The organism is Phyllobacterium bourgognense, from assembly GCF_003337575.1.
Taxonomy (GTDB): Bacteria; Pseudomonadota; Alphaproteobacteria; order Rhizobiales; family Rhizobiaceae; genus Phyllobacterium; species Phyllobacterium bourgognense.
Genome location: NZ_QPJM01000003.1, coordinates 224,693 through 340,035, shown reverse-complemented (window position 1 = coordinate 340,035; position 115,343 = coordinate 224,693). Strand labels below are relative to the sequence as shown.

General features: G+C 55.7%; 113 protein-coding genes, 2 tRNA genes and 1 pseudogene. 34 read left to right on the top strand and 82 right to left on the bottom strand.

Going from position 1 to position 115,343, the window contains the following annotated elements; translation table 11 throughout:
* Positions 1-138: 138 nt before the first annotated feature.
* Positions 139-813, top strand: coding sequence for an alpha/beta hydrolase (locus tag C7476_RS08055; protein ID WP_114429350.1), 675 nt, complete (start codon positions 139-141; stop codon positions 811-813).
* On the opposite strand, the gene C7476_RS08050 is transcribed toward C7476_RS08055, so the two are convergent.
* Entirely contained in the window at positions 810-1,940 is a 1,131-nt protein-coding gene (locus tag C7476_RS08050; RefSeq protein ID WP_114429349.1) for an anhydro-N-acetylmuramic acid kinase, read from the bottom strand. The two genes, C7476_RS08055 and C7476_RS08050, sit on opposite strands and share 4 nt — an antisense overlap.
* Positions 1,941-2,040: 100 nt before the next feature.
* Here C7476_RS08050 and tyrS point away from each other — a divergent pair, with 100 nt between their 5' ends.
* Positions 2,041-3,294 (top strand): tyrosine--tRNA ligase, encoded by a 1,254-nt coding sequence (gene tyrS / locus C7476_RS08045; protein WP_114429348.1) that lies wholly within the window; start codon positions 2,041-2,043, stop codon positions 3,292-3,294.
* Positions 3,295-3,487: 193 nt separating this feature from the next.
* Here the strand turns inward: tyrS and C7476_RS08040 are convergent, their stop codons facing one another.
* Positions 3,488-6,748: a YhdP family protein gene (locus tag C7476_RS08040; RefSeq protein ID WP_114429347.1), complete on the bottom strand. Its 3,261-nt coding sequence runs from the start codon at positions 6,746-6,748 to the stop codon at positions 3,488-3,490.
* Positions 6,749-7,027: 279 nt separating this feature from the next.
* On the opposite strand from C7476_RS08040, the gene C7476_RS08035 reads away from it, so the two are divergent.
* Positions 7,028-7,501 carry a peroxiredoxin gene (locus tag C7476_RS08035; RefSeq protein ID WP_114429346.1) on the top strand — a complete coding sequence of 158 codons (474 nt, stop codon included), beginning with the start codon at positions 7,028-7,030 and terminating at the stop codon, positions 7,499-7,501.
* A 117-nt stretch (positions 7,502-7,618) separates the two neighbouring features.
* The gene (locus C7476_RS08030) at positions 7,619-8,902 is read left to right on the top strand and encodes a M23 family metallopeptidase (protein WP_114429345.1); all 1,284 of its coding nucleotides are present in this window, start codon (positions 7,619-7,621) and stop codon (positions 8,900-8,902) included.
* Here the strand turns inward: C7476_RS08030 and C7476_RS08025 are convergent.
* From C7476_RS08025 to C7476_RS07960, 15 genes and pseudogenes are all read right to left on the bottom strand, one after another.
* Positions 8,899-9,204, bottom strand: a complete 306-nt coding sequence (locus tag C7476_RS08025) for a type II toxin-antitoxin system RelE/ParE family toxin (protein WP_114429344.1) — start codon at positions 9,202-9,204, stop codon at positions 8,899-8,901. The genes C7476_RS08030 and C7476_RS08025 overlap by 4 nt on opposite strands.
* Positions 9,194-9,481, bottom strand: coding sequence for a type II toxin-antitoxin system ParD family antitoxin (locus tag C7476_RS08020; RefSeq protein ID WP_114429343.1), 288 nt, complete (start codon positions 9,479-9,481; stop codon positions 9,194-9,196). The genes C7476_RS08025 and C7476_RS08020 overlap by 11 nt, the downstream gene beginning before the upstream one ends.
* 85 nt (positions 9,482-9,566) lie before the next feature.
* Positions 9,567-10,695, bottom strand: a protein-coding gene (gene prfB, locus C7476_RS08015; protein ID WP_114429342.1) for a peptide chain release factor 2 whose coding sequence is annotated in 2 segments (ribosomal slippage) — positions 9,567-10,625 and positions 10,627-10,695 — 1,128 coding nt in all. Because the reading frame shifts where the segments join, the coding sequence is not laid out codon by codon here.
* Between the two features lie 238 nt (positions 10,696-10,933).
* Positions 10,934-13,393, bottom strand: coding sequence for a penicillin-binding protein 1A (locus C7476_RS08010; protein WP_114429341.1), 2,460 nt, complete (start codon positions 13,391-13,393; stop codon positions 10,934-10,936).
* A 319-nt stretch (positions 13,394-13,712) separates the two neighbouring features.
* Positions 13,713-13,892 carry a hypothetical protein gene (locus C7476_RS08005; protein ID WP_112530935.1) on the bottom strand — a complete coding sequence of 60 codons (180 nt, stop codon included), beginning with the start codon at positions 13,890-13,892 and terminating at the stop codon, positions 13,713-13,715.
* 75 nt (positions 13,893-13,967) lie between these two features.
* Positions 13,968-14,096 carry a hypothetical protein gene (locus tag C7476_RS29360; protein WP_425373956.1) on the bottom strand — a complete coding sequence of 43 codons (129 nt, stop codon included), beginning with the start codon at positions 14,094-14,096 and terminating at the stop codon, positions 13,968-13,970.
* Between the two features lie 60 nt (positions 14,097-14,156).
* Positions 14,157-14,270: pseudogene (locus C7476_RS29600) on the bottom strand (GFA family protein); the annotation flags it as partial.
* A gap of 143 nt (positions 14,271-14,413) precedes the next feature.
* Entirely contained in the window at positions 14,414-15,592 is a 1,179-nt protein-coding gene (locus tag C7476_RS07995; protein ID WP_114429340.1) for a BaiN/RdsA family NAD(P)/FAD-dependent oxidoreductase, read from the bottom strand.
* On the bottom strand, positions 15,589-16,383 hold the full coding sequence (locus tag C7476_RS07990) for a YdcF family protein (protein WP_114429339.1): 795 nt from the start codon (positions 16,381-16,383) through the stop codon (positions 15,589-15,591). Before C7476_RS07990 ends, C7476_RS07995 begins: the two co-directional genes overlap by 4 nt.
* Position 16,384: 1 nt before the next feature.
* A complete protein-coding gene (locus C7476_RS07985; protein WP_181872380.1) occupies positions 16,385-16,870 on the bottom strand; it encodes a GNAT family N-acetyltransferase in 486 nt (161 codons plus the stop codon).
* Positions 16,871-16,880: 10 nt separating this feature from the next.
* Positions 16,881-18,362, bottom strand: a complete 1,482-nt coding sequence (gene gatA, locus C7476_RS07980; protein WP_114429337.1) for an Asp-tRNA(Asn)/Glu-tRNA(Gln) amidotransferase subunit GatA — start codon at positions 18,360-18,362, stop codon at positions 16,881-16,883.
* Positions 18,363-18,377: 15 nt separating this feature from the next.
* On the bottom strand, positions 18,378-18,860 hold the full coding sequence (locus tag C7476_RS07975; RefSeq protein WP_114429336.1) for a GNAT family N-acetyltransferase: 483 nt from the start codon (positions 18,858-18,860) through the stop codon (positions 18,378-18,380).
* Between the two features lie 8 nt (positions 18,861-18,868).
* The gene (gatC, locus tag C7476_RS07970) at positions 18,869-19,156 is read right to left on the bottom strand and encodes an Asp-tRNA(Asn)/Glu-tRNA(Gln) amidotransferase subunit GatC (protein WP_114429335.1); all 288 of its coding nucleotides are present in this window, start codon (positions 19,154-19,156) and stop codon (positions 18,869-18,871) included.
* A 90-nt stretch (positions 19,157-19,246) separates the two neighbouring features.
* Positions 19,247-20,839 (bottom strand): lysozyme inhibitor LprI family protein, encoded by a 1,593-nt coding sequence (locus C7476_RS07965; protein WP_114429334.1) that lies wholly within the window; start codon positions 20,837-20,839, stop codon positions 19,247-19,249.
* 48 nt (positions 20,840-20,887) lie between these two features.
* Complete coding sequence (locus tag C7476_RS07960) at positions 20,888-21,592, bottom strand: metal-dependent hydrolase (protein ID WP_114429333.1); 705 nt, start codon at positions 21,590-21,592, stop codon at positions 20,888-20,890.
* A gap of 454 nt (positions 21,593-22,046) precedes the next feature.
* On the opposite strand from C7476_RS07960, the gene ruvX reads away from it, so the two are divergent.
* On the top strand, positions 22,047-22,547 hold the full coding sequence (gene ruvX, locus C7476_RS07950) for a Holliday junction resolvase RuvX (protein WP_112530924.1): 501 nt from the start codon (positions 22,047-22,049) through the stop codon (positions 22,545-22,547).
* On the opposite strand, the gene C7476_RS07945 is transcribed toward ruvX, so the two are convergent.
* Both C7476_RS07945 and C7476_RS07940 read right to left on the bottom strand, forming a co-directional pair.
* Positions 22,511-22,846, bottom strand: a complete 336-nt coding sequence (locus C7476_RS07945; RefSeq protein ID WP_112530923.1) for a DUF6105 family protein — start codon at positions 22,844-22,846, stop codon at positions 22,511-22,513. The genes ruvX and C7476_RS07945 overlap by 37 nt on opposite strands.
* A 249-nt stretch (positions 22,847-23,095) precedes the next feature.
* Positions 23,096-24,004 (bottom strand): LysR family transcriptional regulator, encoded by a 909-nt coding sequence (locus tag C7476_RS07940; RefSeq protein ID WP_114429331.1) that lies wholly within the window; start codon positions 24,002-24,004, stop codon positions 23,096-23,098.
* Positions 24,005-24,165: 161 nt separating this feature from the next.
* On the opposite strand from C7476_RS07940, the gene C7476_RS07935 reads away from it, so the two are divergent.
* Positions 24,166-25,029: an NmrA family NAD(P)-binding protein gene (locus C7476_RS07935; RefSeq protein WP_114429330.1), complete on the top strand. Its 864-nt coding sequence runs from the start codon at positions 24,166-24,168 to the stop codon at positions 25,027-25,029.
* Position 25,030: 1 nt separating this feature from the next.
* Here C7476_RS07935 and C7476_RS07930 read toward each other — a convergent pair whose 3' ends face one another.
* Both C7476_RS07930 and C7476_RS29355 read right to left on the bottom strand, forming a co-directional pair.
* Positions 25,031-26,662, bottom strand: coding sequence for an acyl-CoA dehydrogenase family protein (locus C7476_RS07930; RefSeq protein ID WP_114429479.1), 1,632 nt, complete (start codon positions 26,660-26,662; stop codon positions 25,031-25,033).
* Positions 26,663-26,937: 275 nt separating this feature from the next.
* Complete coding sequence (locus C7476_RS29355) at positions 26,938-27,207, bottom strand: DUF982 domain-containing protein (protein WP_114429329.1); 270 nt, start codon at positions 27,205-27,207, stop codon at positions 26,938-26,940.
* An 83-nt stretch (positions 27,208-27,290) separates the two neighbouring features.
* Here C7476_RS29355 and C7476_RS07920 point away from each other — a divergent pair, with 83 nt between their 5' ends.
* The 5 genes from C7476_RS07920 (at position 27,291) to dprA (ending at position 31,727) form a co-directional block, all read left to right on the top strand.
* On the top strand, positions 27,291-27,506 hold the full coding sequence (locus tag C7476_RS07920) for a hypothetical protein (protein ID WP_114429328.1): 216 nt from the start codon (positions 27,291-27,293) through the stop codon (positions 27,504-27,506).
* Between the two features lie 207 nt (positions 27,507-27,713).
* A complete protein-coding gene (locus C7476_RS07915) occupies positions 27,714-28,679 on the top strand; it encodes an aspartate carbamoyltransferase catalytic subunit (RefSeq protein WP_114429327.1) in 966 nt (321 codons plus the stop codon).
* Positions 28,676-29,962 carry a dihydroorotase gene (locus C7476_RS07910; RefSeq protein WP_114429326.1) on the top strand — a complete coding sequence of 429 codons (1,287 nt, stop codon included), beginning with the start codon at positions 28,676-28,678 and terminating at the stop codon, positions 29,960-29,962. The genes C7476_RS07915 and C7476_RS07910 overlap by 4 nt, the downstream gene beginning before the upstream one ends.
* Positions 29,963-29,982: 20 nt before the next feature.
* Positions 29,983-30,597 carry a glycerol-3-phosphate 1-O-acyltransferase PlsY gene (plsY, locus tag C7476_RS07905; protein ID WP_114429325.1) on the top strand — a complete coding sequence of 205 codons (615 nt, stop codon included), beginning with the start codon at positions 29,983-29,985 and terminating at the stop codon, positions 30,595-30,597.
* On the top strand, positions 30,594-31,727 hold the full coding sequence (dprA, locus tag C7476_RS07900; RefSeq protein WP_114429324.1) for a DNA-processing protein DprA: 1,134 nt from the start codon (positions 30,594-30,596) through the stop codon (positions 31,725-31,727). Before plsY ends, dprA begins: the two co-directional genes overlap by 4 nt.
* Here dprA and C7476_RS07895 read toward each other — a convergent pair.
* On the bottom strand, positions 31,695-31,895 hold the full coding sequence (locus C7476_RS07895; RefSeq protein WP_114429323.1) for a hypothetical protein: 201 nt from the start codon (positions 31,893-31,895) through the stop codon (positions 31,695-31,697). The two genes, dprA and C7476_RS07895, sit on opposite strands and share 33 nt — an antisense overlap.
* 327 nt (positions 31,896-32,222) lie before the next feature.
* On the opposite strand from C7476_RS07895, the gene topA reads away from it, so the two are divergent.
* The 6 genes from topA to rpmG all read left to right on the top strand — a co-directional run bounded on the left by topA (position 32,223) and on the right by rpmG (position 40,383).
* Positions 32,223-34,850 carry a type I DNA topoisomerase gene (gene topA / locus C7476_RS07890; protein ID WP_114429322.1) on the top strand — a complete coding sequence of 876 codons (2,628 nt, stop codon included), beginning with the start codon at positions 32,223-32,225 and terminating at the stop codon, positions 34,848-34,850.
* 11 nt (positions 34,851-34,861) lie between these two features.
* Positions 34,862-37,183, top strand: a complete 2,322-nt coding sequence (gene rnr / locus C7476_RS07885; RefSeq protein WP_114429321.1) for a ribonuclease R — start codon at positions 34,862-34,864, stop codon at positions 37,181-37,183.
* Positions 37,183-37,602, top strand: coding sequence for a DUF983 domain-containing protein (locus tag C7476_RS07880; protein WP_114429320.1), 420 nt, complete (start codon positions 37,183-37,185; stop codon positions 37,600-37,602). Before rnr ends, C7476_RS07880 begins: the two co-directional genes overlap by 1 nt.
* Before the next feature lie 145 nt (positions 37,603-37,747).
* Complete coding sequence (locus tag C7476_RS07875) at positions 37,748-38,485, top strand: NUDIX hydrolase (protein WP_114429319.1); 738 nt, start codon at positions 37,748-37,750, stop codon at positions 38,483-38,485.
* Positions 38,486-38,488: 3 nt separating this feature from the next.
* A complete protein-coding gene (locus C7476_RS07870; protein ID WP_114429318.1) occupies positions 38,489-39,664 on the top strand; it encodes an MFS transporter in 1,176 nt (391 codons plus the stop codon).
* A 551-nt stretch (positions 39,665-40,215) separates the two neighbouring features.
* Positions 40,216-40,383: a 50S ribosomal protein L33 gene (gene rpmG / locus C7476_RS07865; RefSeq protein ID WP_008122896.1), complete on the top strand. Its 168-nt coding sequence runs from the start codon at positions 40,216-40,218 to the stop codon at positions 40,381-40,383.
* An 82-nt stretch (positions 40,384-40,465) separates the two neighbouring features.
* On the opposite strand, the gene C7476_RS07860 is transcribed toward rpmG, so the two are convergent.
* Together C7476_RS07860 and C7476_RS07855 are read right to left on the bottom strand one after the other, a co-directional pair.
* Complete coding sequence (locus C7476_RS07860; protein ID WP_114429317.1) at positions 40,466-41,845, bottom strand: PleD family two-component system response regulator; 1,380 nt, start codon at positions 41,843-41,845, stop codon at positions 40,466-40,468.
* A gap of 18 nt (positions 41,846-41,863) precedes the next feature.
* A complete protein-coding gene (locus tag C7476_RS07855; protein ID WP_114429316.1) occupies positions 41,864-42,235 on the bottom strand; it encodes a response regulator in 372 nt (123 codons plus the stop codon).
* A gap of 307 nt (positions 42,236-42,542) precedes the next feature.
* Here C7476_RS07855 and C7476_RS07850 point away from each other — a divergent pair, with 307 nt between their 5' ends.
* Positions 42,543-42,830 (top strand): DUF3572 domain-containing protein, encoded by a 288-nt coding sequence (locus C7476_RS07850; protein WP_114429315.1) that lies wholly within the window; start codon positions 42,543-42,545, stop codon positions 42,828-42,830.
* Between the two features lie 84 nt (positions 42,831-42,914).
* Positions 42,915-44,246: a DNA polymerase IV gene (locus C7476_RS07845; protein ID WP_425373955.1), complete on the top strand. Its 1,332-nt coding sequence runs from the start codon at positions 42,915-42,917 to the stop codon at positions 44,244-44,246.
* Positions 44,247-44,351: 105 nt separating this feature from the next.
* Here C7476_RS07845 and dnaE read toward each other — a convergent pair whose 3' ends face one another.
* The 27 genes from dnaE to C7476_RS07705 form a co-directional block, all read right to left on the bottom strand.
* Positions 44,352-47,849 (bottom strand): DNA polymerase III subunit alpha, encoded by a 3,498-nt coding sequence (gene dnaE / locus C7476_RS07840; RefSeq protein WP_114429313.1) that lies wholly within the window; start codon positions 47,847-47,849, stop codon positions 44,352-44,354.
* Positions 47,850-48,228: 379 nt separating this feature from the next.
* Positions 48,229-48,912: an ABC transporter ATP-binding protein gene (locus tag C7476_RS07835; RefSeq protein WP_114429312.1), complete on the bottom strand. Its 684-nt coding sequence runs from the start codon at positions 48,910-48,912 to the stop codon at positions 48,229-48,231.
* A gap of 1 nt (position 48,913) precedes the next feature.
* The gene (locus C7476_RS07830) at positions 48,914-50,200 is read right to left on the bottom strand and encodes a lipoprotein-releasing ABC transporter permease subunit (protein WP_112530907.1); all 1,287 of its coding nucleotides are present in this window, start codon (positions 50,198-50,200) and stop codon (positions 48,914-48,916) included.
* A complete protein-coding gene (gene proS / locus C7476_RS07825) occupies positions 50,197-51,537 on the bottom strand; it encodes a proline--tRNA ligase (protein WP_114429311.1) in 1,341 nt (446 codons plus the stop codon). The genes C7476_RS07830 and proS overlap by 4 nt, the downstream gene beginning before the upstream one ends.
* A 581-nt stretch (positions 51,538-52,118) precedes the next feature.
* Entirely contained in the window at positions 52,119-52,388 is a 270-nt protein-coding gene (locus C7476_RS07820) for a DUF1467 family protein (RefSeq protein ID WP_114429310.1), read from the bottom strand.
* Between the two features lie 2 nt (positions 52,389-52,390).
* Complete coding sequence (mce, locus tag C7476_RS07815; RefSeq protein WP_114429309.1) at positions 52,391-52,795, bottom strand: methylmalonyl-CoA epimerase; 405 nt, start codon at positions 52,793-52,795, stop codon at positions 52,391-52,393.
* 10 nt (positions 52,796-52,805) lie between these two features.
* A complete protein-coding gene (locus C7476_RS07810) occupies positions 52,806-54,479 on the bottom strand; it encodes a ribonuclease J (protein ID WP_114429308.1) in 1,674 nt (557 codons plus the stop codon).
* Between the two features lie 20 nt (positions 54,480-54,499).
* Positions 54,500-55,339, bottom strand: coding sequence for a biotin--[acetyl-CoA-carboxylase] ligase (locus C7476_RS07805; RefSeq protein ID WP_114429307.1), 840 nt, complete (start codon positions 55,337-55,339; stop codon positions 54,500-54,502).
* A gap of 7 nt (positions 55,340-55,346) precedes the next feature.
* Entirely contained in the window at positions 55,347-56,783 is a 1,437-nt protein-coding gene (gene nuoN, locus C7476_RS07800) for an NADH-quinone oxidoreductase subunit NuoN (RefSeq protein ID WP_114429306.1), read from the bottom strand.
* Positions 56,784-56,802: 19 nt separating this feature from the next.
* Positions 56,803-58,308, bottom strand: coding sequence for an NADH-quinone oxidoreductase subunit M (locus tag C7476_RS07795; RefSeq protein ID WP_114429305.1), 1,506 nt, complete (start codon positions 58,306-58,308; stop codon positions 56,803-56,805).
* The gene (gene nuoL / locus C7476_RS07790) at positions 58,308-60,299 is read right to left on the bottom strand and encodes an NADH-quinone oxidoreductase subunit L (protein WP_181872379.1); all 1,992 of its coding nucleotides are present in this window, start codon (positions 60,297-60,299) and stop codon (positions 58,308-58,310) included. Before nuoL ends, C7476_RS07795 begins: the two co-directional genes overlap by 1 nt.
* A gap of 7 nt (positions 60,300-60,306) precedes the next feature.
* The gene (gene nuoK, locus C7476_RS07785; protein WP_112530899.1) at positions 60,307-60,615 is read right to left on the bottom strand and encodes an NADH-quinone oxidoreductase subunit NuoK; all 309 of its coding nucleotides are present in this window, start codon (positions 60,613-60,615) and stop codon (positions 60,307-60,309) included.
* On the bottom strand, positions 60,615-61,247 hold the full coding sequence (locus C7476_RS07780) for an NADH-quinone oxidoreductase subunit J (protein ID WP_114429304.1): 633 nt from the start codon (positions 61,245-61,247) through the stop codon (positions 60,615-60,617). The genes nuoK and C7476_RS07780 overlap by 1 nt, the downstream gene beginning before the upstream one ends.
* A gap of 203 nt (positions 61,248-61,450) precedes the next feature.
* On the bottom strand, positions 61,451-61,954 hold the full coding sequence (gene nuoI, locus C7476_RS07775) for an NADH-quinone oxidoreductase subunit NuoI (protein WP_112530897.1): 504 nt from the start codon (positions 61,952-61,954) through the stop codon (positions 61,451-61,453).
* The gene (nuoH, locus tag C7476_RS07770) at positions 61,951-62,997 is read right to left on the bottom strand and encodes an NADH-quinone oxidoreductase subunit NuoH (RefSeq protein WP_114429303.1); all 1,047 of its coding nucleotides are present in this window, start codon (positions 62,995-62,997) and stop codon (positions 61,951-61,953) included. Before nuoH ends, nuoI begins: the two co-directional genes overlap by 4 nt.
* Positions 62,998-63,015: 18 nt before the next feature.
* Positions 63,016-65,097 (bottom strand): NADH-quinone oxidoreductase subunit NuoG, encoded by a 2,082-nt coding sequence (nuoG, locus tag C7476_RS07765; RefSeq protein ID WP_114429302.1) that lies wholly within the window; start codon positions 65,095-65,097, stop codon positions 63,016-63,018.
* The gene (locus tag C7476_RS07760) at positions 65,097-65,408 is read right to left on the bottom strand and encodes a pentapeptide repeat-containing protein (RefSeq protein ID WP_114429301.1); all 312 of its coding nucleotides are present in this window, start codon (positions 65,406-65,408) and stop codon (positions 65,097-65,099) included. The genes nuoG and C7476_RS07760 overlap by 1 nt, the downstream gene beginning before the upstream one ends.
* On the bottom strand, positions 65,408-65,863 hold the full coding sequence (locus C7476_RS07755) for a helix-hairpin-helix domain-containing protein (RefSeq protein ID WP_210207784.1): 456 nt from the start codon (positions 65,861-65,863) through the stop codon (positions 65,408-65,410). Before C7476_RS07755 ends, C7476_RS07760 begins: the two co-directional genes overlap by 1 nt.
* 189 nt (positions 65,864-66,052) lie before the next feature.
* Positions 66,053-67,354, bottom strand: a complete 1,302-nt coding sequence (nuoF, locus tag C7476_RS07750; RefSeq protein ID WP_114429299.1) for an NADH-quinone oxidoreductase subunit NuoF — start codon at positions 67,352-67,354, stop codon at positions 66,053-66,055.
* A 64-nt stretch (positions 67,355-67,418) separates the two neighbouring features.
* Positions 67,419-68,588 carry an NADH-quinone oxidoreductase subunit E gene (locus C7476_RS07745; RefSeq protein ID WP_114429298.1) on the bottom strand — a complete coding sequence of 390 codons (1,170 nt, stop codon included), beginning with the start codon at positions 68,586-68,588 and terminating at the stop codon, positions 67,419-67,421.
* A complete protein-coding gene (locus tag C7476_RS07740; protein ID WP_114429297.1) occupies positions 68,588-69,778 on the bottom strand; it encodes an NADH-quinone oxidoreductase subunit D in 1,191 nt (396 codons plus the stop codon). The genes C7476_RS07745 and C7476_RS07740 overlap by 1 nt, the downstream gene beginning before the upstream one ends.
* Before the next feature lie 37 nt (positions 69,779-69,815).
* Positions 69,816-70,424: an NADH-quinone oxidoreductase subunit C gene (locus C7476_RS07735; protein WP_114429296.1), complete on the bottom strand. Its 609-nt coding sequence runs from the start codon at positions 70,422-70,424 to the stop codon at positions 69,816-69,818.
* A 9-nt stretch (positions 70,425-70,433) separates the two neighbouring features.
* Positions 70,434-71,015, bottom strand: a complete 582-nt coding sequence (locus tag C7476_RS07730; protein WP_114429295.1) for a NuoB/complex I 20 kDa subunit family protein — start codon at positions 71,013-71,015, stop codon at positions 70,434-70,436.
* Positions 71,006-71,371 (bottom strand): NADH-quinone oxidoreductase subunit A, encoded by a 366-nt coding sequence (locus tag C7476_RS07725; RefSeq protein ID WP_112530887.1) that lies wholly within the window; start codon positions 71,369-71,371, stop codon positions 71,006-71,008. Before C7476_RS07725 ends, C7476_RS07730 begins: the two co-directional genes overlap by 10 nt.
* A gap of 406 nt (positions 71,372-71,777) precedes the next feature.
* Positions 71,778-72,989, bottom strand: coding sequence for an MFS transporter (locus C7476_RS07720; protein WP_114429475.1), 1,212 nt, complete (start codon positions 72,987-72,989; stop codon positions 71,778-71,780).
* 372 nt (positions 72,990-73,361) lie between these two features.
* Positions 73,362-73,748: a hypothetical protein gene (locus C7476_RS07710; RefSeq protein WP_114429293.1), complete on the bottom strand. Its 387-nt coding sequence runs from the start codon at positions 73,746-73,748 to the stop codon at positions 73,362-73,364.
* A 150-nt stretch (positions 73,749-73,898) separates the two neighbouring features.
* Positions 73,899-74,336 carry an SRPBCC family protein gene (locus C7476_RS07705; RefSeq protein WP_114429292.1) on the bottom strand — a complete coding sequence of 146 codons (438 nt, stop codon included), beginning with the start codon at positions 74,334-74,336 and terminating at the stop codon, positions 73,899-73,901.
* Between the two features lie 121 nt (positions 74,337-74,457).
* Between C7476_RS07705 and C7476_RS07700 the strand changes: the two genes are divergently transcribed.
* Positions 74,458-75,528 carry an adenylate/guanylate cyclase domain-containing protein gene (locus C7476_RS07700; protein ID WP_114429291.1) on the top strand — a complete coding sequence of 357 codons (1,071 nt, stop codon included), beginning with the start codon at positions 74,458-74,460 and terminating at the stop codon, positions 75,526-75,528.
* Positions 75,529-75,577: 49 nt separating this feature from the next.
* Here C7476_RS07700 and C7476_RS07695 read toward each other — a convergent pair.
* Positions 75,578-75,654, bottom strand: a tRNA-Asp gene (locus C7476_RS07695).
* Between the two features lie 189 nt (positions 75,655-75,843).
* Between C7476_RS07695 and C7476_RS07690 the strand changes: the two genes are divergently transcribed.
* Positions 75,844-75,919, top strand: a tRNA-Val gene (locus C7476_RS07690).
* A 99-nt stretch (positions 75,920-76,018) separates the two neighbouring features.
* Here C7476_RS07690 and C7476_RS07685 read toward each other — a convergent pair.
* From C7476_RS07685 to C7476_RS07660, 5 genes are all read right to left on the bottom strand, one after another.
* Positions 76,019-76,792: an AbiU2 domain-containing protein gene (locus C7476_RS07685; protein ID WP_147274632.1), complete on the bottom strand. Its 774-nt coding sequence runs from the start codon at positions 76,790-76,792 to the stop codon at positions 76,019-76,021.
* 249 nt (positions 76,793-77,041) lie between these two features.
* The gene (locus C7476_RS07680) at positions 77,042-77,764 is read right to left on the bottom strand and encodes a hypothetical protein (protein ID WP_114429289.1); all 723 of its coding nucleotides are present in this window, start codon (positions 77,762-77,764) and stop codon (positions 77,042-77,044) included.
* Positions 77,765-77,775: 11 nt separating this feature from the next.
* Positions 77,776-78,753 carry a DUF2971 domain-containing protein gene (locus C7476_RS07675; protein ID WP_114429288.1) on the bottom strand — a complete coding sequence of 326 codons (978 nt, stop codon included), beginning with the start codon at positions 78,751-78,753 and terminating at the stop codon, positions 77,776-77,778.
* A 261-nt stretch (positions 78,754-79,014) separates the two neighbouring features.
* Positions 79,015-79,233 carry a hypothetical protein gene (locus C7476_RS07665; RefSeq protein ID WP_114429286.1) on the bottom strand — a complete coding sequence of 73 codons (219 nt, stop codon included), beginning with the start codon at positions 79,231-79,233 and terminating at the stop codon, positions 79,015-79,017.
* A 33-nt stretch (positions 79,234-79,266) separates the two neighbouring features.
* Entirely contained in the window at positions 79,267-79,500 is a 234-nt protein-coding gene (locus C7476_RS07660; RefSeq protein ID WP_114429285.1) for a hypothetical protein, read from the bottom strand.
* A 290-nt stretch (positions 79,501-79,790) separates the two neighbouring features.
* Here C7476_RS07660 and C7476_RS07655 point away from each other — a divergent pair, with 290 nt between their 5' ends.
* Positions 79,791-80,246, top strand: a complete 456-nt coding sequence (locus C7476_RS07655; RefSeq protein WP_114429284.1) for a hypothetical protein — start codon at positions 79,791-79,793, stop codon at positions 80,244-80,246.
* 42 nt (positions 80,247-80,288) lie between these two features.
* On the opposite strand, the gene C7476_RS07650 is transcribed toward C7476_RS07655, so the two are convergent.
* From C7476_RS07650 to C7476_RS07615, 8 genes are all read right to left on the bottom strand, one after another.
* Positions 80,289-80,825, bottom strand: coding sequence for a hypothetical protein (locus C7476_RS07650; protein WP_114429283.1), 537 nt, complete (start codon positions 80,823-80,825; stop codon positions 80,289-80,291).
* Between the two features lie 496 nt (positions 80,826-81,321).
* Positions 81,322-83,958, bottom strand: coding sequence for a phage tail tape measure protein (locus C7476_RS07645; protein WP_114429282.1), 2,637 nt, complete (start codon positions 83,956-83,958; stop codon positions 81,322-81,324).
* Positions 83,959-83,967: 9 nt separating this feature from the next.
* Entirely contained in the window at positions 83,968-85,578 is a 1,611-nt protein-coding gene (locus C7476_RS07640) for a terminase large subunit (RefSeq protein WP_114429281.1), read from the bottom strand.
* On the bottom strand, positions 85,578-85,967 hold the full coding sequence (locus C7476_RS07635; protein ID WP_114429473.1) for a phage terminase small subunit P27 family: 390 nt from the start codon (positions 85,965-85,967) through the stop codon (positions 85,578-85,580). The genes C7476_RS07640 and C7476_RS07635 overlap by 1 nt, the downstream gene beginning before the upstream one ends.
* Entirely contained in the window at positions 85,964-86,272 is a 309-nt protein-coding gene (locus C7476_RS07630; RefSeq protein ID WP_245426216.1) for a phage head closure protein, read from the bottom strand. The genes C7476_RS07635 and C7476_RS07630 overlap by 4 nt, the downstream gene beginning before the upstream one ends.
* 2 nt (positions 86,273-86,274) lie before the next feature.
* Positions 86,275-86,694, bottom strand: coding sequence for a DUF3168 domain-containing protein (locus C7476_RS07625; protein WP_114429280.1), 420 nt, complete (start codon positions 86,692-86,694; stop codon positions 86,275-86,277).
* Positions 86,687-87,106, bottom strand: coding sequence for an HK97-gp10 family putative phage morphogenesis protein (locus C7476_RS07620; protein WP_114429279.1), 420 nt, complete (start codon positions 87,104-87,106; stop codon positions 86,687-86,689). Before C7476_RS07620 ends, C7476_RS07625 begins: the two co-directional genes overlap by 8 nt.
* Position 87,107: 1 nt before the next feature.
* Complete coding sequence (locus C7476_RS07615; RefSeq protein WP_245426214.1) at positions 87,108-87,398, bottom strand: head-tail connector protein; 291 nt, start codon at positions 87,396-87,398, stop codon at positions 87,108-87,110.
* Between the two features lie 162 nt (positions 87,399-87,560).
* Here C7476_RS07615 and C7476_RS07610 point away from each other — a divergent pair, with 162 nt between their 5' ends.
* Positions 87,561-88,073 (top strand): hypothetical protein, encoded by a 513-nt coding sequence (locus C7476_RS07610; RefSeq protein ID WP_147274631.1) that lies wholly within the window; start codon positions 87,561-87,563, stop codon positions 88,071-88,073.
* On the opposite strand, the gene C7476_RS29350 is transcribed toward C7476_RS07610, so the two are convergent.
* A complete protein-coding gene (locus tag C7476_RS29350; protein ID WP_425373960.1) occupies positions 88,039-88,152 on the bottom strand; it encodes a hypothetical protein in 114 nt (37 codons plus the stop codon). The two genes, C7476_RS07610 and C7476_RS29350, sit on opposite strands and share 35 nt — an antisense overlap.
* Here C7476_RS29350 and C7476_RS29215 point away from each other — a divergent pair.
* Positions 88,126-88,380, top strand: a complete 255-nt coding sequence (locus C7476_RS29215; RefSeq protein ID WP_342633330.1) for a hypothetical protein — start codon at positions 88,126-88,128, stop codon at positions 88,378-88,380. The two genes, C7476_RS29350 and C7476_RS29215, sit on opposite strands and share 27 nt — an antisense overlap.
* A 23-nt stretch (positions 88,381-88,403) precedes the next feature.
* On the opposite strand, the gene C7476_RS07600 is transcribed toward C7476_RS29215, so the two are convergent.
* The 12 genes from C7476_RS07600 to C7476_RS07545 form a co-directional block, all read right to left on the bottom strand.
* Positions 88,404-89,015, bottom strand: a complete 612-nt coding sequence (locus tag C7476_RS07600; RefSeq protein ID WP_114429276.1) for a phage tail assembly chaperone — start codon at positions 89,013-89,015, stop codon at positions 88,404-88,406.
* Between the two features lie 12 nt (positions 89,016-89,027).
* Positions 89,028-90,569 (bottom strand): phage major capsid protein, encoded by a 1,542-nt coding sequence (locus C7476_RS07595; RefSeq protein ID WP_210207783.1) that lies wholly within the window; start codon positions 90,567-90,569, stop codon positions 89,028-89,030.
* Positions 90,569-90,949: a gene transfer agent family protein gene (locus C7476_RS07590; protein WP_114429274.1), complete on the bottom strand. Its 381-nt coding sequence runs from the start codon at positions 90,947-90,949 to the stop codon at positions 90,569-90,571. The genes C7476_RS07595 and C7476_RS07590 overlap by 1 nt, the downstream gene beginning before the upstream one ends.
* Positions 90,939-92,162: a phage portal protein gene (locus tag C7476_RS07585; protein WP_245426212.1), complete on the bottom strand. Its 1,224-nt coding sequence runs from the start codon at positions 92,160-92,162 to the stop codon at positions 90,939-90,941. Before C7476_RS07585 ends, C7476_RS07590 begins: the two co-directional genes overlap by 11 nt.
* A gap of 98 nt (positions 92,163-92,260) precedes the next feature.
* Positions 92,261-93,865 carry a DUF6538 domain-containing protein gene (locus C7476_RS07580; RefSeq protein ID WP_114429273.1) on the bottom strand — a complete coding sequence of 535 codons (1,605 nt, stop codon included), beginning with the start codon at positions 93,863-93,865 and terminating at the stop codon, positions 92,261-92,263.
* Positions 93,866-94,153: 288 nt separating this feature from the next.
* Positions 94,154-96,574, bottom strand: a complete 2,421-nt coding sequence (gene lon / locus C7476_RS07575) for an endopeptidase La (protein ID WP_114429272.1) — start codon at positions 96,572-96,574, stop codon at positions 94,154-94,156.
* Positions 96,575-96,908: 334 nt separating this feature from the next.
* Positions 96,909-98,183 (bottom strand): ATP-dependent Clp protease ATP-binding subunit ClpX, encoded by a 1,275-nt coding sequence (gene clpX, locus C7476_RS07570; RefSeq protein WP_114429271.1) that lies wholly within the window; start codon positions 98,181-98,183, stop codon positions 96,909-96,911.
* A gap of 210 nt (positions 98,184-98,393) precedes the next feature.
* Complete coding sequence (locus C7476_RS07565) at positions 98,394-99,023, bottom strand: ATP-dependent Clp protease proteolytic subunit (protein WP_114429270.1); 630 nt, start codon at positions 99,021-99,023, stop codon at positions 98,394-98,396.
* A 597-nt stretch (positions 99,024-99,620) separates the two neighbouring features.
* Positions 99,621-99,965, bottom strand: coding sequence for a cupin domain-containing protein (locus C7476_RS07560; RefSeq protein ID WP_114429269.1), 345 nt, complete (start codon positions 99,963-99,965; stop codon positions 99,621-99,623).
* A 4-nt stretch (positions 99,966-99,969) separates the two neighbouring features.
* Positions 99,970-101,256, bottom strand: coding sequence for an O-acetylhomoserine aminocarboxypropyltransferase (locus C7476_RS07555; RefSeq protein WP_114429268.1), 1,287 nt, complete (start codon positions 101,254-101,256; stop codon positions 99,970-99,972).
* 264 nt (positions 101,257-101,520) lie between these two features.
* On the bottom strand, positions 101,521-101,955 hold the full coding sequence (locus tag C7476_RS07550; protein WP_114429267.1) for a CoA-binding protein: 435 nt from the start codon (positions 101,953-101,955) through the stop codon (positions 101,521-101,523).
* A gap of 24 nt (positions 101,956-101,979) precedes the next feature.
* Complete coding sequence (locus tag C7476_RS07545; protein ID WP_114429266.1) at positions 101,980-102,528, bottom strand: hypothetical protein; 549 nt, start codon at positions 102,526-102,528, stop codon at positions 101,980-101,982.
* Between the two features lie 88 nt (positions 102,529-102,616).
* Here C7476_RS07545 and C7476_RS07540 point away from each other — a divergent pair, with 88 nt between their 5' ends.
* Positions 102,617-103,054 (top strand): PaaI family thioesterase, encoded by a 438-nt coding sequence (locus C7476_RS07540; protein ID WP_114429265.1) that lies wholly within the window; start codon positions 102,617-102,619, stop codon positions 103,052-103,054.
* A 54-nt stretch (positions 103,055-103,108) separates the two neighbouring features.
* Here the strand turns inward: C7476_RS07540 and C7476_RS07535 are convergent, their stop codons facing one another.
* The 3 genes from C7476_RS07535 to C7476_RS07525 form a co-directional block, all read right to left on the bottom strand.
* Positions 103,109-103,528, bottom strand: coding sequence for a hypothetical protein (locus C7476_RS07535; protein WP_114429264.1), 420 nt, complete (start codon positions 103,526-103,528; stop codon positions 103,109-103,111).
* Positions 103,529-103,538: 10 nt separating this feature from the next.
* Positions 103,539-106,331 (bottom strand): S10 family serine carboxypeptidase-like protein, encoded by a 2,793-nt coding sequence (locus C7476_RS07530; protein ID WP_114429263.1) that lies wholly within the window; start codon positions 106,329-106,331, stop codon positions 103,539-103,541.
* 115 nt (positions 106,332-106,446) lie between these two features.
* Complete coding sequence (locus tag C7476_RS07525) at positions 106,447-106,878, bottom strand: winged helix-turn-helix transcriptional regulator (protein WP_114429262.1); 432 nt, start codon at positions 106,876-106,878, stop codon at positions 106,447-106,449.
* Between the two features lie 89 nt (positions 106,879-106,967).
* Here C7476_RS07525 and C7476_RS07520 point away from each other — a divergent pair, with 89 nt between their 5' ends.
* Both C7476_RS07520 and C7476_RS07515 read left to right on the top strand, forming a co-directional pair.
* Positions 106,968-107,783 (top strand): oxidoreductase, encoded by an 816-nt coding sequence (locus tag C7476_RS07520; protein ID WP_114429261.1) that lies wholly within the window; start codon positions 106,968-106,970, stop codon positions 107,781-107,783.
* 59 nt (positions 107,784-107,842) lie between these two features.
* Positions 107,843-108,844 carry an NADP-dependent oxidoreductase gene (locus tag C7476_RS07515; RefSeq protein WP_114429260.1) on the top strand — a complete coding sequence of 334 codons (1,002 nt, stop codon included), beginning with the start codon at positions 107,843-107,845 and terminating at the stop codon, positions 108,842-108,844.
* A 108-nt stretch (positions 108,845-108,952) separates the two neighbouring features.
* Here the strand turns inward: C7476_RS07515 and C7476_RS07510 are convergent, their stop codons facing one another.
* Positions 108,953-109,870 (bottom strand): MBL fold metallo-hydrolase, encoded by a 918-nt coding sequence (locus C7476_RS07510; protein ID WP_114429259.1) that lies wholly within the window; start codon positions 109,868-109,870, stop codon positions 108,953-108,955.
* Positions 109,871-110,388: 518 nt separating this feature from the next.
* On the opposite strand from C7476_RS07510, the gene rplM reads away from it, so the two are divergent.
* The 7 genes from rplM (at position 110,389) to C7476_RS07475 (ending at position 115,250) form a co-directional block, all read left to right on the top strand.
* Positions 110,389-110,853 (top strand): 50S ribosomal protein L13, encoded by a 465-nt coding sequence (rplM, locus tag C7476_RS07505; RefSeq protein ID WP_112551331.1) that lies wholly within the window; start codon positions 110,389-110,391, stop codon positions 110,851-110,853.
* 2 nt (positions 110,854-110,855) lie between these two features.
* Positions 110,856-111,335 (top strand): 30S ribosomal protein S9, encoded by a 480-nt coding sequence (gene rpsI, locus C7476_RS07500; RefSeq protein WP_112530868.1) that lies wholly within the window; start codon positions 110,856-110,858, stop codon positions 111,333-111,335.
* A 249-nt stretch (positions 111,336-111,584) separates the two neighbouring features.
* Complete coding sequence (gene speB, locus C7476_RS07495) at positions 111,585-112,541, top strand: agmatinase (protein WP_114429258.1); 957 nt, start codon at positions 111,585-111,587, stop codon at positions 112,539-112,541.
* 229 nt (positions 112,542-112,770) lie between these two features.
* Positions 112,771-113,706 (top strand): N-acetyl-gamma-glutamyl-phosphate reductase, encoded by a 936-nt coding sequence (argC, locus tag C7476_RS07490; RefSeq protein WP_114429257.1) that lies wholly within the window; start codon positions 112,771-112,773, stop codon positions 113,704-113,706.
* A complete protein-coding gene (locus C7476_RS07485) occupies positions 113,699-114,550 on the top strand; it encodes an aminoglycoside phosphotransferase family protein (RefSeq protein WP_114429256.1) in 852 nt (283 codons plus the stop codon). The genes argC and C7476_RS07485 overlap by 8 nt, the downstream gene beginning before the upstream one ends.
* A 71-nt stretch (positions 114,551-114,621) precedes the next feature.
* On the top strand, positions 114,622-114,861 hold the full coding sequence (locus C7476_RS07480; protein WP_210207782.1) for a type II toxin-antitoxin system Phd/YefM family antitoxin: 240 nt from the start codon (positions 114,622-114,624) through the stop codon (positions 114,859-114,861).
* Positions 114,861-115,250 (top strand): type II toxin-antitoxin system VapC family toxin, encoded by a 390-nt coding sequence (locus tag C7476_RS07475; protein WP_114429255.1) that lies wholly within the window; start codon positions 114,861-114,863, stop codon positions 115,248-115,250. The genes C7476_RS07480 and C7476_RS07475 overlap by 1 nt, the downstream gene beginning before the upstream one ends.
* Positions 115,251-115,343 lie beyond the last annotated feature (93 nt).

Here is a 115,343-nt window from a genome sequence, read left to right as displayed (position 1 = left end):
CGTACCAGCCTATTAAGCCGGTTCGAGATAAGTTCTACACCAGTTTTGAACGGTTCTAAACTGGTTTTATGGTCGCTGTTGATTGCCGTCAAGCCCGGCTGGTCAAGAAGCGCCCAATTGGCGAAGACTGGAGTATATATGCCTGAAGTAATTTTCAATGGACCAGCGGGACGTCTTGAGGGCCGATATCAGCCTTCGACGGAAAAAAATGCCCCGATCGCGATTGTCCTGCATCCGCATCCGCAGTTTGGCGGGACCATGAACAACAAGATCGTCTACGATCTGTTTTACATGTTCCAGCAGCGCGGGTTCACGACGTTGCGTTTCAACTTCCGTGGCATCGGCCGCAGTCAGGGTGAGTTTGACCATGGTTCGGGCGAATTGTCGGACGCCGCCGGCGCACTTGATTGGGTGCAGTCGCTGCATCCGGATTCCAAGACCTGCTGGGTCGCCGGTTATTCCTTCGGCGCCTGGATCGGCATGCAACTCTTGATGCGCCGCCCGGAAATCGAAGGATTTATCTCGGTCGCGCCGCAGCCAAACACCTATGATTTCTCGTTCCTGGCGCCTTGCCCTTCTTCCGGGCTGATCCTTCATGGCGATCAGGACAAGGTTGCACCGCCCAAGGATGTCCAGGGCCTGGTTGATAAGTTGAAGACACAGAAGGGTATCACCATCACGCAGAAGACGATGGTCGGTGCCAACCACTTCTTCTCGGGCATGACCGATGAGGTCATCGTAGAATGCTCCGATTATCTCGATCGCCGTCTGAATGGCGAATTGGTCGAGGCCAAGCCGAAGCGCCTGCGCTAGGCAGGTTTAACGAGCACGCCCCCGGACACGGGGGCGCTGCAACCGGTTGTCGTTGGCCAGGTCAACGGCAGCCCGTCCAGCGACCGCACGGCGAGATAGGCCCAGGCTTCGGCTTCCATCGAATCGCCGTTGAATCCCAGATCCTCAGCAACGATAACCTTTGCCCCGGCAATTGCTGCGCCTTGCGTGAGATCGGTCATGATCGTCGCATTCTTGCGGCCGCCACCACAAATCACCCAGAGCGATGGTGTTTCTGGCGAATAGGCGCTGGCCTTGAGGATTGCTTCGGCCGTCACTTTGGCCAAGGTCCGCGCCCCGTCTGAAAGTTCCATATCGCCCAAGTCGGCGAGCGTGAAATCATTGCGATCAAGTGATTTCGGAGGAGCGAGATCGAAAAACGGTTTCGCCAGATAGCGTGTGACCGCATGGCCTACCACCAGCCCTTCGCTGGCAATAGAACCGCCCGCATCGTAAGCGATGCCGGCCTTTTCGGAGACCCACTGGTCGATCAGCGTGTTACCCGGTCCTGTATCGAAGGCAACCGGGTCAGAATTGCCGGAAGTAATGGTCACGTTAGATATGCCGCCGATGTTGACGAAGACGACAGGCTTCCCTTGGCTCAGTTCGGGCGGCACCCGCGCTGCCAGCGCCTGATGATAGGCAGGCACCAATGGTGCGCCCTGCCCGCCATGCACCATGTCATTGGCCCGCATGTCATAAACGACCGGGATCCCTGTCCGGTCAGCCAGCATTTTCCCATCGCCGAGCTGTACTGTCAGCGCCTGAAGCGGTCTGTGGAGGACTGTCTGACCATGAAAACCGATCAGGTCGACATCGGCTTTACTCAGGCCATGGCTCGAAAGAAAAACCGAGACCGCATCGCCGTGACGTTTTGTCAGCTCCGCTTCCATCACGCCAAGTTCACCTGGTCTCTCGTTTCTCGACGCGATGGATTTCGCATCGTTGAGACTGGCTTCGATCCGGCGCTGAAACGCCCGCTCATAAGGCATGAAGTCTGATGGACCGCGCCGCACTTCGCTTCTACCATCCGTTTCGAGGAGCGCGATGTCGATTCCGTCCATGGACGTTCCGCTCATCAGGCCGATCGCGCGTCGTATCGCTGCCAAGACACTGCCTTTCTTGTGATTCGATAGAGAATGATGTTAAACGGCTGCGTCCTCCAAGGCACATCTTTTGTGCCAGTTGATTCAATCAGGAAAATCCGAAATGTCTGCCTTCAAATCCGAATTTCTGCACACGCTTTCAACGCGCGGCTTCATCCATCAGACCTCCGACGATGCCGGTCTGGATGCACTCTTCGCCAAGGAAACCGTGTCGGCATATATCGGCTTTGACCCCACAGCCTCCAGCCTACATGCTGGCAGCCTGCTGCAGATCATGATGCTGCACTGGATGCAGAAGACCGGTCATCGCGCGGTGGCACTGATGGGCGGTGGTACTGGTATGGTCGGCGACCCATCCTTCAAGGATGAGGCGCGCAAGCTGATGACGCCAGAGATCATCCAAAGCAATATCGATAGCCTCAAGAAGGTCTTCGCCAACTATTTATCCTTCGGCGAAGATCAGAAAGACGCGCTGATGGTCAATAATGCTGAATGGTTGTTGCCGCTCAACTACCTCGAGTTTCTGCGCGATGTCGGCCAGCATTTTTCCGTCAACCGCATGTTGTCCTTCGATTCGGTGAAGCAGCGGCTCGACCGCGAGCAGTCGCTTTCCTTTCTTGAATTCAACTACATGATCCTGCAGGCCTATGATTTCGTCGAACTGAACAAGCGCTATGGCTTGCGCCTGCAGATGGGCGGCTCCGATCAGTGGGGGAATATCGTCAACGGTATCGATCTCGGTCATCGTCTTGGCACGCCGCAGCTCTACGCCCTCACCTCGCCGCTTCTGACCACTTCGTCAGGCGCGAAGATGGGCAAGTCGATGAATGGTGCGATCTGGCTCAATGCCGATCTGCTGAGCCCCTACGATTTCTGGCAATATTGGCGCAACACCGAAGATGCCGATGTCGAGCGGTTCCTGAAACTCTACACGACGTTGCCGTTGGATGAGATCAGTCGTCTGGCCTCGCTGGGCGGCGCGGAGATCAACGAGACCAAGAAGATCCTTGCCACCGAAATCACTGCATTGCTTCATGGCCGTCAGGCCGCGGAGGAAGCTGCGGAAACGGCCCGCAAGACTTTCGAGGAAGGCGCTTTGGCAACCAATTTGCCGACCGTCGAAATTGCAGGCAGCGACCTCGAAGCTGGAATTGGCATCCTGACACTTCTCGTCAAAGCTGGTCTTGCCGGATCGAACGGTGAAGCCCGCCGCCACATCCAGGGCGGTGCTGTGCGGGTGAACGATGCCAGCGTTTCCGATGAGAAGTCCCAAGTTGGGACGTCTGAAGTAACGGCCGAGGGCGTGATCAAACTCTCCCTCGGCAAGAAGAAGCATATTCTGGTGCGGCCGGTCTAAAAATAGCTGGCATTACTGCCATGCGTGGTTCGACGGGGCTCACCATGAGGGAGATTAGTGGACTGCAAAATGGTTAGCAACGTTGGAGATAATGTCTCCCTGCAATCATCAACCTTCCTCATGGTGAGCCCCGTCGAACCACGCACAGCGGCATTGCTACCCGGCAAAGCCTCAAGCCTGTAGAAGATGGCCCCTACTGAAACTCGAAGATAGAACGGAAAATACCCGGCGCGATCACCGAAATCGGATTGACGATAATCTGCGGCTGTTTCAATGGCCCGATCAGCTTGTAGGTGATGCCGATCAACCCGCCATCGCGGCCATTGCCAAGGAAAAGGCCAAGGATCGGGACATCGCCGAAGATGCGGTTGATCCCGTAGGCGGGCATGAATGTGCCTGTCAGCGACATGTTGCCCTGCGGATCGCTGAGCACGCCCTGGAACGTCGTGCCGATCGTCGAACCGCGGATAACGCCATTGGCAAGGTTGATGTAATTCGCCCCCTTCTCGATTTGCGAGAAACCGCGGTCGAATGTCACTTTCGATACGTCGATATTCTTCTTCACCGCATCGTTGAGGCTCGTACCATTGGGTGCTGTCGATACCAGTTTGGCCAGACGCGGTTCGTTGACCAGTGTGAAATCGCGCGCGTCGATCTGCCCCCGCAAAGGACCGTCACCCTTGGAATCGAGCGCAACATTGATGCTGCCTCCGGACATCTTGTCGTAAAAACCGAAGAAGCGCAGTACCGCACCGGCATCCTTCGACTGCAGGCTGATCGAACGCGCACCACTTTCTGAACTATCGGCTGCCACCACCTTCTGTCCGGTTCTGGTTACGGCGTTGAAGGCGAGGCCCGAAACATTTGAACCCACCCCCTCATAGGACAGAGACACATTGCCAAAGTTCTCGGAGTAAAAACCGGTAACGTTATCGATGTCGGCGTTGACCAGCACGCGCTGCTTGCTGTTGCTGTCGTTGCCTCCGTTCTTTTTCTTGTCTGTTATCTGATTGAGCAAAGGGCGGGCATCGAATGAACTGCCCTTCACACCGACCCTGTATCCATATTTGGTGCGGTCGACCTTTACCGCGATATCGTCACCGCGATTTAACCTGACGGTACCAAAATCAGCCGAGGTCATATCCCCATCCACGACATTCACATCGCCTTGCAAGCGGAATGTGTCGCCGGAAACGTCAAGGTTGCGGATACTGGCGTTGTCCCCATCTTGCTGGAGCGAGAATTTTGCGGTCGCTTTTACGCCCGCTCCCTTGGTCCAACCCAGCTGTGTAAGTTTGATTTCGGCCTTCGTCAGATCGGCGGTAGCGACCCGCGACCCGTCGGCGGCCTTGTCGATTTCCACGGAAATCGGGCCAGAAAGCAAAGGATCGAGCGCCGGGAATAGAGCGTTCCGGGTCTTGTCATCGAGTTGCAAAGTTACACTCTGTTCGCGCTTCGCTGTGTTTTTCCCCAAGGGTTCAAACATCGTCACTTCAGCGGGAATGCCATTCACCTGCGCGGTGGCCTCGATGAGGGCTTCATCCTGATTGACGGAGAGCGTTCCGTCAGCATCGGTTATCGTCTGCCCGTCGATCTTCTTTGCGATCGAAACATTGGATAATTGCATATCAGCGGACCATGTCAGGCTTCCCGCTGGCGCACGGCGTGTTATCGGGAATGTCACGAGCACGTGCGCCTTCACATCGCCTTTTATGTCCTCCGGAACAAAAGGAAGATTTTTCAATCCATTGATCGGTTTGAAGCCGATGAACTCCGACACGGCGGAAGCATCCCCAACAACATTCAAATCAAGGTCGGAGAGGACAGGGCGTTGCGGGCCCCACGGAATGACAAGCTTTCCATCGACGATCTTCACCTCGCGATTGGCGGGCGTGATTGACGACCCCTTCTCCAGACTGATCATCGTATAGGCGCCTCGAACGCTGATTTTCCCATCGGCGTTCTGAACAGCTGGTAGTTCTCCGACAATATCGAACCGCGAGCCCGTGACATTGAAATCGACCTGAACTTCATTATCCTCGAGAGGTGGCGGCTTGCCTGGTCCGTTGAATCGTCCGGCCGGAAACGTCACTTTGATTGTGCTATCCTTCGCCTCACCGTCGTGCATCTTGTCGATGAGCCAGCGTCGAGCACCCGTAGCGACCCAGATAGGCCATAGCTGCTTGACATCCGCGACCGGCATTTCAGGTATCTGCAAGTCAAGGTTCATCGCAGGTGAACCACCGCCGAAAGTAACGCTGGCGTTGCCGGACAGCGAACTTTCCTTGTTTGCCAGCACTTCTATCTGCGACACATCGAGGTGCTTCAACGCCAAATCATACCGGCCCGCAAGACGGGCATCGAAGGGAAGCGCCGAGATCGGAGAATCGGCAGGAGCTGATTTGGCGTCTTTCGTGGTAAGTTCGAACTGGTAACCCGGATTGGCCGCTGACGCAGGACCCGGCGACAGCGTCTCCCGTCCGATTGATCCTTCGACCATACCCGTGAATCCACCGAAATGAATGTTCGACGGTTTGATCGCAATCTGGTCGACCCCGGATACGTGTTCGAAATTGATCTGGGATTCCACCGCCATATCTTCGACATTGCCGATCGTAACGGGGCCATTGCCGATATTGAGCGCACCCCAGACACGCGCTGGCTCGGAAGCGGTCGCCGCCAGGCCATCCAGCTTCACCTCAGCCAGATTGTCGTAGGTCAGATAGGCGCCATCGGGCTTGATGCCGTCAATGTCGGGTACAGGGGCCGTACCGAATTTGCCTGCGAGCGGAATCTTGCTGACGGCCAGCGAAAAGGCTTCGATCTTCGCTCCGATTGCGGAACGCTTTGCCTGAGCATTGATATCGACTTGCTTTCCGCGCCACTCCACCGTGCCATTGATGGCAACCGGCCCACCGGTTTCCGATAGATCGAGATTGACGATGCGCAAACGTTCCGGCGCTCCCGCAAGCGTGAAATCAAACGTTGTATCTGCAATCGAGATATCGCGCGTCTCACGCTGATCGAGCAGCGATACCGCGCTTTGGAGACCCGAGAAAATCGCCGCCGATGCACTGTCGAGATCGACAAGGCCGCGATCGTCCTTGGGCACCAAAGACATGAAATCGAACGGTACAACCGAGGTGACCTTGATCTGAGCGCCGTCGAGTTCCAGTCGCTCGACACTCACATTGCCGTGCAACAAGGGCATTGTTGCCAGACCAATACGGACAGAGCGTACATTATTGATTTCGATGCCACGCTTGGCATCGGTAATATTGACGTCTCGAGCCTCGAGGGCCACGTGATGACGCTGGTCGAGTGAAATTTGCGCTGACTGGATCGTAGCGTCGGTGTCGGGGCCTAGAACAGTCTTGAGAGCCGTTTGCGCGCGCTGCGTCAGAGCTTCACCACCAATGCCCACGCGCAGAACGACAAAAGCTATACCGGCCAAAACAGCGATCAGAATAAGGAATGAGCATGTGGCACCGGCGGCGAAATGCAGCCGCGATCGCCTTCGAGGCGTCGCTACGGGAACCTCGTCTTGCTCGCAAGCAGAAGGATATTGGTGCAGTTTCGTGAAGTCCCGCTTGGTAAAGCGGACTCTTTTCGGTTTCTCTGTCAAATTCCAAAGCCAATTGAGGAATCAATTGGGAAACCGTAGACGATTCCCGCACCTCTCTATAATTGCGTAAGTAGCGTTCGCGTTCAATCATCAAAGAAAGGCATTCCTATGACTATTTTGGATATCGGCAGCACCCCGCCGGACTTCACCTTGCCTCGTGATGGTGGCGGTACGATCACCCTGTCGGGCCTGCGCGGAAAGCCTGTCATTCTCTATTTCTATCCTAAAGACGACACGAGCGGCTGCACCCAGGAAGCGATCGAATTTTCCGGTCTCAGACCGCAGTTTGAAAAGCTTGGTGCGAAGGTCATCGGAATGTCGCCGGACCCCGTCAAAAAACACGACAAGTTCAAGACAAAACACGATTTGAAGGTTGATCTCGTTGCCGACGAAGACAAGGCAATCATCGAAGCCTACGGTCTTTGGGTTGAGAAGAGCATGTATGGCCGGAAATATATGGGCGTAGAACGGACGACATACCTGATCGATTCGGCTGGCAAGATCGCCAAAATCTGGAACAAGGTAAAAGTTCCGGGACATGCGGCCGAAGTGCTCGAAGCGACCAAGGCTCTTGAAGCATAATTTGCCCGTTTTAGCTGCAATTTGATTGAAATACAGTGCAGTTGTCAGGATTTGTTAACCCTAACAGAGTGTAATCGCTGTATAAATTGAAGCTGCAAATCAACGAGCGTAGCCGCAATGAAGAAGCCTATAAATTCCAGCATCTTCGGCAGCACAAAAGAGCCCCACACGATTATCATCGCGCGGGGCGAAACCATCCGGCATTTCACCATCAAGCCGTGGATGGCACTTCTGGGTGGCACCCTCGCCCTTGGCTTTGCCGGCAGCTATCTCCTCGCGACATCCTATCTGGTCTTCCGCGATGATCTGATAACCGGCAGCGTTGCCCGTCAGGCTCGCCTGCAGCAGGCCTATGAAGACCGGATAGCTGCCCTGCGCATTCAACTCGATCGTGTCACAAGCCGGCAATTGCTTGACCAGAAATTGATGGACGGCAAAGTCAGTGACCTCATTCAACGGCAAAGGGCACTGAGCGAGCGGCATGACAAGCTTGCGCCGGTGCTGCAGCGGGCTGAAAAAGCCGGGGCCGTATTGCCGGGAGACGCTGCCAATGCTCTTTCGATGGAGAGTGACGGTCAGGACGTGGTGAATTCCGATGAAGCACAAGGTTTTTACGGCATCGATCCAATCATTACGGGACCAACGACTTCAACACGCAAGCCGGAGCCTCGCCCCGACAAGGCCAAAACCAGCGTGGACAAGGCCGAGCTTCTGCTCAAATCCGTCGATCATTCCTTAACCGGGATAGAATCCCGGCAGACTCAGCAAATGCAGAAGCTCTCCAACACCGCCTATGAGAGCGCCGACAGGATTATGGACGCCTTGGCTGCGGCCGGCGTGAAACAGGTCCCTGACGATGAGAATGCCGGTACGGGTGGACCATTGCTGCTGGCAAGCACAAGTCCGACGTCCGGTTTCGACACAAAATTTGCCGATCTCGATGAGGCGGTACAGCGGCTCGAGAGCGCCAAGAGCCTCGCAAAATCCGTTCCTATCGCTAATCCGGTTCCCGGTATGCCGGTTTCGAGCCCCTTTGGTTCACGCGCCGACCCGCTTCTGGGAATGATCGCGTTTCATTCCGGCATGGATTTTCGCGCCATATCGGGAAGCTCGGTGCATGCCACCGCCAACGGAACGGTGACCGCCGCCGATTATACTGGCGGCTATGGCAATATGGTCGAGGTCGACCACGGCAACGGACTTACAACGCGTTATGGCCATTTGAGTCTGATTCTGGTAAGCGTCGGCCAGCGCGTGAAACTTGGCGATACGATCGGCAAGGTCGGCAGTACTGGCCGCTCGACGGGCCCGCATCTGCATTATGAAGTTCGCAGAAACGGCAGCCCGGTCAATCCTGTCGGGTATCTGGCGATTGGCCGAAAGCTGGCAGCCGAACTTTAGTCTTGTTCCACCTGGTTGGGCAGATCGCGACCGCCATACAAGATTCTGTCAAAAGTCACAGTGTCAGTGTCGAAATGAAATGCGATCGTCACGCGCCGTTCAAATCCGACAACACGCAGACCGGGCCACAGGTCGTCACGCTTCATTCCTCTTTCCGGAAAGTTTGCGAAGCCTCGGCAATAGATTTCAATCCGCTCCAGATAAGCGATGGCTCGGGCACGGCCAGCGTCCGCGGCGATGTAAAGATAAAGTTCGCGCAGATCAATGTTGGCTTGAGGCGAGAATAGCACCCTATGTGTCACTATCACCCTTCAGCTGTTGCGCGTGCAAACGACGGATTCCATTGAAAACGTCGTCGATGGAAATGGCACTCTCTGGGTTTGCCTGCATTTTTGCGGTCACGGGCACCACTTCCTCACGGAGCCATCGCTCCACAGCGGCATCACGCTCTTGCAATGCGCGCAAACCAGCTCGAATGACCTCGCTGCTCGTGGCATAAGTGCCCGATCTGACAAGCTTGTCTATATAACGGGCTTGCTCGCTAGGCAGACTGAACGTGCGTTTTTCGGCAGCAGCCATTTTCCAACCTCCAAGAAAAATATACGTGGTAGGATTAAATCATACCACTTCCCAGAAGTTGCAATCTATTTTTTTGAGGTGATAGTTATGTGATGTCTTCGACTTCGACATCCGATCCGTGCACGCGGTGGGCCAGAGCGGCCTCCATGAACTTATCGACATCGCCGTCGAGTACATCCTGCGGGCTTGTGCTTTCAACGCCGGTGCGCAAATCCTTCACCAGCTGGTAGGGTTGCAACACGTAGGAGCGGATCTGGTGTCCCCAGCCGATATCGGTCTTGGAGGCTGAAATCGCATCCGCGGCCTGTTCACGCTTTTCCAGTTCCGCCTCGTAAAGACGAGCGCGCAACATCGACCAGGCCGTCGCGCGGTTCTTGTGCTGTGAACGCTCTGCCTGGCACTGCACGACAATACCCGTGGCGATATGCGTGATACGAACCGCCGAGTCGGTGGTGTTGACGTGCTGGCCACCGGCACCGGATGCGCGATACGTATCGATACGGACGTCCGCTTCCGTAACGGCGATATCGATATTGTCATCGACGACCGGATAGACCCAGATGCTCGAAAACGACGTGTGTCTGCGCGCATTGGAATCGTAGGGCGAAATACGCACGAGCCGGTGTACGCCGGATTCGGTCTTCAAAAGTCCGTAAGCATTGTGCCCTTTGACCAGGATGGTGGCAGATTTGATGCCAGCTTCTTCGCCGTTGTGGACTTCGAGCAGCTCGACTTTCATGCCCTTACGCTCTGCCCAACGCGTGTACATGCGCAGGAGCATGTTCGCCCAGTCCTGGCTTTCCGTACCTCCGGCGCCCGAATGTACTTCGAGATACGTGTCGTTTGCGTCGGCTTCGCCAGAGAGCAACGTATCGATCTGGCGGCGGTCGACTTCCTGTTTGATCGCGCGGATATTCTCTTCTGCCTCCGTCACGATCGACTTGTCGTCCTCTTCCTCGCCCATGGCGATGAGTTCGACATTGTCCTCGAGAGACTGCGTCAGCGTGCGAATCGAGTTGATGCCGTCTTCCAGCTGCTGGCGTTCGCGCATCAGCTTCTGCGCTTCCTGCGCGTCGTTCCAGAGGGATGGATCTTCGGCGAGCTGGTTCAGATAGCCCAGGCGTTTAATTGATGTATCCCAGTCAAAGATGCCTCCTCAGCAGGCTTATGGCCTGCTTGATCTCATCGACGAGGGTCTCGATTTCGGCGCGCATCGGCAATCAGTTCCTTCTTAATGCTCAAATTTCGGCGGACCATATTGACTGGTCCGCTCGATGTAAAGTGCTGAGATTGGCGGGAAGCGATTGGTTCAGGGTGTGTTGAAATTCAGGTCAGGACGAGCCGAAAATGGTGGTTTTCGAGCACCAGAGCGAAGTGTACATTCTCGTACATGAGCACTGGAGCGCAGAAAAACGCCATTTGCAGGCCGTCCTGGCATGAATGGCAATGCACCTAGAAGAGGCCGCCGCCGCCGCCTTGTATCGCCCGATTGACGTTCGGAGACTGCACGCCCACAGGCGAGCCTTCAGAGAACGTGTCCATGCCGATGACGGAATAGCTGTCGGCAGGTCCTGTGCCCGGCTTGAAGGCTTCCATGATCACATTTGGACCACCAGGCGATGCCCGCATGCCTGTTTTGCGGTCGATCGGGAGGACGGCCATGCCCTCCGGTACGCGGAAATCGACGGAGCGCTGCCCCTGAAGCGCAGCTTCGGCAAAGTCCTTGAACACCGGTGCCGCGAGACCACTACCGGTAAAACCGTGCCCCATAGGCGAAGGGTTGTCATATCCAAGGTAGACACCGAAGACCAGATCCGGCGTGAACCCGATGAACCAGGCGTCTTTTTCATCGTTGGTGGTTCCGGTCTTGCCGGCAATCGGACGATTAAGGCTTTTCAGGATCGTCGCAGTCCCACGCTGAACCACGCCTTCCATCATGGACGTGATCTGGTAGGCGGTCATCGGATCGAGCACCTGATCACGATCGTCGATCAGCTCTGGCTCCGGCTGATTTTTCCACTCGTCCGCCGAACAATTATCGCACTTGCGTTCGTCGTGCTTGAAAATCGTCTTGCCATAGCGGTCCTGAATCCGGTCGATCATCGACGGGGTTATCTTGCGACCACCATTTGCAATGATCGAGTAACCCGTGACCATGCGCAGAACCGTCGTTTCGCCGGAGCCGAGTGCCATGGCGAGAACCGGCAGCATCTTGTCGTAAATACCGAACCGCTCGGCATACTCGGCCACAAGTTTCATGCCCATGTCCTGTGCCAGTCGCACAGTCATCAGATTGCGCGATTGCTCGATACCGTAGCGCAATGTCGACGGCCCAGCGAATTTGCCGCCGTAGTTCTTCGGCGCCCAGATTCCAAGACTACCGCCCTGATCGACGGAGATAGGCCCATCGAGCACAACCGACGCCGGTGTGTAGCCGTTGTCGAGCGCGGCGGAGTAGACGAAAGGTTTGAACGACGAGCCCGGCTGACGCATCGCCTGCGTTGCGCGGTTGAATTCGGACTCGGCAAAGGAGAAACCGCCGACCATGGCAAGCACACGCCCCGTATGCGGGTCCATCGCCACCGCGCCACCTTCGATTTTCGGCACCTGATGCAGATCGAATTCGGTGTCGCTGCCCTCTTTCTTCTGCACGAAGATCACGTCACCAACGTTGAAAACACTCTCCAGCGACTTGGCAGTCGTGCGCTTTTCATCAGTGAGAAGGCGGAAAGCCCATTTGATATCCGCCGCTGCAATAGTGCCTTTCTTGCGTTCAGTGACAAGTTTGTCCGATGCGTCCCGCTCCGGCTGTAGCCCGATGGTGGCCTGCTCCGGCGTCACCTCAAGCACGACGGCCAACTGCCAGTCGGGAACATCGGAAAACGCTTTTATCTCGGAAAGGGGAATGCCCCAGTCGCCATTCGTCGAAATGGTCTTGTAGGCGCCGCGATAGCCTCGCGCTTCATCGTATTTGAAAAGGCCGTGCTGCAACGCTGCGCGCGCCTGCACCTGCATTTTCGGATCGAGCGTTGTACGAACCGACAGGCCGCCCTCGTAAAGCGCATTTTCGCCATAGCGGGCGATGATCTGACGCCGGACTTCTTCCGTGAAATATTCGGAAGCAAAGAGATAATTGCCCGTGTGACGCGGCGTGACGCCAAGCGGTTCCGCCTTGGCTACTTTTGCTTCCTCGGCGGTCACATAGCCATTTTCAGCCATGCGGTCGATCACCCAATTACGGCGTTCGACGGCCCGATCCGGCTGCCGGAACGGGTGGTAATTCGATGGCCCCTTGGGCAGCGCTGCGAGGTAAGCGGCTTCGGCTACGGTCAGTTCATTGACCGATTTGTTGTAGTAAGTCAGCGCAGCCCCGGCGATACCGTAGGAGTTCAAGCCGAAGAAAATCTCATTCAGATAGAGTTCGAGAATACGATCCTTGGAATAGGCCTGTTCGATACGAAAGGAAAGAATCGCCTCCTTGACCTTGCGTCCGATCGTCTGGTCGTTGCTCAGGAGGAAGTTCTTTGCAACCTGCTGTGTAATCGTCGATGCGCCAACCGGGCGGCGTGAGCCCCAATTCTGGACATTGGTGATGACTGCACGGGTAAGACCAGCGATATCCACACCGGGATGCTGGTAGAAATTCTTGTCTTCAGCCGAGATAAATGCTGCCTTGACGCGATCGGGAACTGCCTGGATCGGCAAATAGAGCCGGCGTTGGCGTGCGAATTCAGCCATCAACGAACCGTCGGAAGAATGAACACGTGTCATGACCGGCGGCTCATACTTAGCCAGCACTTCGTAGTCGGGCAGGTCTTTTGACATGTTGACCACGTAGAGCGCGACGGCACCCGCTCCCAGAAGCGCCATGACAGTGCCGATTCCGAAAAAATATCCGATCAAGCGTATCATTTGTATCCGGAACCCATTTCACCTGTTGGCATGTGCGTTACCAATGCATGAGCAGATCATGCAGATTGCATCGTGGAAGACACCAATCCCGAAGGTCTTCCCGGTCCGGCAATTGAATAGTGCAATGCCGGTAACTCGTTGACGCAATTGAGCGACAAATGTGACAAAGGCAAGGACAACCCGCGCGTGTTCACAATATAAATACCAATTGTGGGGTTTGGGCAACGCACGGAAGAGTGATTTTCTTTACGATCTTAAGGCAATGAGCGGTCGCAAGGACCTCCACTGCCCCTCTCTTCGCCGAAACAGTACGTATTGCCTAACTGGTCGTAATTCCGACTTTGCGCTGAATTTCTTCGGTGGTTTCCTTCACGAAGAACGTTAACCCCGCCGTGGTTGTCACAATGTGGGTCCCTGTTCCATACGGGTTGAAAGAGACGACGTGAGCGAAGTTAAGTGTAATGTGATCGCCATTGACGTCAGTCAGATTGATCCACATGGCCGTACCTCCCTGCTTGCAACGAACGTTAGGTCGCAAACCAAGGAAGCAGGATTCCCTCGCCGAGGCAATGACTTACCAGAGATTTCTCCCGTCCAGCGTTTCCACCGGTAACGAACCTGTATCGAAATTGTCGAAGAGACGAACGTTGACGCTGATCCGTGGCTTGTTGAAATCCGGCTTGTAGTCAATCCATGTCGGCACTTGTGAAAATGTCCCGCAACCGCAGACGTTGCAATGATGATGCTTGTTCATGCCATTGCGCGAATATGCTGTATCGGCCTCCGGCGTTACCGAAAGCTTCACCTCTTCCGGCTGAAAATACGCCCAGAGCGCGCCGCGTTTTGTGCAGAAGGTACAGGTGCACGCCGTTACAATGGTCGGCGCCTCACTGATTTCGAATTTGATCGCGCCACAATGGCAAACTTCCCAGAATTGTCATGAGTTCCTCCTCCCGAGATCATCCTTTCATCCGGTAATGATAACCATGGAGTTCACGATTGAAACCGACAATCGCCCTCCTAGACCGATTGCCCTGCCACCCAACCCGATGACCATGCCCATTGGAAATTATAGCCGCCGAGCCAACCCGTGACATCGACGACCTCACCGATAAAATAAAGACCTTTGGTGGATCTGGTTTCCATCGTTTTCTGGTCAAGCATATCCGTATCGACACCGCCGAGCGTCACCTCTGCCGTTCGGTAGCCTTCGGAACCTGCTGGCCTGACTTGCCATTCGTTGACCGATTTTTCTACCGCAAGAAGCTGTTTGTCAGAAAGGTCAGCCAGATGCGTTTCTATCCCGCTGTTTTCGGCGATCAGCTGTGCCAGACGTTTTGGCAATAGTTCACCAAGCGCTGTCTGCAGCGCCTGCCGGCCGTTGCGGGAACGCGCAGCGCTCAGGGCGTCGAACACTTTGACTCCTGGAAGCATGGCAACCGAAATCACATCGCCTTCCCGCCAATAGGATGAAATCTGCAGGATGGAAGGGCCGCTCAGACCGCGATGGGTGAAGAGCATGGCCTCATTGAACTTGGTTTTGCCGTGACTCACAACCGCATCGACGGAAATGCCAGACAAGGGCTTCAGCGGAACAAGCGTGTTTTCGTCAAAGGTCAGCGGCACCAGCGCCGGCCGTGTCTCGGTGAGTGCAACTCCGAATTGTTTGGCGATCTCGTACCCAAAACCGGTTGCACCCATTTTCGGTATGGATTTTCCGCCGCAAGCAACCACGAGGGACGAACACCGTACGCGTTCACCCGACAGATCGAGTTCAAACGTATCGCCTGATTTCGCGACAGCATCGACCGTTGTACGCAAGCGGAGCTCAACCCTGGCCCGCTTCATTTCCGCGACCAGCATATCGATGATCTGTTTTGCCGAACCATCGCAAAAGAGTTGACCAAGCGTCTTTTCATGCCAGGCAATGCCATGGCGATCAACTAGACCGATAAAGTCGCGCTGTGTGTAGCGTCGCAGGGCCGAAATGCAAAAATGCGGATTCTTGCTGATAAAGTTCTGTGGTGCCGCATTGAGATTGGTGAAATTGCAGCGGCCGCCGCCCGATATGCGGATCTTTTCGCCGGGCGCGGCGGCGTGGTCGACAATAAGCACCGAGCGGCCGCGCTTGCCTGCCTCAATGGCGCACATCATGCCTGCGGCGCCAGCTCCTATGATGAGGACGTCCACCTGTTTCATGGCGATGGCAAAAGTTCGCCCGTCCGCCCCGTCAGGCGGTAGGCGACCAGTCCCACCCATTCTCTTAGCGCTATCGACAGATTTTGCAGCGAATCCTGCGGATTGTCATGCGTAACGCCTGTGCCTTCATCACCTGAAGTCCGGTAGTCGGAGGGCCAAGGCACGACATCGAATCCGGCCGTGCGAAAAATTCCCATGGAGCGCGGCATATGGAATGCCGACGTAATCAGCACCCAAATTTCGCCAGGCTTCGGCTTCACCATTTCCTTCGTGAAAACCGCATTTTCGTAGGTGTTGCGCGACTGGCTTTCCATGATCAGCCGATCCGGAGCGATGCCGAGCGCCGTCAGCAAACGGGGTGCCGTCACACCATCGCCCTCGCCCTTGAGCAACAAATTACCCGATCCACCGGTCACGACGACCTTGGCTTGCGGATGGCGCGCTGCGAGAACAGCCGCCTCGACAAACCGGTCGCCGCTGGAGTTCATCTCATAGCCGCCGCGAACAAGATTCACACCGCCCTCGAGGCCGCCGCCAAGTACGATGATCCCGTCGATCTTTTCCGGCAACGATGTCGGGCGCTGAAAGCGGTCCTCAAGCGGATGCATCATCAGCGCACCCACCGACGTCCATGCGCCAAGCCCGAGGATCAGAAACGCACCAGCCGCCGTCACCAGAGCGAAACGCCGCCAAGCCAGCAGCATCAGAAAAAACGTCAGACCGATTAGCAATATGGAGAAATTCAGCGGCTCGGCGAAGAACCAGAGGATTTTGGACAGAGTGAAGAACATGCTATCTCAGCTCCGCCAGCATTTTTACCTTGTCCATCTCTCGCTCAAGGCTTGTTGACCACTCCGCCCCCCGTTCGATGACAGTGAAGCCTTCGCGCTCATAGAGCCGGATGGCCTTTACATTGCGCGCATGGGTGCTGATACGCGCACGCAAATACCCCGCATCGCGAATATTGGACATCAAGGTTCGGAGAATTGCCGAACCGATCCCTTGGCCCTGGACGACGGGATCAACCCACAGATCGGAGATGTAGTCGTTGTCCTCTTCCCGTGCGCCCCAGCCAAGCACGACGTTGTCCAGTTCACCCACCAGAACATTTCTATAGGACGAATCCGCGAACGCGCGGAATGCCTTTTCGACATGCATTCGCATGCCGGGCAATTCGGGTTCGAACGAAAAAACGTTGGACGCCCAAGCGCGTGCGCCGACCGCGGCAATGGCTGCAATGTCGGCCTCTGCTGCAGGTCTGATGCGAAATGAGGACATCCCGCTTAAGTTACCACCATTTCGGAGCGTTGAACTTGCCTGCCGCTTGTTCGATGACATAGGCGGTCTGGAACAGCGTTCCCTCGTCGAATGGGCGCCCGATAAGCTGCAGGCCAAGCGGCAGTCCGCGCGCATCGAGGCCAGCGGGAACTGCGATCCCCGGAAGACCCGCCATGTTCACGGTGACAGTGAAGATGTCGTTGAGATACATTTTGACCGGGTCCGCCGCCATGTCCTGGTCGGCAATGCCAAATGCCGCGGAAGGCGTGGCTGGCGTCAGGATCGCATCGACACCCGCGTGGAAGACGTTCTCGAAGTCCTTCTTGATCAGGTTCCGCACCTTCTGCGCCTGGAGGTAGTAGGCGTCGTAATACCCGGCCGAAAGCACATATGTGCCGATCATGATGCGGCGCTTGACCTCTTCGCCGAAGCCGGTGGCGCGGGTCCTTTCGTACATGTCGACGATGTCCTTGCCGGGAACGCGCAAACCGTAGCGCACGCCATCATAGCGGGCAAGATTCGATGAAGCCTCGGCGGGCGCCACGATATAATAGGCAGGCAGCGCATATTTCGTGTGCGGCAGCGAGATATCGACGATCGAAGCGCCGGCGTCTTTCAGCCATGCAATGCCCTGCTGCCACAGCTTTTCTATCTCTTCCGGCATGCCGTCGACACGGTATTCCTTGGGAATGCCTATCTTGAGGCCGGCAAGCGGCTTGCCGATGGCCGACTCGTAATCCGGTACCGCGATATCGACCGACGTTGTGTCCTTCGCGTCAACCGACGCCATGGATTTGAGCAGGATCGCCGCATCACGCACATCGCGTGCAATCGGTCCGGCCTGATCGAGCGACGAGGCGAAGGCGACGATGCCCCAGCGCGAGCAGCGGCCATAGGTCGGCTTGATGCCGACAGTGCCGGTGAAGGCGGCTGGCTGGCGGATCGAACCGCCGGTATCGGTTGCGGTGGCACCGGCGCACAAACGTGCCGCAACGGCAGCCGCCGAACCGCCAGAGGAACCGCCGGGTACCAGGTCGGCGTTGGAACCCTTGGCGCGCCAGGGGTTTTTCACAGGGCCATAATAAGAGGTCTCGTTCGACGATCCCATGGCAAATTCATCCATGTTGAGCTTGCCGAGCATGACCGCGCCATCCGCCCAGAGATTGGCCGTGACAGTCGACTCATAATGTGGCTTGAATCCGTCGAGGATATGCGATGCGGCCTGGGTATGAATGCCTTCGGTACCGAACAGGTCCTTGATGCCAAGCGGAATGCCTTCAAGCGCTCCGGCATTGCCCGAAGCAAGGCGTGCATCCGAAGCTTTCGCCATCTCCAGCGCCTTTTCCGGTGTGGTGACGATATAGGCGTTCAGCGCGTCGTTTGCGTTCTCGATCGCCTGGATATAAGCGCCAGTCAGCTCCGTGGCGGTGATCGCCTTGGCTTTCAGCTGCTCGCGTGCCTCGGCAATGGTGAGAGCGGTCAGATCGGTCATAGTCTTTTCTGGTCCTTATTGGGCTGGCGCGAGGGTCAGCCACTTTTCGTAAAATGCACTGTGTTCGGAGTCCGGATAGTCGAGCAGGACGCCGCAACGCGTGAACCCGGATCGCTCGTAAAGCCGGTAAGCATCCGCAAATCCCTCGCCAGCGCCCGTCTCGAGAACAAGCCGTGTGACACCCTTTGCTTTGGCGAGTGTGGTTATGGCCTCGAGCAAGGCCGACCCGACGCGCTGACCTCGGACCGTCGGCCGGGTGAACATGCGCTTCACCTCGCCAACGTGGTTTCCATGGTCTTTCAAAGCACCGCAACCGACTGCCACACCATTCTCGTCGCGCGCCACGAAAACCGTCGTATCTGCACCCGCCATCTGCTCCACAGTCATCTTGAACTGGAACTCGATGGGCGACAGCGGCAAAAGATGATCATTAAGATCGCTAACCAGCGCCCTGACGTCATCCTGCAGCGGCGTTTCAATGGCAACGGAAATAGCCATCGCTCCGCTTACTCCACCACTTTCGGCACGACGAAGAAATTCTCTTCATGGATCGGTGCATTGGCAACGATATCAGCCGCCTTTTTGCCATCGTCGACAACGTCCGGGCGCTTCTTCATCGCCATGGGGGTGACGGACGTCATCGGCTCTACACCATCAACATTCACTTCGTTCAACTGTTCGACAAAGCCGAGGATGGTGTTGAGCTGCCCTGTCATACGGGCCGCATCGTCTTCGCTCACGGCAATACGGGCAAGATGCGCAACGCGTTTGACGGTGGAAATATCGACAGACATTCGGGATTCCTGAAAATTCGGATCTTGGATTACGCAGCTATAGTGTCCGTTGCGGCCAAGCGCAACGGACAAGACGATTTGAAAATGGTGCTATTGCGGAGCTGGCGGGGCAGGATCCGAATTGTCCTCCTCGTCGTCAGGCACGATCACATTGTCATCCTGCGTCGGGTCGTCGGGCATCGTCGTCGTGTCGTCGTTAGTTGCCGGATCGACGACGGGATCCGGGCCCTTTACCGGATTCCCGTTGACGCTCACCGACCCGTCGGATTTCTGATCGACGATCCATTGTATGTGCCCGTTTGGCAGCTGCGTGCCGAAGTCCTTGGCGAGTTTGGCGAACACGATGTAGTTCTTGATTTCGGGCTCCTGTTCGGAGGCCGTGGTCAACCGGGCTACAACCGCATCGAAATTGCTCATCTCCCAAGTGGTGTGGCTCTCCGGTTTCAGAGCGGTGAACGAGACCTCGCCTTCAACCGAAAGCTCCGTGTCAACTGTACGGACAAAGCTCCTGTTAATCACCATCTTCGGCGGGTTGGCCATGAATGCGGCAACTGTGTTTGCTTCAAATTCTTCGGAAAACGGCTTTGCACGGCTCAAATCCATGTCGGCGACTGCTGCCCGGACAACCGTGTCGAGATCAAGACCTTCCGTACCAAACACGAATTCCACATCAGTCGGCAAAAACGGCACGCTCCACGCAGGTATCGGCAACGCAGGATATCTGAGACCGTTGGTCCGCAACGCATAGTGATAGCCGCCGCTCTTGCTGATGCCATCGAAGTCGATTTGCTGAGACATGGTCTTGGCGGCAAATGGTCCAATCGGAGTCTCGACGTTGAGATCGGAAAACTGGTACGCGCCCGAAAGCTTGTCCCAAAATGGCAGAGCGGCGAGGAACTTTGCCTTCAGATCGGCCTGCTCCTGATCCTTCAGCGTTGTCTCGTCTACATGCGCGATGAAAAATTTCCAGAGCTCCAGAAACTCCAGATTGCGAAGGCCCTTGCCTTCCGCATTGGCGCCGATCTGGCCGCCGCTCAGAACGATCTTCATCGGCTGCACGGCAGTCGCGACATCTCCTGAAGGCGGCGATTTGACAATCACAGTTTCCAGAAAGTTTGTCGCGGAATGGTTGCTGCTGAAATCAATACCGCCAGATGGCGCAGCCATGCCAAGCATTTCACCTTTGGCCGAATTGACACTCGCTTCGACGTCCTGGGTAGGGCTTGTCGTGTTCATTTTCACGGCGCCATAGGAAAACGACGCCTTCGAGAAAGCGCCGATTTTGGGATCGAACGTTCCGTTGATATTCGCATTGTCAACGGACCACTGAACCGCCTCTCGCCCCTCCGGGGTTGTTACCTCGACTGAGCCACCGGGAATCGCAGTCGATGAGACATTCCAGGACCCGTCGGCAACAGGCTTTATCAGCAGGCTGTATTCACCGAAATCGCCCTTGAAATAATCCTGCTTGGGAAGTGTTTCGATCAACCTCGCTGTGTTGAAGGTAATGCGGTAACTGTCTCCATCGGGGACAACCGAGACGATATTCTTCTCGATCGCTTTCTTTCCAAGATAGTTGGACAGAAGTTCGGTAAGCGCTTTTGCACCGGAGACATCGACGGCCTGTGCGTGCGCCGGCGTCGTGGCAACCAGCAAACACGAGATCAGAAACAGTTTACGCACTTGCGCTCCAAGGATTGTGAATTGACGAACGTGCTGTAGCACTATGCATCAAACCGTAAAATGCTCATTCGTACTGGCGACGATAACTTCGCTCGTCCCGCCTTCCATACCGGCGACGAATTTATCCGCAGTCTGATCGATGATCGGAAATGACCCGTAATGGCAAGGGATGACTTTGCTGAATTTGAAATAGCGCCGGCTCGCGAGCGCAGCAACTGCGCCGCCCATGGTGAAGCGGTCACCGATTGGAACGATACCGATTTCCGGCTGATGCAATTCATTGATCAGCGCCATATCGGAGAAGATGTCCGTATCGCCCATGTGATAAAGTGTCGGCTCATCGTCGAAATGCAGCACAACGCCGTTGGCTGAACCCAACGAATGGGAAACACCGTCTTCGGTCATTTGTGCGGAAGAATGCAACGCGTTGACGTAGGTTACGGTGAAACCGTCATAGGAAACCGTGCCGCCCGTATTGGTCGGATCGACGCGATTGACACCGCGGGAGCCGAGCCACGTTACCAGATCGGCATTACCGGTCACCAGCGCGCCTGTCTCCTTCGACAGATCAATCGTGTCGCCCACATGATCGCCATGGCCGTGGGTCAGGATGATGTGTTTGACGCCCTTCGCGGCTTCTTTCACGTCCACGCCCTTGGCGCTGGGATTTCCGGTCAGGAACGGGTCGATAAGAATGGTATTTTTTGCTGTTTCAATCCGAAAGGCCGAATGGCCAAGCCAGGTAATCTTCATATCCATATTCCTTCAACTGCAAGTGAACCCTCGCCATAGGCTTCTAGAGCCTTCCATGCTTAAATAGAACCAGTTCTGTTTCCCGGATGGCGAGACAATCCACGCGGAAGGTGGCGAGGCCGATGCCTTTCCATCGTCCGACGCCGCCTGACAAGGTGGGTGTCCGCCAGCCGGAAACCCAGCCGTTGGTTTGCATTTGCAAACCAACAAGCTGTTAAACTCGCTGATCGAATTATCCGCGTTTCGCAGAAACGCGGTTCGATCAGTGGGCCGGGTGAATTCGGGCCAAATCCAGCGGGCTTCGGCATCGTCCGATGGAAAGGCATCGGCCTCGCCAACCCCCTTGACCTTGTCCACGAATTTCCTCCGGCAGAACGGTTTTATTTAGGCATGAAAGGCTCTATTGCCGGTATGTGACAATAAAGCGATCCATGAAAGTGCGGAACCTATCAAATTGACGGTACTGACAATTGAACAGCTCGAAGAACACGTCGCGGATGGCAAGACGGTAGCCGGCCTTGACCTTGGTACGAAGACAATCGGTATCGCCATTTCCGATCGCGGTTTTTCTTTCGCCAACCCCCGTCCCGTGCTGAGGCGCAGCAAATTCACCCACGACGCACAGGATCTGTTGAAGGCTTTGAGTGCTGACAATGTCGGCGCAATCGTCATTGGGCTGCCGGTGAATATGGATGGCAGCGAAGGTCCGAGGGTGCAAGCCACCCGCGCTTTTGTCCGCAATATGGAAAAACTGACCGAGCTGCCATTCGTTTATTGGGACGAGCGCCTGTCGACCGTTGCGGCGGAGCGCGCCTTGATCGGAATGGATGTTTCGAGACAGAAGCGCGCCGAGCGGATCGATTCAGCAGCTGCCGCCTTCATCCTGCAAGGCGCATTGGACCGTCTGCAAACCCTGCGTCAGGAAGCCGACGTGGACGGCAATTCCTCGACATAGGTCGCAGCGGTTGCTGCTCGTGCAGCACGCCAGGCCTGCACCCAGGCAATGATCTGGCGACGACGGCGGAACGCTATCAGGCACAGAACGAGCCCGGTATCGACGATGCAGGCTCGTGCAACCAGTGGTGGAATCGTTTCTGGCGGGATGCCCAGGATATTTCCGTAAATTGTGAAAACCTGATCGTGCATCTCGCGGCTGAAGAAAAACATGCCCATGCTCAGGTCATAAAGCGAGAGAAAATACCAACCCCACAGGAAGCCCAGAGGCCCAGCCCAAAAAATCAGGAAGCTGCGCATTCAGTTTCTCCTCGATCGAGCTGGTCTAATCATTTCGTCTTAACCCTGCGTTTTTGCAGTGCATTTTCAGGTTGTAGTGATATCGTTTAAGAAACTCACCGCAACGTAAACCTTTTGTTAAGGTTAATTTATAAAAATTTAATTCAAATTGAAGGCATTAGCGAGCCCCCTTCTGCGCCGCCGATGCGATTTTTTTGGTGGGTCAGCAGATTTTTTGACAATAGAAGGCAGCACACGCAGCGCGTGCACTTAGTTCGTTGCGATTGTCTCGGCGACGAAGTCGATAAATGCGCGAACCTTCGCCGCCGGCAGATGACGCGAGGGATATAAAGCGTGCAGAGGAAACGTTTCGCCCTGCCAATCAGGAAAGAGTTCGATAAGAACTGCCTCGTCGAGCAAACCCTCAACACCTGTCGACTTGACGCGAGCAATGCCGACGCCACCGAGGCAGGCACCCAACATTGTTCCAAATTCGGTGACCACCAATCGGCCCGCCGTTTTGACAGACACAATTTTTCCTGCTCGCCGGTAGTCCCAATCCCCGAGCGCTTCGCCGGTCAGAGAATCGCGGACCTGGATGCATTCATGACTTGCGAGTTCCAACGGATGAATCGGTCGTCCGAATTTTGCCAGATATGCTGGCGAAGCCACGGTGATCGTGCGCGTTTCCAGCAGCTTGCGGACGATGAGAGAGGATGCAGGCGGCTGGCCAAAGCGCACCGCTATATCGAAGCCCTCACCGACGAGATCACCTAGCTGTTCGCGGGTGATCAGTTCCAACGAAATTTCCGGATAGCGATCGAGAAAGCGCCCGATATGGGAAGCCAGCATCATCCTTGAAAAGAACGCATCCACGTTGACTCGCAGGCGGCCCCGCACGACAGCCGAAGATCCCGCAGTTTGGGTGAAGGCGTCCTCGATGCCCGACAAAAGAGGGCCAATTTCAGTATAGAGCCGGCGTCCCTCGTCAGTCAGGGTGACGGATCGTGTAGTCCGATCGAGCAACCGGACACCCACGCTCCGTTCAAGCCGCGTGACGGCTCTGCTCACGCCCGACGGAGACAACCCCAGCGCATCAGCTGCGCGGGCAAAGCTGCCAGCTTCAACGATTGCAGCCAACACACCAACATTGGCCACCAAGCGTCCGTCGAAAGCCATCTCACTGCCTGTCCTCTATTCATGATCCAACATCATGAATGATATGACATAACCGCACTTCCAGCAATAATGATAGAGCCCCTATAAATCCTGGCAGCGGATACTCGTCGGGCAACATTGTCTCGATGTGTCTAGAAACCCAGCAATGTCAGGAGATCTCGATGTACGCCATTACAGGAATAACCGGCCAGGTCGGCGGAGCGCTGGCGCGCACGCTTTTGGAGGCAGGCCAACCAGTCAGGGCTGTCGTGCGGAATTCTGAAAAAGGTCAATCGTGGTCGGCGAAGGGCTGCGAAGTTGCTGTCGCGAAAATGGAAGATCCGACTGCGCTCACCGCTGCCTTCAAAGACGCTAGCGGCGTGTTCATATTGCCGCCTTCGGAATTCGATCCGGCACCCGGCTTTCCCGAGGCGCGTGCTGTCATTGATGCAGTCTACAAAGCGATCAAGCTAGCCCGTCCGGGAAAGGTAGTCGTTCTTTCGACCGTGGGGGCGCAGGCAACGCAACCGAACCTGCTGACACAAAGAACGCTGATGGAGCAAAAGCTTAGTACACTGGAAATTCCCGTGACTTTCCTTCGTCCGGGATGGTTTATGGAAAACTTCGCGTGGGACATCTCCTCCGCGCGCGACAACGGCGTCATTTCGACATTTCTGCAGCCGGTAGACAAAACATTTCCAATGATTGCTACGGCGGATGTCGGTCGCGTGGCAGCTGAACTTCTGCAGCAGGAATGGCAGGGACGGCGGGTCGTCGAACTCGAAGCTGAACATCGTATCAGCCCAGGCGAAGCCGCTGCCACATTCTCCAAGATTTTCGACCGGCCGGTTCGGGTCGAAGCTGTCCCACGCGAGACATGGGCCAGTCTGTTCAAAGCACAGGGAATGAAGGACCCTATGCCACGTATTCAAATGCTCGATGGCTTCAACGAGAGCTGGATCGACTTCGAAGGCGGCGAGCAAAACTCGCTGAAAGGCAAGGTAACCCTGGAAACCGTACTCAAGGGGCTAATCGAAGCCGCATGATTCAGCCCGCCGCCGGAAAAAGCGAGCTGATAATATCCTTGGCGTTGTGGCGCGCATCGAGCATGCCGTAGGTCGTGCGCCACTGTCCGCCCAGACGGGTTTCGATGAAGGCGTCGGCGATATCTTCGGACTGCAGATGCCGCAGCTCCGCACCAGCGGCCGCGAGCGCCAGTTGCTCGGTCAATATGCGCGCTGCACCTTCGTCGTTCTCCGCGACTCGCATCGCAGCGCGCAGGACTTCCACGGTGCCCTGCCCGCCGCGCCCGAGTTGCGCGCCGATCCAGTTGAGCACTTCGTCGAAAAGCTGCGGGCCGCGTTTCAGCACACGCAGCACATCGAGTGCCATGACGTTGCCGGATCCTTCCCAGATCGCGTTGACAGGAGCCTCGCGGTAATAGCGCGTAAGATTACCTTCTTCGATATAACCATTGCCTCCGAGACACTCCATCGCCTCGTAGAGCATCGCAGGCGCAATCTTCGCCACCCAGTATTTGACAACCGGCGTCATCACACGCGCAAACGCCGCCTCGCCGCGGTCTTTTGCAGCATTGTCGAACGCCCGCGCCAGACGAAGGGTCAGCGCAGTCGCTCCCGCGACATCCAGCGCCATGTCGGCCAGAACCCGCAGCATCAATGGCTTGTCGATCAGTGGCCCTTCGAAGACGATGCGATGCCGCGCATGGTATACGGCCTCGGCCAAGCCTGCGCGCATCAAGCCAGCCGAAGCAATCGCGCAGTCGAGGCGGGTCAACGTCACCATGTCGATGATTGTCTTGACGCCGTCGCCGGGATTCCCGACCATCTGGCCAAGCGCATTGTCGAATTCGACTTCCGAGGAGGCATTGGAGCGATTGCCCAGTTTGTCCTTCAAACGTTGAAAACGAAAGCCGTTCGAAGAGCCGTCCGGGAGAATGCGGGGCACGAGAAAGCAGGATAGCCCCTCGCGCGCCTGCGCCAACACCAGAAACGCATCCGACATCGGCGCTGACATGAACCATTTGTGGCCGGTGATGCGATAGAACCCGCTTCCGGCCGGCTCCGCCTTTGTCGTGTTGGTGTGGACGTCCGTGCCGCCCTGCTTCTCGGTCATCCCCATGCCAAGCGTTAGCCCGGTCTTCTTCGCCGGCGATTTATTGCTGGGATCATATTTGCGCGGCAGGATCAGCGGCGACCATTCGCGATAGAGATTCGGGGCAGCCATCAATGCCGCCAGCGAGGCACTCGTCATGGTCAGGGGGCACAGATGCCCGCATTCAAGCTGCGACGTCAGGTAAAAACGTGCGGCGCGCGACTGGTGCCGCGATCCGGCTTCCGGCTTGCCGTCCTCCCATATGGATGAGTGCAGGCCCTGGCTCACCGACCGGCGCATCAACGCATGGTACGCCGGATGATAGTCGACGACGTCGATACGATGCCCCTGGCGGTCATGCGTCCTGAGCTTCGGCACCTCGATATTGGCAAGCCTGGCCAGATCTTGTGCGTCGCCGGAGAGTACGAATTTGCCGTTCTGCTCCAGCTCCGTACGCACGGATTGCGGCAGTCGCTTGGTGATCTGCATCATCAGTGGATCGCCGAGATAGGCGTTCAGGCCGGTCATCGGTGGCGTCTGGTTGAGAACGTCGTGGGTTTTCAAGAAACTGTCCTGATTCAAATTTCAATGTTCACGCAAAGCTACAGCCTATGCGATTGATTGCGCGTCGAACTCTTTATGGGATGAAGACTCTGACAAGCGGTTAACTTATTCATACAAGGACTCTCGCCCTTTAGTCGATATTCAACGCCATAATCCTTTTCGCATTTTCAGTAAATGCGACGGGCAATCGAGGCAGTCGATGCCATTAGACATAGGATCACCGAGCGCAACGACAAAGAAGCGGCCAACCAATGCGGCTGCCGCCAGCTGGTCGACTAAGGATTTGCCGGTGAAGGCGTGCGTTCTCTCACATAGATATCGGCTTCTTTTGCTGCGGCAACAAAGGCGGACCGTGCGTGTTTGGCTGTTTCCCTTCCCGCCATGGCATCAAGGCATATTTGTCGAGCTGATCGGAACTTTCTGCCCTTTTCATCGGGCCAATGCTGCGTCAGGAACTCGGCAGCTTCTTCCACCGACGCAATGTTCTGCATCGTGCCGCCATGACCGGTACTGATTGTCACGTGGTGAAATGGTAATGCACGCATGTTGCGAAACGCAGAAAATCATTTGCGGTTCCAAAGGACCGGCATACTGTGCGAATCTACAGAGATCACCGACTGGAACGAGTATGGAAAAGAGGCTGGACAATAAGCTTGAATGCCCCAACTGCTACCGGATCTATCTCACCCTCACCCAGAACGTGACTTCGATTTCACCAATTCACTGCAGTGCGTGCGGTACGTATCTAGGCACCTGGGCGGAACTTGAAACGGATTTTTACGCGCAAGGCGGCGACAACGGTGTATTCGAAATGCACGATGGCCAGATCATTCGCAAGGACTGACAGCGCATTCCGCCGGCGTGTACCCACTGCTTTGAATACTCTCGCGCGAGCTCGTCGCGCCGGAGTAACGAGTTTCCCATGGCTTGCGGCGAATCTCCACGTTGAATATAAGCCCATCGCAATGGGTCTCGCGATATTCGCCGGGTGGCAGATGACCAAAGAGATAGGGCGGTTTAAATGATAGATTTAAAGCCTTGAAAGTTTGACATGATATCAAAAGAGTCTCCTCTCCTGTTTCCCCATCGCCACTTGCTTGGCATCAAGGGCCTTTCCCCTCAAGATATCGTCCAGCTGCTCGATCTCGCCGAGAGCGAGATCGCGGTTTCACGCCAATCCGAGAAGAAAAAGGCGACTTTGCGCGGACGCACGCAGATCAATCTGTTTTTCGAGGCATCGACCCGCACCCAATCATCCTTCGAACTTGCCGGAAAGAGGCTGGGCGCGGACGTCATGAACATGGCGGTCGGAAATTCCTCGGTAAAAAAGGGTGAAACGCTGATCGACACGGCGATGACGCTCAATGCCATGCGCCCTGATATCCTGATTATTCGCCATGGGTCCGCCGGAGCCGCGGCGCTTCTGGCGCAAAAGGTCGGCTGTTCGGTGGTGAATGCAGGCGATGGCGCGCATGAACATCCGACGCAGGCTCTGCTCGATGCGCTGACGATCCGCCGCGCCAAGGGCAAGATCGCACGGCTGACTGTTGCCATCTGCGGCGACGTTTTGCACTCTCGCGTGGCGCGGTCGAACATGATACTTCTCAATGCCTTAGGCGCGCGCGTTCGCGTGGTTGCCCCCTCGACCCTCCTTCCCGCGGGCATTGCGCATATGGGTGCGGAAGTCTTCCACAACATGGAAGAAGGCTTGAAAGACGCCGACGTGGTCATGATGCTGCGCCTGCAGCGCGAGCGGATGACCGGCTCCTTCGTACCATCGGTACGCGAATATTTCCGCTATCACGGTCTCGACCGCGAAAAGCTCAATTACGCCAAGCCCGATGCTTTGGTCATGCACCCCGGTCCGATGAACCGCGGCGTCGAAATCGCATCGGATGTAGCGGATGGCTCGCAGAGCGTCATTCAGGAACAGGTCGAGATGGGTGTTGCCGTGCGTATGGCGGTGATGGAAGCGCTGCTCGATCCCTGCCGCAATGCCGAAGGAGTGGCCGGATGAGCGCCACCGTTTTGCAAAACGCCCGCATCGTCGATCCCTCGCGTGGGCTCGACGAAACCGGCACGATCATCATCGAGAATAGCAGGATCGTCGCCAGCGGCGCCGATGCCCGCAATCAAGGCACACCTGAAGGTGCCACCATCATTGACTGCAAGGGCAAGGCGGTGCTTCCCGGTCTGGTCGATGCGCGCGTCTTCATAGGCGAGCCCGGCGCAGAACATCGCGAAACCATCGCGTCGGCCAGCCATGCCGCGGCAGCCGGCGGTGTTACATCGGTTATCATGATGCCGGACACCGATCCGGTCATCGACAATGTCGCGCTGGTCGAATTCATCAAGCGAACGGCACGCGATACGGCGGTAGTCAATGTCTACCCGGCGGCCGCAGTGACCAAAGGCTTGCATGGCGAGGAAATGACCGAGATCGGCCTGCTGCGTGAAGCCGGAGCGGTGGCGATTACTGAAGGGCGCAATTCAATCGCCAATACGCAACTGATGCGCCGAGCCCTCACCTATGCCCGTGATTTCGGTGTGGTCCTCGCGCACGAAGCACAGGACCCGCACCTCGGTATCAGCGGCGTCATGAATGAGGGATTATATGCGAGCTGGCTGGGACTTTCCGGCACGCCACGCGAAGCCGAAGTCATCCCGCTCGAGCGCGATATGCGCCTTGCGGCTTTGACACAGGGCGCGTACCACGCCGCGCAGATTTCGACTGCCATGTCGGCAGAGGTGATTTCTCGTGCCAAGCAGAATGGCCTGAATGTCACCTCGGCAGTATCGATCAACCATCTCTCCCTGAACGAAAACGATATCGGCGAATTCCGCACGTTCTTCCGCTTGCAACCACCGTTGCGACTGGAAGAAGACCGCCTCGCCATGGTCGAAGCCCTGCGTGACGGCACGATCGACATCATCGTATCCGCGCATGATCCACAGGATGTCGATACCAAGCGACTGCCATTTGCCGATGCGGCAGCTGGCGCAATCGGCCTCGAAACGCTGCTTGGCGCAGCTCTGCGACTGTACCACAATGGCGATATTCCGCTGCTGCGCATCGTCGAAGCGATGTCCAGCGCGCCGGCCAGGATTTTCGGCCTGGAGGCAGGTTCACTGCGACCGGGTTCGAAGGCGGATATGACCATAGTCGATCTTGACGAACCGTGGATAGTGAAAGAAGAAGACTTACGGTCGCGTTCAAAGAACTCTTGTTTCGAGGGCGCACGTTTTCAAGGCCGGGTTGTACAAACGTTCGTTGCAGGGAAGTCGGTCTTCACCATCTAGTTTATCTAAGGGGACGATGCATGTCGGATTTCTTCAATGGGCAGGCAGGAATTCCGCTTCTCCTCTTTGCGCTCGTGTTCGGCTACCTGCTCGGATCCATTCCTTTTGGTCTGATCCTGACCCGCATGGCTGGCCTTGGCGACGTACGGAGCATCGGTTCCGGCAATATCGGCGCCACCAATGTTCTACGTACTGGCAACAAGAAACTCGCCGCAGCAACATTGCTGCTGGACATGCTGAAAGGCACCGTGGCGGTTATGATCGCGGGCATCGCCAGCCCTGAAGCAGCGATCATTGCTGGCTTCGGTGCTTTCCTTGGCCATATTTTCCCGGTCTGGTTGAAATTCAAGGGCGGCAAAGGTGTCGCGACCTATCTTGGCGTTCTGCTTGGGCTGTTCTGGCAAGGTGCGCTGATCTTCGCCGCCGTCTGGCTGATCATAGCCTACACGTCTCGCTATTCTTCTCTCGCGGCCCTTGTCGCGGCCATCATCGTTCCGATTGCACTCTACATAATAGGGGTGCATCAGATCGCAGCGCTTTTCCTCGTCCTGACGATCATTGTCTTCATCAAGCATAGGGCCAATATCCAGCGTCTTGTCTCAGGCACCGAAGGCAAGATCGGCGCTAAAGGATGAATGAAGAAAAGAAGGGCATACGCCTTTCTGACAGCCAGCGCTTGAGCTGGCTTCGGTTGATCCGCAGCGAAAATGTCGGTCCCGCGACGTTCCGCGATCTGATCGTTCATTGCGGTTCTGCGAGCGATGCATTGGAAATGCTGCCCGAACTCGTCAGGCGCGGCGGCGGCGGCCGGCCAATTCGAATTGCCAGTTTGCAGGACGCTGAACGCGAAATGCAGGCGGCGACAAAAATGGGCGCCGTTTTCGTCGGCATCGGTGAGCCCGACTATCCCCGCTATCTTCGCCAATGCGACAATCCCCCGCCATTGGTCGCGATCAAAGGAAATCCCGAGGTGTTCAGGCTACCGCCCGTTGCCATCGTGGGCGCACGCAACGCATCGTTGGTGGGGATCAAATTTGCGCGGATGATCGCACGGGAGCTGGGTGAAGCCGGTTACGCGATTATCTCCGGTCTTGCACGTGGAATAGATACGGCAGCCCATGAGGCCAGCCTGGACTACGGAACAGTGGCCGTCATGGCAGGCGGGCTGGACGTCCCCTATCCCCCGGAAAACCTCAATCTCTATAAGGCGATAAGCGCGCGCAATGGGGCCGCGATCAGTGAAATGCCGCTCGGTTGGGATCCCCGTGCCCGGGATTTTCCGAGGCGCAACCGTATTATCGCCGCCCTGTCGCTTGGCCTGGTTGTGGTTGAAGCCGCCGAACGCTCCGGCTCACTGATCAGTGCCCGGCTGGCGGGAGAACTTGGCAGGCTTGTTTTCGCGGTCCCTGGCTCTCCTCTCGACCCGAGGGCCAAGGGCACCAACGGGTTGTTGAAAAACGGAGCCATTGTGACAACCAGTACCGAAGACATAATAACTGCATTGACGCCACTGGTCGAACGGCCTGTGTTCGACGATCCAGCGTTTCTTGCACCAGATATGGATTTCCCGCCAATCAATCCACCCGACGAAACCGATCGGGACCGCTTCGTCAATCTACTCGGCCCCGTTCCAGTCGATATCGACGACCTGATCCGTACCAGCGAACTACACCCATCGGTGGTAATGCTGATTCTGCTCGAACTCGATCTAGCTGGACGTTTGCAGCGTCACTCAGGCGGACATGTTTCGCTTATTTATGCGTGAAGCTGTCCCCAGTTCCTTCTGCAACTGGTCACTGCTTTCGATATATGCAATTTCTATAAGATACGCCAACATCTCCAGCCGGTTCGTTTTGGCCATTGCTCGTAACTCACCGAGCATTTGCTGAATAAATCTGGCGTTTTCAATTTGATCAATTCGACTTTCGCTCATAATTTGATCCTTAAATATAAATTTATATCGAAAATATGCGCTATACTTTGACTCAGAATATCTTAATTTATGCCTATATAAGCTGCTGTTTTTTATACTCTATATACGAAACCATAAATGACTCACACAGGAATTCACCATAGGCTTGAACCCACAAGGAAAATACCATTAATTGCATAAGTTATGCGAGCAACCATAGGTTGTAATTCACGATTTTTGATGTACAGACCTTGACGTTGTGTCGAAGCCTGTTCATTTCACAGGCCTGTTCCGAAGCTAAATTAGTGCTTTTGCAATCTGACAAGGGCAGGAAAGCTCAAATCTGTAATGAATGTTGTCGTCGTCGAATCGCCTGCCAAGGCCAAAACAATCAACAAATATCTCGGTTCGGGTTATACGGTCCTGGCCTCGTTCGGCCATGTGCGCGATCTGCCGGCCAAGGATGGATCGGTGCGCCCTGACGATGATTTCTCGATGTCGTGGGAAGTCGACTCGGCCTCGGCCAAGAGACTAAGCGACATTGTCAGAGCACTGAAAGAGAGCGACGGCCTCATCCTCGCAACCGATCCGGATCGCGAAGGCGAGGCTATTTCCTGGCATGTGCTCGAAGTACTGCAGCAGAAAAAGGCTATAGGAAAAAAGGCTGTCAAGCGTGTCGTCTTCAATGCGATCACCAAGAATGCAGTGCTGGAGGCCATGGCCAATCCGCGCGACATCGATATGCCGCTCGTTGACGCCTATCTCGCACGCCGGGCTCTGGACTATCTTTTCGGCTTCACCCTCTCCCCCGTGCTTTGGCGGAAACTCCCGGGTGCACGCTCCGCTGGCCGAGTCCAGTCGGTAGCATTGCGGCTCGTCGCCGATCGCGAAGCGGAAATCGAACGCTTTATCCGCGAAGAATACTGGAATATCGCCGCGCTCTTGAAAACCCCACGCAATGACGGGTTCGAGGCACGGCTTGTATCAGTCGACGGCAAAAAACTCGGCAAGCTTGATATCAAGAATGGTGAACAGGCCGGCGAGATCCGCGGCATGCTGGAAGGCGCGTCCTTCAAGGCAGCCTCGGTCGAGGCGAAGCCGATCAAACGCAGTCCTGGCCCGCCCTTCACAACATCGAGCTTGCAACAGGCGGCCTCCGGTCAGCTCGGATTTTCCGCATCACGCACCATGCAGATTGCGCAGAAGCTGTACGAAGGTATGGATCTCGGTACCGAAACCGCCGGCTTGATCACTTACATGCGTACTGATGGCGTGCAGATGGCGCCCGAAGCCGTTCAGGCGGCGCGCCAGACGATCGGTAAGGTTTTCGGCGATAAGTATGTGCCGGAGAAGCCGCGCTTTTACGCCACGAAGGCGAAGAACGCCCAGGAAGCACACGAAGCGATCCGCCCGACCGATTTCAATCGGCATCCCAAGGACATGCGCCAGTTTCTTGATGCCGATCAGGCACGGTTGTACGAGCTGATCTGGAAGCGAGCGATCGCAAGTCAGATGCAGTCGGCGGACATCGAAAGAACGACGGTCGAAATCGATGCGCAGAACGGGTCGCGTTTCGCACAACTGCGCGCGACAGGCTCGGTTATCAGGTTTGATGGTTTTCTCGGTGCTTATACGGATCACCGCGAGGAAGAAGACGTCGATGAAGATGGTGGACGTCTCCCGGAAATCCGCTCCGGAGAGACTCTGGCCCGCGAGAAAATCAACGCAACACAGCACTCGACTGAGCCACCTCCGCGCTATTCGGAAGCAACACTCATCAAGAAGATGGAAGAGCTCGGCATCGGTCGCCCTTCCACCTATGCATCGACACTCGCCACCCTTCGCGATCGCGAATATATAACCATCGATAAGCGCAAGCTTATTCCAGAAGCCAAAGGCCGGCTGGTCATTGCCTTCCTGGAAAGTTTCTTCAAGCGCTATGTCGAATATGATTTCACCGCTGATCTTGAAGAGAAACTTGATGAGATTTCCGATGGAAAGCTGAAGTGGAAGGACGTTCTGCGGGCTTTCTGGACCGATTTCTTCGGCTCCGTCGATGGAATCAAGGAACTGCGCGTTACCAATGTGCTGGATGCATTGAACGACCAGCTTGGACCGCTGGTGTTTCCGCCGCGAGAAGATGGCAGCGATCCGCGTATCTGTCAGGTCTGCGGCACGGGTAATCTGTCGCTGAAGCTCGGCAAGTATGGCGCGTTTATCGGCTGTTCGAACTATCCTGAATGCAAATTCACGCGTCAGCTTGGCGGCAGCGAAGCGGCAAACGAAAACGGCAATGGCGGCGACGAACCAAAACTGCTCGGCAAGGATCCCTATACGGACGAGGATATTACCGCACGCAATGGCCGGTTTGGGCCCTATGTGCAGCGTGGCGAGGGCAAGGAAGCCAAGCGCGCCAGCCTGCCAAAGGGCTGGACGTTCGATACACTTGACCATGAAAAAGCGCTGGCGCTGCTCTCGCTACCTCGCGATGTGGGCCAGCATCCCGAAACGGCGAAGATGATCTCGGCCGGAATCGGACGCTACGGCCCCTACATCACGCATGACGGGACCTATGCCAATCTGGAGAATGCGGAAGACGTGTTCTCGATCGGCCTCAATCGTGCGGTTACCGTGCTTGCTGACAAGCAGGCAAAGGGCCCGGGGCGCGGTCGGGGTACGCCTGCAGCGCTCAAGGATCTTGGCGAGCATCCCGATGGCGGGGTGATAACCGTTCGCGACGGAAAATACGGCCCCTATGTGAACTGGGGCAAGGTCAATGCCACACTGCCGAAGGGCAAGGACCCGGCGGGCGTGACCGTTGAGGAAGCTCTTGCTATGATCGCTGAAAAGGCAGGCTCGAAGGGTACCAAGAAAGCACCGGCCAAGAAAGCACCGGCCAAGAAGGCAGCGGCAGCAAAAAAACCTGCCACGAAAAAACCGGCTGCGAAGAAGACTGCCACCAAAAAAGCAAGTTAGGAAAAAATCGATTGGCACGCCGTATCTCTCCCCCCAACGGAAAAAAGCGGTCTGCCAATTCTGACGCTTCCGGTCGCGAACAGCATATGCCAAGCCGCGATGAAATTCTCCAGTTTATCGAGGAAAACCCGGACCTTGCCGGCAAACGTGACATCGCCAAGGCATTCAATATCAAAGGCGATGCTCGTATTGCTTTGAAGGATATCTTGCGGGATTTGGCTGGCGACGGCTTGGTCGAAAAGCGAGCCAAGCGGCTCGCCGTACCTGGCAGCCTACCGAGCGTGGCAGTTCTCGACATTACCGGACGTGACGGCGATGGCGGGTTGATCGCCAAGCCTGCTGAATGGGACGCCAATCACCAGGAACGGCCGCCTGTCGTATTCATTCGCGCCTCACGCAACCAGAAGGGCCCGACTCCCGGCGTGGGCGATCGTGTTCTCGCCCGTATTTTTCATGGTGCTGACCCTAGCGGCCCCTCCTATACGGGACGTGTCATCAAGAAGATCGAACATCGCAAGGATGCGGTTTTGGGTGTCTTGCGCAAGCTTGACAATGGCGAGTGGCGCCTTGAACCCGTCGAACGGCGACAGGTGGAGCTCGCAATCGATCCTGCCCAGCTGAACAATGCCAAGGCAAATGACCTCGTTGAAGTCGAGGTATCTAAAATCAGCCGTTACGGACTTGCATTAGGCCGGATCACGCAGGTCGTCGGTTCCGTAGCGAGTGAGAAAGCCTTGTCGATGATCGCCATCCACGAGCATGAGATCCCGCATGTCTTTCCGGATAGCGTCACTGCGGAAGCCGAAAAGGCCAGACCCGCAACCATGGCGCATCGCGAGGACTGGCGTCATGTTCCATTGGTGACCATCGATCCAGCCGATGCAAAAGATCACGACGATGCGGTGTATGCCGAGCCTGATCCGGACGAGAAAAATCCGGGCGGCTTCATCGCGACCGTCGCCATCGCCGATGTCGCAGCCTACGTGACCCCACGTTCGCAGCTCGACCGCGAGGCATTGAAGCGCGGCAATTCGGTGTATTTCCCTGACCGCGTCGTGCCGATGCTGCCTGAACGCATTTCCAACGATCTTTGTTCGCTGAAAGAACTGGTCGACCGCCCTGCTCTTGCCGTCCGCATGATCTTTGATGCCGAAGGCCGCAAGCACTCCCATACCTTTCACCGCATCATGATGCGCTCGCACGCCCGGCTCTCCTATCCGCAGGCGCAGGCAGCAATCGATGGGGCGACGGACGAGAAGACAGCGCCGATACTCGATACGATCCTGAAGCCGCTCTGGGCGGCCTATGCCGTGCTGAAACGCGGCCGCGATGCGCGCGAACCGCTCGAACTTGATCTTCCGGAGAAGAAGATCCTGCTGACGCCCGAAGGCAAGGTCGACAAGGTCGTGATCCCGCCGCGGCTCGATGCGCACAAGCTCATCGAAGAATTCATGATCCAGGCCAACGTCGCCGCTGCAGAAACGCTCGAGCGCAAGAAACAGCCGCTGATCTTCCGCATCCACGATGCGCCTTCGCTGGCCAAGCAGGAAACCCTGCGTGAGTTCCTGCGGACCATGGATATATCGCTGGCCCGCGGCGCAGAACTGCGTCCGAACCAGTTCAACCATATCCTGAAGCGCGTCGAGGGCAGCGACAGCCAAGATCTCGTCAATCAGGTCGTGCTACGCTCGCAATCGCAGGCGGAATACAACCCCGCGAACATTGGGCATTTCGGCCTCAATCTTCATCGCTATGCGCACTTCACTTCGCCCATCCGCCGCTATGCCGACCTTATCGTGCATCGCGCGCTGATCTCGGCATTGGGCCTTGGTCCGGATGGCCTGACGCCGGACGAAGAAGCGGCATTGCCCGAAATCGCGGCCCTGATCTCGACATCGGAGCGTCGCGCCATGGCGGCTGAGCGCGACACTGTCGACCGGCTCATCGCACATTACCTGGCGGACAAGGTCGGCAGCAGTTTCGAAGGCCGCGTCCAGGGCGTTACGAAAGCCGGCCTGTTCGTCTCGCTTGCGACATATGGCGCGGACGGGTTTATCCCCATTTCAACTTTGGGTGATGATTACTATCTTTACGACGAAACCAACCACGCTCTGTCCGGCGAACGTAGTGGCAAGGGTTTCCGCCTCGGTGACGTTGTCGAGGTTCGTTTGGTCGAAGCCTTGCCAGTTGCGGGCGCATTGCGGTTCGAGATGCTTTCAGAACCGCACCCGGTGCCGAGTGGCGTTCGCTCGCACCACAAGGCAAAGCGTTTTGTACGCGGAAACCAGAAGCGTCCGTCTACCGTATCGCGGGGCGGACGAAGAGGCAGGTAATGGCAGAACAAATCTTCGGTGCCGATACGGCGCCCGCGAGAGAGCGCCGGCCGGCATGGCAGGCGATGTGGCGCGGATTGCGCTGTCGCTGCCCGCATTGTGGCGAAGGCAAGCTATTTCGCGCTTTCGTCAAGCCTGTCGATAATTGCGCCGCCTGCGGCGAGGACTACACGCATCAGCGCGCCGATGATTTTCCGGCCTATATCACCATCACGATCGTCGGCCACATCGTCCTCGGCGGATTTCTGGCCGTTGAAACCCTCTTCATACTGTCCAATTGGGTGCATCTGGCCATCTGGGTTCCCTTGACGATCCTCCTGTCGATAGGTTTGCTTCAGCCGGTCAAGGGCGCCATCATCGGGTTGCAATGGGCAAATTACATGCATGGTTTTGGCGGCGAGACGGAGGAGCCAAAATGAAAGTTCGTCCAAAGGCGGCGAAAATGGTGGATTTCGAGCACCGAAGCGCAGCGTACGTTAGGGTACGTGAGCATCGGAGCGCAGAAGAACGCCATTTGCAGCCCCTTCTTGACGAATTTTCTGACGATCAGGAGCCACGGGAACAGTGAATGATCAAGGCAATGCCATCCCGATCCAAAAAGATAAGCCGATAGTTCCTATCCGGCCACGTGATGCTGCTTCGCTGTTGCTCATCGACCGTTCTGGCAAGGATCTGCGCATCCTCATGGGAAAGCGGCACATGCGTCACGTGTTCATGCCGGGAAAATTCGTCTTTCCGGGTGGGCGGACGGAACCAGCGGACGGCCGCATATCCGCCATTGCTGAACTCTCGGATATTGATCAAGCAAAGCTGCTGACCGGCATGGGCAGTCGCTCAAGCGTTCAACGCTGCCGGGCAATCGCGCTTTCTGCCATTCGCGAAACCTACGAGGAGGCAGGGCTGCTTCTGGGACGCCGGCATCCGGATACCGTTTCGATATCGCACCCCGACTGGGCCGCTTTTGTCGAACGCGGGATTCTCCCCGATCTTTCCGTGCTGCGGTATTTTGCGAGAGCAACCACGCCCCCCGGCCGTTCCCGCCGTTTCGATACACGGTTCTTCCTTGCTTTTCGCGATGCCGTCGCGGATACCCTTCCCGAAACAACCGGGCCATCGCAGGAACTCGAAGAACTGTGCTGGTTGCCTTTCCATGAGGCCAATCAGCTCGATATTCCCGAGATCACCCGGACCATTATAAAGGAAGCCGAGGCGATACTGGCCGCAAATCCTGCCCTTGCCCCCGGCAATGACGTCATTCGATTTCGCATGAAATATGGACGCTTCGTCCGAGAGGTTTTTTGATTTATGGATGCATCGCCGACCACTGACCAGACAACCGTCCGGTCTTCCTGGCGCGCGCTTGTCGCGGCAATCGCCACCATCAGCTCCGTTGGTGTCGCCATCGGACTTGGCATTCCACTCCTGAGCGTCATTCTGGAGAGCCGGGGCCATTCGGCCACCATGATAGGTTTGAACGCCGCGGTCGCAGGTATCGCGTCAATTGTCGCCGCCCCTTTCGCTGCCCCTATCGCAGCCCGGTTCGGTGTGGTGCCGACCCTGCTTGGAATGCTGCTGATCGGCGGCTTCTCATTCGTTGGGTTCCACATCTTTACCGAGTTCTGGATGTGGGTCGTATTACGCATTTTCCTGCATTTCGCGCTGACAATGCTCTTCATTCTTTCCGAATACTGGATCAATGCCGCCGCTCCTCCCGAAAAACGCGGATTGGTGCTTGGTATTTATGCCACCGTCCTTTCCGTGGGCTTCGCGCTGGGGCCATGGCTGTTCTCGCGCATCGGCAGCGTCGGCATCATGCCGTTTGCGGTCGGCTTCGGCATCATCATCTTCGCCATGTTGCCGGTGCTTTTCGCGTGGAAGGAAAGCCCGGATTTCCATGAGGAGGAGCATGTTCCTTTCGCACCGTTCATTTGGGCAGTGCCGACGGCGACGGCGGCCGTCTTTGTCTTTGGTGCAGTAGAAACCGGTGGCTTCGCACTGTTTCCCGTCTTCGGCTCCCGGGTCGGCTATAGCGAAGCCAATGCGGCTCTCCTGCTCACGACTATCGGGCTTGGCAACGTGCTGCTGCAAATTCCAATTGGGCTCCTCAGCGATCACGTCAATGATCGTCGCAAGATCCTGCTTGTCTGCGCGTTGATCGGCTTGGCGGGCATGTGCGTCCTGCCATTCATCTATTCCAACTGGTATCTTGTCGCAGGGTTGCTGTTCGTCTGGGGCGGCGTCGTGGCTGGTCTTTACACGGTCGGCCTTGCTCATCTCGGCTCGCAACTTACCGGCCGCGAGCTTGCCTCTGCCAATGCGGCCTTCGTCTTCTGCTACGCTGTCGGCATGCTCGTCGGTCCGCAAGCCGTCGGTATCGGCATGGATATGATGGGCCCGGCCGGCTTTGCAGTCGCCCTCGCAATATTTTTTGCGGCTTACGCGCTTTTAGTGGGCTCACGCCTGATCAGCCGCAGAGGTTAGGGGTCGGGACTCTCAGCGAGTACAACTACAGCGCGCTTGGAATTATTCGCCACGGTGTTATATTGACCCCGGAGTGAGAGGCGAGCTTTCGCCCGCCTCTCTCTTCCTTATCTTTGGAAATGTACCCGGATTGCCATTGACCAGCTGGTCCGGGTTCTTTTCAAAATAAGGCTGATGCTAAACGGCGAATACCGCATAGATTCAACTCCAAGGTTGAAGGCAAGGCTCTTGCCGCAGTCGGGGGAGCCTGTCTCCCCCGATACACCGGCTGGCTCGGTGTTGCTGCTTTTGCCCTCAAAGCTCGAAGTTCGACTCATCGCGTGATTTGGGATGTTCGGCAACGAACGCAGGGTTGAATCGGAGCCCGGCAAATGCGGTGCGCGGTTGTCCTGCAAGGACCACATGCCGACGGATCGATTAAATTGGTGGGATGACCCACCTAGGCTTGACTTTTCGCCCCGTTCGGTTAAGTGTCCGGCCGAATTTCCGCTTATGGCCACGTTGCTGGACTTGCATAGCGGTCCTCAATAATCAGAACAGGTAAACTGAAAATGGCCAAGGCTGCGAATATCAAGATCAAGCTTCTGTCGACCGCTGACACCGGTTTCTTCTACGTTACGAGCAAGAACAGCCGTACCAAGACGGAGAAGATGTCTTTCCGCAAGTACGACCCGGTCGCACGCAAGCACGTTGAATTCAAGGAAACCAAGATCAAGTAATCTTGTTGTTCCGGAAACAAAAATGCCGCCTTCAGGGCGGCATTTTTGTTTGTAAATTCCATGACCCCTTGATTTTTATTCGTCAGGCCGCAGCCGACACAACGCGATTGCGTCCAGCAGCCTTTGCGCCGTAAAGAGCGTCGTCGGCCCGCTTCAACAGACTTTGGACGGTGTCATCCTTGGTCAGCACACTGGCAATACCGATGCTGATTGTTACGGGAGCGCCGGTCCCGCTTTGATTGACAACAAATGGTGTCGCTGCGACTTCGCGCCTGATGCGCTCGGCCACAACCGCAGCGAGCGCCGAATCAGTATCCGGCATCACTATGAAAAACTCCTCACCGCCATAGCGGCTCGCAAGATCGCTGCCGCGTACATTCCGCCGCAAGCGCCTTGCAAATTCCCGCAATACCTCGTCCCCGCCGTCGTGACCATGCGTATCGTTTATCAGCTTGAACCGGTCGATATCGGTCATGAGAATGGACAAGGGCCGCCGGCGTTCGACAGCGCGCTTGAACAAGGTTGCCAGATGCGTCTCAAGGTAGAGACGATTATGCAAACCGGTCAGGCTATCCGTCACCGCCATTTCGTAGGTCTTGACGACACTGGCGCGCAAACCGTCATGATAGGCTTTTCGTCGAAGCTGTGTGCGCAACCGCGCCAGCAATTCATTCGGGTTCAGCGGTCGCACCAGATAGTCGTTCACACCCAATTCCAAGGCGCGCCGGATCAACGGTTCTTCACCCCGATCCGCCACTAGGATGATAGGCAGCGATCGCGTGTTGTCGAGCGACCGCAATTGCGCACAGATGCGCAGCGGGTCAAAATTTGTGAAGCTTGACGAAATGATCAGGCAATCATGGTTGCCTTGGATAGCGTCGAAGAATCCCGTTTGCGGATCCGTTTGAACATCTACGACTCCTTCGTCGGCCAATATACGCTGAATCCGCTCGACGCTTTCGGGTCGTTCATCGATCAGCAGAACACGGGCGTTCTTGGCGCTGCCCTCGCTGCCAATTGGGAACCGCAAGATCGACTCCAACCCAACATCGCGGGTAGTAGCAACGCGCAACCGCAGCTCGTCGGTCAGGTTCTTCAACCGCACCAAGCTCTTCACGCGTGCAAGAAGTTGCAAATCGTTTACGGGTTTGGTCAGGAAATCATCAGCGCCAAAGTTCAGTCCGGTAATCCGGTCTGTGTCCTGATCCAGAGCTGTGACCAGCACCACAGGGATGTGTGCAGTAGAGGCTTGCGACTTCAGTCTGCGGCAAACTTCGAAGCCGTCCAACCCTGGCATCATGATATCAAGCAGAATGAGGTCAACATTGCTGTTCTCGCAGATCTCCAAGGCCTGATAGCCGTCCGATGCCGTGACGACTTCATAATATTCCGCGCTCAGCCGTGCTTCGAGCAGCTTCACATTGGCGGGAACATCGTCAACGACTAGAATGCGGGCCGTCATATTTTACTCCCCTGACGATCAAGCGTCGCCAAGATAAGATTTGATGGTTTCGATGAACTTCGGCACCGAGATGGGTTTTGAGATATAGGCCTCGCAACCGCCCTGCCGGATACGTTCTTCGTCGCCTTTCATGGCGAAAGCGGTAACGGCGATGATCGGGATTGCATGCAGATCGTCGTCCGCCTTCAGCCACTTCGTGACTTCCAAGCCCGACACCTCGGGCAGCTGAATATCCATGAGGATGAGATCCGGCCGATGTTCGCGAGCCAGATCGAGTGCTTCCAGCCCATTGCGGGTCCGGATGGTCTCATAGCCGCTGGCTTCAATCAGATCGCGGAAGAGCTTCATGTTAAGCTCATTATCCTCGACGATCATCACTTTCTTTACCATCGGCAATTTCCTGTTGATCATGCTTGAAAGACGCGCGCCGTCCGTGAAGAACTATGGGACAAAGATCAGGTCGCAGCCCCAACTGTATGGATGCATTTGATAGCCTGTGATGATTGATGAAAAGGTAACTCTTCAGCCCAATCCCGAAATGCTGCTGATCATGTTTAACCAAGGATTTATTGAACATCTTCTTTTGATCATATTCAACCGGCTACAGCGAAATTTGGGCACGCGAAATAGCGTGTAGGACTGTGAGACGTACTATTCTGGGTTGCAGGACCCGGCAAACCATGGACAGGCGGTGTAAATGAGGAATCAGATCAATCTCGGCGACGCGGAAACCTTGGCCATCAATGCATTGCTATTCCTGGGCGACGACAGCGAGTTGCTTGCCCGGTTCCTTGCTCTGACCGGAATTACCGCCGATCGGATTCGGACGGCGGCCGGCGAGCCGGGATTTCTGGCGGGCGTTCTCCAGTTCTACCTTGGGCACGAACCGACGTTACTGCGCTATTGCGAGGCAACAGGAACAGATCCTGCCCGATTCCAGGACGCCCTTCAGCTCCTTCCTGGTGGACGGCAAGATATCGATTGAACGGTTGATAGGCTTCGGCGGGTCGTTGCAAGGTAAAGGCACCTTCGCTAATGTCTGCTCGTTCCTTTTATGTTCCGGACCCCGATGGCAACCCTCAACGATCCGAGATTTGGTTTTTGCCGTGACTGTCTGGCAGCTCAGGCATCCGTCGGCAAACGCTGCCATATTTGTGGCAGCCCGCGTTTGCTGCGTCATCCCGAACTCTATCGCCTCAGCATCGCTCATGTGGACTGCGATGCGTTCTATGCGTCGGTAGAAAAGCGCGACAATCCGGAATTGCGAAACAAGCCTGTTATTATTGGCGGCGGGAAACGCGGCGTCGTTTCAACAGCTTGCTATGTAGCGCGCATCCATGGTGTGAAGTCGGCGATGCCGATGTTCAAAGCTCTGGAGGCTTGTCCGCACGCTGTCGTCATCAGTCCCGACATGGAAAAATATGCCCGCGTTGGTCGCGAGATCCGGCAGATGATGCGCGATTTGACGCCTTTGGTCGAGCCGTTGTCAATCGACGAAGCCTTTCTGGATCTGTCGGGGACCGAGCGTCTGCATCACGATCCACCTTCCCGTGTGATGGCGCATTTTTCAAATCGAGTAGAACGAGAAATGGGGCTTTCCGTTTCGGTCGGCATTTCCTATTGCAAGTTTCTCGCAAAGATTGCCTCGGACTTCGAGAAGCCACGCGGCTTTTCCATCATCGGACAACAAGAGGCCCCCACTTTCCTGGCGGATAAGCCGGTGACCATGATATGGGGTGTCGGCAAGGCGTTCAATGCAACGCTGGAGCGCGATGGCATTCGCACCATAGGCCAACTTCAGACGATGGAACTTGGCCCCTTGATGGCTGCCTATGGTACGATGGGGCAGCGCCTCTACCGTCTATCGCGGGGGCTTGATACGCGCCGTGTAGAACCTGACAGCGAGAGCAAAAGTGTATCTGCTGAAACGACCTTCAATGAAGATATCGCCTCGCTTGAAGAGCTCACGCCGATATTGCGATCTTTGTCGGAAAAGGTCTCGAGGCGCCTCAAAGCTGCGGACATCGCGGGAAGGACCGTCGTTCTCAAATTGAAGTCTCGGGATTTCAAACTAAGAACCCGAAACCGCCAGTTGGCCGATCCGACACAACTGGCCGACCGGATTTTCCGCACCGGTTTTTCGCTGCTTGAAAAAGAAATCGACGGCACGCGATTTCGTCTGCTCGGAATCGGCGTCAGCGACCTTGGCAACGATGATCGCGCTGACCCTCTCGACCTTGTCGATATTCAAGCGACTAAACGCGCGGTTGCCGAAACGGCGATAGACAAGCTCCGCGGGAAATTCGGCAACAATGCTGTCGAGACCGGATACACGTTCGGCAGGGTCAAATCTCGAGTCGAAGCTCGGCCAGACGATACGGATTCAAACGAAAACCAGTGAATATGGGACAAGACTCTCCAAATCTGGAACAAGAATAGCCGAATCTGGAACGAAAATTTCTACCCATAATTGCAATTCAGTTGTAACTGGTTGAGGGATTGTCCCTCAGGCCATCTCGACTTCCACAATTCCCGGTATGGCTTTCATTGCACTGGCGACCTGGGGACCGACACGATAGCGGTTCGGCAATTCGATCTCCACTTCGGTTGCGCCATTTTCCTTGATCAGGATCAAACTGACTACCTGGCCGTCGTTTTGCGGCACCAGATAGGGAGTAACGGCGCTTAATGGTTCGCTGGAACGCATATAAAGGCGCAATGCTTTCTGCATCCGGGTCGCCTCGTCTTCGAGCGATTGAGCTGTCTGGATGCGCAGACTAATGCCCTCCGGACGATCTTCGGCGCCGACAGTGACCACTACCGACCGACCGGGCTCAAGCAGGTCGCGGTACTGCGCAAGAGCTTCGGAAAAGAGCACCGCCTCGAATTGTCCTGAAGAATCAGAGAATTGGATAATTCCCATCTTGTTGCCGGTTTTGGTCTTGCGCTCCTGCTTGGCCGTAATTGTCCCGGCAAGACGCCCTGCATTGGCGCCGCGCTTGACCGCCGCCGAAAACTCCGACCAGGTCTGGACGCGCATCTTTTCCAGCACTGCCCGGTACTCGTCGAGCGGATGCGCCGAGAGGTAGAACCCCGCCGCTTCGAACTCCCGTCGCAACTTCTCCGCCGAAAGCCACGGTGCAGCCGCGGGGAGTTGGATCGTTTGGGCAGTTGCGGCCATTCCCCCGAATATATCCGCCTGACCGCTAACGCTGTCTTCCTGCGTGCGTTGTGCATGACCGATAATCCTGTCGAGCCCGGCAATCAGCGCAGGCCGTTCACGCCCGAAACAGTCGAAAGCCCCAGCATTTATAAGGCTTTCGAAGACTCGGCGGTTGACCACACGCGGGTCGATCCGCTCGCAGAAATCCTCGAGGCTGGCGTAGGGCGTCGCACCGCGCTTCTCGACAATATGATCGACAGCCGCTTCGCCAACGCCCTTGATGGCCGCCAGCGAATAGAAGATTCGGTTGTCGCCAACCTCGAACAAACGGTAAGACGTATTGACCGATGGCGTGACGACTTCGATGCCAAGCCGCACAGCTTCCCGGCGGAAATCGTTGAGCTTGTCCGTGTTGGACATGTCGTATGTCATTGATGCGGCAAGGAATTCAACTGGATAGTGGGCCTTCATGTAGGCGGTTTGGAACGACACGATCGCATAGGCTGCGGCGTGGGATTTGTTGAATCCGTAATCCGCAAACTTGGCCAACAGGTCGAAGATGAAGTTGGCTTGCGGCTTGGTCACACCACGCTCGACGGCTCCATCAACGAATCGGACCCGCTGCATGTCCATCTCGGCGCGGATCTTCTTGCCCATGGCACGACGAAGAAGATCGGCTTCGCCGAGCGTATAGCCCGACATTTCCTGCGCGATCTGCATCACCTGTTCCTGGTAAATGATGACGCCTTGTGTTTCCTTGACCAGATGATCGATTTTCGGATGGATCGACGCCATCTCTTCATCGCCATTCTTGCGCGCATTGTAGGTCGGGATGTTCTCCATCGGGCCCGGCCGATAGAGCGCGACGAGCGCGATGATATCCTCGATCCGGTCCGGCCGCATGCCGATCAGCGCCTTTCGCATACCGGTGCTTTCCACCTGGAACACGCCGACTGTCTCGCCGCGGGACAGCATCTCGTAAGTGTGCTTGTCGTCGAACGGCAGATTCGAGAGGTCCACTGTGATGCCGCGCCGCTTGAGCAGATTGACGGCTGTCTGAAGAACTGTCAGCGTTTTCAGACCAAGAAAATCGAATTTGACCAGCCCGGCTTCTTCAACCATTTTCATGTTGAACTGCGTAACCGGCATATCCGAACGCGGATCGCGGTACATCGGCACCAGTTCCGACAAAGGCCGATCTCCAATGACGATACCCGCCGCATGAGTCGATGCGTGGCGATAAAGTCCCTCCAGCTTCAGTGATATGTCGAGCAACCGCTCGACGACCGGCTCCTTGTCACGTTCTTCCCGCAATCGCGGCTCATCTTCGATTGCCTTGGACAGTGTCACAGGATTCGCCGGGTTTGCCGGCACCATCTTGGTCAGGCGGTCGACTTGTCCATATGGCATTTCCAATACACGTCCGACGTCGCGCAATACGGCGCGAGCCTGGAGCGTACCGAAGGTTATGATCTGCGCTACTTGATCACGGCCATATTTGCCCTGAACATAGCGAATAACCTCATCGCGGCGTTCCTGGCAGAAGTCGATATCAAAGTCCGGCATCGAGACGCGGTCCGGATTAAGAAAGCGCTCGAAGAGCAGGGAGAACCGAAGCGGATCGACGTCTGTGATCGTCAGGGCATAGGCGACAAGCGAACCCGCGCCTGATCCACGTCCAGGACCGACCGGGATATCATGAGCTTTGGCCCATTTGATAAAGTCGGCAACGATCAGAAAGTAACCCGGATATTTCATCCGGGTAATGATAGAAATCTCGTATTCCAGCCGTTCCGAATATTGCTCGGCTGTATGGCCACCGGCTAAACCCAGTGTCTGGATACGCTGCGCAAGGCCCTCCCTCGCCTGGCGCGCCAACTCATGGGCTTCGGCCTGCAATGCCGCTTCCGGGTCATCACTCTCGCCAGTAAAGCGCGGCAAAATCGGCGCACGGTTCTTGGGATAGTAGGAACAACGCAGTGCGATCTCTACAGTGTTCTCAACCGCCTCAGGCAGATCAGCAAATAACCCCACCATCTCGTCTTCGCTCTTGAGACAGTGGTCCGGTGTCAACCTGCGGCGATCGTCAATCGACAGAAGCGAACCAGAGGCAATCGCCAAAAGTGCATCGTGCGCTTCATAATCAGCACTTTTCGAAAAAAACACATCGTTCGTCGCCACGAGTGGCAGTTCCAGTTCGTAGGCAAGTTCAACCTGCGCTGCTTCCAATGCGCGATCGTAACCACGATGACGCTGGAGTTCGACGTAGAGCCGATCACCGAACAGCGATTTCAAATAGTTCAACCGCTGCCGTGCACGATCAATCCGATCATCCTTGATCGATTTGGCGATGGGCCCTTCGGGACCGCCAGACAAAGCGATGATACCGTCCGTACGACCTTTAAGCCATGCCGACGTGATATGCACCGGATCACCGGCTGGGGTTTCGAGGTACGCACGACTCACGAGGCGCACGAGATTGGCATAGCCTGCCTCCGTGGCCGCAAGGAGGACGAGCGGCGCCAGTCCCAGCGCTTCGCGTCTGTTAGCGCTGCGGCTTTCCTCCGCCTGGTCATGAAAGGCGATATCAAGCTGACAGCCAATAATGGGCTGTAGGCCCGCCTTCGATCCTTTCTGGGCAAATTCAAGAGCGCCAAAAAGATTATTAGTGTCGGTAATCGCAATCGCCGGCGCCTTGTTGGCAACGGCGAGATCAATGACTTTCGGGACCTGCAGGGCGCCTTCAAGTAAGGAATACGCAGAATGTACTCGAAGGTGGACGAAGCGCAGCGCTTGTTTGCTCGCGACGCTTAGACTGCTGTTGGTCTGTCCATCTGCCAATTATTCTGTCTCCGAAAACGAAACTGATTCACCGCGCATTTATAGTCGGACATGCGCGGTGAGGTGTCCACCAGTATTGAGGCTTCAGGTATTTTCATCGGTGGACAAGAATCGAGATCGCAAGCACTCAAAACGTTCCTTTGCAGTGATCCCGACCTCATCAGATTGCACTGACCCACATTGCAAACGTCGCAATGAACAGGCTGACTGTAACGAATGACATAACATCCTGGAAAAGTTCGCTCATCGGTAAAACCCTTCTTCGTTGTCTGTATGTCTATCTTTTGTTCTTTTTTTGTTCCAAAGTCAAGCACATCAAGTCGCCCATTGGTGCAATGGTTTTCGAAATATTAATGGAAGGTAAAATGGGGTTGCGTGATCAGAGGTTGGTGATTTTGCCGTCCTTGAGCGTCACCCTCCTGTCCATGCGACGCGCCAGCTCAAAATTATGAGTGGCGATCATGGCTGACAGTCCCGACTGTCTCACAAGCGCTTCGAGTGCTTCGAACACATAGGAAGATGTCACCGGATCGAGATTGCCTGTCGGTTCGTCAGCGAGGAGCACCAAGGGTGCGTTCGCCACGGCACGGGCAATAGCTACACGCTGCTGCTCGCCGCCGGAGAGTTCGCTAGGGCGGTGCGAAGCACGCGCGCCAACCTTCATATAATCGAGTAGCTGCTGCGCGCGTTCCGACGCCACCGCCGGCTTCATGCCGCGAATCAACTGCGGCATCATAACGTTTTCGAGTGCCGTGAATTCCGGCAGAAGGTGATGGAACTGATAGACGAAGCCGATGTCGTTTCGCCGTATGGCCGTACGCTCTTCATCGGAAAGCGATCCGCAAGACCTGCCGTCCAGAATAACATCGCCGCTGTCCGGTCGTTCAAGCAATCCAGCCGTATGCAGCAATGTCGACTTACCGGCCCCGGAAGGCGCGACAAGCGCCACCATCTCGCCTTTGCCAAGCGAAAAGCTGGCGTCGTTGAGAATGACCAACTCACGGCCAATCTCATCATAACGGCGGCCGACATTCATCAGCTGCAAAATTGGCCCTGCCACCATTTTATTCGTACCTCAAGGCTTCAACGGGATCGAGCTTGGCTGCGCGCCATGCTGGAAACAGCGTTGCCAGAAATGACAGGACCAATGCCATGAGAATGACCGAGAAGGTCTCGTTGAAATCCATTTTGGCGGGTAAGGTGCTCAAGAAATAGAGTTCAGGATTGAACAGCGTGGTGCCGGAAATCCAGGAAAAGAATTCTCTGATTCGTTCAACGTTGAGACATACAACGACGCCAAGAACCACACCTGCAATCGTTCCGGTCACACCGATCGCAGCACCCGTCATAAGAAAGATGCGCAGGATCGAGTTTCGCGTCGCCCCCATGGTCCGAAGGATGGCAATGTCATGCCCCTTGTCCTTCACCAGCATTATCAGTCCGGAGATGATATTGAGAGCCGCGACGAGAACGATCAACGTCAGAATCATGAACATGACATTGCGCTCAACCTGAAGGGCGGAAAAGAACGTCTGATTGCGCTGACGCCAGTCGGTGAGCATGATCGACCGCTGTGCCGCATCCTCGATCGGTTTCTTCAACGCGTCGATATTGTCCGGATTATCGGCGAATATCTCGATCGATTGAACCTTGTTTTCCTGGTTGAAATAGAGCTGCGATTCATCGAGCGGCATAAGTACGATCGATGCGTCATACTCGGACATGCCGATCTCGAATATGGCCGTAACCGGATAGGATTTGACACGCGGAGCCATGCCGAGGGGCGTTACATCCCCGTCCGGAGATATCAAAGTCAGTTTATCACCGAGACCGAGACCCATATTTTCAGCCATACGCGTCCCGATAGCGACGCCGCCAGCCGTGTTGAATCCCTGAAACGTACCTTGGCGCACGTTCTTGGAAACAAGCTGAAGTTTCGCAATGTCTTCCTCGCGCAAGCCGCGGACCAAGGCGCCAGCCCCTGCCCCGACATTACCTTTGGCCAACACCTGTCCCTCGACAACTGGAATGGCAAAGGAGACACCGGGGACAGCGTCGACGCGTTTGATGACCGCATCGTAATCGTCGAAAGGCCGATCCATCGGCTGCATGATAACATGACCGTTGATGCCGAGGATGCGCGTCAAGAGTTCAGCGCGAAAGCCGTTCATCACTGCCATCACGATGATCAACGTTGCAACGCCAAGCATGATCCCGGTAAAAGAGAATCCGGCAATCACGGAAATGAACGTTTCCTTGCGCCGGGCACGCAAATAGCGCCAGGCGATCATACGTTCATAGGCTGAGAACGGCTTGGAACCGTTCGGCGCGGTGACTGCCTTTTCGCTCATAAAATTCCTGCCTGAACGCCCGCGAGCTTGTTGAGCGCAGCTTCCACACTCAAAGTCTCGCGCTCGCCGGTTGCACGGTCCTTGATCTCGACTTCGCCGGCCGCAACGCCGCGCGGGCCGACTATCACCTGTGTGGGCAGCCCAAACAGATCCATTGTGGCGAACTTGGCACCCGGGCGATCATCAGTATCGTCGAGCAGGGGCTCAAGGCCGGCATTGGTCAACGCATCGTACAATTTAGCCGAAACGGCGTCGCAGGCTGCGTCGCCGGGTTTCATGTTCACGATGCCCGCACCGAATGGCGCAACGGCTTTCGGCCAGATAATGCCGTTCTCGTCATGCGACGCTTCGATGATTGCAGCGACCACACGTGACGGCCCAATACCGTAGGACCCCATTGAAACCGGGTAGTCCTTGCCATCCGGTCCGGTTACCTTGGCGCCCATCGGTTCGGAATATTTCGTTCCAAAGTGGAAAATGTGGCCCACTTCGATACCGCGAGCAGCGAGTTGCTCCGAAGCACCGACCTTTTCCCACGCCGCCTCGTCATGCATTTCGTCGGTGGCAGCATAAGGCGTGGTCCAGCGCTTAACGATATCAGCAATCTGCGCATCATCATTAAAGTCGGTATCGGGACCGGGCACGGGCAGATCGAGATAGGCGCGATCGCAGAAAACCTGGCTCTCGCCTGTATCGGCGAGAATGATGAATTCATGGCTGAGATCGCCGCCGATCGGACCCGTATCGGCCCGCATGGGAATGACTTTGATACCCAGTCGCGAAAACGTGCGCAGATAGGCAACGAACATGCGATTGTATGCCGCTTTCGCACCTTCAAAATCAAGATCGAAGGAATAGGCATCCTTCATCAGGAATTCGCGCGACCGCATGACACCGAAACGCGGACGGCGCTCGTCGCGAAACTTCCACTGAATATGATAAAGATTGAGCGGCAAGTCTTTGTAAGATTTGACATAGGCGCGGAAAATCTCGGTGATCATTTCCTCATTCGTCGGACCAAAGAGCATGTCGCGATCACCGCGATCCTTGATGCGCAGCATCTCGTCGCCGTAGGCGTCATAGCGTCCGCTTTCGCGCCAAAGATCGGCGGACTGGATTGTCGGCATGAGGAGTTCAATTGCACCGGAACGATTCTGCTCCTCGCGAACAATGGCGCTCACCTTGTTCAGAACTCGCAGACCCGCCGGCAACCAGGCATAGATACCCGCCGATTCCTGGCGTATCAAGCCTGCACGCAACATCAGGCGATGGGAGACGATTTCCGCCTCCTTGGGGTTTTCTTTCAGGATAGGTAGAAGATAACGGGAAAGCCGCATGGAGAATCACCAAATTGAACATCGCCTGAGTGCTTTAAGAATCAGGCAAAACCAAGTGCAAAGTGATGTTTCTTTACCGGCTTCCCGACGTATTGGGAACCCGTAACGCCAAATGAAGCAGCCGAAGATTTATAAGAGATTCACTGCCTTGCCGGATATGTAAGCAAAAAATGACAAGAACGAATATTTTTCGTGACATTTCGCAGGCAGTCCGCTATTTTTTTAATCATAAGGAGAAAGTAAGAATATTTCTGCTTTCCTACGCGGTCAAAGTCTTGGGAGGATGTGACCTAGGCGCGGTTTTCCGCAGCCGCCACGCAAGTGGATCTGGTCAGACGCGATCTTTAAAATGCAAGGTGAAAGCCTTGCATTTTTTTTGTCTGATTTCGTTGAATCAATGCGTTGCTGTATTTTCTTGAAGTAATCTATCACTTGCCTCTTGGCGCTTCAGCCTCCAACACTTCATTGTGAATAAAATGGCGGTAGGAACGATGTGAGAGATTACCGGTCCGCGCCGCAGCCAATTTCATTAGCAAGCTAATTTGATTTTTTTCGGGACGGGCAATTCTAACTGGCGAAATTCATTCCAGTTGCGGGAAAAATACCGGCAGATCGTTTACTCCGTAGCCCAGCACCTCATTCACTACATAGAATATGGCAAATATGATTGTGGCCACAATCGTCGTCAGCAGGAAAACCCGGCCCATACGGTGCTTGTGCGGTGCGCTGGGCGTTGTTCCCAGCGTAACATCATCTTCATCTGCCTGCGTGCGAAGGCCAATTGGCAGCATTGTGAAAAGAGTGAGCCACCAAAATATGAAATACACCGCCATTGCTGTCGCGATTGGCATTCTTATTCTTGCTCCAGTTCAATCAGCGTTCCGCTAAAATCCTTCGGGTGAAGAAAAATAACGGGCTTGCCGTGCGCGCCGATCGTCGGTTCTCCATCACCAAGAATGCGCGCACCCTGCTTTTTTAACCGATCGCGCGCCGCATGGATATCGGGCACTTCGTAGCAGACATGGTGCATACCGCCTGACGGGTTTTTAGCCAGAAATGCGGCGATGGGCGAGTCCGCGCCCAAGGGTTCCAGCAATTCGATCTTTGTATTGCCAACATCGATGAAGACGACGGTGACGCCATGTTCTGACAAGGCTTGCGGCTGGGTCAGCTTTGCCCCAAGCGTATCGCGATAAATCACGCACGCTGCTTCCAGGTCAGGCACGGCGATCGCGATATGATTGAGACGTCCCAGCATGGGCGTTTCCTTATGGGCGGGTCACGAAAACCGTAACCACGGGCTTTTTACCCCAAACCTCATTGGCTGCGGCTCGAACTGCCCTGCGCACTGCTTCGCGCACCATGGCAATATCCTTGCGTTTTTCGCGCGGAATACTTTGCACAGCACTCACCGCTGCATCGTACAGCAGATCCTCGAGCAGCTCACCTTCGGCGTCATTTTCCGGAAGCCCGATCGGAACGATTTCTGGGTCCTCCATGATGTTAAATTTCTCGTCAAGCAGCATCGAAACCGCAACATGTCCGACATAGGAAAGCTTGCGACGATCAACGATGCCAACCTCTTCCTCGTCACCGATGAGCTTGCCGTCTTTGTACCACCGGCCAATCGGAGCCTGATCAATGATTTCCGCCCTGCCCGGCGCTAGCCGCAAAACGTCGCCATTGCGCACCTGCGGTACTTCCGGAATTCCCGCCATCGCCGCCAGCGAACCCTGTCCAACGAGATGCGCGGCTTCGCCATGCACGGGTACGAGGATGCGCGGACGCACCCACTCGTACATGCGCTTCAATTCATTGCGGCGCGGATGACCGGAGACATGCACCAACTGATCGCCGTCGGAAATGATGTGGATGCCCTGCTCGATCAACAAGTTTTTCGTGTCGATGATTGGCTTTTCGTTGCCGGGAATTGGCCGCGACGAATAGATCACCGTATCGCCCGCCGATAACGCAACGTTGCGCATTTCGTCGCGCGCGAGCTTGGCAAGAGCCGCGCGTGGCTCGCCTTGGCTGCCAGTCAAGATGATCACCATGTTTTCGCGCGGTATATAGCCGTAATCATCTTCAGACAGGAATTCGGGAACGCCATAGAGATAGCCAAGCTCGCTCGCCACATCGATCATGCGCTTCATCGATCGGCCGAGAACCAGCGTTTGCCTGCCGGCATCGCGCGCTGCCAAAGCTATCGAGCGAATGCGCCCGACATTCGATGAGAACGTCGTTATCGCAACGCGGCCGCGGGCATTTTCTATGATCTCTCGCAGGCTCTCACCTACTTCTCGCTCGGACGGGGACTCACCATCGCGCAAAGCATTGGTGGAATCGCACATCATCGCGAGCACGCCCTCGTCGCCGAGTGCACGAAACCGCGCTCCATTGATGAGCGGTCCGAGCGAAGGTTCCGGATCCATCTTCCAGTCGCCGGTGTGAATGACCGTACCCAACGGTGTCTTGATCGCCAGCGAAACCGGTTCGGGAATCGAGTGCGTAACAGCGATCGCTTCGAACTCGAATGGCCCCACGTTAAACGTCTCACCTGCACGGTAGATCGTTACAGGAATATTTGGCGCGCCGGGTTCCGACTGACGCTTGGCAGCAAGCAGACCTGCCGCGAACGGCGTCGCATAAACGGGAACGTTCAGCAATGGCCAAAGGTCAAGCAACGCTCCGTAATGATCCTCGTGGGCATGCGTTATGACGATGCCCTTGAGATTGTGGCGTTCCGCTTGCAGGAAACGAATATCCGGAAACACTAGATCTGCCCCAGGAAGATCCGGGCCGGCAAAGCTCACGCCCATATCGACTACGACCCACTCGCGTTTGTGCGCAGGACCATAGCCGTACATTGCCAGGTTCATCCCGATCTCGCCGACACCACCTAGGGGAAGGAAAACAAGTTCTGCTTGATCGGAATTGGCCATTTATACTCCTAAACTAAAATCTACTCAGCGTTTGCCGATGCCACAGCACCAAAATGAACGTCGCCAGCGGCAATCTTTACCCGTCCGCCTTCATTGTCGCGAATGACAAAGCGGCAATCTTCATCGATAGTCTCGAATATACCACGCAGCACCGCTCCGTCGACTCGGACGGCGACCTCGCTACCCACACCCGCCGCCCGTGCGAGCCAGCGCTTGCGAATCTCGGCTAGTCCCCGGCCCTCACTCCAGATTCTGCTATTTTCTTGCCATGCATCTGACAACGCCAGAAAAAGTGTTTCTGCGTCGCAATTTGCGCCGAGCTTCATCAGCGAAGTAGCTGGATAAGGGACATCATCAGGGTAGACGACTACATTGACACCAATACCGACAACGATCGCCAACCGATTGTTCGGCAGTTGTGTCGATTCCAAAAGAATGCCCGCAAGCTTTGCACCGTCGGCCAAAAGATCATTCGGCCATTTCAGTTCAACTCGCAAAACGGATTTGCCGCTCCCGCTATTTCCCGCTCCATCGATTCCTACTTTGAATGCCGCCGCGGGACAAACAGCATCCAAGGCGTCGGCAAGGGACAGCCCCGCGACGAAACCAAGCGTTGCGGCAGTTTTCAGCTCGAAGTTTCCGGTCAAGAGCAGCGAAGCAGCGAGATTGCCATGGGAGGTAGTCCAGGCGCGTCCTCGCCTTCCGCGACCGCTCTCCTGCTGTTTGGAGACGATCCAAAGTTTCCCGGGATCACCAGCCTGCGCACGCTCCAATGCCACGGCGTTGGTTGAGCCGATCGTATCGAATGCCTCCAGCCGAAATCCGTCTTGATCTGCCAGAGGCGAAAGTGAGAATCCCATCGAGCTCCTAGAAAAACGTCTGGGCAGCAGCGTTCGCAAACGTGCTGACCGGGCCGCCCACCAGGACGTAGAATAGCACCAGCATGCCAGATACTCCAAGGACAAGCCGCAACTCGCCCGCCATGGGAACGAAGGCGCCGACGGGTTCGTCGAACCACATGATCTTGATGATGCGCAGATAGTAAAACGCACCGACGACCGACGCCACGATACCAATGATAGCCAGCGCATAAAGGTTGGCCTGCATGGCTGCAAGGAAGGTATACCATTTGCCCCAGAACCCAGCGAGCGGGGGAATACCGGCCAACGAGAACATCAGGATCGTAAGGATGGTCGCCATGATCGGATTCGTCCGTGACAGGCCGGCAAGATCGCCGATCGACTCGACATTGCCCTCCTTGCGACGCATGGCAAGAATAAAGGCGAATGTGCCAAGTGTCGTGACCAGATAGATCAGCATATAGATCGCAACACCGCGGACCCCAACCAGTGTACCGGCGGAGAGCCCGACAAGTGCGTAGCCCATGTGGCTGATTGAGGAATAGGCCATAAGACGCTTGATATTCCGCTGGCCAATGGCAGCGAACGCCCCAAGGACCATGGATGCGATCGCGATAAACACGATGATCTGTTGCCAATCATGGGTGATGGGCTGGAAAGTCTCGACGGCAACACGTGTAAACAATGCCATGGCGGCCATTTTAGGCGCAGTCGCGAAGAAGGCGGTGACCGGTGTAGGCGCGCCCTCATAGACGTCCGGCGTCCACATGTGGAACGGTACCGCCGAAATCTTGAAGGCAAGACCCGCAAAGATGAATACGAGACCAAACACAACGCCAAGCTGCCGCTCGGAACTGCTCAGTGCCTGCGCAATTGCTTCGAAACCGGTATGCCCTGTAAAGCCATAGACCAAAGAAATTCCGTATAGGAGCATGCCTGACGAAAGCGCCCCGAGAACGAAATATTTGAGGCCAGCTTCCGTCGAGCGTGCGCTATCACGATTGATCGCCGCGACCACATAGAGTGCAAGCGACTGCAGTTCCAGACCGAGATAGAGCGATAGTGTGTCATTGGCCGAAATCATCAGCAGCATGCCGAGCGTCGCCAGAAGGGCAAGAATCGGGAACTCGAACTTGTCGTACTTCTCTGATTTGGCAAAACCGACCGACATGACAAGCGTCACCACAGATCCGACCAAGGTCAGAACCTTCATGAAGCGAGAGAACGGATCGGTGACGAAAGCGCGACCGAAGACATGACCGTCTTGCGGGAACAGAACGACAAGCGCCAGCGCCACGAGCAAGATGGCTACCGTCAGACTGTTGACAAGCGAATAGGCCCGCTCCCCAGAAAATGCGCCGATCATCAGTAGCGCCAGTGCGCCCACCGTGATCAGGAGCTCAGGAGCCATGAGCGTCAGATTGGCAATCATATCGGTCTGCATCGGCCTTGGCCTCTTCCTGCTATTTCAACGCCAGTGTGGCCGCTGAGGACAGCGCGTTATTATATTGGTTGATCAGAGCGTGTACGGAGCTTGCCGTCGCATCAAAGATGGGCATCGGATATACGCCGTAGAAAATGGTGAGGATTACCAGCGGGTAGATAACAGCCTTTTCACGCGGCGACATATCCAGAAGCGACTTCAGGCTTTCCTTGTCCAACGATCCGAATATGACGCGCCGATAGAGCCACAGCGCATAGGCCGCCGAGAAAATGACGCCGCTGGTCGCGAAAAGGGCAACCCAGGTGTTCACGCGGAAAACACCAAGCAACGTCAAAAACTCACCAATGAATCCTGATGTACCCGGTAGACCAACGTTGGCCATGGTGAAGATCATAAACACAACTGCATATTTCGGCATGTTATTGACAAGGCCGCCATAGGCCGCGATCTCGCGCGTATGGGTTCTGTCGTAGACAATACCGACGCAGAGAAACAGCGCGCTGGATACCAGGCCGTGCGAGAGCATCTGGAATATCGCGCCTTGAATGCCCTGCTCGTTGGCTGCGAAGATGCCCATCGTGACATAGCCCATATGGGCAACGGATGAATAGGCAATCAGCTTCTTTATATCTTGCTGCGCCAGCGCAACGAGTGATGTGTAGATGATGGCGACCACGGAGAGCGTATAGATCAGCGGTGCAAAATCGGCCGATGCGATCGGGAACATCGGCAGCGAGAAACGAATGAATCCATAACCGCCAAGCTTCAACAAGATGCCGGCCAGAATGGCGGACGCCGCCGTCGGCGCCTCAACGTGGGCATCAGGCAACCATGTGTGCACCGGCCACATCGGCATCTTGACCGCAAACGAGGCAAAGAAGGCGAACCACAACCAAGTCTGCAACGACGCCGGGAACTTGTAGCTAAGCAAGGTCGGAATATCCGTCGTACCGGCCTGCCAGTACATTGCCATGATAGCAAGCAGCATCAGCACGGAGCCGAGCAAGGTATAGAGGAAGAATTTGAAGCTGGCATAGACGCGCCTCTTGCCGCCCCAGACACCGATAATGATGAACATCGGCACGAGGACGGCTTCGAAGAACACGTAGAACAGCACGATATCGAGCGCGCAGAACACGCCAATCATCAGCGTTTCGAGAACCAGGAACGCGATCATATATTCTTTGACGCGTGTCTGGATCGCTTCCCAGCTCGCCAGAATGCAAAGCGGCATCAGGAACGTGGTAAGGATGACGAACAGCATTGAAATGCCGTCGACGCCCATGTGGTAGGAAATTCCGGAGTCGAGCCAGTCAGCCTTCTCGACAAACTGAAACCCGGCTTGGCCGTTGTCGAAATAATACCAGATCGGCAGTGAGAGCAGGAACGTGATGATCGTCGTCCAGAGGGTCACATTGCGGATGTTGCGGCGTGCAGCATCGCTGTCGTCCCGGATCATCAGAACGAAAAAGGCACCGACCAATGGCAGGAAGGTAACAGTCGAGAGAATTGGCCAGTCGGTCATCAGAAATTGCTCCCGAGCATCATCCACGTGACGAGTGCGGCGACCCCGATGAGCATCGCGAACGCATAGTGATAAAGGTAACCGGATTGCAGACGAACCACCCGGTTGGTGACGTCAACCACGCGTGCGGAAATTCCGTCCGGACCATGCCCGTCGATCAGCCAGCCATCACCCTGCTTCCACAGGAAGCGGCCGAGAGCCTTTGTCGGACGTACGAACAGGAAGTCGTAGAGCTCGTCAAAGTACCACTTGTTGAGCAGGAACTGGTAGAGGCCAGGATGCTGTGCAGCGAGCTGTCTCGGTGTCTCGGGCGAGCGAATATAGAAGTACCAGGCAACGATGAATCCAACGGCCATCGCCAGGAAGGGTGACATTGCAACGAGGAACGGCACGTGATGATGCTCTTCGAGGATTTCGTTTTCCGGCCCCGTGAAGATCGCGCCCTTCCAGAATTCCGCATACTCATGCCCGAAGAAATATTCGCGGAATATGACACCGGCGAACAGTGCTCCGGCCGCCAGAATGAACAGCGGGACCAGCATGACATAGGGCGACTCATGCACATGATGCATCACGTCGTGGCTGGCGCGCGGCTTGCCGTGGAAAGTCATGAAAATCAGACGCCATGAATAGAAACTGGTGAAGATCGCGGCCACGACAAGAAGGATAAACGCGTAACTGGCCATTGGGCTGTGCGACGCGAACGCGGATTCGATGATCATGTCCTTCGAGAAGAACCCTGCCGTACCGATAAGCGTCCCTGGAATGCCCAATCCTGTGAGGGCAACAGTCCCGACGATCATCATCCAATAGGTTTTAGGGATCAACGTACGCAGACCACCCATATGGCGCATGTCCTGTTCATCCGAAACAGCATGAATGACGGAACCTGCACCAAGGAACAGCAGCGCCTTGAAGAATGCGTGTGTGAACAGGTGGAAGATGCCAGCACCGTAAGCACCAAGACCCAATGCAACGAACATGTACCCGAGCTGCGAACAGGTCGAATAAGCGATGACGCGCTTGATGTCGTTCTGCACGAGGCCAACAGTTGCGGCAAAGAAGGCTGTGGTTGCACCGATGAATGTCACGAAAATCAACGCAGTATGCGACAATTCGAAGATTGGCGACAAGCGGGCAACCATGAATACGCCGGCCGTGACCATGGTTGCTGCATGGATGAGCGCAGAGACCGGTGTCGGGCCTTCCATGGCGTCCGGCAACCAGGTGTGCAGGAGGAACTGCGCAGACTTACCCATCGCCCCCATAAAGAGCAGCAGGCAGGCAATAGTAATCGCGCCCTGTTTGTCGAGGGTATAGCCAAGGAAGTTCAGAACGGTCTGACCACTCTCGGCAGCGCCCTCTGCCGGAAGATACTGCGCCGCGGAAGCAAAAAGCGTGTCGAACTGAACCGTATCGAAAAGCACAAACAGCGCGAATATGCCGAGCAGGAAGCCGAAATCGCCGACGCGGTTGACAACGAAGGCTTTAATGGCCGCTGCATTTGCCGAAGGTTTCTTGAACCAAAAGCCGATCAGAAGATAGGAAGCAAGGCCGACACCTTCCCAACCGAAGAACATCTGAACCAGATTATCGCCGGTCACCAGCATCAACATCGCGAAGGTGAAGAGTGAAAGATAGGCGAAGAAGCGCGGCCGATCCGGATCATGGTGCATGTAGCCGATCGAATATGTATGGACCAGCGCCGAGACAGTGTTGACGACAACCAGCATGACCACGGTCAGTGTATCGATGCGTAGCGCCCAGTCGAAGCTTAACGAACCCGACTCGACCCAGTGTGCAACTGGAACCTTGAACGCCTCGCCATGACCGAGTGCCACTGTCGCAAAAGCAATCCAGGACAGGACCGCGCAAACGATCAACAGTCCGGTCGTGACATACTCGCTCGCCTTCGCACCGATCGATGAGCCGAAAAGGCCAGCAATCAAGAAGCCAAGTAGCGGAAGGAAGACAATCGCCAGATACAGCATGCCCCCGTCAACCTTTCATCATGTTGACGTCTTCCACGGCAATCGACCCGCGATTGCGATAGAACACGACGAGAATAGCAAGACCAATCGCCGCTTCTGCAGCGGCAACGGTCAAGACAAACAGTGCAAACACCTGGCCGACCAAATCGCCCAGTGCAGCGGAGAACGCCACAAAGTTGAGGTTAACTGCGAGCAGGATCAATTCGACCGACATCAGGATGATGATGACGTTCTTCCTGTTGAGGAAGATGCCGAAGATTCCGAGCGTAAACAGCAGGGCAGAAACAGTCAGATAATGTGCGATACCGATTTCCATCATGACACCTCTGTCAGGCCCTTGCCTGTTTCAACCTGTTTGACCTCGATGGCCGTCGCCGGCGTGCGTGCGACCTGTTCTGAAACATTCTGGCGCTTGATGTTCGGCTTGTGACGAAGCGTCAGCACGATCGCCCCGATCATCGCAACCAGAAGGACGAGACCAGCAATCTGGAAGAAGTAGACGTAGTCAGTATAGAGAATATCGCCGAGTGCTGCCGTATTGGTGCGCGTCGCCACGTCAGGCGTTGGTTGGAACGCCACTGTTCCCAATTTCGGTGCAAAGACCGATCCGCCCAGAACAATAATCAGTTCAGCAGCAAGGATCAGGCCGACAAGCGCGCCGATAGGCGCATATTGCAGCGCGCCGCTTTTCAGTTCAGCGAAATCGACATCAAGCATCATGACAACGAAGAGGAACAGAACCGCGACCGCGCCGACATAAACAACCAGCAGGATCATCGCCAGGAACTCGGCGCCGGTCAAAAGGAACAAACCTGCCGCATTGAAAAATGCGAGGATCAAGAACAACACGGAGTGCACAGGATTGCGCGCCGTGATCACCATGAACGCACTGGCGACGGTTATGAAGGCGAAGAGATAAAAAAACGCCGCCGCGATACCTGTCAGCATGGGTTCCCCCGATTTCCATTTCCGGCAGAGCTTCCCTGCCATTTCTAACTTCGTCTTGCAGCAATTCTGGGCGGGAAACCGGTTCCCACTTTCCCTGGAATTGCGTTGATGCGATTCCCGCGATTTCGCGTGTTCGCAGCCTCTTAGCCCATGTTCCGGTCCGGTAGAAGCTACCTTTCAAGGACACAAGCGCGCACTTAAGTTTACCGGTAAGGCGCATCCATCGCGATGTTGCGCGCCAGTTCCCGCTCCCAGCGATCGCCGTTAGCAAGCAGCCGGTCCTTATCGTAGTAAAGTTCCTCACGGCTCTCCGTGGCGAACTCGAAGTTTGGTCCCTCGACAATGGCATCAACCGGACATGCCTCTTGGCAAAAGCCGCAATAGATGCACTTCACCATGTCGATGTCATAACGCACGGTGCGGCGCGTTCCGTCGTTGCGGCGCGGACCTGCTTCGATCGTGATGGCCTGCGCCGGGCAGATCGCTTCGCATAGCTTGCAGGCGATGCAACGTTCTTCACCGTTGGGATAGCGACGCAGCGCATGCTCGCCGCGAAAGCGCGGGCTGAGCGGACCCTTCTCGTATGGATAATTCAACGTTGCCTTCGGAGCAAAGAACTGCCGCATCGACAGAAAGAACGCCCCGACGAATTCCAGAAGCAGGAGGGATTTGGCAGCTTGTGCCAAGGAACCGGTATTCGAACTCATGGCGTAAGACCCGTGATTTTAAGGAAGGCCGCAGTCGCAATGACCATGAAGAGCGAGATAGGCAGGAACACCTTCCAACCCAAGCGCATCAACTGGTCGTAGCGATAGCGCGGAACGAACGCCTTCACCATGGCAAACATGAAGAAGCAAAAGAACAGCTTGAGCAGAAACCACACCACCCCGGGCACCCAATTGAGGAACCACACGTCAACCGGTGGCAGCCAACCGCCCAGGAACATGATGGTCGTCAGCGCGCACATCAGTGTAATTGCTACGTATTCGCCAAGGAAGAACAAAAGGAAGGCGGTAGACGAATATTCGATCATGTGACCGGCGACGAGTTCCGACTCCGCTTCAACCAGATCGAAGGGCGGACGGTTAGTTTCCGCCAGTGCCGAGATGAAAAAGATGATGAACATCGGGAACAGACCGAGCCAATGCCAGTCTAGAAATGAGCTTGGCAGCCCGATGATCGTGCCCAAGCCGTCCCTCTGTGAATTAACGATATCGGTCAGGTTCAATGAACCGACGCATAGAAGAACAGTGACGATGACGAAGCCGATAGAAACCTCGTAAGACACCATCTGCGCCGCGGAGCGCAAGGCGCCGAGAAAAGGATACTTCGAATTCGACGCCCAACCGGCCATGATCACGCCGTAAACTTCGAGCGAAGAAATGGCGAGGACATAAAGAATGCCAACGTTGACATTGGCGACCGCCCAGCCCTCGTTGACGGGGATGACCGCCCACGCCGCCATAGCAAGGACAGACGAAACCAGTGGCGCCAGCAGGAAAATGCCCTTGTTGGCACCGGATGGAATGATCGGCTCCTTGACGACGAACTTTAGCAGATCGGCAAACGACTGCAGCAAACCGAATGGCCCAACAACGTTTGGTCCCCGACGCAGCTGAACTGCCGCCCAGATCTTGCGATCCGCATAAAGCAGATAGGCGATGATCAGCAGCATCACAACCAGCATCAGAAGTGATTTTCCGAGGATGATCAGCAGCGGCAGAATATAGGTTGCGAAAATTTCTTCCATGTCAGTTTTCTTCTCCGCCTACTCAGCCGCCTGCTTGAAGCCACTCTTGGCAAGCGCGGAACATTCGGCCATGACGGCTGATGCGCGTGCTATCGGATTGGTCAAGTAGAAATCCTTCACCGGCGATACAAAGGCAGTTTTCACAACGGAACCAGATGCATTTGCCAGCTTCTTGACATCTGCAGGATCACCGGCCTCGATGTGATCGATCATAGCAAGATGCGGATACTCCGCGTAGAGGACAGAACGCAAGGCTGCCAGCGAGTCGAACGGCAATTTCTTGCCGAGCACATCCGACAACGCCCGCAGGATCGCCCAATCTTCCTTGGCGTTACCCGGAGCAAACCCAGCACGATTGGTCATCTGCACGCGACCTTCCGTGTTGACGTACGTACCAGACTTCTCGGTATATGCCGCACCGGGCAGGATCACATCGGCGTTGTGTGCGCCTTGATCGCCATGAGTTCCGATATAAACTGTGAAGGCTTTGCTTCTCTTTTCCCAGTTCAGTTCGTCGGCGCCGAGAAGGAACAGCACGTCAAGTGCACCCTTCATCTCCGCGACTGTCTTGCCGCTTGTCCCCGGCACAAACCCGATGTCGAGCGCACCAACCCGGCTGGCAGCCGTATGAATGACACCAAAGCCGTTCCATTCGGCGCTGAGCGCGCCGGTGTCGGCGGCAATCTTGATCGCAAGACCGAGCACGGATGCGGCGTCGTCACGGGATAAAGCGCCCTGCCCAATGATGATCATTGGGTTTTGGGCTTTCTTCAGTACAGACAGGAACTTCAAGGAACCATTGGCAAGTTCCGCCAGGGTCTCGGCACCGCTTCCAAGATACTCGTATTTGTAGCGAAGGTCGGCTTGCTCTCCTATCACCGCAATTGGCGTTCCAGCGGCCCGCCAATGCTTGCGGATGCGAGCGTTAAGCAATGAAGCCTCGAAACGTGGATTGGAGCCGATAATCAGAATCGCATCAGCGAGTTCGATGCCATCGATTGACGGGTTGAATATATAGGACGCGCGTCCATTGGCCGTATCGAGGACAGAACCATCTTGCCGTGCATCAATGTTTTCGGATCCAAGCGATTGCATCAACAGCTTTAGAGCGTACATTTCCTCGACAGTTGCCAGATCACCAGCAATGGCGCCGATCTTGCTACCCTTCGTCTTGGAGACGGCTGTTTTGATAGCATCAAAGGCTTCCGGCCAACTAGCGGCAACGAGGCGACCGTCCTTGCGGACGTAGGGCCGATCAAGGCGCTGGGTACGCAGGCCGTCCCAGATGAAGCGAGTCTTGTCGGAAATCCATTCCTCGTTCACCTGTTCGTTGACGCGCGGCAGGATGCGCATCACTTCACGGCCTCGCGTATCGACGCGGATGGCCGAGCCGACCGCATCCATCACATCGATGGATTCGGTCTTGTTCAGCTCCCAGGGACGCGCCTGGAATGCGTATGGCTTGGACGTCAGTGCGCCAACCGGGCAAAGGTCGATTACGTTACCCTGTAGTTCCGACGTCATTGCGTGCTCGAGATATGTGGTGATCTCGGCGTCCTCGCCGCGACCGATCAGACCAAGCTCGGAAATGCCTGCAACCTCTGTTGTAAAGCGAACGCAGCGCGTGCAATGAATGCAGCGTGTCATGATCGTCTTGACGAGCGGACCGATGTATTTGTCTTCAACGGCGCGCTTGTTTTCCTTGTAGCGCGATGAATCGACGCCGAAGGCCATTGCCTGATCCTGCAGATCACATTCGCCGCCCTGATCGCAGATCGGGCAATCAAGCGGATGATTGATAAGCAGGAATTCCATCACGCCTTCGCGGGCCTTCTTGACCATCGGCGTGTTGGTGAAAATCTCCGGCGTCTCACCGTTGGGACCAGGGCGCAGGTCGCGCACGCCCATCGCGCAGGATGCAGCCGGCTTAGGCGGCCCGCCCTTCACTTCGATCAGGCACATGCGGCAATTTCCGGCGATCGACAAGCGCTCATGAAAACAGAACCGTGGCACCTCTGAACCCGCCGTTTCTGCAGCCTGCAGGAGCGTGTAGTGATCCGGTACCTCGATTTCTTTACCGTCGACTTTGATCTTCGCCATTATTCTTCTCCGGCGCGGTTGGCCGATTCATAAGCTTCAAACAGGTCTTTCACAGAAACGCCATTGACGATCATTCCTGCGAGCAAGGCGCTCTCGATCTTCACATTGCTCATGTTAACATTTCGGAGCAATGTATTGGAAAGATTGGCATCTTCAATCTTTGAATTACTCAAATTCACTTTTTCTATAACGGCAGCCGACAGATTGACGTTATGAAAACGGGTATTCGACAGATTCACGTCGTCAAATGTGGAACTGGCAACACTTGCGTCGCGCACGTCAAGTACGTCACGTGTCGCATGGATCTCCATCACTCACCTGCCCCGTTGGACATCACAAGAACATTTGCCTGTCCCACCCAGTCATCGCGAGTAATTCGCCCTCCAAGTTTGAGCTGACCGTCAACCCCGGCCAAATCACTGGCCGTCCAAGCCGCTATTTGAGCATAAGTTCGAATACCCATGGCATTCAGAACCTGCTCAAGCTTGGGACCTATGCCAGAGATGCGCTTTAGATCATCCATTGCGATCTCTGACGCGGTCGCGACGGTATGATCCAATGAATTGATTGCGACCGAAGTGTTGATTTCCGTTGCGGGCATTTTCTTAGCGGCGGGCATTTTGCCGGTCAGAACGGGTGTCTTTTTTTCAGCCGCTCCAGAATTCTTGCGGATAATCGTCTTCAACGCATCTAAATCAGCCGAAGTTTTCGGCTCGACTCTACGCGAATGGCCGGTCATCGAGTTCAATCTTGTATTCATGTCCAACGCACTTGCCATTGCACCGGCCCAGAAACCCCACATCTGACTGGCAACACCGAGGCCAAGCGCGGAAGCCGCTGCCACAGCGCCGAGCTGAGGTGTCAGTAAATTCGCCGCTGGCAATATGTGCTTCGGCATCAGTGACACCAAATCAGCGCTGGAGTTCTTGGTGCCGTTATCTGACATCGCTTTCACCTATTCCGCAGCGACAAGCACTGGGCTTGCGGCAGCGTTGCGTGAAAATTCATCGATCCGGCGTTCGATCTCCGGACGGAAATTGCGAATGAGACCTTGGATAGGCCATGCAGCCGCATCACCAAGAGCACAGATCGTGTGACCCTCGATCTGCTTTGTTACATCAAGCAGCATATCGATTTCGCGTTTCTGCGCGTTGCCTGTCACCATGCGCTCCATGACGCGCCACATCCAGCCAGTCCCTTCACGGCACGGAGTGCACTGGCCGCAGCTCTCATGCTTGAAGAAGTAGGACAGACGCGCAATTGCGCGGACAATATCGGTGGATTTATCCATGACGATGACAGCAGCTGTGCCGAACGACGATTTGACGTTGCGCAGTCCATCGAAATCCATCGGGCAGTCCATGATGTCTGCCGCCGTTACCACAGGGCAGGATGCGCCGCCGGGAATAACCGCCAGCAGATTGTCCCAGCCGCCGCGAATGCCGCCGGCATGCTTCTCGATCAGCTCTCGGAAAGGAATGCCCATGGCTTCTTCGACTGTGCAGGGATTGTTGACGTGTCCGGACACCATGAACAGCTTGGTGCCGACATTGTTTGGACGACCAATGCTGGAGAACCACGCCGCACCGCGGCGCAGGATCGTCGGAGCCACTGCAATGGACTCGACGTTATTGACTGTCGTCGGACAACCATAAAGGCCCATATTGGCCGGAAATGGCGGCTTCAGGCGCGGCTGGCCTTTCTTGCCTTCAAGGCTTTCGAGCAGCGCGGTTTCCTCGCCGCAAATATAAGCGCCAGCTCCGTGATGGACGAAAATATCGTAGTCCCAGCCATTCTTGTTATTCTTGCCCAAAAGACCGGCATCGTAGCATTCGTCGATAGCGGTCTGCAGTGCTTCACGCTCGCGAATATATTCGCCGCGCACGTAGATGTAGCAGGTATGGGCAGCCATGGCGAAACCGGCAATCAGGCAGCCTTCGATCAGCGTATGGGGATCGTGCCGCATGATATCGCGGTCTTTACAGGTGCCCGGCTCGGATTCATCTGCATTGATGACAAGATAATGCGGACGACCATCGCTTTCCTTCGGCATGAACGACCATTTCAGACCGGTCGGGAAGCCGGCGCCACCGCGCCCGCGCAGGCCCGAGGCCTTCATCTCGTTAATGATCCAGTCGCGGCCCTTGGCAATGATACCCGCTGTGCCATCCCAATGGCCGCGCGACATCACGCCCTTCAACGACTTGTCGTGAATGCCGTAGATGTTATTGAAGATGCGGTCCTTATCAGCAAGCATTTCGCACCGGTCCTACTCTCTTCGTCCAATCTTGCGCATGCGAAATCTGCACCCGCCAATCCATTTATCTCGGCTTCTTGCCGAAAACCTTGATGTACTCGGCTTCGCCGCCTTTGGCCAAGGCCTTGGCTTGCTTGACCCAGTCGTCCCGCTCGATACGGCCACCGAATTTTATATAGCTGTCTACCCAGTCGCGCTCGGCCTTCTTCCACGCCGAAACTTGCGCGAACGTGTAGATGCCTAGCTCGTGCAGGAGGATTTCGAGCTTTGGACCAACGCCGGAGATCATCTTGAGATCATCGACGATTTCCGGCTTTTCGATACCGACAGGACGATCCTTGTCTTCGAGCGAAACCAGCTTCGCTGGAGCCTTGATCGTCTGCACGGCAGGCTTTTCGCCCAGCGAGCCTTCGGCCAATGGGGGATTTTTGATTGTCCGCGCGGCAGGTGCCGCAGCAGCTGCTGGTTTCGAAGTCACCTCTTCAGCCCCTTTGGTCGTCTTCACCTTGGAAGGTGATTTGATCGCTGCATTCGTTGCTTCATCATGCGTAACAGGTTTAGCGGCATTCGAGGGCGGCACACTAGCCTTGTCCGAGTTGGCAGCTTTCGCGCGCTTGGGTTTTTCATCGTTATTCAGCGAAGTCAGACCCGTCTGCGGTGCGGAGAAAATACGCTTGATCTGCGGGCCAACCGGAATAGAATCGCCCTTGCCGGCATCGAACGCATCGATGATTTCCTCGAGCCGTTCCGGTGTCAGATCCTCGTAAGTATCCTTGAACACCATGATCATCGGCGCGTTGACGCAGGCGCCGAGACATTCGACTTCTTCCCAGGACAGGGTGCCGGACTCATTCAGCTGAAACTGGTCATGATGGATTTTGTGCTGGCAGATCTTTTTCAGATCTTCTGAGCCACGCAGCATACATGGCGTCGTGCCACATACCTGGATATGAGCGCGGCTGCCCACGGGCTTCAACTGGAACTGCGTATAGAAGGTCGCAACTTCGAGAACACGTATCAGGGGCATATCGAGCATGGTCGCGACATGTTCAATGGCCGCCTTGGTAACCCAGCCGTCCTGCTCCTGTGCACGCATCAATAGCGGGATAACAGCAGATTGTTCGCGACCTTTTGGATACTTCTTGATAGCAAGCTTCGCCCAAGCGCTGTTTTCGCGATTGAAAGCGAACGCTGCTGGCTGGACGTTATTTTCTGCGAGACGGCGGACGGACATTAACGATCAACCTCACCAAATACGATATCGAGCGAGCCGAGGACTGCGGAGACATCGGCAAGCATGTGGCCACGGCACATGAAATCCATGGCCTGAAGATGGGCAAAGCCCGGAGCCCGCAACTTGACCCGGTAGGGCTTGTTGGAACCATCCGAAACGAGGAACACACCGAACTCGCCCTTAGGTGCTTCGACAGCGGCATATACTTCGCCCGCTGGCACGCGATAGCCCTCTGTGTAGAGCTTGAAATGGTGGATCAAGGATTCCATCGAACGCTTCATCTCGCCGCGCTTTGGCGGCACGATCTTGGCGGAGGTGTTTGAGACCGGTCCCACACGCTCTTTACCCAGTAACTGCTCCACGCATTGACGCATGATGCGAACGGATTGGCGCATCTCTTCCATACGGATCAGATAGCGATCATAGCAATCGCCATTCTTGCCGATCGGAATGTCGAATTCCATTTCTGAATAGCACTCGTAAGGTTGCGACTTGCGCAAATCCCACGCTGCACCCGAACCGCGAACCATGACGCCGGAAAAGCCCCAGGCCCACGCATCTTTCAGCTTCACGACCCCGATATCGACGTTACGCTGTTTGAAAATACGGTTCGGCGTGATCAGATCATCGAGATTCTTGACTGTCTGCAGGAATGGATCACACCATTTGCCGATGTCCTCGATCAGCTGGTCCGGCAGGTCCTGATGCACGCCGCCAGGACGAAAATAAGCAGCGTGCATGCGAGCACCGCAAGCGCGCTCGTAGAACACCATCAGCTTTTCGCGTTCCTCGAAGCCCCAAAGTGGGGGCGTCAACGCCCCAACGTCCATCGCCTGCGTGGTAACGTTCAAAAGATGCGAGAGAATCCGCCCAATTTCTGAAAACAGGACACGGATCAATTGCCCGCGCTTTGGGACCTCGATCTCAAGCAGTCGTTCGATGGCCAGCGCATACGCATGCTCCTGGTTCATCGGCGCGACATAGTCGAGACGGTCAAGATAGGGCACGGCCTGCAAATACGTCTTGGCCTCCATCAACTTCTCGGTGCCACGATGCAGAAGACCGATATGCGGATCAACGCGCTCGACCACTTCACCATCGAGCTCGAGCACGAGGCGCAAAACGCCATGGGCCGCCGGATGCTGCGGACCAAAATTGATGTTGAAATTACGGACGCTATGTTCAGTCATTGTGTGCTTCCTGGCGTGATGCTTGCTGCCACCGCGCTCAATTCACCTTGGCCTTCTCGTCACCCGGAAGCACGTACTCTGTGCCTTCCCACGGCGACTGGAAGTCGAAATTGCGGAATTCCTGCCTGAGTTCGACCGGCTCGTAAACCACGCGTTTGACCTCATCATCGTAGCGAACCTCGACGAAACCGGTCAACGGAAAGTCCTTGCGCAGCGGGTGGCCTTCGAAACCATAGTCCGTGAGGATACGACGAAGATCAGGATGTCCCGAGAACAGAACGCCATAAAGATCGTAGGTCTCTCGCTCATACCAATCCGCCCCGGGATAGACCGGTGTCGCCGATGGCACGGGCGTATCTTCATCAGTTGCGACTTTAACGCGGATGCGCAAATTTCGGCGTGGTGACAGCAAATGATAAACCACATCGAAGCGTTCAGCGCGCGATGGATAGTCCACGCCACTGATGTCGATCAAAGAGACGAACTGGCACTGCTCATCATCGCGCAGAAAAGTCAGCGTATCGAGTAGCGCACCGATCTCGACTTCGATGGCGAGATCGCCATAAGCCAACTGCACTGACTTCAGGACAGTACCCCGCTTTTCCTTGAGATAGACCGAGAGTTCATTCAATGCTTCTTCGAACATCGCCCTCTCCTATCGTTCGATCGTGCCGGTGCGGCGAATTTTCTTCTGCAGCATCAAGACACCATACAAAAGCGCTTCTGCAGTTGGCGGGCAACCCGGAACATAGATATCGACGGGAACCACCCGGTCGCAGCCCCGAACCACGGAGTAAGAATAGTGATAGTAACCACCGCCGTTGGCGCAGGAACCCATAGAGATGACATAGCGCGGCTCGGGCATCTGGTCATAGACCTTGCGCAAAGCTGGCGCCATCTTGTTGGTCAGCGTGCCGGCAACGATCATCACGTCCGATTGCCGCGGTGAAGCGCGCGGGGCAAAGCCAAAGCGTTCGCCATCATAGCGCGGCATGGAAGTATGCATCATTTCAACCGCGCAGCATGCGAGGCCGAAAGTCATCCACATCAGCGACCCGGTTCGCGCCCAGGTAACCAGTGCATCGGCCGAGGTGACGAGAAATCCCTTGTCGGCGAGCTCATTGTTGATCTCGCCGAAGAAGGCATCGTCGGAGCCGACGGGCTTGCCGGTGTTCGGATCAAGAATACCCTTTGGTTGTGGTGCTACGAGGGTAGTGTTGCTGTCGGTCAATCCCATTCCAGCGCTCCCTTTTTCCACTCATAAATAAAGCCGATCGTCAGAACGCCTAAGAAGGCCATCATCGACCAGAAGCCGAACCAGCCAATCTTGCCAAAAGAGATTGCCCACGGGAAAAGAAAGGCCACTTCCAGGTCGAAGATAATGAACAGGATCGAAACGAGATAAAAGCGTACGTCGAATTTCATACGAGCGTCGTCGAAGGCGTTGAAGCCGCACTCATAGGCCGACAATTTCTCAGGGTCCGGTGCACTATATGCGACCAGAAAAGGCGCAACCAACAGTGCCAGACCGATTACCAGCGCTACCCCGATAAAGATAACGATGGGCAGGTAGGAACTCAACAACTCGTTCATGATCCGTCTTTTTCCGCCTTGTGAACTCAGGCTGACAAGAATGCCATGTTATGCACATGACTGCCACAAATACGCGACAGATCACACCATTCTTGAAGAGGGTGCGACAGGCCGAGGGTTAGCGCGTTAGCGTCATGCGCGCAAGTGCAACAAAAATCGTAACAACGTCCATATGTTGACTTCACGGGCTACCTGATTTGTCTGCAAATCGCCAAAATATGGCGTTTTTCCCATATTACGCTTCAAAATCGCGTCGATTTGCTCTTTAGAACGATATTAATCTGGAGCAGCCATCGAGCGACCTTCAACACGCGCCTGTGACTGCGACATTCGGTCCTACAAACGATTTAGGGGATGAATTGCGCATCTTCAGCGCCATTCGTTTTGGCTGAGCAATGCCATCGCATTAAAGGCCAGCGAGCGGCTCGAGGCTGAGCCTTTCCCCTTCGTCGAAGGCGAGCCTGGCTTGCCCCGCCCTGCGGTCCAAAACCCATGAGCCAACAGCAACCAGAACGGCAATCACGGCGAGCGCCGATCCAACAAAAGGCAGGTTCTGGTAAGACACCCCCCAAGTCAGCGCCGCCCCGCCAATCCATGCGCCGGACGCATTGCCAACGTTGAACGCTCCCTGATTGAGCGTTGCCGCCAGATTTGGCGCCTCTTCAGCCGTCTCGACCACCCGCATTTGCAGCGGCGGAACGATGACAAAGGTCAAGACACCCCAAACGAATACAACAACGATTGCAGCAACGGCATTCCCGCTGACTTCGGCAAAAATTGCGTGGATGAACATGAGCGCGACGAGCGTGCCAATTACAGTCGGCATAAGTTTCCAATCAGCAAGTTTTCCACCGATGATGTTGCCAACCGTCATACCTGCGCCAAAGAGCAAGAGCACCCACGTGACCGCCGATGTCGAAATGCCTGAGACGTCAGTCAGGATTGGCTTTATGTAGGTGAACACGGCAAAAAGGCCGGCGGATGCCAATGCCGAGATAAGCATGGCCAGCCAGACCTGCAATTTCCCAAGCACCTTGATTTCACTTCTGAAGCCCCCGCCCTTCTGTTCTTCCTTGGTTGCGGGGACAAGCAAAACGATAGCTATTACGGCAGCAATACCGATCGCAACTACCGCGTAGAAAGTTGCACGCCAACCATAGATCTCCCCGAGCGCAGTTCCTGCCGGCACGCCGAGAATATTGGCAAGCGTCAAGCCTGCAAACATCAATGCGATAGCGCTGGCCCGCTTATGGCGGGGAACAAGATTCGCGGCCACCACTGAACCAATTCCGAAAAAGGCACCATGACCAAACGCAGTTACCACTCGTGCAACCATGAGCATCCAGTAGTTGGGTGCAATCGCACAGAAGAGATTGCCGACGACAAACAGCATCGCCAATCCGATCAGCACTGACTTACGCGGCAGCGATGCTGTGGCGATCGCGATGATCGGGGCTCCGATGACAACGCCGAGCGCGTATCCGGTAACCAGGAGGCCTGCACTTGGAATGGACACGCCGAGATCGGCCGCTACTTCCGGTAGCAAACCCATGATCACGAACTCGGTTGTGCCAATGCAGAACGAAGCTATGGCAAGGGCAAGAATCGGTAAGGGCATGAGGCGACCGCGCGTCTGGAGGAAGGACGATGCTGCATACAGTTGAAATGCTTCACAAATGATTTTTGTGCAACGCAGCAATGCATTTACGCGGGTTCTCGCTGATCGGATATGAAATGCGTTTTAGTTTTGATCTTAGCAAAATCCTCATTCTTCAGATGGACACTCATGTTAATCTAACAGCCAGGTGCTCCATGACCCGCTACTTGCTACCATGCCTAGTGTCGTTCTGTCTGACGTACGCGTTGCTCTATCTCGCGAGCACATACGGCAATTCCCTGTCCGGTAAAAACGGCAAAAGTTGAACCGTTACGGAAAAGCCGTAGTTCCCTCGAGGAATGGTACCGCAATAGCGCGCAAAAGCGCCGCGATCTATGGCTTTGATCCGCAATATTCCATGAGTACGCGCTTATCCTGCAACTCTGCATTCATGATACCTTCAAAAGCGCGGATGTGCCGATCAACTACTCTCTGCGGCAGTGATGTCTCTTCGAGCGATTGCCGATAGCTGCTATATACCAGACTCTTCGGAAATAGGTGATCGCCGCACATTTCGTACGAACCACGAGCCAGGGCAGCATAAGCGATGTAGTCGGCATTCCTACGAGTGATACCGTCTGCAACCATCTCCCGGATGTGGACTTCGAACTTTTCCTTAAACAGGATTTCAGCGTAACTTCCAGCGTGAGCAACGCCGGAAAGGGCGACAAACACGCCGATTCCAAACACCGCATGTCGTACCGTAGTCGTTGTTGCCATTGATCGCTCCCTTTCAGTCAGGCCGAGCTCGCAAGTGCGTCTGGGGCATATAATATCACTGCATGGCAATTACATGGAAAAAACCATCATCGGCGGAGAGACGGCCAGAATGATCGGAGCTTCTTTGACCACCCTCCATCTGACCGGACCTCATGCCTCCGGAGATGTATCCGGTCCTGGGTCGCCGCCAGCCGCTGCTACGGCCAATCTGCGCAAATAATGGTTCCAGCCCTTTTCATGGCTGGCACGTTCCTTCTCGTCGGGCAGTCCGCCATGGGTGAAGCGCACGAGCGTGCCCCCATCCTTCTCGACGAGGTCGATCTCGATCAGGCCCGAACCCGGCGGCACATTCTCGTGGTCCTCCCAGCCGAAGCTATAGGCCAGACGATGAACCGGAATCACTTCCGTGAAGTGGCCGCGGGCACTGTGGGTCTCGTTCATGCTGAGGAGATAAATGCCGCCGGGATGAGGCTCGACCGTCGCCCTCGTGCCCATCCAGCGTATAATCTTGTCGGGATCGGTGAGGAAAGCGAAGACTGTCGCTTGTGGGGCTGCAATTTCAATCTCACTGTGAAACGTCTCGGTCATCGGCGATTCCTCCCGCGCGGCTCGATATCATTCCAGCTTTGGTGCAATTTAAGCCAATCGAGGTTTGGCGCAAGAAACAAAAGCTCGTGACAGGTACCTGATATGGCTGCATGATTGCACTATGCAGCTGCCGTCCGCTCTCTCCTTTCTGGTTGACAAAGCGCTTGACATGCCAGACGGCGACGTCTTCCTGGCCACGCTCGCAGTGCGACTCATAGCGGACGGTGTGCCGCTGTCTGGCGGCGCGCTCACCCAAGCCGCACCGCACCCGGTCATCGAGCGACGCACCTGGCTGTGGCGCGCCGATACAGGAAGGGTGATAGAAGCTCTAGCTTTGGCCAGACCTGTCGATCTCGAGCACACCCATGTCGCTCGCAACTGGCTGGCTGGCATCGGCACCGGTACCATACAGGAGGATTTTTCCGGCGGCCCATCTGACGGCGCGGTGCTTGCCTGGACTGGCAGCCGGCCATTCAGCCAATCCGAATCGGAGTTGCTGCACCAGGTAGCGCGGTTTGCCGCTGCACCGCTTGCCTTGCTGGCCGCACGTTCGACCTTGGCCGCACTGCTGACGACCTATCTCGGCCGGCGCAGCGCGGCGCAGGTGCTGGCGGGCCGTTTGCAGCGCGAGCCCGGTGAGACTATACGGGCCGCTCTGTTGTATGCCGACCTCCGGGGTTTCACCGAATTGTCGGAGTCGGCCGATGCGAAGGAAGTGATCGCCGCCCTCGACGCCTGGTTCGACCGCATCGCCGGTGCCGTCCATGCCTTCGGTGGTGAAGTATTAAAATTCATTGGCGACGGCGTGCTGGCGATCTTCCCGATCGGCGAGCGCGACGCTCCTGCTGCATGCGACGCGGCATTGCGCGCAGTCGCCGCTGCCTGCGCCGGGATGGACCACCTCAATCGCGCCCGCGCTGCGCAAGGCATGCCGCTTTTATCGTTCGGCACGGCACTGCATCTCGGCCAGATGCTTTGGGGCAATATTGGCACTGCCGACAGGCTGGATTTCACAGCAATCGGCCCTGCCGTGAACTTGGTGAGCCGACTGGAAGGCCTGTGCCGGCCGCTCAGCCGCACGGTATTGATCTCCGGGACCTTTGCGGCGGAAACGACGCAGCTACTGACCCCGCTCGGCGAGCACAGGCTGCGCGGCATCGCTGCTCCATGCACGGTGTTTGGGCTGCAATAGTCAGCGGTTCCCTAAGGGAATTATCTACTTGAAATCACTGAGGGAAAAGTGGCGCGAGTGACGGGGCTCGAACCCGCGACCTCCGGCGTGACAGGCCGGCACTCTAACCAACTGAGCTACACCCGCGCACTTTCGTACCGTACTATTTGTACGGCGTGAGCGGTCGTTTAAGGGGTTCGCGGGGGTGTGTCAAGCACAACTGGAGAGGAAAGATGCGATTGTTAAAAACTCATCCGACAAATCATAAAAGTGTCGCATCCCCTCTTGCCAATATCGGCGGAAACGCATAAACGCTCCGGAACGCACCCTTGTGAAGGGCGATTAGCTCAGTTGGTAGAGCGCTTCGTTTACACCGAAGATGTCGGGAGTTCGAGTCTCTCATCGCCCACCATTTTTCAAAATAAAATCAATAACTTATGTTGACTGCCCTGCCCTGCTGTGTAGCAGTTTTGTGTGCGTTCCAAGTGTAGCATGATGACCTTCGCGCCGGTCAGTCGGTAATCGTTGCGCCTTTCAAAGCAGTCTCCCAGAACTTTTTTGCCTCTTTCGAATGGTCTTGCTCGAAATATTCTAGCATTGGATCGTGACCCTTCACGGCAAGGATTGCCGCTTGCATCACGTTTCGAGCAGTATCAACCAGTAGGAAAAGGCTGTTGTATGTAGGGTGCTTGCGGGCCGGAGCTTTCATGAGCGTATGCGCTACCCGATAGTCACGGAACTGTTTCAGGCGAGCGACCGCGTGTCGTCCATGTCCCGTGGTTGACAATGAGTGATAGGCCCCAATCGCACGATCTATAGCATTCTCACAATCGCGCGCATTTATCGCTCCCCGGCCTAGCTGCGCTGGAGACCAATGGCGTGCTCGTTCGATAAGAGCGTTCCTGCATCGCTTCTGGCGTAAAAGTCGAACGAATAGTGGCAGCGATGATACGTCCCGCTTATTAGGGTGCCTATTTTTTACCCCTTGGTCGAATAGTCTGGCGACTGTGATTGCGAAGGTGAGCATCATACTTTGAGCAACCGCATTGTATGTCTCTGCGCCATGATAATGTCTGTCTTTGTCACTCACTACAAACGCGTTCGCAGCCTCCATTGCGGCTTCAATCCAAAGTGCTGCTTTAACATCGTCCTCGAGACGCTGAGTCATGTCGTCAATGCGGTTGAGCGCTTCCTTTTTGGTTATGCGAACAGCACGCTTTTTCTTGGTAGGAGGCGCCGAAGATGAGGCGCGGCTATTATTACTTCTTCTTGTCGGGCTTATCACTTGTGTCCTGCTGAATTGGTCGCTGAACCGGTCGGCCTGAAGATGTTATTCCGCTGTGCTCGATACCTCCGGGACGCGGTCGGTCATTCTGTGTCATTCTTGGCATCCTTTGGACGATTTAGATTACTTTTGAGAGGGTTTAGGCGTGGATGAAGGTGCAGGCGGTCTTGGGACAGGCATTCGCGTCGAAGTTACTCCGTCTCCAAACGGTCTCGGTGCAGGCGTAGTTGGCTTGCTCATCTATTGTTCCTACTTTTTGTCATCTGCTTTTGGCGCATCTGATTGATTGGGCAGTCCCTGCGGCATCGCCGGTCGAGGCACAGGTTGTGAAGGCGCTGTCATTCCGGTGGGAACCGAATTACTGTCAATTGGCCCCTTAAAGGCATCGTTCATATCCTTTTTGACCGGATCGTTTGAGCCTGAATTCCGCATTTCTCCCTGTAACCGCGAGGGAGACGAAGGAGTATTCGACAGTTCGAGGTTGTCGAAGGGTGTTTGAGATATCTGTTGCTGCAACTTGCCAGCTTCGGCGTTGGTGTAGGCAAATCCCAGCAGTCCAACCGCGCCTACAATGAAAGCGATGGCTACCAAAGTGTTCAATATACTGGTTGTCCTCTGCCAACTATTTACTTCTGATATCTTTTGTTGTCCCACCATCTGCCGGTCTAGATCATCTATTTCCCTCTTCAATGCGAGTTCGGCAGTATTATAAGAAAACAGGTTGAACGAAATAGCCAGGACGAAGGCTATCCACGAGATAACAATGAATCGAAGCTCTAAATCGGGAGATTTCTGGTAGAAGAACGACAATAGCGCAACGGAAAAGCCCAAGGCTGCCGTCGATAAGGTCAAGACCTGTTTGTCGAAGGTGGAGCGCTGCTCGCGCCGAATAGTATCTAAAAGATTGCGATGCTCTCGATAGTCATCATAGTCCGGCAAGGACTCTTGGTTCGATCGTTTTTCCTCGGACATCAGATAATCCCTTATGTCCTCAGTGGGATGGCGGAGTAAGTCACTATTTTCTCGGGGTCCGCTACACCTGCCTTTCCAAGTTCAATAACGAGGGCATCATAAACGGCTAGCGGAAACTGTGTGGGGCCTATAATTACGCGATCCAGCAATTCCGGGATTGAAATACCCGTCATCCCGCTTTGTTCGTGGTCTTTCAGCGGTATTTTGAAGACCGGCTGGGCGATTCCGTTTGGGCACTCGACATCAAGGATTAATGTTCCCTGCTCATCCAGCTTTCGAGTGTGCATTATTCGCCATTCTTTCTCTTCGTGAAAACCGGGATGCTTTGAACACATTGCGATCGATCGAAGCAGCGTGAATAACCAGCCCTTCAACTCCTCCTTACCCTTCGAAGCGAGGTAGGTCCTATTGGCACGAATGTTTTGAGCGATTTCGACAAAAATGCCGTGTAGGTCGCCTTCGGTAACATAGTAGACTGGGCTGCTAAATGCCCCGAATGTTTCGGCTAAAAGATAGAGCGGCAATGGTTTGATCACTAGCCCGACACCAACTTGATTGGACGTGTATGAACGCCACATGGACAGCCGTCCATAGTCGTCCTCCGAGGGGTCGTGTTCCGATAGGCACGTGACGTAGGTATTGTGTATGAGCGGTTGCGACCATCCAGAGAACAACTCGACGGTTTCTTGCACGGTGTCGGGAAATATCTCATCAACGGCTATCCCCAACTGCCGTAACCCCTTCTCAGCTTGGTTGTCGACCGGCGGTTCGAGTAATCTTTGCATTAACTGAAAGCCGTGCTGGACCTCCATAAAGTCATTCATGCATCTAGCGTTCCGCATCCAAACTTCATTCTTGCGGAAGATCGAGATAGCATTGGCTACCGATGTATAATGAACGAGTTTTTTGCCAAGATTTAACAGGTCATTACGGCGACGATACTCATGCGGAACAAAAATCGCTTGTAATTTTGAGAAATCCTCACTCAATCCGTCCTCCAGAATCACTTTAACTCGCAAGAATTCTATCACAATAAAAATAGACCGCCGAAGCGGTCTTTTACTCTTTCTAAGGTTTGGCCGTAATGTGTCCCCTATAACTTAGAGCTGGCACGCGAATCCTCGGCTTTTGTAACGCTTCTAACTCGTCCTGGGCCTCGTCGATTTGCTGCTCTAAGGCCCACTTCCGTTGAACATAGGATTCTGTTGCTGCCTTCACGATCAAAGCTAGTAGTTGAGGTGAAAGTGCCATTACACTTCGCCTCCTTGGCTCAGAGGCTTTTCGGGTTTTGCTTTCCCACTTCCAATGGCGCTTGAAAACAAGGATTCGGCTACTGTCTTGACCGGCAGGTTTCCAAGCTGGGTGGCTTCCTTGAAGCCATCACCCACTACGAATACCATGCCATCCTTCACATGGTAGTTCGCGCGGTAGATGCCTTTTGACGTGGTTTTTGAAAGTTCGTTACTCATCTGATTCTCCGGTAAATATCACAAGCGATTGGGTTATAGCGTTTCGTTGTCGGCGTGCTTCCGATTACTGACAGCTCCTGCCATTTTGTGATTCGCGCGCGATATCACCGGTGCTTCCCACTCTTCCCTGATATCGTCCGGCCAGACGTCCGCAATCTCGCCAAGGGACAGAACGATGTGGCTGCGAACGTCCATCATTCCGGACGGTGAGGACTGAAGGGCGGCGACAAGGCGCTCGTAGGCTTCGCGGGGTATGTAGTGGCTCATTTGAGTAGCTCCGTTGATGTTGAACGATGCTTTTATGAGTCATCGCGGAATCCCCGTAAAGAGGATATTATTCAACAAAATCAAATAGTAAGTCAGTGCTGATTTACTATTTTCGCTAACCCACTGATCGGACTCGATTTAAGGTGCGACATTTTGTCGAGACGTCCTGGTTACGGTGATAGATATATCAATTCTCCTGCGAAGCACTTAGTGATGCCATGGAGGGGCAAGAAGTTTACTCGCCAAATATGGTCGTTTGGAACCAGCATAGTTTAAATGGGAGACACAGAGTGTTTGGGGCCATCAAGAATACCTATAAAATGTCCGAGGCTGCCGTCGTGGTGCAGAACCTCCTTCAGATTTCCTTGCGAGCAGGACTTGGAAACCCTGCAGCCGATTGCGCGCAAATGGCGAACAACATGGTTGCGATCGCCTGGAAAGATCGCCCTGATCTGTTCAGCGGAAAGTTCGGGCAGCGGCCGCACAAGATTTCGGTAGCAGCGGCAGCGCTCGCCGAAGGTGTAAAGATCAAGCCACTTCCAGGCGTTATCCTGGCTCTCGGCAATCTCCTGACCGAAGTCGAGACCAATGGGCGGCTCTACCCGCTTCACAGCGTGGATCATGTGCTCATCGAGGAGGCGCTGAAAGTGTTCTTGAGCGCCGCCGAAGAGCAGCGCACGCCGCTGGACGACGAAATCGATCAGATGATGAACAACAGCTTCTCAAGCGAGAATTCAGGTATGTAGCGCGCTACAAGGCCTGATCGAATATTGTAAGGCGTTCAACGGTTAATAGATCGTCGATCTGAACTGACGATGGTCACACTCTGCGATCTTCCGAAGATTGTTCGATATGAACGTGACCTTGTTCGTCATGAGCCGCTCGGCTGCGTCGTTACCAGCCTTGTTCAGATATGCTGCCCATCCTAAGCCGTCTGTAAGACTCTTGAGGACGCACTGGCGCGAAGCAACCTTTCCGGAGCACTTCCCGCCAGCACGCATGAGAACACGCTTCAGTGACTCGATATGAGTCTTTGAGCGATCAAAGGGCCGAATAGCACCGTGAAGGTGCAATACGCCGGAGGGTGAGAATTCCAAGGTGAAGCTATATGGAAGCACCTCGTTAAAGGCGTTCGTCATTTCCTTGCCGATGTAGCGCGCAATCTGGTTCGCCGGTTCGACGTGGTTCAAGAGCATCTTCTCGCGAGCCGGAGAAAGCTTCAGCGTGAACGCCAATCCTTCACGGCGTTCAAGAGCCTCGAAGCTCGCGGCGAGCTTTTCATGCTGCCAGAGGTGACGCCACTGTTTGACATAAGGATTCGGCATCCGCGCGACCGCTTTCTCCAACGTCTTGGTCCGTGAACGCGAGCGTGTGACGGGCGAATGAGTGCGTCTAGTAGAAGGTGAACAGGAGGGTGAGAGAGATGATGAGAGGCGTGGTGTAAGTGGAGCTACTGCACAAGGTTCGCCGGAAGCATGGATAACGTCTTGATCGGACTCGTCATTCGGCTGTTTTGAGCCTCCGAATTTTGACACAATATTGACCGGTCGTGCGTCGCCATTGCGCTCCGCAATGATCTCAAGAATGCGACCGTCCAAGAGCGGTGAATTCGGGTAACGCGGCAAGGGATGAGATGCGCTTTTTTTCCGCGATTTGTGCGGAATATCGAAGCACGCCGTCGAAGTCTTGCTATAATACATTCTAGTCACTCCACGTGATGAAATAGTAAGCCAATGACCCCGTATGTGTCCTTCAACCAGCACACACGGGGTTTTCTTTGGTTATAGCGTTTGGAAGTCGGCGTGCTTCGTGATTTTCGAATTATCTTCGCAACATGCCGCCGGGACGGCGCTGGTTCTGCATTTCTTCAGCCATTACCGCTTTCACCATGGTCTTCAGTTCACGGCTTGTCTGTTGCGCAAGATCGCGGTTTTGCTCAGGTGTTCCGCCGTTGGCATTGACCGTCACCGGCATGTTGAACTGCGGCGCATATACCGGTGATCCGCGTGAAAGCTGCGGACGTGGCAACGATGGCGGGCTAAGGTTCGGCGCAACCAAACCGCCGTCCGCATATCCACGATGAAGGCGCTCAAGGTTCTCAAGGCCAATCCAGTTCACTGCTTTCTGGCTCATAACGTATTCGCCGCGATGCACGACACCAGCTGGTTCATACTTTCCTCCGGGGCCGGTGTAACCGCCATTGGCAAAGCCAAAGATCGCGCCAAGAATGCCGGTGCCACCTCCGAACAAACCGCCAAGCGGTCCCTCGCCAAGCAAAGCTGCTTGAGCAAGGGCGCTGATCAACGAGGATAGCAACTGCTGCACGGCCTGTTCCGCCGTTGTCGCGCCAGTAAGAACGCCGGTCAGAACATCGGTGAAGCCTTGCGCGATGAATTGCTGCGCATCCTTCATCTGTTCCATGCGCTCTTGCGATTTTCCGGTTGCATCGTCCAAGCGTTGCGTTTCGGTGATCTTGGCGCGGATGCCTGCGAGCTCTTGCGGCGTAAGCGTGATACCGGCGCGGCGAGCTTCCAATTGGCGCTGATAGACTGCCAGTTCGATTTGCTGCTGCGATTGCGTCATGCCGGAGATGGACTGTTCGAATTTCGCGAGGTCCAAGCCCTCTTGCACTGAAAGGTTGAGACCCTTTCGGGCGTCATCCTGCTGCTTGACCAAATCGACCGCCTTCTGTTGTGCGGGCGTATTCTCAAGCTTCTGTGGCGCAGTCGGTGTGCCGGAGTAGGCTTCACGAATTGTGGAGTCATCAACGCGTCGCAAGCCCTCCCATTCGTTGCGAAGGGCGTCCGGATTATTGCCACGACGGCGTATCAGTGCGCGTGCAATTTCGTCCTGGGTGTTTTCATCAAACAGTCGGTCGCCGGTCAAACCAAGCTGACTCATCACGTCGCGAAGCGTGCCGCTGGTAATCTGGTAGCGGCCTAGCGCGGATGATCCCTTGCCGTTGCCGTAAAGTGCGCGGTTCTCCGGCGTCCGCATACTATCTTGCAACGCGAGGATTTCAGTAAGTGTCATGCTGGTCAGATTGCGCGCGCCGCCCGTCCAGCGACCATAATCTAGGGTCTCGTTATAACCACGGCCTTTGTCAGTGCCTTCCGCCGCGCCGATGAGGGAAAGCATATCCTTATGGCTTCCGAAGGTCGCGGCGGACTTGGCGCGATTTGCGGTATCGGTCGCCGCGCGGATTTCTGACATGGTGCGCGCATTCTTCACCGCGTTCTGATAGGCGGTGTCGATCGCATCATTCTGTGCGAGCGTATCGAGCTCGGCTTTCAGTTCCGGAATGAATTTCTTGAGGTCAGCAAGGGCGGATTTGAAATTGGTCGCTGCCGTCACGTTGCCGCTAAAGCCGCTGGAAAGCGACCGGCTTGCTTCCGACAAGGTGCGCATCGCCGTTTCCATATCGACGGTGCCATTTTGAAGCTGATCGATTTCGCGGTCGAGGGCTTCCACGTCCTGCCGGAGTTTTGGCAAGGCGGTCATGCGGCCTTTTTCACCGGATGCTTCGATAGCCGCGATGGTTTCAAATAGCTTCCTACGGCGCTCCAGAGCGCGGCCAAGTGTGGCTTCGTCCGACAAGAAATTGCCCCGGGCGGAAGCTACATAGCCATCACCTTTCAATTTGCTGATCGTGGCGACGATCTTTTCGGCATAACTCACAGACTCGATTGCTGCTTTCTTGGCGTAAACGCGAACGTTCTGCCAAAGCGTCTCGAATTCAGCATCGATCTTCTTGGCAGCTTCGATCTGCTCGTTGCTGAAGGTCGCAGCCTCATTTCGAAGCTTCTGGATTTCCGCGACGGAAAGGCCAAGGAATTTGGCAAGCTGCTCTGCGCCGGTTCCGCCAAACAGTTCATCTAAGACACGCGTTTGTCCGGCGCTGTCCAATTGCTGAAGCTTCCGGATAATCTCATCAAGGAAGCGATTAGGATCACGTAAGCGCTCGCCAACATCAGCGGCGGAATAGCCAAGGCGTTTGAACGCGTCCTCAGCCGAACCCTTGCCCGTCTTGGCGAATTCGTCGCCGCGAATGTTCAATTCCTTGAGGGCGTCGGTTACGCCATCGATGGTCGCACCGGTCGCTTTGGCGACGTATGACCATTGCTGCCAGATTTGCGACGACACGCCGGCCTTGCGTGCTTCACGGTCTACTTCCGCAATGCTGCCTGCAATCTGGGTCACGGCGGTTGCGGTTGCGGCGATAGCTGCCGTTGCAATACCGCCCGCCATGAACGGCTTGAATAGGCTTTCCAGACGTTTGTTAATGCCGCTACCAGCATCAGCCATCGATTTTTCCATCCGTTGCGCTGACTGTTTGGCACGAGCTTCCATCGCGTCGTAGCTCTTTCCGCCGGAACGCATGGCACGTTCCATGTTCTTCTCGTAGTCGCGGATACGAGCCTCCAGGGCGATAACTAGGCGTTCTTCATCGGTTGCCATACTGATTCCTCAAAATGTGAAAATGCCGCCGCTATCGGGGTCATTGTATTTGGACTGACTGGTTTCACCGGCACATGCGCGGCTAACGGCCATGGCAGCGGCGACCGCGCCATCAATGCGATTGTTGTTCGCGGCCTTGTGCATCCGGACAAGGCCGGTATCGTTGCGGGATGCGACAACGCTATCAAAGTGATGGCGCAGAACGGCATGACCGTTGTGGCGAATTTTGAAGCCGTTCACGGTGCGCTCAAGATCGCCAATGGCCGGTCCCATGGTGAGCGGTCCCTGTCGCATTTCGATGGTTGGCAAGCCTTCATCGAAAAGGTGCTGCATGATCTTGCGCGCAAGATGCGGATCGAACGCGATTTCCTGCACGTTATAGGTCGCGCATAGCTCGCGAATATGGTTCTCGATTTCATCCGGTTCGATGATCGGCCCATCAATGACATTGATAAGCTCATCTTCCTTCCAAGCGACGTAGGGAACGTTATCCTTCGCCGCGCGGTCGGCAAGGTCGTCGCCGGGAACGAAAAACCAAGGGTGAACCGTGATCCGGCCATCCTCATGCCGCCATGCCGCAACTACCGCGGTCAAATCGCCGTTCACTGACAAATCGACGCCAAGATAGCAGGGCAATTCCGCTAGCTCTTCAAGCTCAAAATCAAACCGGCCTTCATCATAGACGGCCATATCGAAGAGCGGATCGCGGCTGTTGGCTTGCCAGATATTCAAATTCAGTTGCTTGAATGCGTGGCGCTCGGATGGCCGGTGCTCGGCTTGCTGCGCTTCCCGGCGGAAAGACGGAAGATCAGGGAAGCCATATTGCAAGCCGGGGTTAACGCGGTGCCAAAGCGCCTCATCCTGCCAATCGTCTTTGGCGTCGGCTTCAAAGATGATCGGCAAATAGGAAGGATCAACCACTTCCCCGGTCGCGACTTTTCGTGCGTATTCGTATTCCTGATAGCCTAGGTTCTCTTGTCCGCGTCCGGCGGTCGTGGCGATCACCATTAGCGTGTTCGGCGTCTTTACCAATCCGGATTTCAGGGCTTCCCAAAGATCGCGGCCTTTCCAAGCGTGGATTTCATCGACCAGAACGAAGGCCGGGGTCTTGCCGTGCTGTGCCGCGCCGTCACTGGAAACGGTTTGCAGGGAAACGCCTTTCTTCTTGTAGACGATCTTTTTTACGCTGTTATGAGCGTCGTAAATGCGCGTTGCGGAGATCAGGCGCTTGTCTTGCCGGATGATATCGGCGGCTTCTTTGAAGCCAATCCCGGCTTGCTCGCGATCTGAAGCGGCGAAAATCACCTGTCCAGCCGGAACATGCTCGGGGCCAATGGTATGCAGAAGCGACAATGCAGCGGCTAGGCTAGTCTTTCGATTGCCGCGCGGAATCATCCAGAACACTTTGGTAACGACTCGGCTGCCGTCTGGATGGCGAGGGCCATAGATGCGGCGAATAATGCGCTCTTGCCAGTCGTAAAGTTGGAAAACCTGACCGGTTGCCGTGCTCTTCGGATGCCTCAAGAGCCGGACGAATTTAACGGCACGCTCGCCAAATCCCAGAGGGTCGGCAATCGGTGAACCGTCAAAAATCCATTCCGGGTAGGCGCTCGTGCTCATTACCGAACGTCCAAGGGGTTATCGTCGTCTTGTTCTTCGGTTTGTCCCTGAACGCGTGCGCGTGACGTTGGCGACAAGCCGTATTCCGCCGCAAGCTGTCGCGCGGTTTGCATTGCGCGATTCTGCATGCCGAAGAGAACCTTGTCCGGTGCTCCACCTGCTACGCGGAACAGGTTTTCAATTTCGCGGATACGACCGCGCGCAACGCAAAAATCCTCAATGCCGCCAAGATCGGCTTTCGTGATGATCCGATCTTCGATCAGGCGCGGCATTACGCGCTTCCATTCAGCCTTGGCGTAGGAGTTGAAATATTTCGGAACGGATGGCGTTGTAGTAAGCGGATCGCGGTCACGCGTGAGCGCGGGCTTCACGCCGCGTAGGTGTGTCACGTCGCGCACCTCAATTCGAGACCGCGCCGCCGTCCGATTTCCTTGATTTCCTTCAGGTCGTAAGGCTTACCGGAATAGAAAACGCGGTCGTCAGTGCTGATGTCAGCCACGTAACGAATACGGAATATGACCGTGTTCGTCTCCGCTTCACCGAAGCCGGTCAGATATTCGGATGCAGATTGCTGCACGACTTCGGCGCGGATCGTGGCGAATGTCTGCCATTCTTTCACGACCGAACCTGAAGGTTTGACGATCTGGGTTTCCCGCTGGAGTTCAATGCGCTTGTCGAGCTTACCGGCGCGCATGATCAGAGCTTCCACCGAATCACGGCTTCGAATGTCAGAACGCCGTGGCAATAGTTCTTATCCGGATCGGGATCGCGCATCCATCGAATGGAGGGCTTTTCAAACTCATCAATCGTAAAGCCGTCCGCGTCGGGGACTTCCCGCAAGGCGTTCATGACAGCAAAGCCGATGGCTTTAGCTGTATCCTCTCCATCTTCGATAGCCCAAATATGAGCGTCAACGAAAACCCGCGCGGCATATCCTGCGCCGGATGTATGGCCAAGGAAGATGGTTTGAGAGTCGGCAAGCATGATGCAAGGCAAGGTTTCGGGCCGCGACGATCCGGCAAGGATCGAGGTTGCGGAAACAAGCGAGGTCACGGCGCTGTCATCAATTAGGCGCGCACGGATGGCCGTGCGGAGGGCAAGAGACGGCTCAATCACGGGCGAGCCTTTCCTTGATCGCCTTTCGGCTGGCACGATTGACGCGGTTCGCAATGCGCTTTTTCAGAAGGCGATAGGCGGGCCAGAAAAAAGACTGAGCTTCAGCTTCAGCAGTGCCGTATTCGACAAGGTGCGCATAGCGAACGTCACTGTTTCCAGCAGTCACAAGCACCTCATTGTCAGCGGCAACGCGCGATCCTCCCGGCTGCGAATAGGCCGGTGTCGCTTGGTGCGGGCCGGTGACGACGATGGAATTCTTCAGCGCGCCGGTATCTTCAGGCGCAAAACGGCGCTGCAAATCTGCCAATTCTTCAGCGGATTTCTCAAGCGCCGGAACGGTGGCTTCAAGATAGGCTTTCGGAAGGCTCATAACCTTGCGCTGGATACGGTTGTATTGCTCGGATTTCGCCATATCAGAACGCCCATTCCCGATAGGGCCGGATCATATCCAGCAATCCGAAGGGCAATTCGTGGGCGTCAATGCCGACAAGAGTGGCTTCACGGTTCTCGTAAAGGTGTCCGGCAAGCAGCAAGACGCCTTCCTTCAGGTCCGCTGGAACCGTGTCAAATTCTGTCCAGGGCGTGCCGGTGTAGTTGGCAATCCATGCTTCGGCGGCCTCTAGCTTCTGCTGAAGCAACTCATCATCCTCTGAATGATCGATATTAAGCTGCATTTTCAGCAGTGAAGTCGTGACGATACTCACTACAAAATCGCCTTTCGTGGTGGGGTTTCAGAAAAAGTTATTTCGGGCGTCTCTTGCGAAGTGCTCCCCGCGCCGGTCCCCTCGATAGCGTAAAACTCTATTGATGCCCCCCGCCGGATGTGCAACGTAGAGTAGGGAAGACCTAGCGTCGGGAGGGGCAAATTGGCAGTTGACTCAAGGACACGGCGTGCGGTGCTAATCGCGGCTTGTTTGACTGGACCGGTGATGTTTTTCGTTTGGCTCGTTGCCAGCGGTGAAACGTCGGGAGTCCTATACAAGATTGTCTTGGACAATCCGTTTGGGGACCTCGTGGCGTGGGCGTTTCCGGACCCGAGTGGATTGGGCGGCGCTCTGCTTATGTTTTTCTTGGCGATGTTCGCCTTCTCTTCGTTTTTTGTCGTTGCAGCAGCGCTCTTTCTGTGGATCGCTAGCAACCCGTCAGCCAAGCTCCATCGCATTGAAGGCGTCACTCGAATTTCACTGATTTCGTTACTGCTGTATCCAGCTTGGTATGCGTATCGACATTCAGGCAATCGACTGCCACCGCTGGATGATTTGGTAGTTGCGGTAATGTGGATGCCATTCATTTCCGCAGCCGTCTGGGTCGGCGTGAATGTTGTTGGATGGCTCATCGAAGGCTTCATGGGTCGCACCTCGCCGGGTAATCAGGGTTGATGCTGCGCTCCTGACGCTGCTTAATTGAGTTGTGGCATGGCAGGCAGAGTGGTTGCCAATTGGCGCGGTTCCAGAACAAGCGCTGATTGCCCTTATGCGGTTGAATGTGATCGACGCATTGGGCGGTTGCACCACATCTGCAAATAGGGTGGTGCCGGAGATATTCGGCGCGCGCTTTCTGCCACTCATTATTATAGCCGCGTGCGCGGGCGCTAGGGCGCTTCTGATCGAAGCGTGCTTTACGCTCACGATCCTGCTTGGCTTGGCAGGTGCAACGCACGCCATGCGCGACGATCTTGCCGCATGAGCAAAGGCGGGGCGGTCGAGCCATTATGAGGCCCTCGCAACACTGCCATGCTTGGCACGAAGCTTCGCAATTCCCGCACTAACGTCTTCCGGCGATACTTCCTCAAGAGGATCGTAGGTCGAAGATTGCTTTTCAGTGCTTCCATGAATGGCCCTCAGTTTCTCAACATGGGCATCGAACGCGATACGGATTTCAGCCGGTGTGCTGTTCCACGCTGTTTCAGGGGTCCAGCCTAACCAGCCGGTCGCATAACCAAAAAGCTCATTGAATGATTCTTGGTAGGTTTGGTTCTTTCCGGATTTGGAAACAGTCGAGCGTGATGGCGCGGTCGCTGTCTGATAGTTCAAGCCGAATGATAGATTGATGAATGTCAGAAGGTCGTCGGAGATCGCGACAAGTGCGCCAATGCCTTCTGAAGCGAGTTTGTCATTTAACAGGGCGCGTGCGGCAACGGGGTCATCTGCACCATGCGCAACGATATCGCTAATGATGGTGAAATTGCCGTCAAGCACGCCTTTCCATAGATTTTCAAGGCGGTGCTTTTCGTGAAGGATATATGCGGCTCGCAACGAAGGGCGCAATTCAATGCGCCTGTTGTCATTTGTGAGGATGATAGCTTCTGATACGAGCCGCATATTCGTGGTTCCTTAAGCGGCAATCTTCAGCTTTGTGAGGGCTTCACCGAGCACTACGCGACCGCCCACGCGGCGACGCGCATGAAGCTTGATGATCCCGTTTGCTGCACCGGTCAGCTCATCACGGAGCGTGGTGAACCCTACGCGGTCAGCAATGGTGTAACCGGAAGCGAAATCACCGAACACGATTGGCGTGGCTTCTGCGATTGCGTTCGGCATATCGACGGCTTCATAGACCGGACGGCCAAGGAGCGTAGGCGGAACGCCAGCGGCGATGGAAGGCTGCCAGAGATAAGAGCCGTCCGTATCCTTCAGCTTGCGAACCGTTGCCATAGTGGCGCGGTTCATCAGCCAATTGCCGTTCGCCGAATAGGCGGTCTTGATCGAATAGAACAGGTCAATCAAACCGTCCGCGTTGATCGTGTCCACTTCATGGGCTGCGACTTCTGCCGACTTCAAAACACCTTCAGCCTGCGTCGTGCCGTTCCCGCTCACAAACCAAGCCGCCTCTTTCTGACCGAAGCGGCGCGCGACGTGACTTGCAAGGTAGCCCTCAAGATCGATCTGCGCATCCTCAAGCAGAATGCGAGTGACGGGAACAATGACGGCCATTTCGAAGGGCTTGAGGTCGATTTGTTCGAAAGTCGGTTCATCCTCGGGGCGCGCGCCCGTTTCGGTTACTTCAGCCGGATCGACTTCATCAACAAGGCGCGGGAGCTGCAAAAGCGGGCCGGACATGCTGATAGAAGAGGCGAGCGAACGGATAGGCGAGAACTCGGCGGCCTTTTCCAGAATGGTGCTCGCGGTTTCTTCCGGTGCCAGAATGCCCCCGGTTGACGGTGCTCCAAAGGAAAGTGCCTTCTCTTCCACGCGACCAGTGCGCAGATATTCTGTGAACGCCTTACGTTCATCATTGTCATTCGACGCTTCCGGATGGTTGTTGTTATCAGCCTTCGGGCGGTTGCTCTTGGCTTCCAGCTTATCCAGACGGGCTTTCATTGCTTCAAAAGCCTTCTGGTCGATAACCGGAGCGGACTTCGCTTCGGTCTGTTCATTTTCATTTACAAGTTCGGGGTCCATAGAATGCTCCATATGGGTTTCGGTTGCCGTGCCATCGGCGGCCTTTATTGAAGTGATTTGCGCGGCCGGATGGCACGGAACCGCGACAACTGAGATTTCGTGAAGATTGAGGGCGCTGATCGTGCGGCCACCGCCTTTGCGGCTTTTTGCCTGCTTGGTGACAAAACCGATTGATAGGCCGGTTGCTGCGTTGGCTTTGATCATGGCGCGGACTTCGGCGGCACGAGCGATCTGATCGACCAGAAGGCGACCTTTGACGATCAAGCCTTGTGCTGTTTCGGTGATACTGTCCCAAACGCCGATGACTTGTGACTGATCGTGCGCGAAGAGCATCGGCAAATTGGCCGGAGCGGTGAACGATCCCTTTTCAATCACGTCGCCAACACGATCGGGCGAGCCAAACGGCCATGCAATGCCAGTGATCTCGCCAGCGTCGGTTACGGTGAAGTCCGCTTTCGTTTCGAGAAAATCCATTATGGTGCCACCTGATTGAGCGCATCATCGATTGCGGCGGCATGTCCAATATCGTCCTGGGCTATGACAGTTGGTGCCGCTGGTCCGAACCAAGCGGCCTCAAGAATAGCGATAGCGAGGGAAAGTGTTTCTGCGATAGGACGCGGCGTGACGTAAGCATTGACTAGGCTTTGCGCTTCCTCCGGAGAGGTGCCGCCGCCGATAAGTCCCAGCCGAATTGTTTCAACGATATCGTTGAAGTGAAACGCCATCGGAACGCGCATGAAGCGGGCGACAAAAGCTGCAATGCCGGTGCCGGTCTTGCGCTCAAGTTCGATGATCAATTCCGGCGTGAGTGCAAACGTGCGCGCTTTGTCGCCAAAGAACGCCTTATGCGTCATCTGCGGATACTTCCTCGCTCTTCGCCGGTGTAACGGCGGTTGTGGTGTATGGATTTTGAAGGCTTTCACCGTCTTTATGCGGTGGGAGGTTCAAACCACTGCGAACCTCGTTCGCCGTCATGGCTCCCATGCTGCGATATTGCCCGTATGAAGCCGCGCGCGTTGCAGCATTCGTGGTCAGAAGATCGTCGGTGACGAATTCAACATAGAGGGACTCGCGCTCTTCGGGTGTGAGCAAGACGCGGCTGTAGGCCCACGCCCATGCACTCAGCCATGGCTTCAGGGTGATGGTGTAGAATTGGCGTGCCATCTCTTCGGTGTTTGACCAAGTGCCGCGCGTGAGCTCGAAGAGCATTGTTGGTGGGACGCGGAAATGGCGTGCAATCTCACGGACCTGTTCAAGACGGTTTTCAGCAAACTGCGCATCGGTCAGCGTCATAGAAAGCTGCTGATAATCCATCCCTTCGTCAAGGATCGCGGTGCCGCCGCTATTGGTGCCACCGTGGGACTTGAACCAGCTTGCCGCGACTTTCTTCTTTGCTTCGTCGCCTAGGGTTTTTTCGGATTTGATGATGCCGGAAGGTCTGCCGCCGTTCGCAAACAGGCTGGCAATATGGGCTTCGAAGGCCATACTCAAGGAAATGGCGTCACGTCCAAGCTTGATTGGCGATTTGCCGCCGAAGGGCTGGATATGGAGAATCTCAGTATAGGGATAGGAAGCGTGCTTACGACCTTCCTGCACGATATAGACCGGTTCGCCGGTTGCATCATCATGCTTCAGCGTGACTTTCGATGGGTCTAGCCGGTGAAGTTCGAAAGGACGGCCATCGGAATACCGGACAACCTTCGCATAGCCATTATCCCGCAATAGGGCGTCAACGGTGAGGTCAGTTCGCAGTTGGCTTGCGCTGGTCCATTCGTTCGCCTCATCGTGAATGAGCCGATACGCCGGATGATTGCGCGCCGATTCCTTGGTTTCGTGTTGATAGATTTTTGGAGGAAGCGTGCCGACTGTCGCAGCAATCAAGCCAACTGCACAAGCAACGGCAGGGACACGCATGGCACTTTCTGGTCCAACGGCAAAACCGGCGCGCGTTGGCGCAATACCAAAAAGCTCAAATGCGGCAGGGTCCGTCAACGTGACGGACTTTTGCTCTAATGGGGCAGATTTCGAACCGAAGCCGAAGAACTCACTTATACGCGATACTGGCACAAAACATTCCTACGCTCACAACGTAAGAATATTGTCTCATGTGTAAGGACTATATGCAAATACTAATAGGTAAAAATACCTAGAAAATATTAATGAGTTTACAGAATTACGGGAAATTTCCGCATTTCTTCTGCCAATGCAGGCAACATCGTATCGGATTTGCCATAGAGGGCGCCGGAGCCAGACATAGAGCGACCGGTGATGTAATAAGCTGCCTCTTGGCTAAGCTTGCCGAAGCGCAAGTCTTCGAACAGGTGCCGGAAGCCATGATTAGGTGCGGGATTGTTTTCCTTCCTACCGGTCATCACCTTCTCGCGTATCCAGTCGCGGGTGTTCTGTTCAACGCGGACATGGGTGAACAATCGGCCTTGCGGTGCGGCGTTCACGAACAACAGGAACCCTTCCTCGATAATGGCCGGATGTATCGGAACCTTCCTGCCCTTCATGGTCTTTGTCGTGCGATCCCCACCGACCCGAATCTGAAAAAACCAATCATCACCAATGTTGAAAATATCGCGCTTCTCAAGCTGGATAAGCTCGCCTATACGCGCGCCGGAATATGCCGCAAGCCAAGGAAGCCAGCGGAAATGTGGCAAGGTTTGCGCGCGCGCGGCTTTGAGAACCTTCTGTGCTTGAGTAAGCGTATAGGTCTTACCGGCGCTATCCGTGGCTTCAGCAATGGGGAGGTCTAGGTGCTCCAACGGGAATCCCTTTGGAAACAGCTTGCCGTTCGACTGCTTCAATCCCCAATTGAGAACTGCCCTGACGGTTGCCACCTTGTCCCGGACGGTCTTACGCTGATCGGTTTTAAGCAGATGATCGCGCCATTGCTCGACTTCCTCTTTCGTAACTGTCGCAGCGCGACTGCTTCCGCGCCACTTGGCGAATCCTTCCACTTGCGTCCGATATTTGGTGAATGTCCGGGGTGACTTCCTGCCTCCCCCTAGCCCGTTCTCCGATAGCCGCTCCTGCTCTTTGATAATGGCCTCAAAGCTCGTGTTGTCGAGGGGCGCAAGGTTGGTATCGGAAAGGATAGGGTCTGCGGGAGCGCCAGAGTAATCTCCCCTGTCGCGTTCGAAGGTCCGCTTCAAGAATTCGATTTCGCCTCTAAGCAGCCGGTGACACAGTTCTTTGTAGGCCGAACTGTCCTTTTCGATGATCAACTTGTGGCGCGCAATAAACTCGTCAGCTGCATACTGTATGAGCGCCGTTTCGCCGGTTGACAGATGTTGCTGAAGCACATCCGCTCTCACGCCTCGATTGTGTGCATCGATTTTGGCGCGGTCCTTCAACGCCATGAAATCAAGCGAGGCGTCCATGACCGCGAACGGATCATTAATATCGAGTCCTGTTCGCTGTGCATCCTCTATCATCGCTCGCTTTGCTGCCTCGATCTGTTCGGCGCTTGGTCGGCGCATTCGTTCATCATGATCGCGCTCCAACTCGCGCCGGTAGTGTTCGCTCACCGCTGCCCGCATGTCTGTTTCCGTAAAGGTGCGGCGCTCGCGAAGATCGTCAAACTCGCGTTCCCATGCGTCGATTACCGCGCGGGCTTTTTTCTTGGCCTCCCGGTAGTCGCTAGTGCCAAGTGATTTGGTCAGCTCCGAACGCTTCACCACGTCCAGCAAATCGGCGGGAACACGCAACCTTGCCTGATAATTTACGGTGCCTTTTCGGCGGGAAATGTTGCCGGTAATAGCCATTCGGAAACTGCTCCATGTGTAGCATGTCTGTGTAGCAGCGTTGTGTAGCAGTTTCCGATGAGAGATTCAAAGCAATATCAATAACCTAGAGCGAATATCACATTCGATTTTTCTTAAAATTCTGTTCGAGTCTCTCATCGCCCACCATTTCCTCATCAATATACATTTTGATATCCGACGCGCAGGCTCGCCACCATAAGCATGTGCCGCGCAGGCGCATCATCAGCGCACTGGTACGAATAAAAAAGGCCGGGCAATTTCTTGCCCGGCCTTTTCCTTCAACGCTGTTTAATGAGCGATCTGAGTGCCCGCTTCATCCTCGACGACCGAAGATGGCACGTGGGCCGGTTCAGTCCATTCGATTGGCTCCGGCTGGCGCACCAGTGCGTGCTTGAGCACTTCATTGGCGTGGCTGACTGGAATGATCTCAAGGCCGTTCTTCACATTGTCCGGAATCTCCACCAGGTCCTTGGCGTTTTCTTCCGGGATCAGAACCGTCTTGATGCCACCGCGCAGCGCAGCGAGCAGCTTCTCCTTCAGACCACCGATGGGCAACACCCTGCCCCGCAGCGTGATCTCGCCGGTCATGGCGATATCCTTGCGGACTGGAATGCCCGTCAGTATCGAGACGATGGCTGTGACCATCGCAACGCCGGCCGATGGACCATCCTTGGGCGTCGCACCTTCCGGCACGTGCACGTGGATGTCGCGACGATCGAACAGTGGCGGCTCGACGCCGAAATCGATGGCACGCGAGCGGACATAGGATGCCGCTGCCGAGATCGATTCCTTCATAACGTCGCGCAGATTGCCTGTTACCGTCATGCGACCCTTACCGGGCATCATGACGCCTTCAATGGTCAGCAACTCGCCGCCCACTTCGGTCCAGGCAAGGCCTGTAACCACGCCAACCTGGTCTTCGCCATCGATCTGTCCAAATCGGAACTTCTCAACCCCGAGATATTCATCGATGTTTGCATCCGTGACCTTCACCGACTTCTTCTGAGTTTTCATGATTTCAGTGACGGCCTTGCGAGCCAGCTTCATCAATTCACGCTCGAGGTTACGAACACCGGCCTCTCGCGTATAGTTGCGAATGATGGCGCGGATCGCGTCTTCGGAGACAGAGAACTCCTTCGGCTGCAATGCATGATCGCGGATGGCCTTTGGCAGCAGGTGCCGCTTGGCGATTTCCAGCTTCTCATCTTCCGTGTAACCGGCAATACGGATGATCTCCATGCGGTCCATCAAGGGACTTGGGATATTCAGCGTATTGGCTGTCGTCACGAACATCACATTCGAAAGGTCATACTCGACCTCAAGATAGTGATCCATGAACGTGGAATTCTGTTCCGGATCGAGCACCTCCAGCAGCGCTGATGACGGATCGCCGCGGAAGTCCTGGCCCATCTTGTCGATCTCATCAAGCAGGAAGAGCGGATTTGACTTCTTCGCCTTCTTCATCGACTGGATGACCTTGCCGGGCATCGAACCGATATAGGTACGGCGGTGACCACGGATCTCGGCCTCGTCACGAACACCGCCAAGCGACATGCGAATATATTCGCGGCCGGTAGCCTTGGCGATCGAACGGGCGAGCGAAGTCTTGCCGACGCCGGGAGGACCGACGAGGCAGAGGATAGGGCCTTTGATCTTGGTCGAACGAGCCTGCACCGCCAAATATTCGACAATGCGGTCCTTGACCTTGTCCAAGCCATAATGCTCGGTATCCAGGACTTCGTCAGCGAGGTTCAGATCGTTCTTGATCTTCGACTTTTTGCCCCACGGAATGGACAGCAGCCAGTCGAGATAGTTACGAACGACAGTCGCCTCGGCGGACATCGGGCTCATCTGACGCAGCTTCTTCAGCTCCGCATTGGCCTTTTCGCGTGCTTCCTTCGATAGCTTCGTCTTCTTGATGCGGTCTTCCAGTTCGGCGGACTCGTCGCGGCCATCTTCGCCATCGCCAAGTTCCTTCTGGATCGCCTTCATCTGCTCGTTCAGATAATATTCGCGCTGCGTCTTCTCCATCTGGCGCTTGACGCGCGAGCGGATACGCTTCTCCACCTGAAGAACGGAGATCTCCGACTCCATGAAGGACATGGCCTTCTCCAACCGCGCACGCACGGAAAGGATCGACAACATATCCTGCTTTTCAGGAATCTTGATCGCAAGATGCGACGCGACTGTATCGGCCAGCTTCGAATAGTCCTCGATCTGTCCGGCGGCGCCAACAACTTCGGGCGAAATCTTCTTGTTCAGTTTTACGTAGTTTTCAAAATCCGACACCACTGAACGGGCTAGTGCCTCGATCTCGACCGGATCTTCTTCCGGTTCTGTAAGCGTCACGGCAGAGGCTTCGTGATAATCCTCGCGTTCGCTGAAACTGGTGATCTCAGCGCGGGCGATACCTTCAACCAATACCTTGACCGTACCGTCTGGCAATTTCAGCAATTGCAGGACGTTGGCAATAGTGCCGACCGTATAGATCGCGTCAGCCTGCGGATCGTCGTCCGCAGCGTTCTTCTGTGTGGCAAGCAGGATTTGCTTGTCGACGCCCATAACTTCCTCAAGCGCGCGAATGGATTTTTCACGGCCAACGAAGAGTGGAACGATCATGTGGGGGAAGACAACAATATCGCGCAACGGCAGAACGGCATAAAGCCCGCTCTCGCCACCCACCGGTGTCTTCTTGCTTGCAACCGTCATTTTATGTCCTTTCTCAGGCCAATCGGCCAGATCGCCACGTCCGGGTACCCTTTAAGCTGCATGGCCAAATCCAAAATCGAGATCCACTTTGGCGGCGCATGCATTGAGCGGCGTACTACCAGTTATGCAGCTTAACACTTACTTGGAGTGGAGGCCCGCTTGTTTCAAGCACCCATGCTCCAAGCTCATTCACAGAATCGTAATCTATCCTGCGCTCACGACAGTCCGAGTGCAATCGCTTGCAATGCCATGCACAGATTTCGACCCTAATACAAAACAGAAAAGCTCCGCGAGACGGGGAGCCTTGCCGTTACAGTGCTCTATTTCCGATGCTTTACGCGGAAACATTGCCTTTTTCTTCCTTACGCTCTGCATAAATATATAGAGGCCTCGAGCTGCCTTCCACGACGTCACCGGAGATCACTACCTCTTGGACGCCATCAAGTGTTGGCAATTCATACATCGTGTCGAGAAGGATCTTCTCCATGATCGATCGCAATCCCCGCGCACCGGTCTTTCGAGCAATTGCCCGCTTGGCAATGGCCTTCAGCGCATCCTCATGGAACGTCAACTCGACGTTTTCCATGTCGAACAGGCGCTGATACTGCTTAACCAGAGCGTTCTTCGGTTCGGACAGAATCTGCACCAGCGCGACCTCATCGAGATCCTCGAGTGTCGCGATAACGGGCAGACGACCAACGAATTCGGGGATAAGACCGAACTTCAGCAGATCTTCTGGCTCAAGTTCGCGGAAGATCGCGCCAACACGACGATCGTCCGGTGCCTTTACCGCAGCGCTGAAGCCAATGGAGGTCTTTTCACCACGAGCCGAGATGATCTTGTCGAGACCGGCGAAAGCGCCACCACAGATGAACAGGATGTTCGTCGTGTCCACCTGCAGGAATTCCTGCTGGGGATGCTTGCGACCACCCTGCGGCGGTACCGAAGCGACGGTGCCTTCCATGATCTTCAACAACGCTTGCTGGACGCCCTCACCCGACACATCACGCGTGATGGACGGGTTGTCCGACTTGCGGCTGATCTTGTCGACTTCATCGATATAGACGATGCCGCGCTGCGCCCGCTCGACGTTGTAGTCTGCCGACTGCAACAGCTTCAAAATGATGTTCTCGACATCCTCGCCGACATAACCGGCTTCCGTCAGCGTCGTCGCGTCTGCCATCGTAAACGGCACGTCGATAATACGGGCAAGGGATTGCGCCAGATAGGTCTTGCCGCAACCGGTAGGCCCAACGAGAAGAATGTTGGACTTCGCCAGTTCGACTTCATTGTTTTTCGATGCGTGGGCCAACCGCTTGTAGTGGTTATGGACCGCGACAGAGAGAACACGCTTGGCATGGTTCTGCCCGATGACATAATCATCGAGAACAGCCATGATTTCCTGCGGCGTCGGGACGCCTTCACGGGATTTCACCATCGAGGATTTATTTTCCTCGCGGATGATGTCCATGCACAATTCGACACATTCATCGCAGATGAAAACAGTCGGGCCCGCAATCAGCTTGCGAACTTCATGCTGGCTCTTCCCGCAAAACGAGCAATATAGCGTATTCTTGGAATCGCCGCCGCCGTTGCTGACTTTGCTCATTGCAGTTTCCTTTCAGTATCGGTCCCGCTCTCCCGGGTCCGCCACTTCCTCCAGGTGGAAGTGAATAGTCATTCGTAGAATAGGCGTCTCTAACTCACCAATGGCTTAACGTAACGTCTGCTCCGCTCTATGCAAGCCGCATATGTGGCAGAAAGTCCGCATCGGGGTCAAAAAAACTTCATTTTCGACCCTGATGCGCGATTTAGCCGGTTACTTAGCATCGCCTTCGAGCACAGCGCGCGATTCTAGCACCTTGTCGATCAGGCCGAACTCGAGTGATTCCTGCGCAGTCATGAAATGATCGCGATCGAGGGTACGTTCAATCGACTCGTAGTCGCGGCCGGTATGCTTGACGTAAATCTCGTTCAGGCGGCGCTTCAACTTGATGATATCCTGGGCATGACGCTCGATATCTGACGCCTGTCCCTGGAAGCCACCTGATGGCTGATGCAGCATGATGCGAGCATTGGGAAGAACGAAACGCATGTCCTTCTCGCCAGCGGTCAGCAGCAGCGACCCCATGGATGCAGCTTGGCCGAAACACAGCGTTGACACGGCTGGGCGGATGAACTGCATGGTGTCGTAGATTGCCATGCCGGAGGTGACGACACCGCCCGGCGAGTTAATATACATGTTGATTTCTTTTTTCGGATTCTCCGATTCAAGGAAAAGCAGCTGCGCGCAGACAAGCGTCGCCATGCCGTCCTCGATCGGTCCGGTTATGAAGATGATGCGTTCTTTCAGCAGGCGCGAAAATATATCATAGGCCCGCTCGCCCCGATTGGTCTGTTCGACGACCATTGGCACGAGATTCATAGCTGTTTCGATAGGGTCTCTCATCGGTGGGCCTCAGCGTTTTGGAGAATAAGGGGCTTAACCACCCCAGATTCGTGGAAGACTAACCGATACATAGGGCGTCGCCACCCGGTTTCGCAAGATGTTCCACACATGAACCTTGCCTGACCCAACGTCCAGACGTAGCGTGGCGTTTTTAGCCATATGTTTCGGAGGCGTATTTTGTTCATTTTCAACTGCAGAAAGTTTGGTTGGTTAGCTTTAGTCTATATAACGCTAAGTAGCTCATTAACGAATGCTAGCGCCCCAGACCCCCACGTGTGGTAACCGGCAAGCAATCAATTCCCTGGACGAAATGTGGTCCGCACTTTACGCCTGTTGGCAACCACCGTCAGGCAGCAACGGGATGTCCATAACATTACGATTTTCATTGCGTCGCGATGGAACTTTGATTGGAAAACCTGTGGCGACCTATTCGAAATTATCTGGCAACGATTTCAAGAAAAGAGTTTTTGTTGCGTCAGTTATAGAGGCGTTGGACAAAGTCGTTCCTCTGCCACTATCCGATAGTATGGGAGGGGCGATTGCTGGACGACCGTTGGCGCTTTTATTCACGTCCACGAGCGAAAGCTGACACTTAGCTTATAACCTGATCACATATTCTTTGCGCGTCGTCTCGAGCACTTCCCAAGTTCCGCGGAAACCGGGACGCAGCACGAAACTGTCGCCCGCCTCGACCTGCCGTTCGTCGCCGCCCTCTTCCGTGATGATGGAGCGCCCAGAAAGGATGTGGCAGAACTCCCATTCATCATAGGCGATGCGCCATTTGCCGGGTGTCGCCTCCCATATCCCCGCATAGATATGGCCTTCCGCCTCCTCGCAATTCCAGGTGCGGAACTGTGGATCGCCAGAAATGACGCGCTCTGGATTCGGCGCGCCATGCTCGGGATCGATATCGCTGAAATCTATTTTAACAAAGCTTTTCATGGAGTTACCCAGCCTTTGCCAGCGCTTGTTCAAGATCGGCGATGATGTCCGCAACATTCTCGATGCCGATCGAAAGCCGCACCACGTCTGGACCAGCGCCAGCCGCGATCTTCTGATCGTCGCTAAGTTGTCGGTGCGTCGTCGAAGCCGGGTGAATCACAAGCGATCGCGTATCGCCGATATTGGCGAGATGCGAAAAGAGCTCCAGATGCTCGACGAGCTTGACGCCGGCGTCGTAGCCACCCTTCAAACCGAAGGTAAAAACTGAGCCCGCACCCCTCGGCGAGTACTTCTGCTGCAGCTCGTTATAGGGATCATCTACCAATCCCGCATAGCTGATCCAACCCACATTATCATTTTGTTTCAACCACTTGGCAACTTCAAGCGCGTTGTCGCAATGGCGCTGCATGCGCAGCGGCAAGGTTTCGATGCCGGTCAGAAGCTGGAAGGCATTGAACGGCGAAAGCGCTGGACCAAGATCACGCAGACCTAGCACGCGGCAGGCGATGGCAAAGGCGAAATTGCCAAAGGTGTCGTGCAAGACCACCCCATTATATTCGGGACGCGGCTGCGACAGCAGCGGGTAGTTTCCAGATTTCGACCAGTCGAAAGTACCGCAATCGACAATGATCCCACCCATGGAATTGCCATGACCGCCGAGAAACTTCGTTGCAGAATGTACAATAATATCAGCACCATAGTCGATCGGACGTATCAGATATGGTGACGCCAGCGTGTTGTCGACGATCAATGGAAGGCCATGCCGATGGGCGATTTTTGCGATAGCTTCGATGTCGGTAATGATGCCGCCGGGGTTGGCGATGCTCTCGATAAAGATAGCGCGGGTCCGGCTATCGATCTGTGCCTCGAATGCTGCGGGATCAGTCCCGTCTGCCCAGCGCACATGCCAGTCGAAGGACTTGAACGACTGGCCAAATTGATTGATGGACCCGCCGTAAAGCTTGTTCGACGCGACAAAGTTATCCCCGGGCTGCATCAATGTGTGGAATATCAGAAATTGTGCCGCGTGACCGGATGCAACCGCCAGTGCGGCTGTTCCGCCTTCAAGTGCTGCGACACGTTCTTCGAGTACCGCATTGGTAGGATTGGTGATTCGGCTGTAGATATTGCCGAAAGCCTTCAGGCCAAACAGGGACGCCGCATGCTCCGCGTCATCGAAGACGAACGCCGTCGTTTGATAGATCGGCGTCACCCGCGCGCCCGTTTCAGGGTCAGGTCTGGCGCCGGCGTGGACCGCCAATGTTTCGATTCCGGGGGCCCGATGCGCCATGTTTGTGCTCCTGTTGCCAGCCTTCCTGCAAGGCTATGGGATTGTGATGCTGGGGCCAAGAGCGCATTTTCGCAACCAAGGACAATCCAATTACAGCTGGCGATTGAGATTCTTGTGCCAGTTTCGGGGTTTCGTGCATAGGAATCGACACTTCTTGCATCAGAATCGCCGATAATCGTGCAACTCTTATACCGGAACGGCACCCAGGCATTTCATTCTTAGTGCCCGACGAAAATGAATCTGCGCCGGCGGGAAAATCCCGTCCTAGACGCGCATGCCAAGCCGGGGAATTTCGATGGCCGGGCACCTGTTCATGACGACCTGGATTCCGGCTGCTTCCGCCTTGCGCGCTGCAGCCTCGTCCCAAACACCGAGTTGAGTCCAGATCACCCGCGGCAGCGGTTCGAGTGCCAGCACCTCATCGACCACACCCGGAACGGCAAGAGAGTTGCGGAAGACATCCACCATGTCGATCGGCTCAGGAATGTCGGCGAGCCGCGCATAGACCTGTTGGCCGAGAATGGTCTTTCGCGCCTGCCCCGGATTGACGGGTATGACGTGATATCCCTGGCCGAGAAGAAATCTCATCACAGAAAAACTCGGCCGTGTTTCATTGGGCGAAGCACCGGTCAAGGCTATGGTTTTGACCGAAGACAGAATCTCGCGAATATAGTCGTCGGAATAGTAGTGTTCCTGCATCGGCACACATGTCCTGTTCTGCGTTTATCCGGGCGGCGCCGCCCAAAGTTCATAGAATGGTTTCAGCGTGCGCAAATGCTTCTGGACAATCGCCATGTTCTCGGGCGTGGGTTTTGCATTCTCAACCTTGGCAAGCCCGGCTTTCAATCCCGCGATCATATCGGCCTTTTCCTGATCGGAAAGATTTGGCATGGAAGGAATTGCGGCGATCGCTTTGTCCACTTCGGCGCGGGGATCGGGGTTGGTCGCCCAATGATAGGTCACCATGATCGTATTGGTCGTATTCACCCAATCCGAGAAGCTGGCAAAACCATATTCTGCAGCTTTCACATCGAGAACCACCGTTCGCTCGGCGGCCTCCCCCCTGCCGTCCACTTCGCGTACTGTCGCAGCCACCGGCGCAAAACCAAAAAGGAAACGTTTGATCGTATCCTCAGTCAGAGACACCGGCTGCTCCGGCAGACTGAACGTCTGAACAGCTTGTATCGGGGTTGGTGTCGTCTGTGTCGCGATAGTTCCCGCATAGGCAAGTGCGAAAACGCAGCATGCTGCGACCAGTCCAGGCGGTTTCATAACGTCCTCCGTCTTGAAAAGACGATGCAGAAATAGGAGCGGCGAATTTAACATTTAAGTGTAAAGAAAAAACAGCAAGGGATGGATTATGGCTATAGCGATGGACGTTGAGGCGTTGACTTCCTTTCTGGAACGCGAATTTCCACAGGTTAACGCGGAAGGAATGGCCTTCACGGTGACTGACGCCGGCGACGGTTATGTGTCGATGCGGCTCGATCCGTCAGACCGGCATTTGCGGCCGGGCGGGACGGTCTCCGGGCCAACATTGTTCGCGCTGGCCGATATCGCCGCCTATGTCGCGATCCTCGCGCAGATCGGTCCGGTGGCCCTCGCCGTGACAACAAACCTCAATATCAATTTCCTGCGCAAACCGGAATCGGGACCTGTCGATGCCAAAGCAACGATTCTCAAACTCGGCAAGCGTCTGGCCGTTGTCGAGATTTCCATGACCAGCGGTTCAACAAGCGAACTCGTAGCGCATGCAACGGCAACCTATTCGATCCCGCCGCACGCGCCTTCGCAATAAGCTACTCTTCACCAAACAAGTTTGTCTTCACCCGACTCCCGCCTGCCTGGCTGTCTACTCCACGACCTGCACCTTTGCCGCAGCCCTTGCTCTGGCGGCAGGCAGAGGCGAACGGCCATCGAAGAAGGTCTGGATTTCATCGAAACTGGCATAGCCGTCATGATTGCCGTCGATCTCGGCGAAGTGATCGGCGATGACACCCCAACTGGCATCGCTGGCGCCTTGAACAGTCAAACTATTTGTTCCGCGCGCCGCCTCATTGAACTTCTTCTGTAATTTTTGATCGACCGCCGACTGGACACTTTCCTCGCTCAAGGGAGGCGCGTCTGGATCGGCGGGTGGCACAAAGAAGCCATCGGCAATATCGACGATGGAGGCCCATCCAGGATGCAGAGCGCTTTCGCTGAGGGGCATGGCCATCGCGGGGGCCGAGCCGAGAGCCAGAAGAGCGACAACTATTGAAAGATTTTTCATCGGTGTAATCCTAGTGAAGTGTCAGTGCGGGTACAGCCGCAGCGGGTGGGGTCGCTGGTGCACCAGTTGCACGAACCGGCGGTGCGATGGCAACGGGCGGCGCCTTGTAGAAATCGGCGACATCCGTTTTCAAGGCAACGCGCGCATCGTCGGAATAATAGATCATATGCCCGCCATGGTAATTCTTGACCGGAATGCGATCTTTCAATCTGCTTTTCACAAGGTTCCATTCAGTGGCGTAAAAAGGCGTGACCGTATCGTAATAGCCATGCACGGCCAGATACTTGACGGAAGGGTCGGCCGCCAGCGCAGTAGCAATATCGGGTAAGGTGGTAGTAGTGGTACGCTCCTCCTTCGTGCCACTTTTCCATATCCACTGGCCGTTGATGCCATCAGCATCAAGCCGGAGCTGCTGGTAATAGGATCCGTTGGTATAATTGAGATATTCGGTCAGATAGCGTGTAAAGACGTTGTGAAATGCCTTGTGTTCGTAAAAATTAAAATCATAGGGCTTGTACGTGTCGAAATCCCATTCTTCGCCACCCTTCACATGCATCCGGCTGTCGTAGATATTGAGCCTGTAGCCTGGCTTGAACGATCCCATGAACGATCCGTAGTAGTCAGTGCTTTCGAAAAACCTGGCCGGTACAATTGAGAAGGGCATTATCATCAAGCGTTTCCATGCGGCTGCTGCAACTCCGGTATAAGCCTCAGCACTTTCAAAATGGGCGCGACCTTCGCTACTTTCAGCGTAGCTATCCCAGGACGCTTTAAGAGACGGAACCAGCAACGGCAGCATGAACCGCCGAACTACGGGAAGATGTTTCTCGAGGGTGAATTCTCGCAAGTTATCGAGGTAGGGTGGAGCAATATCCAGCTTCGTGCCCGTATCTGCTGCGGCATAGGCTTTGTGCGTCATGGCATAGGTTGGAAACAACGTCCAGCATGCGGGGCCGGCGTACTGTTCGCACATTGTGCCATAATCAAACACAGGCGAGTGAAAGACCGAACCGCTCAAGGCAATGGTCTTTTTGCCGAATGGGTCCGGATCATAAGCCCCTGTACCCGCTTCTACCATCATTCTGGACAGGATTGGTGCGCGAATGCCACCGCCATAGGATTCGCCATAAAGATATTTGGGCGACGATTGGCGCTGGTTCAAATTGACATAGTGTTTGATGTATTGAAACAGGACATCCGCATCCACCTGCACACCCCAGAAATCCTTGTTCACATGGGGTGCAATGGCCTGCGAATAGCCAGTTCCGGGCGGATCGATAAAGACCAGGTCGGTTTCGTCGAGCAGCGATTCCGCGTTGTCGGTCAGCGGCAGGTTCTCCGGCTGCTTCTCGGCAGCATCGGGAGCGACGGCAGGGCTGTTCATCTCAATGCGTTGTGGCCCCCAGGCCGCCATATGCAGCCAGATCGAGGACGAGCCCGGCCCGCCGTTGAAGACGAAAGTAACGGGGCGGTTTTCACGCGGCAGATCGTCGCGCGTATAGGCAGTATAGAAAATCGACGCCTGCGCATCCGTGTTGTCCTTCGGCGCATAGGCGATCAGATGACCGGTACTGGCGGTAAACCAGAAGGTCTTGCCATCGAGCGTCATCTTGTGCCGCTTGACTGCGGGCCTCTCATCGACATCTTTCGGATCAAGTGATGCGGACTTGCCGTCGTCATATTTTGTCTTGTCCTGCAGCACATAATCTGCCGGCGCATAAAGCGTATACGCTTCCTCGTCCATGCCGGCGCGGCTGTACATATCTGCTGCCTCCTCGCGCATGCCGGCCGCCTTGAACATATCTGCAGCGTCCGGAGCCATTCCCGCCTCCTTGAACGCAAGCGCTGCTTCGGCAAATTTCTCCTGCGCCTTCAGATCCAGCCCCTTGGCCCGCGCGGTTTGCAGCCGAAGCGTCTCGGTCAAACCGTTTATCGCCTTGGTCAGCCCGGCGATTTCATCCCTGGCCTTGGCGATCTTGCCGGCCTGCGTGCCGTCGCCTTCCAGTGCCGCCAGCTCGGCTTTGGCGGTTGCGATGCTCTCCTCGAGGGTTTTCAGTCTGGCTTGCGTTGCGGCGATCTCGCCGGGGTTCTTGTCAGTGCCGTCACCCTTCAACTTTGCCAGTCGCCGCTCTGCATCGTCCAGGATTCCGGCGATCTTGCTGGCATCCTCCGTCAGCCCGGTGAGTTTGATTCCGGCCTTCTGGATCGCGCCGGAATCGTCCGTTGAATCGAGCGCCGCCAGAAGTCTGGTGAGCTTGGCGATCCCCGGCTCGTCGGCCGTACCCTCGCCCGTCAGCGCCGCTAGCCGGCCCTGCGCATTGCCGAGAACCGTCGTCGCGTTCTGAAGCTCTTTTTTGAGATCATCGAGCCGCTTTTCCGCCCCGGTAATCGTTGCAGGGTCCGCCTTTTCGCCGATCAATCTGGCAAGGCCATCCGTGGCCCTGGCGATCTCGCCGGGGTTTCCTGCGCCATCGCCGGAGAGGCGCAGGATCGTTGCACTTGCGGAGTTTGCGCTATCGCCAAGGCCTTTGACCTGCGCGGCGAGCGCATCGATTTGGGCCGTGACCGCACCAATCCCGGCATCGGTGGAGCCGATCCGGCCGTTGAGCTGGTCGAACTTCGCATCGGATTCGGCAAGCTTTGCGTTGAGGCTGGCAACCTTGTCGCCAAGCGCGGCAAGCTGCGCATTGGCAGCATCGGCAAATGTGCTGTCGGACGTCTGCACCGGCGGTGCAGACGAGTCGGAACTATCGCAGGCGGCAAGAGCAATGACCGGGACAAGCAATAAATATCTGAAATTCATCGGGCGCAAATTCCTTTTGGGATAATGCTCCCAATCTCTGCAGCCCGCTGCGGATTGACAATTCGTCTAAAGTTTAATCACCGCGCCAAATTGCACATTTTTTAACATGAACTGGCTACTCGGCTGCGGCGATGCGAATGGCACGCGTTCCGACCGGAGCGCCGGTCCCGCGGTCGATGGTGACCGGATCGATCTCCGTTCCGGTCTCGGCGTCGAAGAACCGGGTCACCTCGCCCCCGCCACGATGCTTGCGTCCCCACGCGCCAATCGCAAACAGGACCGGCAGAAAGTCGCGGCCGGCTTCCGTCAGCACATATTCGTCCCGTGGCGGACGATCGGAATAGCGGCGTTTTTCCAGTAGTCCGTCCTCAGTCAGAGCTGAAAGTCGCGCCGTCAGCATCGTCGGCGCGATCTTGAGGCTCTTGCGGAATTCATCAAAGCGAGTGAGGCCCGCATGGGCATCCCGCATGATCAGCATACTCCATGCATCCCCCACAAGCGCGAGGCTCCGGGCGATCAGGCATGGCTGGTCTGAAAGATTTTTCATGTCGATATCTTTTTGATAGTGACTTACTACTAAATTCATAGTAACTGATTATGCATAGATGTTCCACGACAAAATGAAAGAAAAAGGCAATGAGCAAGACACACCCCCGCATCGCCCTCATAACGGGCGCTTCCTCCGGCATCGGGCTGGTAACGGCAAAAGCGCTGCGGCGCGATGGCTATCGCGTATTCGGCACAAGCCGGAAACCGATGTCCGATACCCCGGAGGGGATCACGATGCTGATCTGCGATGTAACCGATGACGCATCGGTACAGGCGGTGGTCGATGACGTTTTAAGCCGCACCGGGCATATCGATCTACTGGTCAACAATGCCGGGATCGGGCTGCTCGGCGGCGCTGAAGAGTCTTCGGCAGCTCAGGCGAAAGCTGTGTTCGACGTGAACGTGTTCGGCGTCCTGCGAATGACGAATGCAGTCCTGCCCGTGATGCGACGCCAGCAGAAGGGGCGAATTATCAACCTGAGTTCGATACTCGGGCTCATTCCCGCTCCTTACAATGCCCTCTACGCATCGACCAAACACGCTATCGAGGGCTATTCGGAATCTCTCGACCACGAAGTCCGAACCCAGGGCATCCGCGTTGTGCTTGTCGAGCCAGGTGCGACCCGCACATCCTTCGAAGAGAACATCACCCGACCGGACCAGCCGCTTCCCGTCTATGAGACCATTCGCGCCTACGCGGAGCAGCAGATGCGCGACGTCATCGAAAAGGGTGACGCGCCCGAGGTGGTCGCCGCAGCGGTGGTAAGGGCCGCCAATGCGATATCGCCCAAAAGACGCTACACTGCAGGCAAAGCAGCGGCGCAAGTCCGGTTTATACGCCGCTTCCTGCCGGAGTCTTTCGTAGACAAGAACTTGCGGAAATTCAGCCGGCTTCCTGCGTGAGTGCGGACAGCGTCGCTATTCGGCTTCGCCCGCTTATTTCGAGACGAAAGTTAGTTCCTATGAAATCCTTCCTGATCGATCGCTATGTGAAAGGCGGGACACTGCGTTTCACGGAAAGTCCGGAGCCGGAGCTGCGGGACAATGACGTGATGGTGGAGATTCACGCCGCCAGTGTGAATGTTCTGGACACCAAGATCAGAGATGGAGAGTTCAAGCTCATCCTGCCATACCGCCTTCCGCTGATCCTCGGCAATGATGTCGCGGGCGTCGTCGTCCGGGTCGGCGCCAATGTCCGGCGGTTCAAGCCCGGTGACGAGGTCTATGCACGCCCGGCGCAGGATCGCATCGGGACATTTGCCGAATATATCGCCATGGACGAGGCAGATGTGGCGATGAAGCCGAACAACCTGACCATGGAAGAGGCCGCGTCCATTCCGCTTGTCGCGCTGACAGCTTGGCAGGTTCTTGTCGAGCGGGCCAATTTGCAGAAGGGGCATAAGGTCCTGATCCATGCGGGCTCGGGCGGCGTGGGCACGATCGCGATCCAGCTCGCCAAATATCTCGGGGCATATGTGGCGACGACCACAAGCACGGTAAATATCGATCTCGTCAAGAATCTCGGCGCAGATGTCGTGATCGACTACAAGAAAGAGAACTTCGAGGAAATCCTGCAGGATTACGACGTCGTACTGAACAGCCTCGGCCCGGATACGCTGAAGAAATCCCTTGGCGTGTTGAAGCCGGGCGGGAAGCTGATCTCGATTTCCGGTCCGCCGGACCCGGATTTCGCAAAGGAGAACGGTTTCGGCTGGCCGCTTCGACTGATCATGCGGCTGCTGAGTTTCGGTATCAGGAGAAAATCGAAACGCCGGGGCGTCAGCTATTCGTTCCTCTTCATGACAGCCAACGGCGCGCAGCTTGGTCAGATCACCTCACTGATCGAGGCAGGTGCCCTTCGACCGGTGATGGATCGGGTCTTCCCGTTCGAGAAGACCAATGAAGCGCTGGAGTACGTCGAAACGGGTCGTGCGAAGGGGAAGGTTGTCGTCGCTGTGAAGTGACGTCTGCGAAGGTTTTGCGTCTGCGAAGCCTGGTCCAAAGTGGGACCAGGGCGTGAACTCGTTAACGTTATGAGGTCGCGCCCTGGTGAGGCCTAACCCAACAAGCGGTCAGTAGTCCCAGAAGATCGGCACCCACCGAAAGGCGTCGCCTTCAACCGCCACATGGCCGACCGATGGGAATGGCAGGTGAGTGGCCACCAGGAGCTCGCCGTTCGCCGACAGCTCCTTCAAAAGACGGACGCGAACGCGGGCAGCCTCCTCGGGGTCATGTTCGAAGCCGTTGAACCAGTCGGGATGCTCGAACCCGACCGCGAACACGGCGTCGCCGGCGAACATCAGCCGGTCGCCGCCGGACGCGAGGCGCACCACGCTGTGCCCGGGTGTATGGCCGCCGGTGCGGGTGACTACCACCCCCGGCGCAACCTCGTACTCTTCCTCGAACGTCTGCAGATTACTGCGGTACTCTTCCGCGAACCGCTTGGCGGCCGCCCGAAGTGCGTCCGGGAACCCCTGCGGCATGGACACATGAGAGAAATCGGGATGTGTCCAGAACTCGACCTCGGCGGCGGCCACGTGGATTTTCAGGTCAGGACGCAGCTGCTCCTTCACCCCGTCGACGAGCAGCATGCCAATGTGGTCCATATGCATATGGGTAAGCACCACGTCGGTCACCGACGCAAGATCGATGCCAGCGGCCTCCAGCCGATGGGCCAACTGCCCGGCCCGCGGCAAGTTCAATTTCGGGTCCTCCCCCAGCCCGGCATCGATGAGGATGGTCTTGCCGCCGCTACGCACCACGACCACGTTCAGCCCCCAATCAAGCGTGTCCGTCGGCAGGAAATTATAATCCAGCCAGGCCGCCCGTTCGGCGGCATCGGCGTTGTGGCCCAGCATCTTGCCCGGTAACGGTAGTACCCCGTCGCTGACCACCATTACGTCAATCTCGCCGATCTTCAACGCGTAGCGCGACGGAACCAGCTCGTCTGGGGCCGATCTTGCGGGGTGTGAAGTTTGTTGCAGGTTCATGTTTGCCTCCTGTGTTTGCTGACCGCCGCCTTACACACGGCGTCGACGAAGCTACGTTGAGGCGAGTTCGTGGTAAATTGGGGTCGAGGCATAGGGCGAGCCATACCACGGTATAGGTCTTGCCATTCAGGCTGAAGGAGCGTCCAATAACCGGAGTGGATGCCGAGGATGGGCCGCGGCAACGTTTTCGAACAGATATCGTTAGAATGGTTTATCCGGCGGGCGTGTGATCGATCGGGGTTCTGCATGGGCTGACCAAGCCGATTCCGTCGCAGAACACTATCAAAAAGGTGTGGTAATATAATACCTTTTCAATAAGCGTTTGTATTTGCTATATTATTTATAATGCGTGGTGAAAATGGTCACTTGACGCGAGCGCCTGGCCCCTTTATTGAAACCCTCGACTGCGGTGGGGTTTCCCGCCGTTTTTCATTGTTATGCGGGAATTCAAGCTTCCGCATAACCCAAGCAACAAGAAAAGCCTTCTTTTATGAAGGATGATCTCAAGGACGAACACAATGGCTACCTTCACACAGAAGCCGGCAGATGTGACGAAAAAGTGGATCCTGATCGACGCCGAAGGTCTCGTCGTCGGCCGTCTTGCTTCCATCGTCGCCAACATCCTGCGCGGCAAGCACAAAGCAACCTTCACCCCGCACGTGGACGATGGCGACAATGTCATCATCATCAACGCCGACAAGGTTGCGCTCACCGGTAAGAAGTTTACCGACAAGGTTTATTACTGGCACACCGGCCATCCCGGCGGCATCAAGGAACGCACTGCCCGTCAGCTGCTCGAAGGCCGTTTTCCGGAACGCGTCGTTGAGAAGGCTGTCGAGCGCATGGTTCCCCGTGGCCCGCTCGGCCGTCGCCAGATGAAGAACCTGCGCGTTTACGCCGGTTCCAACCACCCACATGAAGCTCAGGCACCTGAAGTCCTCGACGTTGGCGCGCTGAATTCCAAGAACAAAAGGAGCGCATAAGAATGGCTGAGCTCAACTCGCTCGCAGAACTCGGTACTTCTGCAGTCGCCCCGACGCAGGCCGCTGCACCGGTTCATGTCCAGAAGCTCGATGCCAAGGGCCGTGCTTACGCAACCGGCAAGCGCAAGGATGCGGTCGCCCGCGTCTGGATCAAGCCAGGTTCCGGCAAGATCGTCATCAACGAAAAGGAATACGGCAAGTATTTCGCCCGTCCGGTTCTGCAGATGATCCTGCAGCAGCCGATCGTTGCTGCCAACCGCGCCGGCCAGTACGACGTTATCGCTACCGTTGCCGGTGGTGGTCTGTCCGGTCAGGCTGGTGCCGTTCGTCACGGCATCTCCAAGGCCCTCACCTATTTCGAACCTGCACTGCGCGGCGTTCTGAAAAAGGGCGGCTTCCTGACACGCGACAGCCGCGTCGTCGAACGCAAGAAGTACGGCAAGGCGAAAGCCCGTCGCTCGTTCCAGTTCTCGAAGCGCTAATATCGCTTTATATGGACACGAACAAAAAGCGGGCCTTCGGGTCCGCTTTTTTGTTGCGCCGATGCAAGTTTACGGTAGCTTCGCCGCCGTGCGTGGTTCGACAAGCTCACCATGAGGGAGTTGGGCTGATTGCAACGATAGTCGCCAACGTTGCATCTCTTGGCTCCCTGCAATCAATGAGCTCCCTCATGGTGAGCTTGTCGAACCACGCACAGCTGAAGATGCAGGAATCCCCGGAGCAGAAATCCAATGCCATCGAAGTCCATCGATCACGCCTTTACAGCGCGCAATCTGACCAGCGCGGCGACTGATCCAACCCATGCGGGCGCCCTCTCCTTCATGCGCCGCCGCTATACGAAGAATCTGAACGGTGCAGAAGCTGTGGTTTGGGGCATTCCGTTCGACGCTGCCGTTTCCAACCGTCCAGGCGCGCGGTTTGGCCCGCAGGCGATACGGCGGGCGTCGGCGATCTTCGACAACGATCCGCAATATCCGTTCCAGCGCGACCTGTTCGCCGATTTGGCGGTGATCGACTACGGCGATTGCCTGCTTGACTACGGCAATCACCAGAAAACCCCGGCGACGATCGAGCGGGAAGCTGCAAAGATCATCAAATCCGGCGCGTTCCTGCTTTCGCTCGGCGGCGACCATTTCGTGACGTGGCCGATTCTCAAGGCGCATGCGGCAAAGCATGGTCCCGTAGCGCTGGTGCAGTTCGATGCGCATCAGGACACCTGGTACGATGACAACAAGCGCATCGACCATGGATCGTTCGTCGGCCGTGCAGCCCGCGATGGCGTCATCGATCCTGCTCATTCGATCCAGGTCGGCATCCGCACCCACGCTCCCGACGATTGCGGTCTGAAGATCGTTTATGGCTACGAGGTTGAGGAAATGTCCGCAGCGGACATTGCGAAACAGATCATTGCCCGGACAGCGGGCAGGAAGGTGTATCTGACCTTCGACATCGATTGTCTCGATCCGGCCTTCGCGCCGGGGACCGGAACACCGGTCGCCGGCGGGCCCTCCTCCGCAAAGATACTCTCGGTGCTGCGGCATCTGACGGAACTGAACATTGTCGGCGCCGACGTCGTTGAGGTTGCGCCCGCCTATGACCATGCGGACGTGACGGCGATCGCAGGTGCCACAATCGCGATGTATTATCTGGGTATACTGGCAGAGAAAAAGGCCAACCAAAAACTATGATGATCCTGGCAATGCTGCTGTGCGTGGTTCGACAAGCTCACCATGAGGGAGGTTGGTTGACTGCAGGGAACTACCTTGCAACGGTATCACCCTCATTTGGGAGATTGGTGGTTATCTTGCAACCCACCGTTCTCCCTCATGGTGAGCTTGTCGAACCACGCATAGCAGCCAAGGCCAATAGAAAAAACTGAGCTAAGCTCCTGAATTCAAAGCTTCCAAGGGCATTCCCATGAAACCGAAAATCTTCATCGACGGCGAACACGGCACCACCGGCCTGCAGATCCGCACCCGGCTTGCGGGCCGCGACGATCTCGAGGTTCTTTCGATTCCGGAAGCCGAGCGGCGCAACAAGGATATGCGCGCGGACTTTCTCAAAGAAACGGATGTCGCCATCCTCTGCCTGCCCGACGATGCGTCGAAGGAAGCGGTATCGATTCTCGAAGGGCACAACTCGACGAAGATTATCGACACCTCGACCGCGCACCGCGTGCATCCGGACTGGGCTTACGGCTTCGCCGAGCTTGATCGCGACCAGCGCCAGAAGATTGCCGATGCCCGGCTCGTCGCCAATCCCGGCTGTTACCCGACCGGCGCTATTTCACTGGTTCGCCCCTTGCGCGATGCGGGTATCCTGCCAGGCGATTATCCGGTCACGGTCAATGCAGTCTCCGGCTATACCGGCGGTGGCAAACAGATGATTGCGCAGATGGAAAATCCGGACGCGCCCGATCATATTGCGGCGAACCATTTCCTCTATGCAATGCCACTGAAACACAAGCATGTGCCGGAGTTGCAGGTGCATGGGCATCTGGATCGCAAACCTATCTTTTCGCCTAGCGTCGGGCGTTTTGCGCAGGGTATGATCGTGCAGGTGCCGCTGTTTACAGACGATCTCAACGGTAATGCCTCAATGGCGGATATCCACGCAGCGTTGACCGCGCATTATGAGGGTCAGAACATCGTGCAGGTGGTGCCGCTGGCCGAAAGCGTCATGTTGCCCCGCCTCGATCCGGAAGAGCTGCGCGATACGGACATCATGAAGCTCTATGTGTTCGGTACTGAAGGCAGCGGCCAGGTCAATCTGGTCGCCCTCCTCGACAATCTCGGCAAGGGTGCGTCGGGGGCTGCAGTGCAGAATCTCGATCTCATGTTGGGAAATGCTTGACGTAATAGCGGAGACTTTCCCACCGGAGTGGAAAGTCTCCTCCCCCGAACTCGTCGCCGAGACCCCCACCAGCCGGATCGTCAAGGTGCGGCTGGAAGATGGCGAGCCCGCAATCATCAAACATCTGACACCGCTCGGTGTGCGGGAAGAGTTGGGTGGCACGCGCTATCTGGACTGGCACGACGGCAACAGCTGTATTCGTTTGCTGGCGCAGCGGGGTAATAACCTCCTGCTTGAATATGCCGGCGCGCGCACCCTGCTTGATCATCTCAACGAACACGGTGACGACGACGCGACGCAGACCTTTGTCAATGTGTTCCTGCGCCTCATGCAGTCGAAACTGCAAAACCGACCCTTCCCCCCGGGACTCATACCGTTGCGGACGCATTTCGCCAGCCTGTTCAAGAAGGCTGAGGCAGGCCGGACACGTGGGGTGAACAGCCAGTTCGTCGAAGCGGCGGCCGTTGCAGACATGCTCCTGAACAATCAACAAAACGTCCAGCCGCTGCATAGCGATCTGCACCACGAGAACGTACTGCACGGGAAACGCGGCTGGCTGGTGATCGATCCCAAGGGCCTGATCGGCGATCCGATGTTTGACACTGCCAACATGTTCTACAACCCGCTGGATCGCGATGATCTGCGGATAAGCGAGCGTCGCATTGCAACCATGGCGCAGACGTTCTCGCAAGCTTTCAACCGCGATATAAAAACCATTCTGGGCTTTGGCATGACCCATGCCTGCCTCTCGGCCTCATGGCATGACGAGGACGGCAATTTCGACGAGTCGAAGCGCAGCCTTGGCGTGGCAGAGGCAATCCGATGTGTGTTCCAAACAGTTTGAGCCGTATTGACCAAGTTGACCAAATGATGTGCCCATGGTACCTTTGGTCTACTTGGTCAAGGAGAAGAACTGTGGACCAGATCAACCTCTATGATGCGAAGACGAACCTTTCAAGTTTGGTGGATCGCGCGGCGTCTGGCGAAGAGGTCATCATTGCCAAGAATGGTATCCCGCTCGCAAAACTCGGCCCTTTGCCGAAACAGCAGGAGCCGCGCAAGCCTGCTCATGCGCTCGGGATCTCCTATATTGCCGAAGACTTCGACGCGTTAGATCCGGAGATCGCAGCACTGTTCAACGATGACACATTGTAATGCAGCTGCTGCTCGACACACATGTTCTTCTCTGGTGGGATGAGGGCGCCGATAGACTCGGCTCTGTAACCCGCGACGCAATTGCCAATCCTGACAACCAGATCTACATCAGCGCAGCGTCGATCTGGGAAATTGCCATCAAAAGCGCCAAGGGCAAGTTACGATTTTCCGGCTCGCCCCATGCAGCCATCGAGCGAAATGGCTTTTTGCCGCTCTCCATATCGCCGCATCATGCAGAACTTGCGGGACAACTCGCATGGTCACATCCAGACCCCTTCGACCGGATGCTGATAACTCAAGCGCAATCTGACGGTTTGATATTGGTCCACGCCGACAGTGTAATTCACACCTACAAGGAAGTGCCCCAGCTTTGGGCACGCGATACCTAGAGCAAATTCTGTCTATTCAGAGTCGTTCTGCCGGAGAGAATTTGGTTCAAGGTCGAGGGGTTTTGCGAGGCCGATGTCCTTCCATCGGGCGAC

Coding starts and splice junctions, on each gene's coding strand:
- C7476_RS07920 (WP_114429328.1), top strand. CDS start 27,291: ATGGAAAAGAGGCTGGACAATAAGCTTGAATGCCCCAACTGCTACCGG.
- C7476_RS07805 (WP_114429307.1), bottom strand. CDS start 55,339: ATGGGATTCTCACTTTCGCCTCTGGCAGATCAAGACGGATTTCGGCTG.
- nuoF (WP_114429299.1), bottom strand. CDS start 67,354: ATGCTTGCTGATAAGGACCGCATCTTCAATAACATCTACGGCATTCAC.
- C7476_RS07510 (WP_114429259.1), bottom strand. CDS start 109,870: ATGAACCTGCAACAAACTTCACACCCCGCAAGATCGGCCCCAGACGAG.
- C7476_RS07475 (WP_114429255.1), top strand. CDS start 114,861: ATGCAGCTGCTGCTCGACACACATGTTCTTCTCTGGTGGGATGAGGGC.
- C7476_RS07650 (WP_114429283.1), bottom strand. CDS start 80,825: ATGCCGAATCCTTATGTCAAACAGTGGCGTCACCTCTGGCAGCATGAA.
- C7476_RS07525 (WP_114429262.1), bottom strand. CDS start 106,878: ATGAAAAATCTTTCAGACCAGCCATGCCTGATCGCCCGGAGCCTCGCG.
- C7476_RS29355 (WP_114429329.1), bottom strand. CDS start 27,207: ATGCGTGCATTACCATTTCACCACGTGACAATCAGTACCGGTCATGGC.
- C7476_RS07995 (WP_114429340.1), bottom strand. CDS start 15,592: ATGAAACAGGTGGACGTCCTCATCATAGGAGCTGGCGCCGCAGGCATG.
- C7476_RS07535 (WP_114429264.1), bottom strand. CDS start 103,528: ATGAAAAATCTTTCAATAGTTGTCGCTCTTCTGGCTCTCGGCTCGGCC.
- C7476_RS07850 (WP_114429315.1), top strand. CDS start 42,543: ATGAGGAATCAGATCAATCTCGGCGACGCGGAAACCTTGGCCATCAAT.
- C7476_RS07540 (WP_114429265.1), top strand. CDS start 102,617: ATGGCTATAGCGATGGACGTTGAGGCGTTGACTTCCTTTCTGGAACGC.
- rpsI (WP_112530868.1), top strand. CDS start 110,856: ATGGCTGAGCTCAACTCGCTCGCAGAACTCGGTACTTCTGCAGTCGCC.
- C7476_RS07590 (WP_114429274.1), bottom strand. CDS start 90,949: ATGACGCATAAGGCGTTCTTTGGCGACAAAGCGCGCACGTTTGCACTC.
- nuoG (WP_114429302.1), bottom strand. CDS start 65,097: ATGGCGAAGATCAAAGTCGACGGTAAAGAAATCGAGGTACCGGATCAC.
- C7476_RS07595 (WP_210207783.1), bottom strand. CDS start 90,569: ATGGATTTTCTCGAAACGAAAGCGGACTTCACCGTAACCGACGCTGGC.
- C7476_RS07960 (WP_114429333.1), bottom strand. CDS start 21,592: ATGAAGATTACCTGGCTTGGCCATTCGGCCTTTCGGATTGAAACAGCA.
- mce (WP_114429309.1), bottom strand. CDS start 52,795: ATGCTGGGACGTCTCAATCATATCGCGATCGCCGTGCCTGACCTGGAA.
- C7476_RS08055 (WP_114429350.1), top strand. CDS start 139: ATGCCTGAAGTAATTTTCAATGGACCAGCGGGACGTCTTGAGGGCCGA.
- C7476_RS07735 (WP_114429296.1), bottom strand. CDS start 70,424: ATGTTCGAAGAAGCATTGAATGAACTCTCGGTCTATCTCAAGGAAAAG.
- rplM (WP_112551331.1), top strand. CDS start 110,389: ATGGCTACCTTCACACAGAAGCCGGCAGATGTGACGAAAAAGTGGATC.
- C7476_RS07985 (WP_181872380.1), bottom strand. CDS start 16,870: ATGTCCTCATTTCGCATCAGACCTGCAGCAGAGGCCGACATTGCAGCC.
- C7476_RS07990 (WP_114429339.1), bottom strand. CDS start 16,383: ATGTTCTTCACTCTGTCCAAAATCCTCTGGTTCTTCGCCGAGCCGCTG.
- C7476_RS07895 (WP_114429323.1), bottom strand. CDS start 31,895: ATGAGCGAAAGTCGAATTGATCAAATTGAAAACGCCAGATTTATTCAG.
- C7476_RS07705 (WP_114429292.1), bottom strand. CDS start 74,336: ATGACCGAGACGTTTCACAGTGAGATTGAAATTGCAGCCCCACAAGCG.
- C7476_RS07730 (WP_114429295.1), bottom strand. CDS start 71,015: ATGGGATTGACCGACAGCAACACTACCCTCGTAGCACCACAACCAAAG.
- C7476_RS07665 (WP_114429286.1), bottom strand. CDS start 79,233: ATGAGTAACGAACTTTCAAAAACCACGTCAAAAGGCATCTACCGCGCG.
- C7476_RS07910 (WP_114429326.1), top strand. CDS start 28,676: ATGAGCGCCACCGTTTTGCAAAACGCCCGCATCGTCGATCCCTCGCGT.
- nuoL (WP_181872379.1), bottom strand. CDS start 60,299: ATGCTGTATCTGGCGATTGTCTTCCTTCCGCTACTTGGCTTCTTGATT.
- C7476_RS07880 (WP_114429320.1), top strand. CDS start 37,183: ATGGCAGAACAAATCTTCGGTGCCGATACGGCGCCCGCGAGAGAGCGC.
- C7476_RS07745 (WP_114429298.1), bottom strand. CDS start 68,588: ATGTCCGTCCGCCGTCTCGCAGAAAATAACGTCCAGCCAGCAGCGTTC.
- C7476_RS07560 (WP_114429269.1), bottom strand. CDS start 99,965: ATGAAAAGCTTTGTTAAAATAGATTTCAGCGATATCGATCCCGAGCAT.
- topA (WP_114429322.1), top strand. CDS start 32,223: ATGAATGTTGTCGTCGTCGAATCGCCTGCCAAGGCCAAAACAATCAAC.
- nuoH (WP_114429303.1), bottom strand. CDS start 62,997: ATGGAAGAAATTTTCGCAACCTATATTCTGCCGCTGCTGATCATCCTC.
- C7476_RS07820 (WP_114429310.1), bottom strand. CDS start 52,388: ATGCCAATCGCGACAGCAATGGCGGTGTATTTCATATTTTGGTGGCTC.
- C7476_RS07810 (WP_114429308.1), bottom strand. CDS start 54,479: ATGGCCAATTCCGATCAAGCAGAACTTGTTTTCCTTCCCCTAGGTGGT.
- nuoI (WP_112530897.1), bottom strand. CDS start 61,954: ATGAGTTCGAATACCGGTTCCTTGGCACAAGCTGCCAAATCCCTCCTG.
- C7476_RS07835 (WP_114429312.1), bottom strand. CDS start 48,912: ATGGTGGCAGGGCCAATTTTGCAGCTGATGAATGTCGGCCGCCGTTAT.
- C7476_RS07530 (WP_114429263.1), bottom strand. CDS start 106,331: ATGAATTTCAGATATTTATTGCTTGTCCCGGTCATTGCTCTTGCCGCC.
- C7476_RS07630 (WP_245426216.1), bottom strand. CDS start 86,272: ATGCGCGCCGGTAAGCTCGACAAGCGCATTGAACTCCAGCGGGAAACC.
- gatC (WP_114429335.1), bottom strand. CDS start 19,156: ATGTCTGTCGATATTTCCACCGTCAAACGCGTTGCGCATCTTGCCCGT.
- C7476_RS07550 (WP_114429267.1), bottom strand. CDS start 101,955: ATGCAGGAACACTACTATTCCGACGACTATATTCGCGAGATTCTGTCT.
- C7476_RS07940 (WP_114429331.1), bottom strand. CDS start 24,004: ATGGCTTTCGACGGACGCTTGGTGGCCAATGTTGGTGTGTTGGCTGCA.
- nuoK (WP_112530899.1), bottom strand. CDS start 60,615: ATGGAAATCGGTATCGCACATTATCTGACTGTTTCTGCCCTGCTGTTT.
- C7476_RS07620 (WP_114429279.1), bottom strand. CDS start 87,106: ATGGCGAAATCCGAGCAATACAACCGTATCCAGCGCAAGGTTATGAGC.
- C7476_RS07945 (WP_112530923.1), bottom strand. CDS start 22,846: ATGCGCAGCTTCCTGATTTTTTGGGCTGGGCCTCTGGGCTTCCTGTGG.
- rpmG (WP_008122896.1), top strand. CDS start 40,216: ATGGCCAAGGCTGCGAATATCAAGATCAAGCTTCTGTCGACCGCTGAC.
- C7476_RS07545 (WP_114429266.1), bottom strand. CDS start 102,528: ATGAAACCGCCTGGACTGGTCGCAGCATGCTGCGTTTTCGCACTTGCC.
- C7476_RS07870 (WP_114429318.1), top strand. CDS start 38,489: ATGGATGCATCGCCGACCACTGACCAGACAACCGTCCGGTCTTCCTGG.
- C7476_RS08035 (WP_114429346.1), top strand. CDS start 7,028: ATGACTATTTTGGATATCGGCAGCACCCCGCCGGACTTCACCTTGCCT.
- C7476_RS07520 (WP_114429261.1), top strand. CDS start 106,968: ATGAGCAAGACACACCCCCGCATCGCCCTCATAACGGGCGCTTCCTCC.
- tyrS (WP_114429348.1), top strand. CDS start 2,041: ATGTCTGCCTTCAAATCCGAATTTCTGCACACGCTTTCAACGCGCGGC.
- C7476_RS08030 (WP_114429345.1), top strand. CDS start 7,619: ATGAAGAAGCCTATAAATTCCAGCATCTTCGGCAGCACAAAAGAGCCC.
- C7476_RS07725 (WP_112530887.1), bottom strand. CDS start 71,371: ATGAACGAGTTGTTGAGTTCCTACCTGCCCATCGTTATCTTTATCGGG.
- C7476_RS07860 (WP_114429317.1), bottom strand. CDS start 41,845: ATGACGGCCCGCATTCTAGTCGTTGACGATGTTCCCGCCAATGTGAAG.
- lon (WP_114429272.1), bottom strand. CDS start 96,574: ATGACGGTTGCAAGCAAGAAGACACCGGTGGGTGGCGAGAGCGGGCTT.
- C7476_RS07680 (WP_114429289.1), bottom strand. CDS start 77,764: ATGTCCGAGGAAAAACGATCGAACCAAGAGTCCTTGCCGGACTATGAT.
- C7476_RS08010 (WP_114429341.1), bottom strand. CDS start 13,393: ATGATACGCTTGATCGGATATTTTTTCGGAATCGGCACTGTCATGGCG.
- C7476_RS07565 (WP_114429270.1), bottom strand. CDS start 99,023: ATGAGAGACCCTATCGAAACAGCTATGAATCTCGTGCCAATGGTCGTC.
- C7476_RS07485 (WP_114429256.1), top strand. CDS start 113,699: ATGCTTGACGTAATAGCGGAGACTTTCCCACCGGAGTGGAAAGTCTCC.
- argC (WP_114429257.1), top strand. CDS start 112,771: ATGAAACCGAAAATCTTCATCGACGGCGAACACGGCACCACCGGCCTG.
- nuoN (WP_114429306.1), bottom strand. CDS start 56,783: ATGCAGACCGATATGATTGCCAATCTGACGCTCATGGCTCCTGAGCTC.
- C7476_RS07795 (WP_114429305.1), bottom strand. CDS start 58,308: ATGACCGACTGGCCAATTCTCTCGACTGTTACCTTCCTGCCATTGGTC.
- C7476_RS07780 (WP_114429304.1), bottom strand. CDS start 61,247: ATGCTGACAGGTATCGCGGCGGCGTTTTTTTATCTCTTCGCCTTCATA.
- C7476_RS07855 (WP_114429316.1), bottom strand. CDS start 42,235: ATGGTAAAGAAAGTGATGATCGTCGAGGATAATGAGCTTAACATGAAG.
- C7476_RS07580 (WP_114429273.1), bottom strand. CDS start 93,865: ATGGCTATTACCGGCAACATTTCCCGCCGAAAAGGCACCGTAAATTAT.
- gatA (WP_114429337.1), bottom strand. CDS start 18,362: ATGACCGATCTGACCGCTCTCACCATTGCCGAGGCACGCGAGCAGCTG.
- C7476_RS07935 (WP_114429330.1), top strand. CDS start 24,166: ATGTACGCCATTACAGGAATAACCGGCCAGGTCGGCGGAGCGCTGGCG.
- C7476_RS08020 (WP_114429343.1), bottom strand. CDS start 9,481: ATGGCTGCTGCCGAAAAACGCACGTTCAGTCTGCCTAGCGAGCAAGCC.
- C7476_RS07555 (WP_114429268.1), bottom strand. CDS start 101,256: ATGGCGCATCGGGCCCCCGGAATCGAAACATTGGCGGTCCACGCCGGC.
- speB (WP_114429258.1), top strand. CDS start 111,585: ATGCCATCGAAGTCCATCGATCACGCCTTTACAGCGCGCAATCTGACC.
- clpX (WP_114429271.1), bottom strand. CDS start 98,183: ATGAGCAAAGTCAGCAACGGCGGCGGCGATTCCAAGAATACGCTATAT.
- plsY (WP_114429325.1), top strand. CDS start 29,983: ATGTCGGATTTCTTCAATGGGCAGGCAGGAATTCCGCTTCTCCTCTTT.
- C7476_RS07515 (WP_114429260.1), top strand. CDS start 107,843: ATGAAATCCTTCCTGATCGATCGCTATGTGAAAGGCGGGACACTGCGT.
- C7476_RS07600 (WP_114429276.1), bottom strand. CDS start 89,015: ATGCGGCTCGTATCAGAAGCTATCATCCTCACAAATGACAACAGGCGC.
- C7476_RS07740 (WP_114429297.1), bottom strand. CDS start 69,778: ATGACTGAACATAGCGTCCGTAATTTCAACATCAATTTTGGTCCGCAG.
- C7476_RS07645 (WP_114429282.1), bottom strand. CDS start 83,958: ATGGCAACCGATGAAGAACGCCTAGTTATCGCCCTGGAGGCTCGTATC.
- C7476_RS07710 (WP_114429293.1), bottom strand. CDS start 73,748: ATGGCAACAACGACTACGGTACGACATGCGGTGTTTGGAATCGGCGTG.
- C7476_RS07830 (WP_112530907.1), bottom strand. CDS start 50,200: ATGAGCGAAAAGGCAGTCACCGCGCCGAACGGTTCCAAGCCGTTCTCA.
- proS (WP_114429311.1), bottom strand. CDS start 51,537: ATGCGGCTTTCCCGTTATCTTCTACCTATCCTGAAAGAAAACCCCAAG.
- C7476_RS07640 (WP_114429281.1), bottom strand. CDS start 85,578: ATGAGCACGAGCGCCTACCCGGAATGGATTTTTGACGGTTCACCGATT.
- C7476_RS08005 (WP_112530935.1), bottom strand. CDS start 13,892: ATGTGGATCAATCTGACTGACGTCAATGGCGATCACATTACACTTAAC.
- C7476_RS07975 (WP_114429336.1), bottom strand. CDS start 18,860: ATGGCTATTTCCGTTGCCATTGAAACGCCGCTGCAGGATGACGTCAGG.
- C7476_RS07760 (WP_114429301.1), bottom strand. CDS start 65,408: ATGGAGATCCATGCGACACGTGACGTACTTGACGTGCGCGACGCAAGT.
- C7476_RS07700 (WP_114429291.1), top strand. CDS start 74,458: ATGCAGCTGCCGTCCGCTCTCTCCTTTCTGGTTGACAAAGCGCTTGAC.
- C7476_RS07845 (WP_425373955.1), top strand. CDS start 42,915: ATGGCAACCCTCAACGATCCGAGATTTGGTTTTTGCCGTGACTGTCTG.
- C7476_RS07660 (WP_114429285.1), bottom strand. CDS start 79,500: ATGAGCCACTACATACCCCGCGAAGCCTACGAGCGCCTTGTCGCCGCC.
- dprA (WP_114429324.1), top strand. CDS start 30,594: ATGAATGAAGAAAAGAAGGGCATACGCCTTTCTGACAGCCAGCGCTTG.
- C7476_RS07915 (WP_114429327.1), top strand. CDS start 27,714: ATGATATCAAAAGAGTCTCCTCTCCTGTTTCCCCATCGCCACTTGCTT.
- C7476_RS07720 (WP_114429475.1), bottom strand. CDS start 72,989: ATGCCCTTACCGATTCTTGCCCTTGCCATAGCTTCGTTCTGCATTGGC.